The 115,343-nt window shown below is 46.3% G+C and carries 104 protein-coding genes, 4 tRNA genes, 1 other RNA gene and 1 pseudogene (1 of these 110 running past the window's edge); 79 read left to right on the plus strand and 31 right to left on the minus strand.

Annotation, left to right across the window (positions count from 1 at the left end):
- On the plus strand, window positions 1–705 hold a 705-nt coding region (locus tag BUB19_RS14660), incomplete at its 5' end, for a group II intron maturase-specific domain-containing protein (protein ID WP_245802863.1).
- A gap of 718 nt (window positions 706–1,423) precedes the next feature.
- On the opposite strand, the pseudogene BUB19_RS14670 reads toward BUB19_RS14660, so the two are convergent.
- Window positions 1,424–1,624, minus strand: a pseudogene (locus BUB19_RS14670) (tyrosine-type recombinase/integrase); the annotation flags it as partial.
- Window positions 1,625–2,061: 437 nt separating this feature from the next.
- On the opposite strand from BUB19_RS14670, the gene BUB19_RS14675 reads away from it, so the two are divergent.
- Complete coding sequence (locus tag BUB19_RS14675; RefSeq protein ID WP_073095331.1) at window positions 2,062–3,279, plus strand: agmatine deiminase family protein; 1,218 nt, start codon at window positions 2,062–2,064, stop codon at window positions 3,277–3,279.
- A 49-nt stretch (window positions 3,280–3,328) separates the two neighbouring features.
- Here BUB19_RS14675 and BUB19_RS14680 read toward each other — a convergent pair whose 3' ends face one another.
- Together BUB19_RS14680 and BUB19_RS14685 are read right to left on the minus strand one after the other, a co-directional pair.
- Window positions 3,329–3,823 (minus strand): copper resistance protein NlpE N-terminal domain-containing protein, encoded by a 495-nt coding sequence (locus BUB19_RS14680; RefSeq protein WP_073095332.1) that lies wholly within the window; start codon window positions 3,821–3,823, stop codon window positions 3,329–3,331.
- A gap of 107 nt (window positions 3,824–3,930) precedes the next feature.
- Window positions 3,931–4,881 carry an NAD-dependent epimerase/dehydratase family protein gene (locus tag BUB19_RS14685; protein WP_073095333.1) on the minus strand — a complete coding sequence of 317 codons (951 nt, stop codon included), beginning with the start codon at window positions 4,879–4,881 and terminating at the stop codon, window positions 3,931–3,933.
- A gap of 98 nt (window positions 4,882–4,979) precedes the next feature.
- Between BUB19_RS14685 and kbl the strand changes: the two genes are divergently transcribed.
- The gene (kbl, locus tag BUB19_RS14690; protein ID WP_394333883.1) at window positions 4,980–6,317 is read left to right on the plus strand and encodes a glycine C-acetyltransferase; all 1,338 of its coding nucleotides are present in this window, start codon (window positions 4,980–4,982) and stop codon (window positions 6,315–6,317) included.
- Between the two features lie 622 nt (window positions 6,318–6,939).
- Here the strand turns inward: kbl and cdaA are convergent.
- Together cdaA and folP are read right to left on the minus strand one after the other, a co-directional pair.
- Window positions 6,940–7,806 carry a diadenylate cyclase CdaA gene (gene cdaA, locus BUB19_RS14695; RefSeq protein WP_073095334.1) on the minus strand — a complete coding sequence of 289 codons (867 nt, stop codon included), beginning with the start codon at window positions 7,804–7,806 and terminating at the stop codon, window positions 6,940–6,942.
- On the minus strand, window positions 7,803–8,687 hold the full coding sequence (folP, locus tag BUB19_RS14700; protein WP_073095335.1) for a dihydropteroate synthase: 885 nt from the start codon (window positions 8,685–8,687) through the stop codon (window positions 7,803–7,805). The genes cdaA and folP overlap by 4 nt, the downstream gene beginning before the upstream one ends.
- A gap of 14 nt (window positions 8,688–8,701) precedes the next feature.
- Here folP and BUB19_RS14705 point away from each other — a divergent pair, with 14 nt between their 5' ends.
- Genes BUB19_RS14705 through BUB19_RS14715 form a run of 3 tightly spaced genes read left to right on the plus strand, consistent with a single transcriptional unit; the run spans window position 8,702 to window position 10,879 of the window.
- Window positions 8,702–9,250 (plus strand): DUF1599 domain-containing protein, encoded by a 549-nt coding sequence (locus BUB19_RS14705; RefSeq protein WP_073095336.1) that lies wholly within the window; start codon window positions 8,702–8,704, stop codon window positions 9,248–9,250.
- A complete protein-coding gene (locus BUB19_RS14710; RefSeq protein WP_073095337.1) occupies window positions 9,240–10,346 on the plus strand; it encodes a BT_3928 family protein in 1,107 nt (368 codons plus the stop codon). Before BUB19_RS14705 ends, BUB19_RS14710 begins: the two co-directional genes overlap by 11 nt.
- Window positions 10,343–10,879, plus strand: a complete 537-nt coding sequence (locus BUB19_RS14715; protein ID WP_073095338.1) for a shikimate kinase — start codon at window positions 10,343–10,345, stop codon at window positions 10,877–10,879. The genes BUB19_RS14710 and BUB19_RS14715 overlap by 4 nt, the downstream gene beginning before the upstream one ends.
- Here BUB19_RS14715 and BUB19_RS14720 read toward each other — a convergent pair.
- Together BUB19_RS14720 and BUB19_RS14730 are read right to left on the minus strand one after the other, a co-directional pair.
- Window positions 10,862–12,334: an OmpP1/FadL family transporter gene (locus BUB19_RS14720; protein ID WP_073095339.1), complete on the minus strand. Its 1,473-nt coding sequence runs from the start codon at window positions 12,332–12,334 to the stop codon at window positions 10,862–10,864. The genes BUB19_RS14715 and BUB19_RS14720 overlap by 18 nt on opposite strands.
- 479 nt (window positions 12,335–12,813) lie before the next feature.
- Window positions 12,814–14,181: a DUF5320 domain-containing protein gene (locus tag BUB19_RS14730; protein WP_073095341.1), complete on the minus strand. Its 1,368-nt coding sequence runs from the start codon at window positions 14,179–14,181 to the stop codon at window positions 12,814–12,816.
- A 130-nt stretch (window positions 14,182–14,311) separates the two neighbouring features.
- Here BUB19_RS14730 and proS point away from each other — a divergent pair, with 130 nt between their 5' ends.
- The 3 genes from proS (at window position 14,312) to floA (ending at window position 17,418) form a co-directional block, all read left to right on the plus strand.
- The gene (gene proS, locus BUB19_RS14735) at window positions 14,312–15,793 is read left to right on the plus strand and encodes a proline--tRNA ligase (protein WP_073095342.1); all 1,482 of its coding nucleotides are present in this window, start codon (window positions 14,312–14,314) and stop codon (window positions 15,791–15,793) included.
- A gap of 149 nt (window positions 15,794–15,942) precedes the next feature.
- A complete protein-coding gene (locus tag BUB19_RS14740; RefSeq protein WP_073095343.1) occupies window positions 15,943–16,404 on the plus strand; it encodes an NfeD family protein in 462 nt (153 codons plus the stop codon).
- Between the two features lie 3 nt (window positions 16,405–16,407).
- Window positions 16,408–17,418 carry a flotillin-like protein FloA gene (gene floA, locus BUB19_RS14745; RefSeq protein ID WP_073095344.1) on the plus strand — a complete coding sequence of 337 codons (1,011 nt, stop codon included), beginning with the start codon at window positions 16,408–16,410 and terminating at the stop codon, window positions 17,416–17,418.
- A gap of 20 nt (window positions 17,419–17,438) precedes the next feature.
- Here floA and BUB19_RS14750 read toward each other — a convergent pair whose 3' ends face one another.
- Together BUB19_RS14750 and hemA are read right to left on the minus strand one after the other, a co-directional pair.
- On the minus strand, window positions 17,439–19,022 hold the full coding sequence (locus BUB19_RS14750; protein ID WP_073095345.1) for a WG repeat-containing protein: 1,584 nt from the start codon (window positions 19,020–19,022) through the stop codon (window positions 17,439–17,441).
- 107 nt (window positions 19,023–19,129) lie between these two features.
- On the minus strand, window positions 19,130–20,404 hold the full coding sequence (hemA, locus tag BUB19_RS14755; RefSeq protein WP_073095346.1) for a glutamyl-tRNA reductase: 1,275 nt from the start codon (window positions 20,402–20,404) through the stop codon (window positions 19,130–19,132).
- Window positions 20,405–20,587: 183 nt separating this feature from the next.
- Here hemA and BUB19_RS14760 point away from each other — a divergent pair, with 183 nt between their 5' ends.
- The 3 genes from BUB19_RS14760 (at window position 20,588) to BUB19_RS14770 (ending at window position 22,651) form a co-directional block, all read left to right on the plus strand.
- Entirely contained in the window at window positions 20,588–21,307 is a 720-nt protein-coding gene (locus tag BUB19_RS14760) for a ComEA family DNA-binding protein (RefSeq protein ID WP_073095347.1), read from the plus strand.
- Between the two features lie 54 nt (window positions 21,308–21,361).
- Window positions 21,362–21,844: a type I restriction enzyme HsdR N-terminal domain-containing protein gene (locus BUB19_RS14765; protein ID WP_073095348.1), complete on the plus strand. Its 483-nt coding sequence runs from the start codon at window positions 21,362–21,364 to the stop codon at window positions 21,842–21,844.
- Window positions 21,845–21,937: 93 nt separating this feature from the next.
- Entirely contained in the window at window positions 21,938–22,651 is a 714-nt protein-coding gene (locus BUB19_RS14770; protein WP_073095349.1) for a Crp/Fnr family transcriptional regulator, read from the plus strand.
- A 9-nt stretch (window positions 22,652–22,660) separates the two neighbouring features.
- Here BUB19_RS14770 and BUB19_RS14775 read toward each other — a convergent pair whose 3' ends face one another.
- The 4 genes from BUB19_RS14775 to BUB19_RS14790 form a co-directional block, all read right to left on the minus strand.
- Entirely contained in the window at window positions 22,661–23,350 is a 690-nt protein-coding gene (locus BUB19_RS14775; RefSeq protein WP_073095486.1) for a 3-keto-disaccharide hydrolase, read from the minus strand.
- Window positions 23,351–23,435: 85 nt separating this feature from the next.
- Entirely contained in the window at window positions 23,436–24,152 is a 717-nt protein-coding gene (locus BUB19_RS14780; protein ID WP_073095350.1) for a gluconate 2-dehydrogenase subunit 3 family protein, read from the minus strand.
- Window positions 24,153–24,156: 4 nt separating this feature from the next.
- Window positions 24,157–25,896: a GMC oxidoreductase gene (locus tag BUB19_RS14785; RefSeq protein WP_073095351.1), complete on the minus strand. Its 1,740-nt coding sequence runs from the start codon at window positions 25,894–25,896 to the stop codon at window positions 24,157–24,159.
- Window positions 25,897–26,020: 124 nt separating this feature from the next.
- Window positions 26,021–26,698 carry an arylesterase gene (locus BUB19_RS14790; protein ID WP_073095352.1) on the minus strand — a complete coding sequence of 226 codons (678 nt, stop codon included), beginning with the start codon at window positions 26,696–26,698 and terminating at the stop codon, window positions 26,021–26,023.
- Window positions 26,699–26,794: 96 nt separating this feature from the next.
- On the opposite strand from BUB19_RS14790, the gene BUB19_RS14795 reads away from it, so the two are divergent.
- From BUB19_RS14795 to BUB19_RS14830, 8 genes are all read left to right on the plus strand, one after another.
- Entirely contained in the window at window positions 26,795–27,472 is a 678-nt protein-coding gene (locus tag BUB19_RS14795) for an ABC transporter ATP-binding protein (RefSeq protein WP_073095353.1), read from the plus strand.
- Window positions 27,465–29,984: an ABC transporter permease gene (locus BUB19_RS14800; protein ID WP_073095354.1), complete on the plus strand. Its 2,520-nt coding sequence runs from the start codon at window positions 27,465–27,467 to the stop codon at window positions 29,982–29,984. The genes BUB19_RS14795 and BUB19_RS14800 overlap by 8 nt, the downstream gene beginning before the upstream one ends.
- Window positions 29,985–30,091: 107 nt before the next feature.
- On the plus strand, window positions 30,092–30,541 hold the full coding sequence (locus BUB19_RS14805; protein ID WP_073095355.1) for a MarR family winged helix-turn-helix transcriptional regulator: 450 nt from the start codon (window positions 30,092–30,094) through the stop codon (window positions 30,539–30,541).
- A gap of 88 nt (window positions 30,542–30,629) precedes the next feature.
- The gene (locus BUB19_RS14810) at window positions 30,630–31,157 is read left to right on the plus strand and encodes a YceI family protein (RefSeq protein WP_178371502.1); all 528 of its coding nucleotides are present in this window, start codon (window positions 30,630–30,632) and stop codon (window positions 31,155–31,157) included.
- 60 nt (window positions 31,158–31,217) lie between these two features.
- Complete coding sequence (locus BUB19_RS14815) at window positions 31,218–32,177, plus strand: ring-cleaving dioxygenase (protein WP_073095357.1); 960 nt, start codon at window positions 31,218–31,220, stop codon at window positions 32,175–32,177.
- Window positions 32,165–32,782 (plus strand): alpha/beta hydrolase, encoded by a 618-nt coding sequence (locus tag BUB19_RS14820; protein ID WP_073095358.1) that lies wholly within the window; start codon window positions 32,165–32,167, stop codon window positions 32,780–32,782. The genes BUB19_RS14815 and BUB19_RS14820 overlap by 13 nt, the downstream gene beginning before the upstream one ends.
- Before the next feature lie 83 nt (window positions 32,783–32,865).
- Complete coding sequence (locus BUB19_RS14825; protein WP_245802864.1) at window positions 32,866–33,561, plus strand: SIMPL domain-containing protein; 696 nt, start codon at window positions 32,866–32,868, stop codon at window positions 33,559–33,561.
- Window positions 33,562–33,685: 124 nt separating this feature from the next.
- Entirely contained in the window at window positions 33,686–34,369 is a 684-nt protein-coding gene (locus tag BUB19_RS14830; RefSeq protein ID WP_073095360.1) for a DUF2461 domain-containing protein, read from the plus strand.
- 1 nt (window position 34,370) lies between these two features.
- On the opposite strand, the gene BUB19_RS14835 is transcribed toward BUB19_RS14830, so the two are convergent.
- The 3 genes from BUB19_RS14835 to ald all read right to left on the minus strand — a co-directional run bounded on the left by BUB19_RS14835 (window position 34,371) and on the right by ald (window position 37,810).
- Window positions 34,371–35,186: a Cof-type HAD-IIB family hydrolase gene (locus BUB19_RS14835; RefSeq protein ID WP_073095361.1), complete on the minus strand. Its 816-nt coding sequence runs from the start codon at window positions 35,184–35,186 to the stop codon at window positions 34,371–34,373.
- A 30-nt stretch (window positions 35,187–35,216) separates the two neighbouring features.
- Complete coding sequence (gene hemN, locus BUB19_RS14840; RefSeq protein ID WP_073095487.1) at window positions 35,217–36,566, minus strand: oxygen-independent coproporphyrinogen III oxidase; 1,350 nt, start codon at window positions 36,564–36,566, stop codon at window positions 35,217–35,219.
- 119 nt (window positions 36,567–36,685) lie between these two features.
- Window positions 36,686–37,810 carry an alanine dehydrogenase gene (ald, locus tag BUB19_RS14845; RefSeq protein WP_073095362.1) on the minus strand — a complete coding sequence of 375 codons (1,125 nt, stop codon included), beginning with the start codon at window positions 37,808–37,810 and terminating at the stop codon, window positions 36,686–36,688.
- 367 nt (window positions 37,811–38,177) lie between these two features.
- Between ald and BUB19_RS14850 the strand changes: the two genes are divergently transcribed.
- A complete protein-coding gene (locus BUB19_RS14850; RefSeq protein WP_073095488.1) occupies window positions 38,178–40,592 on the plus strand; it encodes a thiamine pyrophosphate-dependent enzyme in 2,415 nt (804 codons plus the stop codon).
- 9 nt (window positions 40,593–40,601) lie between these two features.
- Here BUB19_RS14850 and BUB19_RS14855 read toward each other — a convergent pair whose 3' ends face one another.
- Window positions 40,602–41,273 carry a hypothetical protein gene (locus BUB19_RS14855; protein WP_073095363.1) on the minus strand — a complete coding sequence of 224 codons (672 nt, stop codon included), beginning with the start codon at window positions 41,271–41,273 and terminating at the stop codon, window positions 40,602–40,604.
- 77 nt (window positions 41,274–41,350) lie between these two features.
- Here BUB19_RS14855 and BUB19_RS14860 point away from each other — a divergent pair, with 77 nt between their 5' ends.
- On the plus strand, window positions 41,351–42,346 hold the full coding sequence (locus BUB19_RS14860; RefSeq protein ID WP_073095364.1) for a LuxE/PaaK family acyltransferase: 996 nt from the start codon (window positions 41,351–41,353) through the stop codon (window positions 42,344–42,346).
- A gap of 181 nt (window positions 42,347–42,527) precedes the next feature.
- Here the strand turns inward: BUB19_RS14860 and BUB19_RS14865 are convergent, their stop codons facing one another.
- Window positions 42,528–43,685 carry a sigma-54-dependent transcriptional regulator gene (locus BUB19_RS14865; protein WP_073095365.1) on the minus strand — a complete coding sequence of 386 codons (1,158 nt, stop codon included), beginning with the start codon at window positions 43,683–43,685 and terminating at the stop codon, window positions 42,528–42,530.
- Between the two features lie 24 nt (window positions 43,686–43,709).
- Window positions 43,710–44,114: RNase P RNA component class A (gene rnpB / locus BUB19_RS14870), an RNA gene on the minus strand.
- A 701-nt stretch (window positions 44,115–44,815) separates the two neighbouring features.
- Between rnpB and BUB19_RS14875 the strand changes: the two genes are divergently transcribed.
- From BUB19_RS14875 to BUB19_RS14885, 3 genes are all read left to right on the plus strand, one after another.
- Window positions 44,816–45,385 carry a DUF3109 family protein gene (locus BUB19_RS14875; protein ID WP_073095366.1) on the plus strand — a complete coding sequence of 190 codons (570 nt, stop codon included), beginning with the start codon at window positions 44,816–44,818 and terminating at the stop codon, window positions 45,383–45,385.
- A gap of 398 nt (window positions 45,386–45,783) precedes the next feature.
- A complete protein-coding gene (locus BUB19_RS23990) occupies window positions 45,784–55,473 on the plus strand; it encodes a T9SS type B sorting domain-containing protein (RefSeq protein ID WP_073095367.1) in 9,690 nt (3,229 codons plus the stop codon).
- Between the two features lie 41 nt (window positions 55,474–55,514).
- Window positions 55,515–56,540, plus strand: a complete 1,026-nt coding sequence (locus tag BUB19_RS14885; RefSeq protein ID WP_073095368.1) for a PorP/SprF family type IX secretion system membrane protein — start codon at window positions 55,515–55,517, stop codon at window positions 56,538–56,540.
- Between the two features lie 4 nt (window positions 56,541–56,544).
- On the opposite strand, the gene murA is transcribed toward BUB19_RS14885, so the two are convergent.
- From murA to BUB19_RS14900, 3 genes are all read right to left on the minus strand, one after another.
- Window positions 56,545–57,852, minus strand: a complete 1,308-nt coding sequence (gene murA, locus BUB19_RS14890) for a UDP-N-acetylglucosamine 1-carboxyvinyltransferase (protein WP_073095369.1) — start codon at window positions 57,850–57,852, stop codon at window positions 56,545–56,547.
- Complete coding sequence (locus BUB19_RS14895; RefSeq protein ID WP_073095370.1) at window positions 57,852–58,529, minus strand: DUF4290 domain-containing protein; 678 nt, start codon at window positions 58,527–58,529, stop codon at window positions 57,852–57,854. Before BUB19_RS14895 ends, murA begins: the two co-directional genes overlap by 1 nt.
- Window positions 58,530–58,625: 96 nt before the next feature.
- Window positions 58,626–60,869 (minus strand): ATP-dependent helicase, encoded by a 2,244-nt coding sequence (locus BUB19_RS14900; RefSeq protein ID WP_073095489.1) that lies wholly within the window; start codon window positions 60,867–60,869, stop codon window positions 58,626–58,628.
- A 374-nt stretch (window positions 60,870–61,243) separates the two neighbouring features.
- On the opposite strand from BUB19_RS14900, the gene BUB19_RS14905 reads away from it, so the two are divergent.
- A complete protein-coding gene (locus BUB19_RS14905) occupies window positions 61,244–62,635 on the plus strand; it encodes a sigma-54-dependent transcriptional regulator (protein WP_073095371.1) in 1,392 nt (463 codons plus the stop codon).
- A 12-nt stretch (window positions 62,636–62,647) separates the two neighbouring features.
- On the opposite strand, the gene BUB19_RS14910 is transcribed toward BUB19_RS14905, so the two are convergent.
- Window positions 62,648–63,700 (minus strand): two-component system sensor histidine kinase NtrB, encoded by a 1,053-nt coding sequence (locus tag BUB19_RS14910; protein ID WP_073095372.1) that lies wholly within the window; start codon window positions 63,698–63,700, stop codon window positions 62,648–62,650.
- Between the two features lie 332 nt (window positions 63,701–64,032).
- On the opposite strand from BUB19_RS14910, the gene BUB19_RS24210 reads away from it, so the two are divergent.
- Window positions 64,033–64,179 carry a hypothetical protein gene (locus tag BUB19_RS24210; RefSeq protein WP_178371503.1) on the plus strand — a complete coding sequence of 49 codons (147 nt, stop codon included), beginning with the start codon at window positions 64,033–64,035 and terminating at the stop codon, window positions 64,177–64,179.
- Window positions 64,180–64,261: 82 nt separating this feature from the next.
- Here the strand turns inward: BUB19_RS24210 and BUB19_RS14915 are convergent, their stop codons facing one another.
- A complete protein-coding gene (locus BUB19_RS14915) occupies window positions 64,262–65,155 on the minus strand; it encodes a lysophospholipid acyltransferase family protein (protein WP_073095373.1) in 894 nt (297 codons plus the stop codon).
- Window positions 65,156–65,270: 115 nt separating this feature from the next.
- Between BUB19_RS14915 and BUB19_RS14920 the strand changes: the two genes are divergently transcribed.
- Genes BUB19_RS14920 through nadD form a run of 4 tightly spaced genes read left to right on the plus strand, consistent with a single transcriptional unit; the run spans window position 65,271 to window position 67,305 of the window.
- Entirely contained in the window at window positions 65,271–65,861 is a 591-nt protein-coding gene (locus BUB19_RS14920) for a sigma-70 family RNA polymerase sigma factor (RefSeq protein ID WP_073095374.1), read from the plus strand.
- Window positions 65,862–65,884: 23 nt separating this feature from the next.
- Window positions 65,885–66,154: an anti-sigma factor gene (locus tag BUB19_RS14925; protein WP_073095375.1), complete on the plus strand. Its 270-nt coding sequence runs from the start codon at window positions 65,885–65,887 to the stop codon at window positions 66,152–66,154.
- 6 nt (window positions 66,155–66,160) lie between these two features.
- Window positions 66,161–66,742 (plus strand): guanylate kinase, encoded by a 582-nt coding sequence (gene gmk / locus BUB19_RS14930; protein ID WP_073095376.1) that lies wholly within the window; start codon window positions 66,161–66,163, stop codon window positions 66,740–66,742.
- Complete coding sequence (gene nadD / locus BUB19_RS14935; RefSeq protein ID WP_073095377.1) at window positions 66,739–67,305, plus strand: nicotinate (nicotinamide) nucleotide adenylyltransferase; 567 nt, start codon at window positions 66,739–66,741, stop codon at window positions 67,303–67,305. The genes gmk and nadD overlap by 4 nt, the downstream gene beginning before the upstream one ends.
- On the opposite strand, the gene BUB19_RS14940 is transcribed toward nadD, so the two are convergent.
- The 7 genes from BUB19_RS14940 to pyrH all read right to left on the minus strand — a co-directional run bounded on the left by BUB19_RS14940 (window position 67,306) and on the right by pyrH (window position 80,497).
- The gene (locus BUB19_RS14940; protein ID WP_245802865.1) at window positions 67,306–68,646 is read right to left on the minus strand and encodes a vanadium-dependent haloperoxidase; all 1,341 of its coding nucleotides are present in this window, start codon (window positions 68,644–68,646) and stop codon (window positions 67,306–67,308) included. It abuts the gene before it with no gap.
- Window positions 68,647–68,715: 69 nt separating this feature from the next.
- Complete coding sequence (locus BUB19_RS14945) at window positions 68,716–70,095, minus strand: vanadium-dependent haloperoxidase (protein WP_178371504.1); 1,380 nt, start codon at window positions 70,093–70,095, stop codon at window positions 68,716–68,718.
- Window positions 70,096–70,110: 15 nt separating this feature from the next.
- A complete protein-coding gene (locus BUB19_RS14950; protein WP_073095379.1) occupies window positions 70,111–73,440 on the minus strand; it encodes a VCBS repeat-containing protein in 3,330 nt (1,109 codons plus the stop codon).
- 175 nt (window positions 73,441–73,615) lie between these two features.
- Window positions 73,616–75,475, minus strand: coding sequence for a RagB/SusD family nutrient uptake outer membrane protein (locus tag BUB19_RS14955; protein WP_073095491.1), 1,860 nt, complete (start codon window positions 75,473–75,475; stop codon window positions 73,616–73,618).
- Window positions 75,476–75,496: 21 nt separating this feature from the next.
- Window positions 75,497–78,673 carry a SusC/RagA family TonB-linked outer membrane protein gene (locus BUB19_RS14960; RefSeq protein ID WP_073095380.1) on the minus strand — a complete coding sequence of 1,059 codons (3,177 nt, stop codon included), beginning with the start codon at window positions 78,671–78,673 and terminating at the stop codon, window positions 75,497–75,499.
- Window positions 78,674–79,216: 543 nt separating this feature from the next.
- Window positions 79,217–79,777: a ribosome recycling factor gene (gene frr / locus BUB19_RS14965; RefSeq protein ID WP_073095381.1), complete on the minus strand. Its 561-nt coding sequence runs from the start codon at window positions 79,775–79,777 to the stop codon at window positions 79,217–79,219.
- 6 nt (window positions 79,778–79,783) lie between these two features.
- Window positions 79,784–80,497: a UMP kinase gene (gene pyrH / locus BUB19_RS14970; protein WP_073095382.1), complete on the minus strand. Its 714-nt coding sequence runs from the start codon at window positions 80,495–80,497 to the stop codon at window positions 79,784–79,786.
- Between the two features lie 433 nt (window positions 80,498–80,930).
- Here pyrH and BUB19_RS14975 point away from each other — a divergent pair, with 433 nt between their 5' ends.
- The 48 genes from BUB19_RS14975 to rplQ form a co-directional block, all read left to right on the plus strand.
- The gene (locus tag BUB19_RS14975; RefSeq protein WP_073095383.1) at window positions 80,931–83,552 is read left to right on the plus strand and encodes a M1 family metallopeptidase; all 2,622 of its coding nucleotides are present in this window, start codon (window positions 80,931–80,933) and stop codon (window positions 83,550–83,552) included.
- A gap of 148 nt (window positions 83,553–83,700) precedes the next feature.
- Window positions 83,701–83,783, plus strand: a tRNA-Tyr gene (locus BUB19_RS14980).
- 163 nt (window positions 83,784–83,946) lie between these two features.
- Window positions 83,947–84,019, plus strand: a tRNA-Gly gene (locus tag BUB19_RS14985).
- A gap of 36 nt (window positions 84,020–84,055) precedes the next feature.
- A tRNA-Thr gene (locus BUB19_RS14990) sits at window positions 84,056–84,127 on the plus strand.
- 59 nt (window positions 84,128–84,186) lie between these two features.
- Entirely contained in the window at window positions 84,187–85,374 is a 1,188-nt protein-coding gene (gene tuf, locus BUB19_RS14995; protein WP_073095384.1) for an elongation factor Tu, read from the plus strand.
- A 114-nt stretch (window positions 85,375–85,488) separates the two neighbouring features.
- A tRNA-Trp gene (locus tag BUB19_RS15000) sits at window positions 85,489–85,559 on the plus strand.
- A gap of 129 nt (window positions 85,560–85,688) precedes the next feature.
- Window positions 85,689–85,877 carry a preprotein translocase subunit SecE gene (secE, locus tag BUB19_RS15005; RefSeq protein WP_073095385.1) on the plus strand — a complete coding sequence of 63 codons (189 nt, stop codon included), beginning with the start codon at window positions 85,689–85,691 and terminating at the stop codon, window positions 85,875–85,877.
- A gap of 18 nt (window positions 85,878–85,895) precedes the next feature.
- Window positions 85,896–86,453, plus strand: a complete 558-nt coding sequence (gene nusG / locus BUB19_RS15010; protein ID WP_073095386.1) for a transcription termination/antitermination protein NusG — start codon at window positions 85,896–85,898, stop codon at window positions 86,451–86,453.
- Window positions 86,454–86,456: 3 nt separating this feature from the next.
- Window positions 86,457–86,900 (plus strand): 50S ribosomal protein L11, encoded by a 444-nt coding sequence (gene rplK / locus BUB19_RS15015; protein WP_073095387.1) that lies wholly within the window; start codon window positions 86,457–86,459, stop codon window positions 86,898–86,900.
- 10 nt (window positions 86,901–86,910) lie between these two features.
- Window positions 86,911–87,609: a 50S ribosomal protein L1 gene (gene rplA / locus BUB19_RS15020; RefSeq protein ID WP_073095388.1), complete on the plus strand. Its 699-nt coding sequence runs from the start codon at window positions 86,911–86,913 to the stop codon at window positions 87,607–87,609.
- A gap of 2 nt (window positions 87,610–87,611) precedes the next feature.
- Window positions 87,612–88,154 carry a 50S ribosomal protein L10 gene (gene rplJ / locus BUB19_RS15025; RefSeq protein WP_073095389.1) on the plus strand — a complete coding sequence of 181 codons (543 nt, stop codon included), beginning with the start codon at window positions 87,612–87,614 and terminating at the stop codon, window positions 88,152–88,154.
- Window positions 88,155–88,202: 48 nt separating this feature from the next.
- On the plus strand, window positions 88,203–88,583 hold the full coding sequence (rplL, locus tag BUB19_RS15030) for a 50S ribosomal protein L7/L12 (RefSeq protein WP_073095390.1): 381 nt from the start codon (window positions 88,203–88,205) through the stop codon (window positions 88,581–88,583).
- A 157-nt stretch (window positions 88,584–88,740) separates the two neighbouring features.
- Window positions 88,741–92,616 carry a DNA-directed RNA polymerase subunit beta gene (rpoB, locus tag BUB19_RS15035; protein ID WP_073095391.1) on the plus strand — a complete coding sequence of 1,292 codons (3,876 nt, stop codon included), beginning with the start codon at window positions 88,741–88,743 and terminating at the stop codon, window positions 92,614–92,616.
- A 47-nt stretch (window positions 92,617–92,663) separates the two neighbouring features.
- Window positions 92,664–96,974, plus strand: a complete 4,311-nt coding sequence (gene rpoC, locus BUB19_RS15040; protein ID WP_073095392.1) for a DNA-directed RNA polymerase subunit beta' — start codon at window positions 92,664–92,666, stop codon at window positions 96,972–96,974.
- A gap of 68 nt (window positions 96,975–97,042) precedes the next feature.
- Window positions 97,043–97,372 (plus strand): DUF3467 domain-containing protein, encoded by a 330-nt coding sequence (locus tag BUB19_RS15045; protein WP_073095393.1) that lies wholly within the window; start codon window positions 97,043–97,045, stop codon window positions 97,370–97,372.
- A gap of 162 nt (window positions 97,373–97,534) precedes the next feature.
- A complete protein-coding gene (rpsL, locus tag BUB19_RS15050; protein ID WP_009053171.1) occupies window positions 97,535–97,918 on the plus strand; it encodes a 30S ribosomal protein S12 in 384 nt (127 codons plus the stop codon).
- 20 nt (window positions 97,919–97,938) lie between these two features.
- Window positions 97,939–98,406: a 30S ribosomal protein S7 gene (gene rpsG, locus BUB19_RS15055; RefSeq protein ID WP_073095394.1), complete on the plus strand. Its 468-nt coding sequence runs from the start codon at window positions 97,939–97,941 to the stop codon at window positions 98,404–98,406.
- 6 nt (window positions 98,407–98,412) lie between these two features.
- Window positions 98,413–100,560, plus strand: coding sequence for an elongation factor G (fusA, locus tag BUB19_RS15060; protein WP_073095395.1), 2,148 nt, complete (start codon window positions 98,413–98,415; stop codon window positions 100,558–100,560).
- A gap of 11 nt (window positions 100,561–100,571) precedes the next feature.
- Entirely contained in the window at window positions 100,572–100,877 is a 306-nt protein-coding gene (gene rpsJ / locus BUB19_RS15065; RefSeq protein ID WP_073095396.1) for a 30S ribosomal protein S10, read from the plus strand.
- Between the two features lie 243 nt (window positions 100,878–101,120).
- Window positions 101,121–101,753, plus strand: a complete 633-nt coding sequence (gene rplC, locus BUB19_RS15070; protein ID WP_073095397.1) for a 50S ribosomal protein L3 — start codon at window positions 101,121–101,123, stop codon at window positions 101,751–101,753.
- Window positions 101,754–101,757: 4 nt separating this feature from the next.
- Window positions 101,758–102,387 carry a 50S ribosomal protein L4 gene (gene rplD, locus BUB19_RS15075; protein WP_073095492.1) on the plus strand — a complete coding sequence of 210 codons (630 nt, stop codon included), beginning with the start codon at window positions 101,758–101,760 and terminating at the stop codon, window positions 102,385–102,387.
- A gap of 4 nt (window positions 102,388–102,391) precedes the next feature.
- A complete protein-coding gene (gene rplW, locus BUB19_RS15080) occupies window positions 102,392–102,679 on the plus strand; it encodes a 50S ribosomal protein L23 (RefSeq protein ID WP_073095398.1) in 288 nt (95 codons plus the stop codon).
- A gap of 13 nt (window positions 102,680–102,692) precedes the next feature.
- Window positions 102,693–103,517: a 50S ribosomal protein L2 gene (gene rplB, locus BUB19_RS15085; RefSeq protein WP_073095399.1), complete on the plus strand. Its 825-nt coding sequence runs from the start codon at window positions 102,693–102,695 to the stop codon at window positions 103,515–103,517.
- 2 nt (window positions 103,518–103,519) lie between these two features.
- A complete protein-coding gene (gene rpsS / locus BUB19_RS15090) occupies window positions 103,520–103,798 on the plus strand; it encodes a 30S ribosomal protein S19 (protein WP_073095400.1) in 279 nt (92 codons plus the stop codon).
- Between the two features lie 2 nt (window positions 103,799–103,800).
- Window positions 103,801–104,190: a 50S ribosomal protein L22 gene (rplV, locus tag BUB19_RS15095; protein WP_073095401.1), complete on the plus strand. Its 390-nt coding sequence runs from the start codon at window positions 103,801–103,803 to the stop codon at window positions 104,188–104,190.
- Between the two features lie 3 nt (window positions 104,191–104,193).
- A complete protein-coding gene (gene rpsC, locus BUB19_RS15100; RefSeq protein WP_073095402.1) occupies window positions 104,194–104,931 on the plus strand; it encodes a 30S ribosomal protein S3 in 738 nt (245 codons plus the stop codon).
- 20 nt (window positions 104,932–104,951) lie between these two features.
- On the plus strand, window positions 104,952–105,374 hold the full coding sequence (gene rplP / locus BUB19_RS15105) for a 50S ribosomal protein L16 (RefSeq protein WP_073095403.1): 423 nt from the start codon (window positions 104,952–104,954) through the stop codon (window positions 105,372–105,374).
- Between the two features lie 4 nt (window positions 105,375–105,378).
- On the plus strand, window positions 105,379–105,573 hold the full coding sequence (gene rpmC / locus BUB19_RS15110) for a 50S ribosomal protein L29 (protein WP_073095493.1): 195 nt from the start codon (window positions 105,379–105,381) through the stop codon (window positions 105,571–105,573).
- An 8-nt stretch (window positions 105,574–105,581) separates the two neighbouring features.
- Complete coding sequence (gene rpsQ / locus BUB19_RS15115; RefSeq protein WP_073095404.1) at window positions 105,582–105,845, plus strand: 30S ribosomal protein S17; 264 nt, start codon at window positions 105,582–105,584, stop codon at window positions 105,843–105,845.
- A gap of 3 nt (window positions 105,846–105,848) precedes the next feature.
- Window positions 105,849–106,217, plus strand: a complete 369-nt coding sequence (gene rplN / locus BUB19_RS15120) for a 50S ribosomal protein L14 (protein ID WP_073095405.1) — start codon at window positions 105,849–105,851, stop codon at window positions 106,215–106,217.
- A gap of 2 nt (window positions 106,218–106,219) precedes the next feature.
- Window positions 106,220–106,564 carry a 50S ribosomal protein L24 gene (gene rplX, locus BUB19_RS15125; protein WP_073095406.1) on the plus strand — a complete coding sequence of 115 codons (345 nt, stop codon included), beginning with the start codon at window positions 106,220–106,222 and terminating at the stop codon, window positions 106,562–106,564.
- A complete protein-coding gene (rplE, locus tag BUB19_RS15130; RefSeq protein WP_073095407.1) occupies window positions 106,557–107,117 on the plus strand; it encodes a 50S ribosomal protein L5 in 561 nt (186 codons plus the stop codon). Before rplX ends, rplE begins: the two co-directional genes overlap by 8 nt.
- 2 nt (window positions 107,118–107,119) lie before the next feature.
- Complete coding sequence (gene rpsN, locus BUB19_RS15135; RefSeq protein WP_073095408.1) at window positions 107,120–107,389, plus strand: 30S ribosomal protein S14; 270 nt, start codon at window positions 107,120–107,122, stop codon at window positions 107,387–107,389.
- 83 nt (window positions 107,390–107,472) lie between these two features.
- Window positions 107,473–107,868 carry a 30S ribosomal protein S8 gene (gene rpsH, locus BUB19_RS15140; protein WP_073095409.1) on the plus strand — a complete coding sequence of 132 codons (396 nt, stop codon included), beginning with the start codon at window positions 107,473–107,475 and terminating at the stop codon, window positions 107,866–107,868.
- Window positions 107,869–107,877: 9 nt separating this feature from the next.
- Window positions 107,878–108,435 carry a 50S ribosomal protein L6 gene (gene rplF, locus BUB19_RS15145; RefSeq protein WP_073095410.1) on the plus strand — a complete coding sequence of 186 codons (558 nt, stop codon included), beginning with the start codon at window positions 107,878–107,880 and terminating at the stop codon, window positions 108,433–108,435.
- A 7-nt stretch (window positions 108,436–108,442) separates the two neighbouring features.
- Entirely contained in the window at window positions 108,443–108,793 is a 351-nt protein-coding gene (gene rplR, locus BUB19_RS15150; RefSeq protein ID WP_073095411.1) for a 50S ribosomal protein L18, read from the plus strand.
- Window positions 108,794–108,798: 5 nt separating this feature from the next.
- On the plus strand, window positions 108,799–109,317 hold the full coding sequence (gene rpsE, locus BUB19_RS15155; protein ID WP_073095412.1) for a 30S ribosomal protein S5: 519 nt from the start codon (window positions 108,799–108,801) through the stop codon (window positions 109,315–109,317).
- 4 nt (window positions 109,318–109,321) lie between these two features.
- Entirely contained in the window at window positions 109,322–109,501 is a 180-nt protein-coding gene (rpmD, locus tag BUB19_RS15160; RefSeq protein WP_073095494.1) for a 50S ribosomal protein L30, read from the plus strand.
- Between the two features lie 236 nt (window positions 109,502–109,737).
- Window positions 109,738–110,184 (plus strand): 50S ribosomal protein L15, encoded by a 447-nt coding sequence (gene rplO / locus BUB19_RS15165; protein ID WP_073095495.1) that lies wholly within the window; start codon window positions 109,738–109,740, stop codon window positions 110,182–110,184.
- Window positions 110,185–110,187: 3 nt separating this feature from the next.
- Complete coding sequence (gene secY / locus BUB19_RS15170) at window positions 110,188–111,504, plus strand: preprotein translocase subunit SecY (RefSeq protein ID WP_073095413.1); 1,317 nt, start codon at window positions 110,188–110,190, stop codon at window positions 111,502–111,504.
- Window positions 111,505–111,506: 2 nt separating this feature from the next.
- Entirely contained in the window at window positions 111,507–112,280 is a 774-nt protein-coding gene (map, locus tag BUB19_RS15175) for a type I methionyl aminopeptidase (protein ID WP_073095414.1), read from the plus strand.
- Between the two features lie 2 nt (window positions 112,281–112,282).
- Window positions 112,283–112,501 carry a translation initiation factor IF-1 gene (gene infA / locus BUB19_RS15180; protein ID WP_073095415.1) on the plus strand — a complete coding sequence of 73 codons (219 nt, stop codon included), beginning with the start codon at window positions 112,283–112,285 and terminating at the stop codon, window positions 112,499–112,501.
- Between the two features lie 161 nt (window positions 112,502–112,662).
- A complete protein-coding gene (rpmJ, locus tag BUB19_RS15185) occupies window positions 112,663–112,779 on the plus strand; it encodes a 50S ribosomal protein L36 (RefSeq protein WP_009034194.1) in 117 nt (38 codons plus the stop codon).
- Window positions 112,780–112,784: 5 nt separating this feature from the next.
- On the plus strand, window positions 112,785–113,162 hold the full coding sequence (gene rpsM, locus BUB19_RS15190; protein WP_073095416.1) for a 30S ribosomal protein S13: 378 nt from the start codon (window positions 112,785–112,787) through the stop codon (window positions 113,160–113,162).
- 15 nt (window positions 113,163–113,177) lie between these two features.
- Window positions 113,178–113,576, plus strand: coding sequence for a 30S ribosomal protein S11 (rpsK, locus tag BUB19_RS15195; RefSeq protein WP_014020645.1), 399 nt, complete (start codon window positions 113,178–113,180; stop codon window positions 113,574–113,576).
- Between the two features lie 17 nt (window positions 113,577–113,593).
- Window positions 113,594–114,199: a 30S ribosomal protein S4 gene (gene rpsD, locus BUB19_RS15200; RefSeq protein WP_073095417.1), complete on the plus strand. Its 606-nt coding sequence runs from the start codon at window positions 113,594–113,596 to the stop codon at window positions 114,197–114,199.
- Between the two features lie 32 nt (window positions 114,200–114,231).
- Window positions 114,232–115,221 (plus strand): DNA-directed RNA polymerase subunit alpha, encoded by a 990-nt coding sequence (locus BUB19_RS15205; RefSeq protein WP_073095418.1) that lies wholly within the window; start codon window positions 114,232–114,234, stop codon window positions 115,219–115,221.
- Between the two features lie 5 nt (window positions 115,222–115,226).
- Window positions 115,227–115,343: the 5' end (the start) of a 50S ribosomal protein L17 gene (gene rplQ / locus BUB19_RS15210; RefSeq protein WP_073095419.1), read on the plus strand. The gene runs 516 nt beyond the window's last position; 117 of the gene's 633 nt are visible here — the first part of the coding sequence; it begins with the start codon at window positions 115,227–115,229; its stop codon lies beyond the right edge, outside the window.

The raw sequence follows: 115,343 nt of genomic DNA on the forward strand, positions 1-115,343 counted from the left end.
ATCAGCCCCCTATTGAGCAATATCCTGCTGGATTTGCTGGACAAGGAACTGGACAGGCGAAACCTGAAATACGTCCGTTACGCTGATGATTTCAGTATCTACACCAAGTCAAAGAAGGAAGCCAGAAAAGTGGGCAACGAGATTTATCTCTTTTTAAGAGATAAGCTCAGATTGCCCATCAACAGGGAGAAAAGCGGTATCCGAAGACCTTCCAATTTTGAGTTGTTGGGACATGCATTTGTACCGACATATCAGAAGGGGGACAAAGGAAAATACCAGCTGGTGGTGAAGAAGAGCAGCTGGGAATCACTCAAGCGAAAGCTCAAACAGATTACCAAGAAAACCAGACCGTACAGTTTCGAGGAACGGCTTCACAAACTCAGAGAAGTCTGGATGGGATGGGTGAACAACTACCGGTTGGCAAGTATTCATGCCAAACTCAAACAGATTGACGAGTGGTTGAGAAACCGACTTCGCTATTGTATCTGGCATGACTGGAAGAAGCCTGAGCGGAAACGCAAAAACCTGATCAGATTGGGCGTGGACCAAGACCATGCGTATGCGTGGAGCCGTACCAGAAAAGGTGGATGGGCGGTAGCTCAGAGTCCGATTCTGAATACTACGATCACTTTGTCCCGCCTAAGGAGGAAAGGGTATGAATCCATGCTTTCCTATTACCTCAAATCTCAACCTACAATCCAGTGAACCGCCCGGTACGAGGCCCGTACGCCGGGTGGTGTGTGAGGCGCTCCCCGTCAGAGGAATCTGGCGGGGCCGTCTACACGATTGTGGTGTCGTTTTTTTATTTATTGCTTCAATTTCTATTCTTTCTGTTCGTCCTAAAATCCCAATCCTTATTAGAAGTCCGATTAGCATAAAAATTGGAAATAGTAATAGTGCTAAACATCCGTAGTTCGAACTCCAATAGGTGAATTTATGTCCTTTTAGGTTTGGTCGGTCAAAAACAATGGATTTGTAATGTTTACCAAACAAATAAATGTCCTTGCTTGACCAACCCGTTTCGAAAACAGAGCCCAAAAATTTATCAACTTTCTTTTTATTCTCTTCGTTGAATTCAACGTCTCCAAATTCGCCTGACCAACCTTCTGTCTTTTTATTCCAATATTGAATATCGGATACTTTTTTCCATTCGTCATCTGGCCATATAAAACTCACTATTGTTCCTGTCCGAATGTGTTTTATGTCCAATGTAGGTGAGTCCTGCTGTCCTTTAATTTCAAAGTCTTCAGCAGGTTGGAATTTTTGGTCAATATATTCTTTCCAATTTTCGATTGCGTTTCTCTTTTAATGCACCACAACTTGTATATATACCTGACTGATTCAGGGTTATGCAACCAAATTGAGGTGGATAACCCTGATAGAATCAATTTTCTGTCAGGGTTTAATATTACTGATAATTTCGTTAAAGATCGTCAAATGGCGACTTTATTTGTCGTAGGGACTGCGTACTGACATGGGTATATATCTCCGTTGTCTTACTACTTTTATGTCCCAGTAGCTCCTGAATATAGCGCAAATCGGTTCCATTTTCCAAGAGGTGCGTAGCATAGGAATGCCGAAGCCAATGCAGTGTCACTGGTTTTTTGATTCCACTTTTTACCAGCTCCTTTAAAGCAAAATCATAGGGAAATTCCAGGCAGATCACCGGCAATCCCTCAAAAACAGCGTTTTTTAACACTATGGTTTTCATCGCAATAAAAAATATCTTAACAAGATAGTGGAATATTTTTAAAGTAAAAATAAAAAATAACTGAATTGCCGGAGTCAATATGGACCAGCTCCTGCCACGCCTGCACCGGGCATGAGCTCCCAGCAAACCTGACCCAAGGCCTTGCCGGAAAGGGCTTCCATGGAGAATGGCACCGGTTGTTCCAGGCCTGACGAGACCCAATGAGTTGTCGCATGTCCTATGCGCGGAATGATTGATGCCGTTTTTTTTCAAAAATCAGATTTTAATCAGATTCTTCCCGTAAATTTCTAACGATTTAAAACAACGGTTGAGCTATTTGCCAATACACCGTTTCTTACCTCTTAATCGAAATGAAAACCAAGTTTGGATCTGAGGCATCTCCAGCCTGGCACATGTACCTGCTTGCAGCGCTGAGCACCCTCCTTTCCTATGCCTGCCAGCAACGGTCAGAAGTGAACCATACTGCCATGCCCCTGGCAGAATTTGATCCGCAGGAGAGTACCTATATCTGCTGGAGTCCGCAATTCCGGGAAATATCCCTCAGACTTATTGAGGAGATATCCAAAGAGGACCATGTCACCGTCTTTTATAACCAGCGCAATCACCGGGCAGAAGCGCTGCAGGATTTGTTTGAACAGCGACAAATCAGCACAGAAAACCTTAGCCTGACGCCCTTTGAGTTGGAAAATGACAATATCTGGATCAGGGACTATGGCCCCCTGCTCCTGCAGGACGAGCAGGGCCGGCAGGAATTGCTTGCTTTTCAATACCCCCATGAGGCCAACCAGGAATACAACCGATTCAGTGAGCAATATGCCAGGAATATGCAAATTCCCTTCCATAGGAGTGGCTTGTTCAGCGCCGGAGGAAGTCGGGAGATCAATGGTCGGGGCACCATCATCTTGATCGAAGGACACGAGAAATACATCAATCCGGGGCTCAGCCTGGAAGAAATCGAAGAGGAGTACAGGCAAAAGCTGAACCAAACCAACGTCATCTGGCTCAAAAAGGGCATACCGCAAGACGACCTGTTTGACAATGGTCCCCTGATCGACAACATTTACGGCAATGGAGTAAACTGGCATGTGGATGAATTCTGCCGGTTTGCCGATGCCCAAACCATCCTGCTGGCCCAGGTAGACCCCGCCGACCTCGCACTGGATCCGTTCTACGAAGTGGTGCACGAACGCCTGGAGGAAAGCTATCAGATCCTGAAAGATGCCCGGGACCAGGATGGCAAGCCTTTTAAGATCATCCGGGTGCCGCAGGCACCCATCATTTTCGAGCAGGGACAATACAGGGGCCAGCCCATTTTGTATACACCCGTCACCAGCTATTTGAATTTTGTCCTCACCAACAGCCTGGTGGTGGTTCCCGCCTATTACAGTCCGGGTGAGCCCGATTTTATCCGGGAAAAGGACGAACAAGCCAAAAGGGCTTTTCAGGAAGTGTTTAAAAGCAGAAAAGTGGTGACGATCAATGCCACCGCACTCAATTACAGCGGCGGGGGCCTCCACTGTATTACCATGCACCAGCCCAAAATCAGTAGGGGTACAAAGGCTGGTTAATATTACTCCTTACGGCTGGCAAAGCAGCAAAATCCAGAAACGATTCGCCCTATTCCCCCGGAGCTACGATTTTCAAGGTATAATTCAATGTAGAAGAAATCGGTTTTTCATCCCTATCCAGCAGGTGCAGCAGCCCGTCTTTGTCTTGCCGGAAGCTTTTGAATGCGGTATTGTTTTCATCGAGCAGGCGTATGGCCATGGCACCCGGCTCACCTTCTAGTCCATATACGACTTCATAAAGGCCCGAACTCACAAATTCCCGGTCCCCGTCTGCTGTACCCAAATAGGTTTCCCTAAGCTCATAGGAGCGCTCTCTTTTGTCAGGACTGTTTTCCAGTTTGAGTGCTGTGCGGATGCCTTCACAGTCCGCACAGGGCAGCGTTCCTTCATAATGCATCCAGGTCGCTGTGCTGCTTTCAAGGACAATTTCTTCCGCTCCTGTTTGAGTATCTTCCATGATCTCTCCCTCTACCCGCCGCTCTTCGGTGGGCGCATCGCAGGAAAATATCCAGAGCAATGTGATCAATGCCAGGCAGTTTTTCATATTTCAATCGGTTAATTTGCTAAAGCCGTATATTGTTCCGGTCTGCAGGAGAGCACAGCGTTTCTGCACATGCCCCCACTCCCTGCACGGCGGGCCTGATATATAGCTTACTTATGGGTCAATTTAGGCAATTTCTCCAGCATATCTTCAATCAGGGCGGCTAAGTTGTAATCCGGGGTCCAGCCCCAATCCGATCTGGCCACCTGGTCATCTATGCTTTGCGGCCATCCGGCAGCGATGTCCTGCCGGTAATCCGGTGCATAGCCGATGCTAAATTCGGGCAAATGCTGCCGGATGCCCTGATAGAGTTCATCTGGGGTAAAGCTCAGAGCAGCAAGGTTGTAGGCAGATCTCACACTCAGGTTTTCTTTGGGTGCCTGCATCAGGGCCAGGGTGGCCTTGATGGCATCCGGCATGTACATCATGGGGAGCCGGGTATCGGAGTTCAGATAGGAATTGTATTTTTCGCCTGCAAGGGCCTTGTGAAAAATTTCCACCGCGTAATCTGTAGTGCCGCCTCCGGGACTGGATTTGTAGCCGATCAATCCGGGGTACCTCAGGCTACGGACATCTACACCATAGTGCCGGTAGTAGTATTCACACCAGCGCTCTCCCGCCAGTTTGGAAATGCCATATACCGTGGTAGGCTCTTTTACCGCATACTGGGAAGTATGCTCCTTTGGGCTGTGGGGACCAAAGACTGCAATGGAAGAAGGCCAGAAAATCTTATCCAGCTTCAGTTCCTTTCCCATTTCCAACAGAAAAAGCAAACTGTCCATGTTCAGTTTCCAGGCAAAAAGGGGTTTTTGCTCTGCGGTGGCTGAAAGTGTGGCCGCCAGGTGGTAGACCTGGGTGATTTTTTCCTTCCGGAGACATTCCTTTACCTGATCTTTGTCCAGGACATCCAGCAGAGCGAAACGGCAATAGGGGAATTTGCCGGCTGCTTCAGGGTTGATGTCTGTGGCCAGGACGGCCTCCGGCCCGTAGCGTTCACAAAGCCGCTGCGTCAATTCTGTCCCCAACTGTCCGGCGGCTCCGGTCACCAATAGTTTGTCCATGCGGGTTTATTTTGGTTTTTAGTTATTTTGGAGGCAATTTCAGAATTTTGTCACTATCATGTGTCATATTTCTTTAAAAATTGTAATTTCAGCTGTCAATGCCATTTGCTCAAAGGAAAGATGGTGGTGATTTGCCGGAAGACAAATCCCGCTGGCTTTCGGCGGCCCGGACTGGTGGGCTTGTCCGACCTGATTGGCAAAGAAACCGTGACCCGGTATTAAACCTAAAAATCTACTCCATGTTCGGATCCATTCAAGCGCAGCTACAACAAGAATTAGAAAATCTCAGAAAAGCAGGATTATACAAAGAGGAGCGGGTGATCCATTCCCCTCAGGGTGCGGAGATTCTGTTGAAGGACGGAAAAAAAGTCCTGAATTTTTGTGCCAACAACTACCTGGGGCTGTCCAGCCATCCAAAAGTAATTGAAGCGGCCAGGGCGGCAATCGATAGCCATGGTTTTGGACTTTCTTCCGTGCGTTTCATCTGCGGTACCCAGGACATACATAAAACCCTGGAAGAAAAAATCTCCGCTTTCCTGGGGACCGAAGACACCATTCTGTATGCGGCTGCCTTTGACGCCAACGGGGGAGTATTCGAGCCCCTTCTCGGCCCGGAAGATGCCATTATCTCCGATGCGCTGAACCACGCTTCCATCATCGATGGGGTAAGGCTGTGCAAAGCCATGCGCTTTCGTTACCAGCACAACGATATGGCAGATCTGGAAGCAAGGCTCAGGGAAGCCGATGAGAAAGGCGCACGGCACAAGTTGATTGTCACCGATGGTGTTTTTTCCATGGATGGTACCATTGCCCAACTGGACAAGATCGTTGCGCTGGGAGAGAAATACCAGGCCATGGTGATGTCAGATGAATGCCATTCCACAGGCTTTATGGGAAAGACGGGCAGGGGTGTACACGAACTGAAGGGAGTGATGGGCAAGATGGACATCATTACCGGCACGCTCGGAAAAGCCCTTGGCGGAGCTTCGGGAGGCTTTACTTCGGGCAGGAAGGAAATTGTAGAACTCCTGCGCCAGAAATCGCGGCCCTACCTGTTTTCCAATACCCTGGCGCCTGCCATTACAGGGGCATCCATAGCCGTGTTTGATTTGCTGTCAGAGACTACGGAACTCCGGGACCGGCTGGAAGAAAACACGCGTTTTTTCAGGAAAGGAATCCGTGAAGCTGGCTTTGAGATCAAAGAGGGAACACATCCCATAGTTCCGATCATGCTGTATGAGGCTCCGCTGGCACAGCAGATGGCTGAGAAATTACTGGAAAAGGGCATTTATGTCATTGGTTTTTATTATCCGGTGGTTCCAAAAGGGGAGGCTCGGATCCGCGTGCAATTGTCAGCAGCCCACGAAAAACAGCACCTGGAAAAAGCGATCAAAGCCTTTACAGAAGTAGGAAAAGAATTGGGTGTAATTGGCTAATGGATGCTGCATAGTTTCACCACAGATGGCCACGGATTAACACAGATTTTTTTCTGGTGGTGTCTATACAATACCAGCAACCTTCGCTACTCTCTTAATTATTCATAGCTGGTCAACGGCGATTAGTAAATTATGGCTTAGCTCCCATTTAATCTGTGAGAATCTGAGTAATCTGTGGTGCCTGTTATTATTTCACCACAGATGGCCACGGATTAACACAGATTTTTTTTCCGGTGCTGTCAAGACAATACCAGCAACCTTCGCTACTCCCTTAATTATTCATAGCTGGTCAACGGCGGTTAGTAAATATAATTATTGCTTGGCTCCCATTTAATCTGTGAGAATCTGAGTAATCTGTGGTGCCTGTTATTATTTCACCACAGATGGCCACGGATTAACACAGATTTTTTTCCGGTGGTGTCTATTCAATACCAGCAACCTATGCTACTCTCTTAATTATTCATAGCTGGTCAACGGCGGTTAGTAAATATAATTATGGCTTAGCTCCCATTTAATCTGTGAGAATCTGAGTAATCTGTGGTCCCTGTTACTATTTCAGTACAGATTTTCTTGTGTAACTACTAACTTTCCCAAAGTTTGGTTTAGCTAAATAAAATGACGCTTACACCTCAGTAGGTTTTTTGAAATCTCTGGGTTTTTCTGTGCGGCTGACCGGTTCAAATTTTTCATCGATTTCTTCCCCGGTCAGGTAATTGTTCGTGATTTCCCTGACTTCCTGAAAAGAAAGATTGTGCAAAACCTTGCCGTTTTTTGCCAGAGATACCTGTCCGGTTTCTTCTGAAACGATCAGCACGAGTGAATCGGTGGCCTCTGACATGCCAATGGCCGCCCGGTGCCTGAGGCCAAACTGGGCCGGAACTTCCCGCTCCGTGACCGGCAGGATACATCTGGCAGCCTTTACCCGGCCGTTATAGATGATCACCCCACCGTCATGCAGGGGAGAATACTTGTTAAAAATGGAAACCAACAGGCGCTTGGACACCAATGCATCGATCAGATCCCCGCTTTCGGCATAAAACTTCAGCTCGGAGTTTCTGGAGAGCACGATCAGCGCCCCGGTACTGCTTCCGGAAAGTGTTTTGGAGGCTTCAATGATCGGGGTGACATTAAAGGCCAGGCTTTCTCTCTTCCTCCAGAAGAGCAGTTCCTGCCAGAGGTTTTCATTGGAAAATATGGAAGATTTCCCCACAATGAGGAGAAATTTTCTGATTTCCTGCTGGAAGAGGATTATCGCTGCCAGCACACCTACACCCATAAACTGCCCGAGGATGATGGTGAGCAATTCCATCTGGGCGGCGCTTACCACCAGGTAAATGAGGTAAATCGAAAGAAACCCTAAAAAAATCTTAATGGCTACACTTCCACGCATCAGCTTATACACCTGATAGATCAGGATACTTACCAGCGCAATATCGATCAGGTTGACAAGTGAAACGTCCAGAAAGCCTATTTTAAAGAGTAAATTCAAGGGTAGAGTTGTTTATATAATTTTATCGTTTCGTTTGCTTCTTTGACATCATGTACACGTAATATTCCGGCACCATTTATCAGAGCGGCCATATGCAGGGCGGTAGTCCCGTTGAGCGCCCCTTCCGGGCCAGTTTCAAGCACTTTGTAAATCATGGATTTACGGGATAAGCCCACCATTACTGGCAATTGTAAGGTTTTAAAATAGGTCAGATTGCGTAGCAGCCGATAGTTTTGTTCCAGGTTTTTGGAAAATCCCAAACCTATGTCCACTATTACATCTTTTATGCCAGCTTCATAACAATTTCGCAGTTTTTCTGAAAAAAAATACAACAGATCTTTTTCCAAATATTCATATGCTGTAAAAGACTGCATGTTTTGGGGTTGCCCCTTCATGTGCATGCAGATATACGGTAGCCCAAGCTTTCCTACGGTTTCTAGCATTTTTGCATCCAAACCACCCGCCGAGATATCATTTATCAGATCTGCGCCCACATCAGCAGCTTCTTTGGCTACCCGGTGCCTGAACGTATCTATAGAAATCAGTATCTCAGGAAACCGCCTCCGTATACCAGTGATAACGGAAATCACCCTTTTAAGTTCTGTTTCTTCAGGTACAAAATCTGCCCCGGGCCTGCTGCTGTAGCCGCCGATATCCAGAATATCTGCCCCATCTGCGATCATGGTTTCGGCTTTTGCCAGCACATCATTTTCATCAGCCGCGATTCTGCTTTCCCCATAGAAGGAATCCGGAGTACTGTTGATGATTCCCATGATCCAGGGCCGGTCCAAAGCAAATAGTTTTCCTTTGATCTGGAGTGTTATTTTTGGGGGAAATAAAGTATCTTCGGCATTGCATACCGAATGTAGATCGTCAAACATAAAATTCCATTGCTTTGGAAACACAAACCGCAAGCGAATATAATGAAGTTATTGGCCTTTGTAAAGAACTATTTAAGAAGAAGACCAGGGATTATGGGACTTCCTGGAGGATATTGCGGCTTCCATCCCTGACCGACCAGATTTTTATCAAGGCCAGCCGCATCCGGTCCATTCAGGAAAAGGGTGCACAAAAGGTCACAGACAGCATCCGGGATGAATTCATAGGGATAATCAATTATTGTATCATCGCATTGCTGCAGCTGGATCTGAAGGATGAACCAAAACAGGAATTTTCTTTTGAGGAGTTGGAGCCTTTGTATGACAAGTGGGTGAAGGCCACCAGAGAACTGCTGGAAAATAAAAACCATGACTATGGAGAAGCCTGGCGGAGCATGCGGGTGTCCTCCATGACAGATATTATCCTGATGAAGCTTTACAGGGTAAAGCAAATAGAGGACAATAGGGGCAAAACCCTGGTGTCTGAAGGAGTGGCAGCAAACTATCAGGACATGCTCAATTATGCTGTTTTTTGTATGATTAAATTGCGTGAAAATGATCATTAAAACCATGTTGTTTATTGCCCGCCTGCTGGTGGGAGGGCTGTTTGTCTTTTCAGGACTGATCAAGGTAAATGATCCGGTGGGTACATCGATCAAGATGCAGGAATATTTTGACGTCTTCGCTACAGATATATCAGCCATCTTTGCGCCATTAAAAGCCATTTCTCTTCCCATCGCCGTGGCCCTGGTGGTGCTGGAGGTGGCCTTGGGTATCATGATCCTTGTGGGCTGGAAAGTCAGGACCGGCGTCTACCTTTTGTTGCTGATGATCCTGTTTTTTACTTTTCTGACCTTTTATTCTGCCTATTACAACAAAGTGACAGATTGCGGCTGTTTTGGAGATGCGATCAAGCTCACGCCCTGGGAGTCATTCTACAAAGACCTGGTCTTGCTGGCGCTGATTGTTTTTATGCTGATTTTCCGAAATCAGCTTCCTGAGGGCAATACCAGTATCGGCAAATGGCTGACAATCGGATCCTTTGCGCTTTCGCTGCTGCTGGCGGTGCTGGCAATAAGAAACCTGCCTTTCATAGATTTCCGGGCCTTTAAAGAGGGCGTGAACATTTCCCGTGCCATGCAGCCCTCTGCCACGCTGGAGTACAGCTACCTGATGCGAAAGGATGGGGAAACAGTCGCATTTGATCAGTATCCGTCTGATGAAAGCTACGAATTTGTAGAGATGAACCTGAAAAATCCGGAAGCGCTGCCCAAAATTTCGGATTTTGCCATTTGGAACAATGCCGGAGACCATACCGCCGAAATGTTGACGGGTAAAAAGCTACTGATACTTTCCCACAATATTCAGAAGATGGACCTGGCGCTGGTACATATGGAGAAAATCAGCACCCTGATCAATACCTTTCAGGGCTCTGATGTGCAGGTAGCCCTGGTGGCAGCCTCCTCAGAGGAGGAGATGCAGGCCTTTCTCAAAGAAAATGGCATACAAATAGGTCATTATATGGCGGATGCTACGGTAGTAAAAACCATCGTCCGATCCAATCCGGGCCTGGTATTCCTCGAAGAGGGTACGATCCTGGCGAAATACCACTACCGAAACACACCCGATCCACAGACCGCTCAAAGCCTGTTTAATCCATGACAGACCCCCGTAAAATCGTATTGGTCGGCATGCCGGGAAGTGGCAAATCCACGCTGGGCAGAACCCTGGCCGAAAAATTAAATTGCCCGTTTTTTGACCTGGATGAGCTCATTGAAAAAAAAGAGGGGACACCGATTGCCGCGATCTTTCCGGAAAAAGGAGAGGGCTATTTCCGGAACCTGGAAAGTCTGGTACTGGAGGAGACGCTGGATCAGAAACAAGCCTTTGTCCTGGCTACCGGAGGTGGAGCTCCCTGCTACAACGACAACATGAGCCTGATCAATGCAAAGGCCATATCGGTGTATCTGGACGTGCCGCTAAACCATATTCTGGACAGACTCAACCAAACCCAGATCGAAGTGCGGCCATTATTCTCTGGTCTGGATACATCTGAGATCATTCTCAAGCTGAAAAATATGTACGTAGACCGGCATTCCTTTTACGAGAAAGCAAAAATAAAGCTCAGGGGAGAAGATATTTCCCCTGAGCTGTTGATTGCCGAATGGATGCCCTATTTAAAAGGAGAATCCTAAGGTCAGCCGTCCCGATACTATATTGTTTTCCGTGGTAGCCAGATCAGAACCCGGGTAGGAGTTGTAATAGCTGTTAAACCTACTGTTGACCAGTCCCAGATCTACACTAAAACCGGGAAGTTTTACCCCCAGGCCGCCGCTGAGCTGGGTGCTGCTTCGGTCCAATGTACCAGGATTGGCAAATGGATCGCCATAAAAGGCATAACCTGCCCTGATACGCAGCATTTTGATCCTGTATTCGCCACCCACGCTGTAGTTGACCGCCTGACCATACAGATCATTGATGGCCACGTTGTCCTCGCCCGTGTTGAAAACATTAGATCTCAGACTGGCTGTGCTGTAATCCAGGTAGTCGGCATCTGCAGAAATGAACCCGTTTTTGCCGAAAAAATAAGTCAGACCCCCGCCAATGCGCATTGGCGTCCTCAGGTTGTAGCTGCTCAGGAATATGTCTGTTTCTGCGTCTGACTCTGCTATGGTACCAAACTCAGGATCTTCGTATGGAGGAGTGAAGTCAGCAAATATATCTGCGTCATATTCCTCATTAAACCTGTTCCAGGTTGGGGATTTAAAGTTTAACCCAAGATTTAGCCGGTCTACCGGCTTGTAAATAATTCCCAAACCCAGATTTATGCCCGAACCTTCCAGAAAGAGATTTTCCTGCAGCGAGCTGAACAGGGTGCTTTGGTCATTGTCATCGAGAAATTCCTCGTTATAGGTTTTGGTCGAACGGAAGTTGATGGAGTTTATGCCCAGGGAGGCACCTATGAAGAGCTTGTTTTTATAATTGCCCCCATAAGAAAATCCAATCTGGCTCATGCTTCCTTCGTTTTCGATCATTTCGGATTTTTCCAGTGCCAGGGTGGCATTCGGTACATAATCATAGCCTCCGTTGTCTGATGGGTTGATCAGGAATGATTCGAAAAACAATCCGTCAGTGCCATTGGGTACTCCCTGTTCGTTGTAGAGATCAATATAATAGTCGAGAATAGACCCCTGGTCAAGCTGGTTGGAGAAATAGCCATAGTTGTTGTTGTAACTGGCCTGCCGGTTGATACTGATCCCGAAGGATCCTCCTCTCCAGTCACCCACTTCAAGCGGCCCCTTGGCTCTGCTGATCACTGCCCCAAGGTTGGGAATGGAAAAATTGGTGGCATTGTACCCCCTTGATTGGTTCAACAGAAAGGTTTCCGCATTCCAGTCACTATATGCAGCTGTCAGGCTGAATTCTGATTTTTGGAAAAATCCCAGGCCTGCAGGGTTGCCATGTACATTGCTGATGTCTCCACCCAGTGCATTCTGTGTGCCTCCCAGGGCCGTAATCCTGGCAGATCCCGTAGACCCAAACTGGCTGAACCTAAGTGCGTCTTCCACATAGCCACTTTGAGCCGAAGCATGCTGCACCTGAAAGATAGTCAGGACGGCTAAAGACAAAATTAATTTTAATCCTTTCATATGTTTTTCATAGTCTTTTAATGGTCACATGCCCCTCCCGATCCTAAATAGGGAGAATCGACGACGATCAAAAAAATCACTGTACCGCGTGTTTTGTGATGACTTTAATCCTGTCGATTTCATGCATGTATCGTTTTACTAGAGGGCCAAATCTTTTGGCACAAGAAGGAGTGATCTTGTATCCTGCCGGCAAAAGCCAGGTTGAGCGTATTCATCTACCCTGGTATTCAAGCTTTTTCCGAGTTTCATTTTCCCTTGCCGGTTCTGACCGGGATGAAAATCAGGAAACGTCCGGAGAACGCTGTCGAACCTCCCGAAAAGATGGTTTGATGGAATTTCAAAACGCATCGTTTTTTTCAACGAAAATCAGAGAGATAAGTTGACGTAAAAATTTTGCTCAAATACTGGATTTTCAAAATTAAACGATTTAACTAAGGAAGGAAAAAAGTAATGGTAGGAGGAGGTAAAAAAAGAGGGAATTAATTCCCTCTTCTACTTCCGCCTACGCTACCTCCACCTCTGGAAGCTCCACCGCTGTAGCTGCCTCTGCTGGGCGCGCTATAGGAAGATGAAGACCTCGAAGGAGCAGAGTAACTGCTTCTGCTTGGTGAGGTAGAGCGTTGATAACTTGGTGTTGTAGTCCTGGTACTCCTGCTCCTGTTATAGGAAGGGGAAGAACTTCTGCTGTTCGACCTCGGAGCAGCATAACTGGACCTGCTGTTACTGCTTCTGCTGGTTCCGTACCTGGAATTGTTACTTGCAGGAGCCTGAGTCCTGCCGTAGGAACTTGTTCTATTTGGCGCGTTATAGCTGCTTCGTGAAGAAGTATTGCCGGAACGGTTCATCGCAGGAGAGTTGATATTTCTTCTTGAAGGCGCAGCAGAGGCTGCATTGTAATAGTCATTCTGAGATCTGCTAAAGGAATTCCTGGTCGAAGCTGACCTGTTGTTGCTATTTCCCAAACGATTGCTGTTCATTGCGTCTCTCCTTGCAGCCGCTCTCGTTGCAGCCGGCTGGGCCACATTTCTGGACCTGCTGGTACTGCTTGCCAGTGATGAAGCTCTGCTCGGACGGGCACTCTGTACCAGTTGTCTTCTGTTTCCTTCGCTTCCACCAGGGAGAACAATTACCGGCGAATAGATATTTCTACCCCACATGCCACCACCGTAGAGTCCTCCGAAACCTGGTCTGAATCCCATTCCGGGACCCCAGAAGGGATCATAAAATCCAAAACCGGGTCTCATGAATCTGTTACCCCATCCAAATCCCATACCTATAGACATGCTGAAACCCGGTCGGAAACCGAATCCGGGACCCCAGAAAGGATCGTAAAAACCCATTCCGCCAAAACCAGGCCCCCAGAAAGGATCATAGAAACCTCTCATACCCATCATGGGGAACATGCCCATGCTCATCATGGGGTTCATGAAATAGTTATTGACTACGGGGTTGTTTCCGCCACTGCCGCGAAAATTATCGTAGGCATTGATGTTAGGCTCTCCCTGCACACCGGTATCACCTGTCTCTGCATCATCAAAATACACTGTTCCCTCATCATTTTCAGGAGATGTAGAGCGCTGATATTTGGCTATATATTCGGGATTGACGTTTTTCGAACTGAAATTATCAGATTCGGAATCCAGGGACTGGATCTGGTCAATCTCTTTAAAATTTTCAGGGTTATTGTTTTTCACCGCAAATTCAGTCGCTATCCTCGCATCTGAAGCCATGAAGTACAGGTTATCGATTTCTTCTCCGCTCCTGCTTGCATTGTAGCTGGTACTACAGGAAGCCAGGCCTAAAACCGCTATTGCACCTACTGTCCGTATGGGATTGAAATTAATCATAGGAATTTTTAGTTTATTACTCTACCACTATATACGTGAACATAGCAAGAGGGTTATCATTTTTTAATTTATCTTTGCTACAATCAAGAACCGAATATAAAGAGTTTTTTCAATACAACAAAAAATACCAATGAGCAAAGGATTACCCAAACGAAGTGAAGATTATTCCCTATGGTACAATGAATTGGTGAAAAGGGCAGATTTGGCGGAAAACAGCGCTGTCAGAGGCTGCATGGTTATCAAACCTTACGGATTCAGTATTTGGGAAAAAATGCAGGCAGAACTCGATCGGATGTTTAAAAAAACAGGACATTCCAATGCCTACTTCCCTTTATTTATACCTAAATCTTACCTGTCAAAAGAAGCCAGCCATGTAGAAGGATTTGCGAAGGAATGTGCCGTGGTGACCCACTATCGACTAAAGGCAGATGATTCCGGCAAGGGTGTAATTGTGGATCCTGAAGCCGCATTGGAGGAGGAGCTTATCGTCAGACCTACTTCTGAAACAGTGATCTGGAGTACCTATAAGAATTGGGTTCAGTCCTACCGTGACCTGCCGCTCCTGATCAACCAATGGGCGAATGTGGTGCGCTGGGAAATGCGCACCAGACTGTTTTTAAGGACTTCTGAGTTTTTATGGCAGGAAGGGCATACGGCTCACGAGACCAAAAAGGAGGCCCGGGAAGAAACCCTGCGTATGATGAATGTGTATGCGGAGTTTGCGGAGAATTTTATGGCCCTTCCCGTGATCCGGGGGATAAAGTCCGAGAGTGAAAAATTTGCCGGAGCAGTGGATACCTACTGTATTGAAGCCATGATGCAGGATGGTAAGGCCCTGCAGGCCGGAACTTCCCACTTTCTGGGGCAAAATTTTGCCAAAGCTTTTGATGTGAAGTTTGCCGGCAGGGATGGCGAACTCGAGCACGTCTGGGGTACCTCCTGGGGAGTAAGCACCCGTTTGATGGGCGCGCTTATCATGGCACATTCTGATGATAACGGCCTGGTGCTGCCACCAAAACTCGCGCCGCTGCAGGTCGTCATTATTCCGATATTCAGAAGCGATGAAGAACTGACGGCCATACGCAAAAAAGCCAACGAAATCATGGATGCACTGGATCCCCTTGGCATAAGTGTGAAGTTTGACGACCGGGATACTTTTAAGCCCGGTTGGAAATTTGCAGAATACGAATTGAAAGGTGTACCTGTAAGGCTCGCCATCGGTCCGCGGGACCTGCAGCATGAAACCGTCGAAATGGCCAGACGGGACGACCTGAGCAAAACGGTGGTCAATACCCGTGAAGAGAACCTTACAAACAGGATAAAAGAAACCCTGGAAGACATTCAAAGGAGCATCTATAACAAAGCGAAGGCATTTACAAAGGAAAAGACCACGAGTGTAGATAGCTGGGAGCAGTTTGTGTCTATTCTGGAAAATAAGGGGGGATTTGTTGCTGCCCACTGGGATGGAACGCCGGAAACTGAAAATCAGATCAAGGAAAAGACAAAGGCCACCATTCGCTGTATTCCGCTGGATCAAAAGCAGGAGGATGGCAAATGTGTTTTTTCGGGTAAGCCTTCAAAAGGAAGGGTATTGTTTGCTAAAGCTTATTGATCCGCACAGAAAGTGTGAAGGCAGACGCAGATAAAGGTCATTGTCTGTGGCTGCAGGATGTTTCGGCCATTTATCTTTCTATTGCAAGGATTTCTTGTAAATTTACGGAGAGGAGCTGAAGCCTCATGTAGCCGGTAAACTTCATTCTTATGACCTGGATAATATTGTCAAGCCTGATTTTATTCGGTGCCCTGCTGGTATTGATGGAGATAATTTTCGTTCCCGGCACCACAGTGGTTGGTGCCTTGGGAGCCATCTTTACCGGTCTCGGCATCTATTATGCCTTCCTGCATTTACCGGCTACTACGGCCTATATGGTGACCACACTCACCATACTGGTCAATATAGGCTTTCTGATATACGGTTTTAAATCCGGGGTTTGGGGTCGTTTTGCTCTGAAGCAAACCATCATTAACCGCACCTTTGACGATAGACTTACGGGTTTGGAGACAGGTCAGAAAGGGCGGGCCTTATCCGATTTCAGACCATTTGGAAAGGTGGAAATAGGCGACAAAATTTATGAAGCCAAATCCGAAACGGGATTTATTTCTTCCGGAACGGAAGTAACCATAATCAAGATAGCAGACAATAAAATCATCATTAAACCGTAAACCATGGAAATTTCTAATTCGGCTTTTATTTTAATTGCAGCATTTGCCGGGCTGATATTGCTCTTTATATTCCTGTATTTTGTTCCGGTTAATCTCTGGATTACCGCAATATTTTCAAATGTCAAAGTGGGCCTGCTGGAGCTGGTGGGCATGCGCATCAGAAAGGTACCGCCCGGAGTGATCGTCAACTCCCTGATCACCGCCACTAAAGCCGGTCTCAACCTGACTACCAACGACCTGGAAACCCACTACCTGGCGGGCGGAAACGTGCCCAACGTAATCCGGGCTTTGATCTCCGCAGACAAAGCCAATATTTCTCTTTCCTTTAAACAGGCCACCGCAATAGATCTTGCCGGGAGAGATGTATTTGAAGCGGTGCAAATCTCGGTCAATCCCAAAGTAATCAACACCCCGAGCGTAGCAGCCGTAGCAGCAGATGGCATACAACTCATTGCCAAGGCCAGGGTGACCGTGAGGGCAAATATCGCCCAACTGGTAGGTGGTGCCGGTGAAGAAACCATTTTGGCCAGAGTAGGAGAGGGTATTGTCACTTCCATAGGCTCGGCCAAAAATCACAAAAGTGTTTTGGAGAATCCGGACAAAATTTCCAAACTGGTCCTGGAAAGGGGACTGGATGCAGGCACCGCATTCGAAATCCTCTCTATTGATATCGCTGATATTGACGTGGGATCGAATATTGGTGCCAAATTGCAGATAGATCAGGCCACAGCCGATCTGAAAGTAGCAGAAGCACGGGCCGAAGAAAGAAGGGCGATGGCCGTGGCACTGGAACAGGAAATGAAAGCCAGAAACGTAGAAATGAAAGCCAAGGTCACGGAAGCGGAAGCCGAAGTGCCCAAAGCCATTTCTGAAGCCTTCAGATCGGGTAACCTGGGCATCATGGACTACTATAAAATGGAAAATGTAAAATCTGACACCAGCATGCGGGATTCGATAGCCAATTCAGATGAAAGCAAATCAAGTGACCGTCCCAAAGGGACTGATAAAAAATAAAGCATAAAAAAGGGGGCTGTTCAGGCCCCTTTATTCTTTTTCTTTCTTTTTGCATTTTCGGAAGCCATTTCTTCCGTAGTAGGTGTGGTATTTTTGTCGCTTCTCGCCAGGATACGATCATTTTCTTTATCAAAGAGGATCTTACTGTAATACAAAGGCAAAACAAAATCCCCGTTTTCATCGATAACCCCGTAGGCCTCGCCTTTCCTCACAAGAATCTGGTCCGGGGCTTCCCTCCTGATCTCATCGTAGAAGGTAGTGCTGATCAATTCCCCATTTGCTTTGGCCATTCCCAATAGCCCCTTGTCTTCCAGTAAGAAGTATCCATTGCCGGTTCTGCTGATGCGGTCGCAGGAGTTTTCCAATCGCATCGCCCCCTGACGGTCGATCAGATTATACCTGCCATTTTGCACTACTATGGCTACGCCCTCGGAAAACGGTCCCACTTTGTCAAAGGAAAAAGGGATGGCCATTTCATCCGCTGGATTGACATAACCCCAATATTGGCCTTTTCTTACTTCTGCCAATCCCTCCGAAAAGGGCTTTACCTGATCAAAAACCGGAGATATAATAGTATCTCCGCGGGTATTGATAAAACCAAATTTTTCTCCAATGAGGGCTCCAAAAAGCCCCTCATTGCCAGGCTGAATCTTCCGGGCGGCGGTTGTGGGACGAACATCCCATTTACCGTCGGGACTGAGCAATCCGGTTTTTTGGCCCCTGAAGTGAACATTGTAGTGACGGCCCACCCTCCTTACCGAGTCCATTCCTACAATATCCAGCAGGATGCCGTCATGCTTCATGATCCGGCGCAGTTTGCCGTGGATATATTCCACCAACACATCCTCTTCCAGACTGATCCGGTGGAAACTATTGTACCGGATATCTGCATCGGTAGACAGGGCGTTGATCAGCAGGTACTCTGCTTCATTGCGGGCAAAAAAATAATTTTCATCCAGATGCTGGATTTCGTCTATGATAGGTTTGAGTATATAGTCCCCCTCCCGGTTGATCAGACCGTATCCACTGGCTTCTTCAGCGATGATTACATCCCTGCAGGGATCTTTGAGTGAAATGTATTGGTGTTCAGGGTTTGCAGAGAGGGGCAATACATAGGATCCACCAGACTGCCGGGCGATCACCTGCCCGTTTTTTGCAAAGCGGGCCATGGCAAAGCTTCCTATGGATCGGGTGATCCTTTTTCCCCGGTCATAAACGAAGTATTCCTGGCCTTTTCGGGCAAGAAGGAGGTTGTAGTATGTTTCAATATCATCATACGCTGCAGGCATCACCTTTTCTCCATATTCATGGAATGCCCCAAATGAATTGCCATTCCGGATGATGACCCAGGGTTCCAGGTATTGGTACAGCGTGGAGCTGTCCACGGTGGCGAAGGATTCATAATCCGGACCTAAAAACAACAAATTGTCTTCCCAGACATTGATTCTCAGAGCATTGCCCAGCAGGTGAATGTCCCCGTTAGAAATCTTCTTTTCCAGGTTTAATTGCTCGTCAAAAACCTCCCAAACCTGGCTTTGAGCCTGTCTGACATTTCCGAACAATGACAATACCACTAAAAATGAATAAATGTAACCTTTCTGCATACGACTCTCTTTGAAGTGAAAATAAAAATAACCTGAGCTTTTATCAATAAAAAATATACCTGTGGTAAAACGAAAAAAAACACCAAAAAGCAGACTACTTAAGCAAACTATTCTTTCTTTGCGTCCTGCTTTTTTTCCAAATCAAATAAGTCATTGATAATGTCGATCATCTCCTCCGCCTGATCTCTCTTACAGGCAGCTCTCAGTTGCACTACAGGTACTTTGAGGATCTTTTGCATCATGCTCCTGGTCACCTTATCAATGATGGCATACTGCTGTGTGTCGGCATTTTTCATGTACCGTTCCAGTTCCTCCCTGCGGATTTGTTCCAGACTGTTTTTCAACTTGTTGATGGTAGGAGAGACCATCATCTCTTTTTTCCAATCGTAAAATTCGCTGATATTTTCTTCTATGATCGATTCCACCTGGGGGATAGCAGCAGTACGCTTGCTCAGCGTCTCACTGGCTTTGCTCCGGATATTATCCACATTATAGAGCAAAACCCCGGGAATATCTTCTACAGCCGTATCGATACTTCTGGGTACGGACAGGTCTACCAGTAGCTTATAGCTCTTGATGTCAAAAGTGCTGACCAGCCCTTTGGTGATGAATGGCTCTGACTTCATCACCGAGGAAATGATGACGTCGGCATCTTTCATCGCCTCGAAACTGTCTTCAAAGGCTATGGCTTCAAAGCCATATTCCACAGCAAGGGCCTGGGATTTGGCATATGTCCGGTTGGATATCCTGATCTGTGCATCTGTCAGATAAGCCAGGTTTTTTGCCACGTCCTCACCGATTTCCCCCAGGCCTACCAGCAATATCCTGGGCTGATGCGTATTGGAAGTGAGCTCTTCTATCAATTCTACTGCCGCATAGGAGACCGATGCAGCACCGTCTCTGAATTGGGTTTCCTGAACCACCTTTTTGTTGGTAAAAAAGATAGTGTGCATGAGCCGGTGCAGGAATGGACCTGCCATTTCCATGTCTGCCGATGCCTGATAGGCGCGTTTGACCTGGTTGGAGATCTGCATGTCGCCTACCACCTGTGCTTCCAGACCCATCGCGACCCTGAAAAGATGCCTGATAGCAGATTTATCGTCTTCGAAAATATCAAAGTAATCCAGATACGCATTGGTGTTTGACAGGCCTTTCTCTAACCCGACCAGCTTGATGATCTCTGTAGAAAGATCCAATTCATGACTGTAATATACCTCGGTACGGTTACAAGTGGACAGAATCAAGGTATCTGTCAAGCTAAAAAAGTCTTTCAATTTGGTCAAAAGAGACCTGATGGCCCCTTCATCGAGAGATACCAGCTCCCTGATCTCAACCGGCGCATTTTTGTAGGATAGACTTAAAGCTTTAAACTTTGACTGCATAATAAAACACTTCCAATTGCAAATTTATTATAGAAAAGGGACGAATGGAATTAATTCCCTAAAGGGAGTTTAATTTATAATCCTTCTAAATAAATTTTTAATCCTTTTATCCACTTGCAATAATGCGAAATTTTGGAATATAATTCCAATAATATTAATTTATGGTGTCAATAGCTGGAATCAATGGCAGATAAACTGTTTTATTTTTTAAAATCTTATCTGGGTTTTACCCGTCGGGAGGCCCGCGGCTTCGTGTTTGTCGTGCCTGTACTGATGCTGCTGTATGCCCTTCCTTTTATGATAGGTACATATTATCGGGCGAGAAGCGATGAGGCCTATATCAGTTACCTGGAAAAGTTTGCCAGCCTGCAGGAGGACGGCTCCTATACATCACAGCCTACCGCTTCAGTCCTTTCGGGCATGGCGCAGGAAAAACAGCAGGAAAAGGAACACAGGGAACATGCAGCGCCCCGTACCGCACTAAAGGCTCCGGAAAGGCCTGGGTTAAACAAAATCAGCTTCTCGGAGACTTCTGCCGTGGAGCTTCAGTTGGTAAATGGGGTGGGGCCGGTATTGTCTGAAAGAATAGTGGCCTTCCGGAACAAACTCGGTGGGTTCTACCGGGCAGAACAATTGCTGGAGGTATATGGGGTTGATGCTGAGCTGGCAGGAAAGATCTATGCCACATTTCCTTTTGGAGCTGCTATTACCCAAAAAATTGATATCAATGAATCAGAGGTAGAGGAGCTTGCCAGACATCCCTATGTTGGCTTTGGAGAGGCCAAGGTGATCGTGGCCTACCGAAATCAACATGGGCCCTACCAAAGCGCTGACGAGTTGCTTCGAATTAAAATTTTCAATAAAGAATGGGTAGACCGGATTTCGCCTTATCTGGAATTTTGAAAAAAGCAGCCAGGGAATTTTTTATTATCAGCTAATTTCTTCCAATTTTGTTTTATGGAAGATCGGCTGGCTAATCCCTGCAATATCAGGCTCAATCTACCTTCTTTTGATTTTCGGGTCGAAGTGGCAGGCAATGGCAAATCGTATATCTTTGACCCTCTGAGGAAAAAAGAAATACTTTTGACTCCCGAGGAGTGGGTCCGGCAACACCTGGTCCAATACCTGGTGGTCTATCTGAAATACCCCAAATCGCTGATCGCGCTGGAAAGGGGGCTGATCTACAATACCCTCCGGAAAAGATTTGATATATTGGTATTGAACCGGTCAGGAGAAGCATTTTTTCTGCTTGAGTGTAAGGCTCCGGAAGTAAACCTGACGCAAAAGACCGTAGAACAGGTGAGCGTTTACAACCAGCAAATTAAGGCCCCATATCTGGGCATCAGCAATGGAAAAAAACACATTTGTATGGAATTGGATGATCGGTCTGGAATTTACCGGCAAATTGCCCATTTTCCTCCTTTTCCGAAGAATAATTAAGCCGGGCTGGCAGAAATTTTATCAAGTCAGTGACTTTGGTCATGTTATTTGCTAAATTTAGGCTATTGTTTCGAACAGTTTCTAAGCCTTACTATGAGCAAACCAGTCAAAAGTACTCCTTGTGAATTGTGCCTGAGCAGAAAATTCTCCATGTTTTCTGAATTGGGGGAAGAGCACTTGTGCAATATTTCGGACAACAAGAACTTCATCTCCCACAAAAAAGGACAGATCCTCTATTATGAGAATACCAAGCCTTTGGGGGTTTTCTGTGTGAACAGCGGAGTAGTAAAAATCTTTAAAACGGCATCCAACGGTAAAGAGCAAATCATCAGGCTGGCCCAAAAGGGAGATTTTGTAGGCTATACGGCCATGATTGCCGAGGAAGCATATACGACTACGGCGACGATCGTAGAGGACGCAAGAATCTGTTTTGTCCCTAAAGAGGTATTTCTAAAAGTACTGTCTGAAGACAATAATTTTCACCGCAGACTGACCCGGTCTCTTTGCCATGACCTGGGCCTGATGGAAAACCAGCTTACGGATGCCACCCAAAAGTCTATCCGTGAGCGGCTCGCCTTATCCTTATTGAAGCTGGGCGACAGCTATGGAGTGGATGGAGGTGACAAGCAAAGGTTAGACATTACCCTCACCAGAGAGGAAATAGCAGGCATTGTAGGTACGGCCACCGAGACCGTGATCCGCTTATTGTCGGAGTTTAAAAAAGACAGACTGATTGATTTGCAGGGCAAAAAGATCATTTTACTGGACCGGAAAGGCCTGGCACGCTTGTCTGATTTTTACGGGTAAATCAACCGACTAGGGAGTCAGCCCTGCAATAGGCTCCAGCTCCAGCTTTTTAAATTCTACCTCGGCGCCTTCCGCCTGTATGGCTACCTGACCGCGGCTGGCTGTAGCATTAAAGCCCTCATTGACCAGATCACCATTTACCCAGACTTTGACGCGGTCACCGAAACATTCGATGACCATCTCATTCCATTCTCCGGCCGGGTTTTCAGATCCATCGGTGAGGTTGAGGATCCTTCTGTTTTTCCCTTCCGTGACGCCCCAGTCTTCTTTCTTACCCCTTCTTGCTACCATGTTTTCCACGGCAATGTCTTCTACGATGCACCAGAAATCTCCTGCATTTTCATGCATCATCTGCACTTCGATAGACTTCGGAAACATATCATACAAGGCTCTGGGAGTAGAAGCGTGAACCAGGATGCCACAGTTTCCCGTTTCACCGGGAAACCTGTACTCGGCGGTAATGCGGTAATTTTCATACACATCGTCTGTAATGAGGTGACCCAGAGGCCGGCCCAGACTTACCAACATACCATCCCTTACGATAAAGGAAGGTCCGATGTCCGGATTTTTGTCTTTTTCGGGTACATCAGCATGCCAACCCGAAAGGTCCTTGCCATTAAAAATGGGCAGCCTTTGCGCCCATGCCTCAGCAGCAGAAATGATGGTTTGCAATAGCAAAAGACAGGCTAGAAATCTCATGGTGTTTTTGGGTTTGGCGCGAGTCTGCGGCGGCAACTCCGGAGATGCCGCCGCAGGAAGAAGAAATGGTATTTCAAATCAGGATTTAACCAATGAGGTTGCCCTCATCGTCCCATTGGGCGATGGTGCCCCTGGTGCTGATGTCCAGGTATACGTCCTTGTATTTGGGATCATTCTGAAGGCCATGCTTGGCCAGCACTTCCTCGGGTACGCCGTCCCAGGCATTGGGTTTGTTGCCTACATATCCCAGGTCTTTAAAACCTTCCTCGCTGGTAAAAAACCCGGTAGCAGTAAGGTTGCGGAGCATGTTAAAAAAATGCACTCCACCCTCATTTTCAGGAGCGGCTTCGTCGGGATAGGCGATCAGGTCAATGATCTGAATTTGTTGCTCTCCGCTGATATCCAGAAATTTACCACCAAACATTTCGTCGGATTTGTGGTCCAGCCATAGCAGGCCGCCGCGCATCGGTGTCTGGTAGCCAGGGATATCTTTCATCATGAACTCAATAAAATCCGGAACTCCTGCATCAGTAGCGCTTCCCGAAGTCTCGTCTGCAGGGATGATAATATCTACCAATACATCCAGTTTCTTTCGTTCTTCTTCAGTGAAAAAGGTGGCAGATTTGAGTTTCTCGTTGTATATGATTTCCTCCGGTGTCCTGCCATAACTGCCAAATTCTCCAATTTGCGGGTTGTGGGGGATCTCCGTGGTTTCGGGAGCTTCAGGCCCGCATCCCGTAAACAGAAAGCCCGATGCGAGTGACCCGGTGAATAAAAGCTTTAAATTTTCTCGTCTGTTCATGGCCTTATATGTTTTTCTTTTTAAGTTGATCTATAATGTATTCGGATGTCCTCCAGGAGAGTGCCAGTATGGTCCAGGTGGGGTTCTTGTCGGCTTGGGAAACAAAGGGTCCTCCATCTACGACAAAGAGATTTTTACAGTCATGGGCCTGGGAATACTTGTTCAGTACCGAGGTAGCGGGGTCATCCCCCATCCTGGTGGTACCCACTTCGTGAATGATCCTCCCGGGTTTGTGTAGCCCATATTGCTGCTCGGGTCCGGGCTTGTTGCCCAATATGATCGCTCCCATGCTGCCCAGGATCTCTTCAAAGGTCTCATGCATGTGCTGGGCCTGTTTCAATTCCTGATCTGTCCATTTGTAGTGAAATTTTAAGACCGGAATGCCGTATTTATCCACCACCTGATTGTCAATCTCGCAATAGTTGCTGTACTGGGGTATACTTTCTCCCCGACCAGACATGCCTACTGTACTACCATAGAATGTGCGGATATCTTTTTTGAGGCCTTCTCCATAGCCACCATTCGGGCGTGGATTGCCAAACTCATCCTTGATGTATTGGCGCATCGTGTCCATACCACCACCAAAGCCATAGGAGGGCATGCCCATTCCTCCCCAATATTCAATATGGTAACCCCGGGCAAAATCCAGGTCTTTTTCATTCAGCCACCAGGGGGTATACACGTGCATGCCACCCACTCCGTCTTCATTGTATCGCTGCCGGTCCATCATGTCTGGTAAAATGCCCATACGGTCAGCACCGGTGGAGTCATGCAGGTACCGGCCCACATGCCCGGAACTATTCCCCAGTCCATTGGGATGGGTTTTTGATTTGGAGTTCAACATGATCCTGGCAGATTCACAGGCTGAGGCACCCAATACGACGACTTTCGCATTGAGTTTATACTCTTTCATGTCCAGTTTGCTGATGTAGGTCACTCCGGTAGCCTGCCCCTGATCATTAGTCGTTACTTTTCTTACCATGGCCATGGTAAAAAGGTCTACCTGCCCCTTTTTCATCGCCGGCTTTACCAGACAGGTGCCCGAAGAGAAATCGGCATAGACCTGACAGGCCCTGTTGCACTGGCTGCAAAAAAAACAGGTGCCCCGCTCATTATTGACGGGTCTGGTAAGTATAGACAGGCGGGAAGGAATTACCGGAATATTGATTTTATCCGCCCCTTTTTTAATGCGCAATTCATGTAACCTGGGCTTGGGAGGAGGTAGAAAATAGCCGTCCGGCTCATTATTGATGCCTTCCTTGGATCCAAATACGCCAATCAGTTTGTCTACTTTATCATAGTAGGGAGCCACATCTTCGTAGCCTATGGGCCAGTTATCACCCAGCCCATCGAGGTTTTTTCTTTTAAAATCAAGGGGTCCAAACCTTAGGGAGATCCTTCCCCAATGGTTGGTCCGTCCACCCAGCATGCGGGACCTGAACCAGTCAAATTCGCTGCCCTGACCCCGGGTATAAGGCTCCCCCTCGATGTCCCAACCGCCAATGGCTGCGTCGAAGTCTCCAAAGGGCCTTACCGTACCTGCACCTCTTCTCGGCGATTCCCAGGGTGGTCTCAATTGGGTGCGGTGTTCTTCTTTGGCAGGGTCAAAATCAGCACCTGCCTCCACTACCGCTACTTTTAATCCGGCTTCTGCCAGAATCCTGGATGCCATTCCTCCGCCGGCACCTGAGCCAACAATGATCACATCATAGGCATCTGCAGCGGTCTGTATATGGATACTCATGTTTTTTTGTTTGATTAAAATTTTTCAAAAAGTAAGACAATTTTCGTAAAATAAAAAGCGAATTTGTCCGGACCTGTACCCCGGGCATCGATCTGCTTTTCTTTTTTTAACGGGAGATACAATTCTAAATCAGCGGTTCAAGATATTCCCACACCGTTGCCGCTACTAGCTGGTGGCCTTCAGCGGTAGGATGGATCCCATCCGGAAGATTCAAGTCTGGGTCACCGGCTACTCCTTCCAGTAAAAATGGGATTAGGGTCACGCCTTCTTCTTCAGCAATTTTTGCGTACATGCCCTGGAATTGATCCGTGTAGGATTGTCCCATATTGGGAGGGATTTGCATTCCTGCCAGCAAAATTTTCGTTTCCGGATACTTGTTCTTAACTGAACGGATGATTTCTCTGAGATTTTTTTCGGTTTCCTCCAGAGGAATGCCCCTCAGGCCATCGTTCCCTCCCAGTTCGAGTACAAAAATTTCCGGTTTTTCTTCGAGGAACCAATCCAGCCGGCTCAGTCCGCTCGCCGTGGTTTCACCACTCAGTCCTCCGTTGATGACACGATAATCCAGATCCAGGCTGTCAAGCCGTGTCTGTATCAGTGCAGGAAAAGCCTCGTCTTCCTCAATTCCATATCCGGCCGTCAGGCTATTTCCGAAAAAAAGGACTGTTTTTCGTTCCCGCTGATCCTCCACCTCAGGGTTTGCTATTGCTGTGGTGGATTCCTGGTTTTTTTTCTGGCTGCAGGAAAATCCCAGCAAAAGTAACAATAGATAAAGCCGAAAAAGGGAAAAGACGTTTTTCATGGGTATTGAATTTAATTTAAATGGGCGGTGTTAAAATTACTAAACTTAATTCACTATTGTTTTTCTTAACAGGTTTTTTCTGTTTATTTGAAAGCTATGAATATTTTAAAAGTAGAAAACCTGACCAAAACCTACCGTAGTGGTAACCGCTCGCTCACGGTTTTGGACCAGGTCGATTTTGAGGTGGCGCTTGGAGATACCTTGTCCATAGTGGGACCCTCAGGGAGTGGTAAAACAACGCTGCTCGGGCTTTGTGCAGGGCTGGATGTAGCCAGTTCCGGGTCTGTAATCCTGGGAGACAAGGCTTTGGAAAAGATGGACGAAGACCAAAGGGCAGCCATTCGAAACCAAATGGTGGGTTTCATTTTTCAGAATTTTCAATTATTACAAACCCTCACGGCCCTGGAAAACGTGATGGTGCCCCTGGAGCTCAAAAAAAGGAAGGACGCAAGAGCCAAAGCAACAGCCCTGCTGGAGAAAGTAGGTTTGGGAGACCGCATGACCCACTATCCCAGCCAGCTTTCAGGAGGCGAGCAGCAGCGCGTATCTATCGCCAGGGCATTTGCCAACGAGCCGCAAATTCTTTTCGCTGATGAACCTACAGGTAACCTGGATACCGAAACCGGAGAAATGGTTGAAAACCTGATTTTTCAATTGAATAAAGAAGAAGGGACTACCCTGATTCTGGTCACCCATGACCTGGAGTTGGCCGCAAAAACACATCAGTCCATACACATCAAAGGAGGTAAATTACAGGAGGCGGTCAATGGTTGATTGGAATTGGTCGTTTTTAATGGCGAAAAGGGAGCTGCGAAAGACAGGCCTGAAACTTGTCCTCTTTGTGTCGGCCATAGTAATTGGAATCGCCGCCCTGGTGGCAGTCACTTCTTTTGGTGATAACCTGAGCAAGGATATTGATAACCAGGCCAAAGAACTTCTGGGCGCTGATCTTTCTCTGGAGAAACGCCAACCTGTTGATTTTCCGGAAATTGAAAGCCAGGCCACCGAAAAAGCCTATGAAGTAAACTTTGCTTCCATGGTATATTTCCCCAAGGTGGGCGAAAGCAGACTTACCCAGGTAAGAGCCCTGGAAGGGAATTTTCCTTTTTACGGGGAGTTGGAGACGCTTCCCGAATCAGGAGAAGCGGAGTTTAGGAAGGGGAGGAAAAGGGCCCTGGTAGAAAAAACCCTGATGGCCCAGTTTGGGGCCCAGGTGGGTGACAGCATCAAAGTGGGAAATGTGACCCTGGAAATTGTCGGCTCGCTTCAGAGAGTTCCGGGGCAGAATGGCATTACCGCTACCGTAGCGCCGGCAGTATATATTCCTATGGATCAACTGGAGGCTTCGGGTCTGGTCCAATACGGCAGCCGTATAGAGTACGTACATTATTTTAAATTCCCGGAAGAGCTGGAGATTGAGGCCCTGGTTTCCGAATATGAAGAGCAATGGGATGAGGATAAGGTAGACCATGAGACTGTACAATCTCAAAAGAATTCTACAGGCAGGTCCTTTCAAAACCTCACCAATTTCCTGAGCCTGGTGGCTTTCATTGCCGTTTTGCTCGGCTGTGTAGGCGTGGGCAGCGCCATCAATGTGTTTGTCAAGGAAAAATTACCTTCGGTGGCTGTATTGCGGTGTCTGGGCGTAAGGTCAAAAGAGATCGTGCTGGTGTACCTGGTCCAGATTACGATCATGGGGCTCCTGGGATCTCTGTTAGGAGCGGCACTTGGGGCGTTTTTGCAATTTCTGCTGCCATTTGTTTTCAGTGATTTTCTGCCCGTGGAAGTGAGTGTACAGATCTCCTGGAAAGCGGTGATCATGGGTACCCTGACCGGCGTGTTGATTTCCATTCTTTTTGCCCTGATGCCCCTGCTCAAAATCCGGAAGGTTTCGCCCATGATGACACTCCGCCCCGACGACCAGGCTACGGGTCTGGGAAAGGACCCGCTTCGCTGGATGGTACTTTTTACCATTCTCCTTTTCATTTTCGGATTCAGTTATTTTCTGCTGGAGGAATGGGACGAGGCATTGTGGTTTACGGGATATGTGCTGTTTGCCTTTGGCGCACTTTGGTTGCTCGCCCTGGGTACCATGAAGGCCATCCGTCGTTTTCTGCCCATATCTCTGAATTATCCTGCCCGACAGGCATTGGCCAACCTCTACCGGCCCAACAACCAGACAGTGTCTTTATTGGCCACAATCGGATTGGGAACAGCCATGATCGGTACGCTTTTCTTTATCCAGAATCAGTTGTTGGACGAAGTTCGTTTTGCCGATAAGGGAGACCAACCCAACATGTTGTTTTTTGATATTCAAACCCACCAGGTAGATAGCATGAAAGCAGTGTTGGGGGACAATGGCCTCCCGATTTTGCAACATGTTCCTATCGTGACCATGGGTGTCTCGGAGGTCAATGGTCAGACACGGGACGATAATGAGCAATTGCCCGATGAGGAGAGACGGTCAAATTCGATGTACAACAGGGAGTTTCGGGTAACCTACCGGGATACCCTGATCAGGACAGAAGAGTTGATTGCCGGCAAATTGATTCCATACAGTAGCGAGGCTGACAGCATTTTTATCTCTATGGAAGAAGGTTACGCCAACAGGAATAAAGTGGAGTTGGGAGATGAAGTGGTATTCAATGTACAGGGCAGACCTCTGACAACTTATGTGGGTAGCTTCAGAAAGGTAAATTTCAGACAGGTGTCGACCAATTTTCTGGTCGTATTTCCAGATAAGGTATTGGAAAATGCTCCGAAGTTCCATGTATTGATTACAAAAACAAAGAACGATCAACAGTCGGCTGATATCCAGAATCTGATGGTTCGACAGTTTCCCAACGTTTCCGTGGTCAATCTCAGCATGATCGTAGAAACCCTCGAAGACATCCTTAGTAAGATCAGCTTTGTTATCCAATTTATGGCACTGTTTAGCATTTTGACAGGTATACTGGTATTGATCAGTTCCCTGCTAATCAGTAAATTTCAGCGTATCCGGGAGAATATCTTATTGCGGACGATAGGTGCAGAACGGCCCGTACTGCTGAAGATCAATGCATTGGAATACTTTTTTCTAGGTAGTCTGGCAGCCGGGGGAGGGCTCGTGCTGTCGGTAGTCGCTGCTTTCCTGCTGAGCTATTATGTGTTTGAGATCAGCTTCCGAATGGAATGGCTGCCACTGATGCTGGTTTTTGGGGTGATCACACTCCTTACGGTATTTCTAGGCTGGATCAATAGCCTGAGCATCCTGAAAGCGAAAACCATGGACATCCTGAGGACCTGATCCGCCGCCTCGAAATCGCTTTTTTTGAGTTTTTTTTAAAAAACCTACAGCAAGTGAAACCTTTCCCTTGTAATAAATGTATATACATTAAATACATTCAGATATAAATGAAAATCGAAGACGAGATAAAGCAAAAACCTTTTAAAGACGCCTACTCCAAGGCCATGGTTAACTTGTTGTATACGAATAGTTATCTGGTCACGGGACAAAGTCGTCTTTTCAAGCCCTTCGGTTTGTCTCCGGAACAATACAATGTGTTGAGGATATTGAGGGGACAGCATCCCGACCCGATTACGGTCTCCTCCATTCAGGACAGGATGCTCAACAAGATGAGTAACGCGTCCAGACTGGTAGAGAAACTGAAACAGAAAGAGATGGTACAGAGAAAGGAATGTGCCGAAGACCGCAGGCAGGTTGACATCACCATTACGGCAAAGGGTCTGGATACCCTGAGTCAGTTGGAAAATGAAGTAAGAAAATTCAACAAAGACTATATCCATTTGTCTGAAGAAGAGGTAGATCAGCTAAATAATTTGCTGGATAAATTAAGGGGATAAAAAAATTTGCTTATAAAAATGTATATACATAATATGTTATAATCTATAAAATTATCATTTTCAATCCAAACCATTAAATTTTAAAATTATGAGTACTAACAAATGGATCATCGATCCCACACATTCGGAGGTTTCTTTTAAAGTAAAACACCTGGTAATATCAACGGTGACAGGTTATTTCAGAAATTTTGAAGGGGAGGCGCATACAGAAGGCGAAGATTTTTCCGGAGCAGATGTACGTTTTGCAGCGGATACCGATAGCATAGATACCAACCAGAAGGATCGCGATGCGCACCTGAAATCTGCCGATTTTTTTGATGCCGCCAATCATCCCCGGCTCGTATTTTCCAACGGGAAGCTGGTAGAAGAAGATGGAAGCCTGGTATTGAAAGGAGAGCTTACCATAAGGGAAACTACCAGACCGGTATCTTTTGAAGTAGAGCATGGCGGTGTAGCAGTAGATGGTTACGGTCAGACCAAGGCTGGGTTTGAGCTGGAGGGAAAGATTTCCAGGAAAGCTTTCGGACTGACCTGGTCTGCGGTGACGGAGGCAGGAAGTGTAGTTGTCGGCGACGAGGTGAAAATCCTGGCAAGTATACAACTGGTGAAACAATAATCATGTAACTTTAATCCGGGTTCTGGCATCTTTCAGGACCCGGATCAAAACCAATCGATCATGGAAAATTTAATTTCCGGTATACATCACATCACCGCCATTGCATCGGATCCGCAGCGCAATGTAGACTTCTACACCCAGGTGCTGGGTTTGCGCCTGATCAAAAAAACCATCAATTTTGATGCGCCGGGGGTGTATCATTTCTATTTCGGCACCGAATCCGGAGACCCGGGGACGATTCTAACCTTTTTTCCCTTTAAGGCTGCCGCAAAAGGAAGACGTGGGTTGGGTGAAATGACTTTTACCTCTTTCGCGGTTGGCCCGGATTCCCTGGACTTCTGGAAGGAAAGGTTGCGCGCTCTTGGTATTCCTCATTCTGATACCCTTGAGCGGTTTGGTGATCCGCTGATCCGGTTTACAGACCATGATGGGATGGGCATAGAGCTGGTATCCGTGCAGCATGACCAGCGGTCCGGTTGGTCCGGAGCCGGTGTGCCGGAGGCGCATGCCATCAAGGGCTTTTTTGGTGCCACCCTGAATATACGGGACTACAGGCCCACAGCAGAGGTCTTGACGGAAATGTTGAATTATACCCTGATGGAGAAAGAAGAGGGTAGGCGTTACCGTTATGGGATAGAAGGCCGGCCCGCAGAGACAGTAGACCTGATCGTAGCAGATCCGGATTCGCCTGCGGTCCAAAGTGCCGGCTCGGTTCATCACCTGGCCTTTCGCACCGCCGACGGGGCGCATCAACTCACCGTTCAAAGGAAATTGCAGGATTTCGGTCTGCCCGTAACAGAAGTGAAAGACAGAAACTACTTCAAGTCCATTTATTTCCGGGAGCCCGGAGGGGTATTGTTTGAAGTAGCCACCGATGAGCCGGGGTTTTTGATTGATGAATCCGAAGAAACTCTGGGAAGCGCTTTAAAGTTACCAGACTGGGCTGAGCCACAACGAACACGAATCGAACAGCAACTGGACCCTATCCGGGTCGATTACAATGCATCATGGAAGAATTAGTAAGCGCAGGACGAAGTTTAAGAGATGCCCGGAAAATTGCCATACTGATCCATGGCAGGGGTGCAAATGCGGCTGGAATGCTGGGTGTAGCTGATGCTTTGGCCATGGAAGATTTTGCCCTGTTAGCTCCTCAGGCTCCCGGCAATACCTGGTATCCCTTTGGTTTTATGGTACCTGAAAGTGAAAACGAGCCCTATCTGAGTCGATCCCTGAAACTGATCGAAAATTCCGTGCAGCAGGTCCTGGATCATCACAGATCCCTTCAGGAGCTGTATTTTGTTGGCTTCTCGCAGGGCGCTTGTCTGGCTCTGGAGTATGTAGCCCGACATCCTTCGGCATATGGAGGTGTTATTGCTTTTACCGGAGGACTGATTGGCCAGACACTCGCAGAAGATCGCTACCAGGGAGATTTACGAAATACTCCTGTATTTATCGGGGCCGGCCGCAATGATTTCCATGTGCCATTTTCCAGAATTGAGGCGACGGATCGAATCCTGGGTCAAATGGGTGCAAGGGTGAAGGTGGCAGGTTTTGATGACCGCCTCCACAGTATTAGGGAAGATGAAATCGATATGGCCAGGCAGTTTGTACTGGATTTTGGATAGCTGGGTTTTTTGGCGCGGGATTTGACTAAACTTTCGTCAGTGCGCTCCGTAAAGAGCTATATCCATTTACCATATTTCCGAACATGATGAAACAGGTTATTTTGTTTTTGTTACTTTTCAGTCCGGCGGGAGTTTTTGCGCAGGAGAAGGCCCAGATTTCCGTAGAGGGCAGAAGTGAGATCAAGGTCCTGCCAGACGAAGTTTTGATCACAGTCTCCATTGCCGAAAAAGCGATGGAAACCAGTAAGGCCACTTCAGCTCTCAATGAAAAGGCAGCGCTGGTAACCAAGGCACTCGAAGATAGCGGGGTCGCTGCCTATGAGCTCACAGCAGACAATTATTACGTGAACGTGAATAGGGTTTTTACCAAAGGCACGGCTAGAGACAGCGGCTATGTAGCCAGCCAGAATATCAAAATTCTCGTGAAAGATACGGGGGAGGAATTGGTAAAAATAGTTGAAGCATTGCATGCGGCTACTGATATGTCCTTCCGGATGGAATACAGGCTTTCTGAGGAAGTAAGGAAAAGCTACCAGGAAGAATTGCTGCAATTGGCTATAGCAGATGCCCAGAGAAAGGCCGCTGTCATCGCCAAATCGCTGGATATTGAACAAATCGCCGTATTTAAGGTTAATTATCATTCGGGCGCATCGTTTGAACCGGTGGTTTACAGGGCGGAAGCCATGAGGATAAAAGGTGCCGACCAGACTGCGCCACCTACATTGGAACCGGAAGAACAAACCCTCACCGACCAAATCAGCCTGGTATTTTCATTCTGAAAAGGACGAAGCCTGTGCCTTCACGGTACATTGCAGACATCCTGCATAAATTCAAAGAGGACTGGATAGGTATAGGGTATTTTCAAAAGCGCTAATGGGATCACTAAAAGACAATTTAAAACCTATGAAAAATGTCAGCGTTCTGGATTTTTTGACCCAATTGGCCGCAAACAACTCCAAAGAATGGATGGATGCCAACAGGACCTGGTATGAGGAGGTTAAACAAGCTCATTTAGACAATGTGGCCGAAATCCTCGCAGGATTGAGCAGGTATCAGCCGCAATTTTCGGACCTGCGGCCCAAAGATTGCGTATTTCGTCAAAACAGGGATATCAGGTTCAGTGCCAATAAGCTGCCTTACAAAACCAATATGGCGGCTTATTTTGCGATAGGGGGGAAAAAGTCCGTCGGGCCTGGATATTATCTTCACCTGCAACCCGGAGCAAGTTTTGTCGGCGGGGGCATTTACATGCCTGATGCCGAAACCCTGAAAAAAATAAGGCAGGAAATTGATTATTCTGGCAAAGAACTGGAAAGCATTCTGACAGCCCCGCAATTTCGTGATTTTTTTGGCGATATGGAGGGGGAAAAACTGAAAACATCTCCCAGAGATTACGACAAAGACCATCCATTTATCGGCTATCTGAAATACAAGAGTTTTATCGTGTCCAGGCCCATCTCTGATGGGGATATTCAATCCGGGAAAACAGTAGTGTTGGCTTTGGCTGCCTTTGAAAACATGAGGCCATTTTTTAATTTTCTCGAAAGGGCCGTTTCGGCGCCTGAAGACGAAGCATTCTTACTCTAAGTCAGAGCAGGTATTTTTCGATGGCCTGAGCGACTCCATCTGCTTTGCTATCGGCGGTGCAATCGGCAGCCACAGCCTTTACTTCCGGCCGGGCATTGCCTACAGCTATTCCCAGGCCCACACTTTCCAATAACGCAATATCATTGAAATTGTCCCCGAATGCCATAACCTCAGACATGTCGATGCCATACCGTTCGAGAATCAAACTCAGGCCGGTGGCTTTAGATATGGAAGCAGGGGCAATCTCTATGTAAGTATCTTTGGAGCGGTATAGATGGAGGCTGGCCAGAAAATTCTGCTCTAAATTGCGGTATAGCAGCTCAATTGATTCAGCATCACCCATGCACATGACTTTGTGTGCTCCACCGCCATTTTTTTTCCAGCTGTCGACTACCCGGTGATTATCCAAAAGAGATGCCCTGACCTTAGTGGCTGTCTCCTCTTTTTCGGTCCATTTGTCCATCCTCGGTGCGTACCAATTATTTTCCGAATACAGGCTGATATGTATGTCCATACCATCGGCCATCTGTACGATCCTCCGGCACAGGTCTGCCGTTATGCAGGTTGAGCTCAGGGTTGATGCCTGAGTTTGAGAGGGGTCGACAACGAATCCTCCGTTATAGGAAATGATGGGGTTGTTTTCGCGTTTCAGGTCTCGCTGCAGGTGTGTGATGGCTGCCGGCATTCGGGATGAAGCCAGAATAACCGGAAAGTCTTGGGGCAATGAGGCAAACACCTTTCGGGTGGTCGGTGAAATTTCCCTGTTTCCGTCCAGAAGTGTCCCGTCTATATCTGAACAAATAGCTCTGATCTGCATGTGCAAATTAATTTTTGCGAAGATAGGGAATCAGATGGCTTTGCTGAAAAGAGGTCTTGAATTTTTTATGTTTTTCATGTTGGGATCAAAAATTGCGCAGATGTTGCGTACAAATGGCTTCCCCTTTGGACTCACCGATAATCCCCGGTCGTCGAGGATAAGGAGTTCTTCAGACTCAAAAGACGACAATTGGTCGAGTGTTTCATCATCTAAAGGACCTAGGTCGTTCCAGGAGGCATGGTGGTTGCATATCAATTCCATGACCAGGTTTTTGGTTTCCAGGTCTCTTTCGCCTTGAAGGTGTCCTTTTATGATGGGAAAGGCGCCGTCTACAATTTGTTCTTTATACATTTCTACATCTTTTGCGTTCTGGCCATAGGCAAAATAAATGTCACTGATAGCACTGCATCCCAGTCCCAAAAGGATTTTTGACGGGGAGGTGGTATATCCCATAAAGTTACGGTGCAGCTTCTCCTGATGCTTGGCCAGGAGCAGCGGATCATCCGGCAAAGCAAAGTGATCCATTCCGATCTCCTCATAACCCATTTCTTCCAGCCAGTTTTTTCCCTGTTCATACAGGGTTCTCTTTTCATGTTCATCCGGCAGGTATTCCTCAAAGGATTTCTGAGCGGGAAAGGCAGCGGGGAGGTGTGCATAACTGTAAAAGGCAATGCGATCGGGTAGCAATTCCCCGACTTTTTCAAAAGTCGTTTTCATCGTATCCAGCGTCTGATGAGGTAGCCCATATATCAGGTCAAAATTAATGGAATTGAAACCTTGCTTACGACTCATTTCCGTGACTTCTTTGACTTTCTCAAAGGGTTGAATCCGGTGTATGGCAAGCTGCACCTGCCGGTCAAAATCCTGGATGCCATAACTGACCCTGGTGAAGCCGAAATCGGCCAGGGTTTTTAGGTGTGCCTCACTCGTGTTGTTTGGGTGACCTTCAAAGCTGAATTCAAAATTGTCGGTACGGATAGTTGTTTTCTGTATGTGCTTGAGCAGGATACTCAGAGATGCAGGCGAGAAAAAAGTAGGAGTGCCTCCACCCAGATGTATGCCAGCCAATCTCGGTTTTTCATCCAGCCTTTCCAGATACATGTTCCATTCCTTCATCACAGCAGATATGTAAGGGATTTCTACCCGGTGGTTTTTTGTGATGCGTTTGTTGCACCCGCAATAGGTACAAAGACTTTCACAGTAAGGCAGGTGTATATAGAGCGAAATGCCATCTTGCTTTCCAAGTTCCCGATAGGCGTATTCAAAATGCTGCTTCCAGCTTGCCGAATCTATGTTATTGTTCCAATGTGGTAGGGCAGGATAGGAGGTGTACCTGGGCACCGGTACATTGTATTTTTTGATGAGTTCACGATCAGGCATAGGTGTATGTTCATGGTTTGGAATGCCAAAGTTGCAGGCCGGAACATAAAAAAACCATGACAAGAAAAGGTGAAAAACCTGATATAGATCAGGAAAATGATGGCTATGCTTTAAAAACGTCAGGAAATGTGGTTCAGGTAGTAGCTTACAGGAACATAGGGTAAGTCAAAAGTATTCGCTACTGCCTCGTACACCACATCACCCCTGATGATGTTCAGGCCGGATTTTAACTCGGGAAATCTGATGCATGCTTCCTGCCAGCCAGTTCTGGCCAACTCCAGGGCATAGGGTAAGGTGGCATTGGTAAGCGCCAAAGTGGAGGTGTAGGGTACTGCTCCGGGCATATTGGCTACACAGTAATGCAGCACCCCCTCGATGGTGTAGGTTGGGTTTTCGTGAGTGGTGGGCTGGCAGGTTTCTATACAACCTCCCTGATCAACCGCTACATCTACCAATACAGTCCCGGGTACCATCTCGCGAAGCATGTCTTTGGTAATGAGGTGAGGTGCTTTGGCTCCCGGTATCAGTACGGCCCCGATGATCAAATCAACCGAAGGCAGAAAATTTCTGATATTATACTCATTGGACATCATGGTTTTGACATTTTTGGGCATGACATCCGACAGGTAGCGCATTCGGGGCAGGGACACATCCATGATGGTTACATCTGCGCCAAGTCCTGCCGCCATCCAGGCTGCCTGAGTGCCTACGATACCTCCTCCCAGAATCAAGACCTTGGCAGGAAGTGTTCCCGGTACCCCTCCCAGCAAAATCCCTCTTCCCCCCAGGGGCTTCTCCAGGTAATTGGCACCCTTCTGCACGGCCATTCGCCCGGCTACTTCAGACATCGGTACGAGCAGGGGCAGACTCCTATCCTGCTTTTCCACGGTCTCATAGGCCAGGCAAACTGCCTTGCTGTTGATCATCGCTTTGGTGAGCGGTTCGTGAGAGGCAAAATGAAAATAGGTGAAAATCAACTGATCTTCCCGGATCAGATCATATTCCGGGGCAATGGGTTCTTTGACCTTCATGATCATTTCTCCGGTTTCGTAGGTGGCCTCTATGGTTGGTAGTATTTCCGCACCAGCGTACTGATAGGCCGCATCCGAAAATCCGCTACCTTCACCGGCAGATCTTTGAATAAAAACTTCATGTCCGTTTTTGACAAATTCCTTCGCTCCTGCGGGCGTAAGGGCCACTCTGTTTTCATTATTTTTGATTTCTCTGGGTACGGCAATGCGCATGGTAGTATCGGTTAAAGTTCTTAGCAAATATAGCCAGCAAGATTAGGTCATCGCACTTTTGGCCTGGAAAAGTTTCCAAATTGCCGGGAAAAAGCAGGTCGAAAATAAAATTGGCCTGATTTTTTTAGCCTTCAAATCACAGCCGGAATCTTCGGATAGTAAAAGAATACATAAAAATAGATATTTATTCTGAATCATGATTTATTTAGAAATAAAATTTTAAAAAACCTATTTATGATATACAATTCAGAATAATATTATTTTTTATTGATTATTTGTACTTTTAGAAATTGGGATAACTCCAAAAATTGTGTATTTTTGGAAACATGGGTTAGCCCAGATAAAGAAAACAGTTACGATGAAAAATATGGAATCCTTATCCACATTAACTGAAGAAACTATTGTGAATTTAGACAAAAAGCGTGTATTGGCTGATTATAGAATGGTGATGATCAGCAGACATGCCTCATTGACGGTAAGGAAAGAAGTATTTATGGGCAAAGCCAAGTTTGGGATCTACGGCGATGGCAAAGAGCTGGCACAGGTAGCCATGGCCAGGTATTTTAGAGCTGGAGATTTTAGGTCGGGGTACTACCGGGACCAGACCCTGATGTTTGCGATAAATGAGCTGAGCTTGCAGGAGTATTTTGCGCAGCTTTATGCGCACACAGATATCCAGGCCGAACCTGCAAGTGGGGGGAGACTAATGAATGGGCATTTTGCCACCAGATCTTTGCAGGATGACGGCTCCTGGAAAAACCTGATGGAGATCCGGAATTCTACTGCAGATATTTCTCCAACCGCTGCGCAAATGCCAAAGCTTCTGGGTTTGGCTTATGCTTCCAAGTTATACCGGGAGAATTCCGGTTTACATGGCTTGAAGCAATTCTCCAACAAAGGCAACGAGGTGGCCTGGGGCACCATCGGAAACGCTTCTACCGCAGAGGGAATGTTTTTTGAAATATTCAATGCGGGCGGGGTATTGCAGGTACCGATGGTCATTTCAGTATGGGATGACGATTACGGCATTTCTGTCACCAATGATTTACAGGTTACCAAGGCCAGCATATCCGCTGCGCTGGAAGGATTCAGACGAAATCACAATGAGAAGGGCTACGAAATTTTTGTTGTGAAGGGATGGGATTATGAATCTCTGGTCAATACCTACCGGGAGGCAGACAAACTCGCCCGGTCGCAGCATGTTCCGGTGCTCGTGCACGTGACAGAAATGACCCAGCCGCAGGGACATTCTACATCCGGTTCTCATGAAAGGTATAAAAGCAAAGAGCGCCTGGAATGGGAGGCCGAACACGATTGCGTGGTAAAGTTCAGAGCATATATTCTGGAAAATGATATTGCCAGCCGGGAAGAGCTGGACGAAATAGATGAGGCTACCAGGAAGCTGGTCAAAGATAGCAAAGACCTCGCCTGGAGGGCTTTCACTGCCACAATAAAGAAGGAATTGGACGAAGCCATCTCTCTGCTACGCGATCTTGCGGAGAAAAGTCGCCGAAAAAGTGAGTTGAACCAACTCGCCCAGGATTTAAAACAAATGCTGAATCCGGTCCGAAAGGATGTTATCGGAACGGTCAGAAAGGCATTGTTTTTGGCCAGAAAGGAACCTGCAGAAATAAAAGCACAACTTCAGGATTGGTACCGGGTACAGCAATTGTTGAATCAGGAGCGGTATTCCAGTCATCAATACAGCGAGTCCGCAGAGCGATCGGCCAACGTAGACCCCCAGCCTGTTTGCTATGCAGATCAGGCCCCGATGGTAGATGGCCGGGAAGTACTAAAGGCCTGCTTTGATGCTATGCTGGAGCGAGATCCGAGGGTTTTTGCCATAGGCGAAGATGTGGGTAAAATCGGAGATGTGAACCAGGCATTTGCAGGCTTGCAGGCCAGGCATGGGGAACTGAGGGTTACAGATACCGGGATCAGAGAGGTAAGTATTATTGGCCAGGGCATCGGGGCAGCCCTGAGAGGTTTGCGTCCGATCACCGAGATCCAATACCTGGACTACCTGATTTATGCGCTCATGACCCTCTCTGATGATTTGGCCTGTTTGCACTACAGAACAAAAGGCGGCCAGAAAGCCCCTCTGATCATCAGGACCAGGGGACATCGTCTGGAGGGCGTATGGCATTCGGGGTCTCCCATTGGTATGATCCTCAGCAGTCTGAGAGGAATTTTACTTTGTGTTCCCAGAGACATGACCCAGGCAGCAGGGATGTACAACACCTTGCTGCAAGCCGATGAACCCGCTATTGTAATAGAGGTGCTCAACGGATACCGCCTGAAGGAAAAAATGCCTGCCAACATCGGCGAGTTTAAAGTTGCACTGGGCCAGCCTGAGCTGCTCCGGGTAGGGCAGGACATTACCCTGGTGACTTATGGAGCCATGTGTCGCATTGTGCTGAGTGCGGCTGAGGAATTGGCGGCTGCCGGCATCTCCGTCGAGGTGATAGATGTACAAACCCTGGTTCCGTTTGATACAAATCAGGTTATCCTGCAATCCATTAAAAAGACCAACCGCGTGATTTTTGCAGATGAGGATGTGCCAGGCGGAGCTTCCGCTTACATGATGCAACAGGTGATAGAGGAGCAGAACGCTTATTTTTACCTGGATGCGAAGCCAGTCACACTATCTGCAAAAGAACACCGGCCAGCGTACTCATCAGATGGGGATTATTTTTCCAAACCCAGCACTGACGACGTCATAGAAAAGGTTTATGCCATTATGCATGAGGCTGACCCCAAAAAATTCCCGCCGATTTATTGATTGGATGATTTATCTTGCTATTTGAGAAAGTGTAAAATCCGGAGAACTGACTACATTGCTCCGGTTTAGCGCCCTGTCCTGAACTTGCAGTTCCAGGCGGATGGTATCGGTACGAAAGATGCTGTTCCAACCCAGAGAAAGCATGGAATAGCGAATTTGTCCTTCTATTGCCCGGGTTCTTTCTTCTTCCAGCATCCGTGGAAACCTCCCATTAAAAGTGGTAAAATAGGGGGGATCCGACCAGTTAAACTCTGTATAACTGCCCCCTCTCTTGATAAAGAACTTCACGAAGATATTGTAGTAATCTTCATTTTCTGAAACCCACAAGGTATCCTGTATTTCTACATTGTTGATCAGGGGGAAGATGACCCAGTCCCGATTGTTGAAACTGGGTGCGTCCTCGGGTCTATTGCTGTAGGTAATGTAATTGCCCTGCTCGTCAGTAAGGTAATTGAGTTCGTTAAAGGGGGGGGACAAGTCCCGCGCGTTCAAACCCAGATCTCCTTCAGCATCTCTGAAGTTAATGGTCACTATCAGCGAATCTGCACCAGGTGCCTGCACAAACTCCATGTCATTAAACCTGATATCCGGAACCGTAGGAAAGTCGTCCGGAGGAGATATACAACCCACCCAAACGGACAAAATGAGCAGTATGATGACAGAATGATTTTTTAACTTCATGGGTAATCAGTAGTTTTACCTTGCGTATCCGACAAGTGTAAAAATGAGCAAATTTTAGGTTTTACCATAAAATAACGATGAATTATTTCAAAAGTTTTAGCGAAAAAATAAAATCAGGTAAAACTTCGGATTTTACAGCTTTGGCACTTGATCTGTTTCGTTTCCAATCCAGGTATAACGGCGTTTACAGGCAGTATTTGAGCGCCAGGAATGTTCAGCCGGACCGTATTGAAAACCTGGCTGATATTCCATTCCTGCCGATCTCCTTTTTCAAAACGCACAAAGTGGTATCCGGACCTGAAAATCAGTTTGGGGATTTTTATTCCAGCAGTGGCACCACAGGTCAGCAGCAAAGCAGACATTATATATGGTCCAAATCGTTTTACCTTTCCCATGCACGTAGGCTATTTGAGAGCACATATGGCTCTTTGAAAGATTTCCATGTACTGGCACTCCTGCCATCTTACCTGGAGAGAGAGGGGAGCTCGCTGGTGGATATGGCCGCCCATTTTATACAGTTGAGTGGCTCAGCCCATTCCGGATTTTACCTTAATGAGCATGAACTACTCATTGGGAAGATCAACATGTTGCGGGGCGGAAGGAAGAAGGTTTTGTTACTGGGAGTAACCTTTGCTCTACTTGATCTGGCTGAGAAAATATCGGGGCAAGCTGATTTCGGAGACCTGATCGTAATGGAAACCGGAGGAATGAAGGGGAGGCGCAAGGAAATGATCCGGGAGGAGGTCCATAATCTGCTGAAAAAAAGTTTTGGGGTAGGCAGCATCCACTCGGAGTACGGCATGACCGAGTTGACGTCTCAGGCTTACTCAAAAGGTGATGGTCGGTTTTGGGAAAATCGGGCATTGAAGGTTTTTATTCGGGATGCCTACGACCCTTTTCATATGGTGAATGGCAAATCTGGTGCGATCAACGTCATAGATCTGGCAAATGTACATTCCTGCGCATTTTTAGAAACGGAAGATCTGGGTATAAAAAATGACGATGAAAGTTTTTCAATCCTGGGAAGGATGGACAACAGCGAAATCCGCGGCTGTAATTTAATGATAAATTAATTTTGTATTTAAATACTAATTTTTCATATTTGAGCGTAATATACTTTGACTATGAAAACAGTAATGACAATTTTGGTGGTAGGTGCGATTTTGGTATTGTCTTCTTGTGCATCAAGTAAGCCCTGTCCGGCATATGCCAAGGCAGTGAAGATTGAGGCTCGGGGCTGATCCGTACGGAACCTCAATAATCTGCGTACTTTTTGATGTCTTCGGCGGAGATATTTTTCCCCCCAAGGATTACCAGTCTTTCAATTACATTTCTTAGCTCCCGAATATTTCCGGTCCATGGAAAATCCTGTAACTTACTGATGGCGGATTTGTCCATCTCTTTTTTGGCGGTACCATATTCGGCGGCGATATCGCCTAGGAATTTGTCCACAAGCAATGGAATGTCTTCCTTTCTTTCCCTGAGGGGTGGTACCTGGATCAATATGACGCTTATCCGGTGATAAAGATCTTCTCTGAAATTGCCCTCGGCAATTTCCTTTTTCAGATCTTTATTGGTCGCAGCGAGTACACGCACGTCAATTTTGATGTCTTTGTCACCGCCTACCCGGCTGACTTTATGCTCCTGAAGCGCACGCAATACCTTGGCCTGTGCAGAGAGGCTCATGTCTCCGATTTCATCCAAAAATATCGTGCCTCCATTGGCTTGCTCAAATTTGCCCTGTCGCTGTTTCATGGCAGAAGTAAATGCTCCTTTTTCATGGCCGAAAAGTTCACTTTCAATCAGTTCTGCCGGAATTGCAGCACAATTGACAGCGATAAAGGGAGCACCCGAGCGATTGCTTTTCTGGTGTACCCAGTGGGCTACGAGCTCCTTGCCGGTACCATTGGGGCCGGTGATAAGTACCCTCGCGTCGGTCGGCGCTACCTTTTCAATGGTGTCCTTCACCAGGCTTATGGCTTCAGAATTGCCCACCATGTCCAGCTTTTTGGATAATTTTTTCTTTAAAACCTTGGTTTCATTGACCAGTTTCTTTTTATCCAGGGCATTTCTTACCGTAAGGAGCAACCGGTTGAGGTCCGGCGGTTTCGGAATAAAATCAAAGGCACCTTTTTTTGTAGCTTCCACAGCAGTTTCTATGCTACCGTGCGCAGAAATCATGATAAACTGGGGTTGTTTGGCCAATTCTGCGGATTTGGTCAATACTTCAATGCCATCCATTTTTGGCATCTTGATGTCACAAAGGACGAGGTCAAAATCCTCGTTTTTTATCATTTCCAGACCTTTCTCTCCATCCTGAGCTTCAAATATTTCGTATTTTTCGTACTCCAGGATTTCTTTCAGGGTCTCCCTGATGACCTTCTCGTCATCGATTATCAGTATTTTTGGCATTGTTTTTCTGTATTTCAGTGGAATTAAATGTGCAGGCCTGTAAGCCGGGTTCTGTAGCTTCTTGCGAAGTGTTTGTCATTTATCTGGCCTTTTCTTCACAGAAAAGATCTAACGACCTACCCACTTCGGTTTCCCGGAAAACCGGGATTGGACGAGCAGCCCTTGGACCGAAGCCTATTTGGTCTTTCAACCCATAAGGTTTGCCTTGCCGTGCCAGTCACCTGACACGCGGTGGGCTCTTACCCCGCCTTTTCACCCTTATCCTGCGAGGGGCCGAAGCCGCTGTAAGGACGGTATTTTTTCTGTGGCACTGTCTGTAAACCTGGCGTTTCCGCCAGGCTCCCTTCCCGTTAGGAAGTATGGCGCTCTGCGTTGCCCGGACTTTCCTCTCTTCCCTGAAATGGGAATAGCGACAAACCAGCCTGCACCCTGCAAAAATAAATGAAATATGCCCACTTATCCCAAAATTTCACACTTTTATTGTTTACCTGCCAGAGTCACCTGCATCCTTTTTTTATTTCGATCACAATTCTGGCCCAGGGCTTACGGGATCACATCTGAACCAGGAAACTACTGCCACATTGGGGTTATATCTCATAGAAGTACGCAACTACCCTCATGATCTAACGCATAGCAGGAAAAAATGAATGGGCCAACAATTCACCGAACCCTTATAAATGGCCTTGCTTCCGCATGGTGCAGGCCATGGAATCTCACCTGCCTGATCACCATCCGATTGGGCAATGTATTCCTCATGCTTGATTTTCAAGGCTCGTTTTCGGCTAGACGCGAAAAACAATTCCACCGGATTACGGATTTCCCCGATAAATTGAAAAAATTTAAAAACAATTTGGTATCGCGCTGGTTTAGATTCTGTAAGGCTTTTACAAGCTTTTCTTCATAGTGCTGGGTTATGCCGTCCCTTTCGAGGGGCGGCATTTTTGATTGGTAGTCGACCGAACCAATCTACGGTACAGGTGCTGAACTTAAAATGAGGATAATCCAGGGTATGTCCTCAATGCCTGAATTGGACTAATATTAAAATGTAGGCATCGCAAATCCGGCAATACGATCCATGGCCGGACTAAACCTGTTTCCGAAAAAACGATATCTTTGCAAAAAAATAAGCAATGATAATAGTAGGCAAGGCAGTAATCAGTGACGATATAAAAGATCATTTTTTTGTCTGTGATCTCGAAAAGTGCAAAGGCGCATGTTGCGTCGAAGGGGATGCAGGTGCTCCTTTGACTGACGAAGAAACGGAAATACTTGAACGGGAATATGCGTCTATCGCTCCTTATATTTCGCAGGAAGGAAGGGAAGCCATAGCGGAGAAGGGGACATGGGGGATCGACCAGGAAAAAGAAAAAGGCACGACCACTATTGGGAAAAACGGTGCTTGTGCCTACTCGGTCAGAGATGAAAAGGGGGTATTGAAATGTGGGATAGAACAAGCCTGCAATAATGGGAAAACCAATTTTAAAAAACCAATCAGTTGCCACCTTTACCCCATTCGGATCACGAAGTATGATGACTATGATGCGTTGAACTATGACAGGTGGCATATTTGCGATCCGGCTTGCCAATTGGGAAAATCGCTTGGCGTTCCCTTGTACGAATTTCTGAAGGAAGCATTGGTTAGAAAATATGGAGCCGCCTGGTATGCAGATTTTTTGAAAGAAATTAAACATCCAGGTTAATTTCCAAAATTTTTTTAAATGCCTTTTGCAGAATGCTTTTTGAATTTCTTATATAGCTTTTTGTAGTTTTCTATTGGTAAAAATTCCTTTGTCTTTTAAATTATATAAAAAGGGTAAAAGCCTGAATTTCAGGCTTTATATTTTTTTCTCATCTCCTTTGTAAATACCAGATAATTATATTTATTACTTAAAGTAATTATATTTTGTGATATATAATTTAATATATGTAAAGCGTATATTATTATGTATCAAAAAGTAAAATACCTTTAAATTAGGCCATAATACAAAAAAAATCCATCGAAATGCAGGGACCTGGTAATGTATCGGAAATGCCTGCTGAGGATACCTGAGGATGACGACGCAGTCGGGATTCCGCAATTGACAGATACTGTACCCCTATGTTAAACCGCTATCCACAAAGCACGCTTTTCATTTTCATTGCCCTGCTATGGTTTTCAGGGTTGAATGAAGTATGGTCAGCTCCGATAATCCGGGATGTATTTGTGTTCTCTGAATGCGAAAAGATGGCATCTATTCGGGTAAGAAACGGCGTTGCACCCTATAATTATGTGTGGAGCTACGAAGGAAACATCATTCAAACCGATTCGGGACTGGGTGAGAGTGATATGAGTACCATTGAGCAGGCCCAGGGAGGAGACTATGTACTTACAGTAACAGACAGTGATGGGAATACCTATACCGAAACCATCAACTTTTCGGGGAGTACAAATTTTATATTGAATATTCTATACGAAGAAAACCAGGAATGTGAAGGAGAGACCTTTGGACAGGTCTATGGTACCATAGAAAATGGGATTGCCCCTTTCACCATCAATTTTTTTGATGAAAGCAATGCGCTTGTTTTGACCACGCTTTTAAATGGCAGAAACCTGGACCTGAACGGTGTGCCGGCTGGCAGCTATCTGGTAGAAGTGATCGACGCTACCGGATGCAAGGAGTTGACAAATGTTGAGATCGAAGAAGTGGAGCCATTGGTGCTGGCACCGGCAAGTGGTGCCGGGACATTTCCGGAAACCTGCGAAGACAATGGAGGTGCGACTTTCGATGCCGCCGACTTTTCCGGGGATGTATCTTTCAGGATCAGAAGAGCCAACGGTACCTATGTCACGGGCTGGCTGCCCGCACCGGGAGGACAGATCAGGTACGACCAACTGGAAGCGGGGGACTATGTACTTGAGGTCACAGACGATTACCGCCTGGAGGATTGTCCGGAAGAATTGGTGTTCAATATCGCAAATGAACAACTCCTGGACATCACACTTGCCTCCTCTCCGGTAAGCTGCTTTGGTGATGCAGACGGGGTCATTCATCTGGAGGCCGAACGATTGTTTATGGGTTTTGCTTTTCCACCCGATGAAATCACAGTGGATGTTATCGATCCTTCAAACAATGTTGTGGTCAACGGACAGGTAGTTGCTATCGGAGCCTTTTCGGGGGCCGCTGATTTTCCAGGCCTGTCGGCCGGAATGCATACAGTGGTGGTCCGGCATGGGGGTGTGGATTACCCTGCCTGTACTATCAGCTATCCGATAAACATCGACTCGCCCTCCACTGCGCTTACGGCGTCGGTAAGCAGTACACCAGAGGTTTGTTTCGGCGCAGCAGATGGTACTGCTACTGTGAGCCGATCAGGGGGTTGGGGTGGATACACTTACCAGTGGAGTAACGGGCAAACTTCGCGTACAGCTACCGGCCTTTCACCCGGAGACTACACTGTACGCGTTACGGATAGTGGCGGCTGTTTCATTGATTTAACGGTCAGGGTAGATGGACCCTCGGCAGCAATTTCTGCAGATATGAACCTCCTGTCCGGATTGACTTGCGTGGGAGCCAATGATGGTTCGGCAAGGATCTCTGATATTCAGGGGGGCTGGGGAAACTACTCGATCGAATGGAGCAACGGTGAAACCGGCCCGGAAGCCAACCAGCTCCCGGCAGGGACCAATACGGTAACCGTTCGCGACGAAGAGGGATGTGAACGTACTTTTTCTATAGAGGTACCCGTTCCAGATGCTCCGGACGTTACCTATACACCAACTGCCCCGGGGTGTTTCGGAGCTGCCGATGGCAGTATCAGGGTGCAGATTCACGATACATCCACTACCTATACCGTTTCCGTAAATGGTGTACTGCAATCGGGTTCAGACCTGCTTTTTGAAAACTTAACGGCAGGACAGCATGAGGTGCAAATCGCCTATTCGGCAGTCTGCAACATCACTACATTCGTAGACATAGATAGTCCCGATGAATTGAGGATCGGCGAAAACAGCCTGACCATCGCGCCGGTTAGTTGTACCGGTGCAGAAAATGGTTCCATATCTGGTCTTACTGCGAGTGGAGGTACCGGAAGCCTGAGTTTTCAATGGGAAAAGGAAATCAGCGGTACCTTTCAGGAATTGCCAGGGGAGTCGGGCCTGTCCCTGAACAACATTTCCGGGGGAACGTACCGGTTGAACGTCAGGGATGTGAATGGCTGCAGCATTTTCCGTGACTATGTAATCGATGAGCCGGATCCCCTGCAGGTCGGGGATCCGGTGATCACGGATGTGACTTGCTTCGGTAACGCGGACGGAGCGGTAAGCTTTTCTATTTCGGGAGGTACAGCACCCTACACCTATGCGTTAAACGGTGGTGCATCGCAGTCTACATCTGACAGCCCGGTTGTACTTACCGGTTTGGCTGCTGCCAACGATAATTTTATAGTCATTACTGATGCCAATGGCTGTACCGTACCAAACATTAACTTTGACGTCCTCGCTCCCCCGGCTATAGCGATTGGTAATATTGATATCCAGCCGGAAACCTGTTTTGGACAGGGAAATGGAGGTATTCTATTGGATGTGGAGGGAGGTTCCGGTAATTTCTCCTTCGAGTGGACAGCACTCTCGGACCCTTCGACCGTAATATCTAACGGCAAGGACCTGGTCAACCGGGCCCCGGGTCAGTATGTCTTGAAAGTGACAGACCTGAATCACAACAGTTGTGTGCTTCAGGAGGATTTTGTTATCCCCGCAACACCCGAACTGGAATTAAGCCTTGATGGAGCACCAGTGGACGTGCTTTGTTACGGTGAAAGTACAGGTGCCATAGCGATCGCTGTGGAGGGTGGAACAGGAGGTTATACCTTCGCCTGGGAGGGGCCGAATGGATTTACTTCTGATGAGCAAAATCCATCTGCACTTCCGGCCGGACTGTATCAGGTGAGGGTTACGGACGAAAACGGTTGTTGGGAAGAGTTGAGCGATATTCTGATAAAGGAGCCTTCCTCTGCCGTATCGGTTAATCTGCTCAACAGAGTGAGTCCAAAGTGCCATGATTCGGAAGACGGAAGGATAGAGATACAGGCGGGCGGAGGCATGCCTTCCTACCAGATAAACTGGGAAAAGGAAGTTTCTCCGGGCGTTTTTGTAGCTATTCCCGGATCATCGCTTACGCTTACCGGGATCGGGTCCGGAACCTACAGGGCGCAGGTCCGCGATGCCAACTCCTGTATAGCCAGTCTGGAAGTGGATTTGGATGGCCCGGATCCTTTGCAGGTAAGCCTTACAGACAAACGAGACGTGTCCTGTTTTGGAAGGAATGACGGCCAGATCAGCCTGGAGGTTACGGGAGGTTCCGGGGTATATTTCTTTGATTGGGACCATGGTTTTATCAACCAAAACCCCACCAATCTCGGAGAAGGAACATATGGCGTTACAGTCAGGGATGCCAATGGATGTAGCTTCCGCCTGGACAATATTGAGATTGACCAGCCTGAGGCCCTTCAAATTGATGTTGATGAAGTAATCGCGCCAAGCTGTGGTCTGGACGACGGCAGTGTGTCGGTCAGTTTTACCGGCGGAGACCCTCTCGCGGCAAGCAACATCTGGGTGGAATTGGCTACAGAAACGGTTGTAGCGATAGATCAGGAAGAGGTGACCGGTCTTAGACCTGGTTTTTACAGGATAGAATACAGTACTGGTGCAAATTGTGTGGTGACTACCACGGTCCATGTTCCGGGTCCCGGCAGTCCCCTGCAACTGGTAACGAATTCGCAGGATGCGGTATGTCCGGGTGAAAATGGGATCATATTTCTTTCCGCATCAGGCGGAGTGCCTGGTTATACCTATTATGTAATGAGTGGAGGAATTTGGGTGGCGGCTACTGGCACCATCTTAGCCGGATTACCTGCCGGAGATTATGATGTCCGCGTGGATGATGCCTCAGGTTGCCAGGATTTTGATGTGATCAGTATTGCTGAACCCAATCCTCCTGTGATCGATGCTGAGGTGACTGCTGCGGTCTCCTGTTTCGGAGCAGATGATGGTGCTATAGCCTATAGCGTATCCGGGGGAACCGGTAGCTACACCCTACAGTGGTACAGAAAAACTGCCCTGGGGGGCAAAAGTCCCATTGCTGAGAGCGATCTGTCTTCTCTAATCGCCGGAACCTATTTTATGGAGATCGTATATGCAGGTGGTTGTACGCTGACTTCACCGGAATATGAGGTGATTTCACCGGAACCGCTGATATTCAATACCGATGTGGATCAACCCTTGTGCTTCACCGAGAAAGGTGTGTTTTCCATTACTTTTAGCGGGGGAAATCCCGGCAAGACGCTTACCCTGACTGGGGACAATGGTTACCTCAGTAGCCATGCAGACGAGGTGTCGGGAACCTACATTTTTGAAAATCTGGAGCCGGGGAATTACACCTGGCAAGTGCAGGATGTGTCCTGTCCGGTGGCGGCAGGTGATTTCAGCATAAATGATCCGGTGCAGCCGTCTTTTTCCATCAGCCATCAGGATGTGTCCTGCTTTGGTGCCGCCGATGGCATTCTGCAAATAACTGATCCTGTGGTGCAGGCCGGTCGAAGCTTTTCGGTATGGATCAATGGTGTGAGCCAGGGTAGTCAGTTGTCCTTTTTTAACCTCAGTCCCGGATTTTATCAGGTATCGGTACAGGACAACCGTGGGTGCCAGTCCGGGCCCCAACTGGTCGAAATTACATCGCCAGAGGGTCCCTTAAGTATAGCTCAGTTGGACGTATCTCCGGCTGTTTGCCATGGGGACAATTCTGGTTCGGTAAGTTTTCAAATCGCTGGGGGAAGGCCGAATTACAGGGCTCTGCTCAGCCCGGATACCGGCAGTAGTACTGCGCTGACATCATTGGATTCGGGGCAAGTTTATGCCTTTACAAACTTAGTGGCAGGGAACTATAAACTGGAAATATGGGACGAAAATGACAATTGCCTGGTTACTGAAACCATCAGTATCAGTGAACCAGAGCCGCTGACAGCAGATCTGGAAGCAGGTCAGATTCTTTGTGCCGGGGGCACTACCTTCCTTGATCTATCTGTGGCCGGGGGCACGCTGCCCCATACTTTTACCTGGGAAAGATTTGATCTTACTACGGCTACATGGGAAATCCTCCCTGAAAATACCAATAATATCAGCGGATTGTCTGCCGGAGAATACCGCTATTCCGTCACTGATGCATCGTCCTGCGTTGTGCTTTCGGAGGAAGTTACCTTAGCAGATGCCCATGTAATTGATCTCGATTTTACAGCGAAAGAAATTCTCTGCTATGGCGGGTCCGCTCTGGTCAGTCTTTCGGCGAGTTCACCGGGACGGGACAGCTTTACATTTTTTGTAAATGGCAGCCAGATATTTGGTGACAACTTTTTGGCGCAGTCCGGAACCTATGCGGTCTATGCCCGGGACAATATCAATGGATGTGTTTCAGAAGAAGCTTTCATCACCCTCGACCAACCATCTGCTCCGCTGGCAGTAAAGGATTTCTCCTGGCAGGATTTGAGCTGTTATGGCGCATCTGATGGAAGCATTTCCCTGGTGCTGGAGGGCGGTACTGCCCCCTATACCATATCTCTAAATGGAAACACCTATATGGCTGCAGAGGACGAAGAACTCCTTATTGACGGGTTGGAAGCAGATATTTCCTATGATATTGACGTGCTGGATGCAAACGGATGTGCCCTGGATATTCCTTCCAAAACGCTGCAACAACCCCTGCCTTTGCAAGCGGCCATCACTGCGGATGAGATAAGGTGTTTTGGAGAAACGACCACCATAGATCTCCAGATTACCGGAGGCTTGAAGCCATACCACATTTCCTGGTCTTTTTCACCGGACGGAAGCGATTTTGTACCGCTGACGGCATTTGAAGACGAGACTTTGCTGCTGGACGTGGCACCGGGTTTTTACCGCTATGCCATAGGCGATGGGGCCTGTGGAGACCAAACCGATACCGTACTCATTGAAGCGCCTGTGCCGGTAGTGCTGGAGGCCATCAGTCAGGATGTTTCCTGCTTCGGAGGGAGTGATGGTCGCGTGGAATTCAGGCCTTCCGGAGGTACAGGAGCCGGATACCGGATATTTTTCAATGGTCTGGAAGTAAACGAACCATCAATCGGTGGACTAACCGCCGGTACTTACACTGCATTTGCGATGAATGGCAGTTGCCGTTCTGAAGATATCTCTGTTACAGTGAACCAACCAGATGCTCCCCTGCTCGGAATGGTAGATTATCCGGAAGAACTGGCCTGTCACGGAGACCTTGCCTCCGTCGGTCTGAGCCTGAGTGGAGGCACGGCTCCCTACAGGGTTAATTTTAATGGAGAGGAGCGTACCCTGGCTGCGGCAGGAGAACTTTCTTTTGATGGTGTGGGAGCAGGTAGCTACACCATTGAGCTGGTCGATGATGCAGGGTGTAGCTGGCAGGAGCACATTATTATTACTGAACCGGAACCGTTGAGCTTATTTACCGAAAATGCCCTAGATGTGAGCTGTTTCAGTGCTGACGATGGTTCTCTCAGCGTGCAGGCTTCCGGAGGATCCGGAAGTTTTACCTACACCTGGCTGGACGCAGCGGGACTAGAACTGGGTACCGGACGGCACATTTCAGGGCTTGCTGCGGGAGAATATCGCGTGGAGGTCAGGGATGAGAACGGTTGTCTTTTAGCAGAAGATTATGTCCTCACCGAACCGGAGCCGGTCGATTTCACCTATCAGGTACAACACGTGACCTGTGTAGGAGCACAAAATGGACAACTCACGGCTACAGGTTCAGGCGGACGTGGCGAATATCGTTTGGTAATCAATGGGATTCAATACCCTGGTATGCAGGTAAACGGATTGATCGCCGGCATCTACCAGGTAATGGTGATGGATGCAAATGGTTGTACATCTGAGACTCAGGAGGTCATTGTAGAAAACCCATTGCCTTTGGCCTTGGATGCTGAAATTCAACAGGTAAGCTGCTATGCGGCCAATGACGGGTCAGTCAAATTACTGGTAGATGGTGGTACCGCTCCTTATCGTTACCGCTGGTCTGATGGCAATACCCTTTCAGAAAGAACCGGGATGGCACCTGGAAATTATGAAGTAATCATCACCGACAACAATGGATGTACACTACGGGAGCAGGTATTGATTCTGCAGCCAGAAGCCTTGCTGGTACAGGCAGCTATACAGGACGTAACCTGTTTTGGTGGCAGTGATGGAGAGATTCGTCTGGACATCAGCGGAGGGAGCGGAGGCTACACCGTCCGATGGGAATCCATTTCAGGCGGGTTGACGCTGGCCGGGGGATTAAGTCTGGAAGGCCTGCAGGCCGGCAGGTATAGAGCGGTGATTCAGGATGAAAATGCCTGCACGATATTGAGGGAGTACGAAATCTCTGAACCTGCATCCGCACTTTCTGTAGTGCCCCTTGTCACTGATGTACGCTGTGCCGGAGAGGAGGGTGGAGCAATCAATCTTGTGGTTGCAGGTGGTACTGCCCCTTATCGGTTCAATTGGTCTTCCGGGGAGACTACCAGCGCTGTTTCCAATAAGACGGGAGGGGTATATCAGGTGCAGGTCATGGATGCCAACGGATGCGTATGGACCGATAGTATCAGGATTGACGAACCAGAACCGGTGGGAGTTAGTGCCGAAATTTCAGATGTCTCCTGCAAAATGGGCTCAGATGGAGCCATCGCGCTGACCATCACCGGAGGTACCGGAGTACCCCGCATACAGTGGAGCAATGGCATGACAGGGACATCCATTGCCGGGTTGCGAGCGGGAACATATACTGCATTTGTGCTGGACGAGCAATCCTGTTTTGGCAGCTACACCTACCAGGTGGGTGAACCTGAGGAGGTGCTGACGGTAACCGGAGTAGGATCGTTTGAACTTTGTTTTGCGGAAGATGTGCCGAGCCTGAATTTGGAGGTCAGTGGCGGTACTGCACCTTATAGCTACGCCTGGTCACACGGAGCTACGGACAAAGATCTTGTTGACATAGCACCGGGAAACTATGAAGTGACCGTCACCGATGCGAAGGGCTGCACCCTGGTGCAATCTTTTGAAGTGCCGGTGCCCGGATCGCCGATGGATCTGTCTGTTAGCGGCACCTTGGGTGTGTGCAGTGTCAATGAGCGCGGATCGGCTGAAGTGACCGTGCAGGGTGGAATAGCTCCGTATTCCTTTCTTTGGTCCAATGGAGCCACCACCTCTTCCATCGACAATCTGAATCCAGGTAGTTATAGTGTGGAGGTCACAGATGCCAGGGGTTGTGTGGTGAGGGAAGAGGTCGCCATCATCAGATCCCGGGATCTGCGTATCAGTCTGGAAGATATTCAGGCTGTCTCCTGCTTTGGTGCCGGCGATGGAAGCATCAGCATTAGCGTAATGCCGGATGAAAGTCCCTTCAGCATTTCCTGGAGCAATGGCATTGAAAACCAGCAGACCATAACAGGTCTTGGCCCCGGAGTCTACACGGCAACGGTCACCGATGAGGCAGGCTGCACGACATCGGTTGCCTATCAGATCCGTGAACCTGAAATTTTGAATGTATATGAGACCATAACGGACGTAAATTGCTTCGGCAATGATAACGGCATTGTTTTCCTGGAGGTCAGGGGTGGGACAGCTCCCTATACCTACGCCTGGTCCAACGGAGCTACCAGCAAGGATATCCGAAACCTGGCACCAGGAACCTATTCGGTGAGGATCACCGATAGGATGGGATGTGCTACCGGGGGTACTTACACTGTCGCAGAGCCGGATCCACTGCAGGTAGTCGTCTCTCAGACAGGCATGCTGGCCTGTCATGGCGATGCGAATGGATTTATCAACCTGGAAATTTCAGGTGGCGTTCAGCCCTACAGCATTACCTGGTCGGATGCGCCAGACCTGGGTACCCAAAACAGGAATGGTCTGGAGGCCGGAAGCTATACGGTGATGGTCACGGATGACAACAATTGTACCCAGATAAACACAATAGTTATTGAAGAGCCGGCACCGCTTCAGGTAGAACTGTTTACCCGTTTTGACGTGGATTGTGAAAACAAAGTATTGACAGGCGAGGCCTGGATCGAAATCCGGGGTGGCACCGGGGAAGATTATGAGATTGACTGGAATACCGGTGATCAAAATGTGCTGGAAACACAGTTTTTTGAGGATGGCCTGGTAGAGGTTAGGGTGACTGACGAAAGTGGTTGCAGTATAGAGGTGGGAGAAGTGGTAAGCATGCCGCTGGCATTTACAGAGGCCGAGTTTTTATATACGGTACTTTCCACCGGAGTGGAAGGAGAGATATTGGTCAATGATCCGGTACAATTCAGGGATCAAACCCTGGGCAATGTATTTACCTGGGAGTGGGATTTTGGCGATGGCAATAAAAGTAATGAGCAGCATCCTATCCACAGTTATTCCAGGCCGGGTATTTATACGATCAGTCTGACCACCTTCGATGTGCTGGGCTGCGTATCCGAAACCAGCAGAACGGTGGAGGTAGTGGCCTCCTATCGGATACTGATCCCAAATGCGTTTTCACCCAATGAGGATGGGTTAAACGATCGCTTCAAGCCTAAACTAAGGGGTATTACCGATTTTGAAATGCACATTTTCAATAAGTGGGGGGAATTGGTGTACTCTTCTTTCAGCCAGGAAGATTCCGGCTGGGACGGGAAGTTACGCGGACGTTTAAGTCCCAATGGCAATTACGTATATAAAATCAACTATGTGTCTGTAGATGGGGAGGCAGGTACCAGGACGGGTGTGTTTACCCTGATTTATTGAGCAGGATTGATTTTTTTGAAGTCATTTAAATTATTGGATAAATGAAGAAGTTTTGTGTATCTCTTGTTTTTCTACTGGCATGGGGGCTGTCCCTGGGGCAGGATATACAGTATTCCCAGTTCTATGCTGCTCCATTGTATTTGAATCCGGCTTTCACCGGGTCAACGGAACTTACACGTATCGGGGCCAATTACCGAAACCAGTGGCCGGGACTGGACCACTCTTTCGTTTCTTATTCCGCTTACATTGACCATTACATGTTTGACATCAACTCGGGTATTGGCCTGATCATCAATTCGACCCGGGAGAGTCAGTCCAGATTGAGTACCAATGAGGTGGGACTGGCCTATTCGTACAAGCTGCACCTGGGTGTTGATACCTACCTGAGGTTTGGCGGGCAGGCCAGTTTTATTGCCAGAGATGCCTATTTCGGAGACCTCATCTTTGGTTCTCAACTGGATATTGAGCGGGGCTATATAGACGATTTCAGCGGGGAGTTATTCTTACATGATTACAAACACAGTTTTTTGGACTACAACTTCGGGATGCTTTTTCATACCCAAATGTTTTGGTTGGGCATTTCGGGACACCACTTGTCGGAGCCCAATACTTCTTTCCTGGATGGTAACATCAGCAAGCTTCCCATGAAACTTTCCGCTCATGGCGGGATAAAATTTAACCTGGGGGAGGGGATGATCAATAATTACTACAGCAACACCAGGCAGGAAAGATCTGCCTTTTTCGCTTTCAATTTCAAAAGACAAGATCCTTTTAATCAACTGGACCTGGGTGCACAGATTTTTATAGAACCGTTGATTCTCGGTGTATGGTACAGGGGGTTTCCGGTTAAATACCAGTTGCCAAACAATGAATCGATTGTCGGATTGCTCGGGGTGGTGCTGAACAACGGCATTGATATTGGCTACAGCTATGATTTCACCTCCTCTAAGCTTACTCTGGGGAGCTCTGCAGGTGCGCACGAAGTATCGATAAGGTATTCGTTTTTGTACGGCGACCCCAAACAGAGAAACAAGCGAAGTACAATTATCCCCTGCTTTCGGTTCTGAGACTTTAATCGAAACGGACGATGTCTGCTCCCAGGTTATTGAGTCTTTGGTCGATGTACTGGTAGCCCCTGTCGATTTGTTCGACATTGTCTATGATAGAAGTACCATCAGAGGACAGTGCAGCGATGAGCAAAGCCACTCCAGCCCTGATATCGGGAGAAGTCATTCTGATACCTTTCAGGGCATATTTGCGGTTCAGTCCGATGACAGTGGCCCTGTGTGGGTCGCATAAAATGATCTGCGCTCCCATATCGATCAGTTTATCTACAAAGAATAGCCTGCTCTCAAACATCTTCTGGTGTATCAATACGGTACCTTTGGCCTGAGTGGCCACCACCAATACAATACTGAGCAGGTCCGGAGTAAATCCCGGCCAAATGGCATCCGAGACAGTGAGTATGGAGCCATCAATAAAAGTCTCAATTTCATAGTGTTTGCTGGCGGGTATGAAAATGTCATCTCCTTTGACTTCAAGTTTAATGCCCAGACGTCTGAAGGTGTCTGGTATCAACCCCAACTTGTCCACACGGGCATTTTTTATGGTGATTTCAGACTGAGTCATGGCAGCCAGCCCAATAAAAGATCCGATTTCTATCATGTCCGGAAGCAGCGTATGGCTGGTGCCTTTCAGGCGCTGCACACCTTCTATGTGGAGCAGATTCGAGCCTATGCCCGAGATCTTGCCGCCCATATTATTGATCATCAGGCAAAGTTGCTGTATATATGGTTCGCAGGCAGCGTTGTAAATCGTCGTTTTGCCTTTAGCCATTGCAGCAGCCATGATGATATTGGCCGTACCGGTGACGGAAGCCTCGTCAAGGAGCATGTATGTTCCGGTCAGTTGACTCCCGTCAATTTTGTAAATCTCCTTTTTTGGATCGTAGTGAAATTTTGCTCCCAGTTTCTGAAAACCGGTAAAATGAGTATCCATCCTGCGCCTGCCGATCTTATCTCCTCCCGGTTTAGAAATTCTACCTTTCCCAAACCTACTCAGCAAGGGGCCAAGGAGCATGACTGAGCCCCGAAGACCAGAGGCTTTTTCCAGATATTCGCTGGTGTCCAGATAAGATAATTTGATGTTTTTGGCCGTGAAGGAATAGCTCTCTGGTCCTTTTTTTTCTACCGCCACCCCCATATCAGCCAGCAGCTCGATAAGCTTGTTGACATCCCGGATATTGGGGATTTTGTGGATCAAAACTTCCTCGGAGGTTAGCAGCACCGCACAAAGAATCTGAAGGGCTTCATTTTTTGCGCCCTGAGGAGTGATCTCACCTTTCAGTTGGGTGCCTCCCTTAACCCGAAATGAAGCCATTAATTACGTCTTTTTTTGCTGTTTTGATTGTTGTTTCGTCGTTTTCCGCCACTGAAATTGCGTTTTCCGCCGCTGTTGCCGGAATTGGATGTGGTAGCACCTACATTGCTCTTAAAATCCCGGCGCATGCTGGTTTCAAAAAGTCCGTTTTCCTTTACTTTATCCAGGTCTATATGCAGCTTGCCTTTGGAGAGGGTTTTGATGTCATCCAAAATGATGGCATCGTCAAAATTTTCTCTGTTCCAGGTAGAATGGAAGCTTCGCATCAACTGCCCGATGTAGATCAGGGCTGTTTCCTGCTCCTCGTCATCTTCAATTTCTATCGCTTTTTCGATAAGTTTCTCAATATTTCTTCCGTAGTGTTTGAATTTGACTTCGCCATCCGGATACCCCACTCTTTTGGGTTTTCTTCCCAATAGCTCTTTTGGGGGCATGGGAAAAGGTCCGTCAACCACCAGCTCAAAATCGGACATGATGTACATGTCGTCCCATAGCTTTTGGTCGCTTTCGCTCTTCAATTGCGGATTGAGCTGTTTCATCAACTCCACCAAAGCAAAGGCATATTCCGTCCTTTTTTCCTGATCAGGTACAGTTTTGATGTAATCCACCAGTTTCTGGATGTTTTTTCCGTATTCTTTCAAAATAACTCTGTTTTTAGGCTTTTCACTGTCTGTCATGATACCTGCATTTAAGTTTCCTGAACTTTTGTCAATATACTAAAAAATATGTACTTGCCAGACTCAAATGATTTTTGGTATCCGCAACCAAAATAATTATTCTATTATATGAAGCTTTGCAAAGCTAAGTAATAATGTTTTATCACCAAAATGGTCGAAGTGAATATGTGCTTTTCTGTTCACACCCTCGGTTTCGATAGATATCACTTTACCAAAACCGAACTTGGGGTGTTCCACCTTGTTGCCGGCCGCCAGATTATTGGTGTTGGAGGGCTTGAAATCGGGACTGGGGCTGTGTACCCTTGCCGTGGCGTTTCTGACAGGAGGTTTTTTTAATCCTACAAATCCACTTTTGCCTTCGCTTTCCCGAAAGCTACCAGACATTGAGGTACTGAGCTTTTTATTTACCTTGATAAATGTCGGATCAATTTCTTCCAGAAATCTGCTGGGTTCGCAATTCAGTAGTCTCCCGTACCGGTATCTGGTCAGGGCATAGCTTAGATAGAGCTTGTCCATCGCACGGGTAGACGCTACGTAGAATAGCCTTCTTTCCTCCTCCAGATCTTCCCTGCTTTGCATCATCATTTGAGAGGGGAAAAGATCTTCCTCCATCCCTACGACAAAAACATATTTAAACTCCAGGCCCTTGGAAGAGTGGATGGTCATCAGTGTGACCGTATCCTGGCTGTCTTTGTTTTGGTCCTCATCTGTGAGTAGTGCAATTTCCTGTAAAAATGCGCCCAATGATTTGTCTTCGTTTTCGGGGTTGTCTACATATTCCTTGATGGCATTGAGCAACTCCTGTACGTTTTCGTAGCGATTTAGTCCTTCAATGGTTTTGTCTTCATACAGTTCTCTCAGCAATCCGGATTGTTTGGCCACACTCGTGGCAGCTTCAAAGGCGTCTTTTCGCTCTACCTCTATTTTAAAACTCCGGATGGTGGTGCAAAAGTCTTCTACGGCATTGGCGGCCCTTCCGGGCAGGAAACTTTTACTGTTGGTGATGACTTCCCACAAGGGAATGTCATGTTCATACGCAGCGACCATCATTTTTTCTACACTGGTGTTGCCAATTCCTCTTTTCGGATAATTGATTATGCGCTTGAAAGCCTCTTCATCTTCATGGTTGACCACAAACCGAAAATAGGCCATGAGGTCTTTGATTTCCTTTCTTTGGTAAAAGGATAATCCGCCCACAATCCGGTAGGCTATACCCAACTTGCGCAGGGCCTCCTCCATTGCCCTGGATTGGGAATTGGTCCGGTAGAGTATGGCAAAATCGCTGTTGTTTAGCTTCTTATTGTTTTTTTCTTCAAAAATGGTAGTAGCTACCATCCTGCCTTCCTCATTATCGGACGCAGCCTTCATCAGCTCGATAAGGTCTCCGTTATCATTTTGTGTCCAGACGTTTTTTTTGAGTTGAGACTTGTTTCGGGCAATGATAGAGTTGGCGGTCTCCACAATGTTTTTTGTAGACCTGTAGTTTTGCTCCAATTTGACTACGAACAGATCCGGGTAATCTTTTTCAAAATTCAATATGTTCTGAATATCCGCACCACGAAAAGCATAGATACTCTGGGCATCATCTCCTACTACACAAATATTCTGGTGTACTGCCGCCAGTTTTTTGGTGATCAGGTATTGGGAAAGGTTGGTATCCTGAAACTCATCCACCATGACGTAACGGAAACGTTGCTGGTACTTGTTCAAAATATCCGGGTGGTCTCTGAAAAGCACATTTGTATTGAAAAGCAAGTCGTCAAAATCCATCGCCGAGGAGCGAAACAGTCTTTTTTGATAATTTTTGTAAATCTCGCCTACCCTGGGTTTCATGGCTGCCTCATCATCAGCGAGAATAAAGGGGTCATTGATATAGGTCTCCCAGGAGATCAGGCGGTTTTTGGCTCCGGATATCCGTGACAATACGGTATTGGCCTTGTACACCTTATCGTCCAGGCGCATTTCTTTGACGATAGAACGGATCAGTGATTTGCTGTCATCGCTGTCATAAATGGTGAAATTTCCCGGATAGCCTAGCTTTGGAGCTTCCACCCGGAGGATTTTGGCAAACACCGAATGAAAAGTGCCCATCCAGGTGTTTCTGGCCTCCAGCCCAATGAGCCGCTCGATGCGCTGCTTCATTTCATTGGCGGCTTTATTGGTAAAGGTAAGCGAAAGAATTTGAAAAGGATCTACTTTATGGGCATGAATCAGGTGGGCAATTCGAATGGTCAGCACCCTGGTTTTACCTGAACCAGCACCAGCAATAATCATTACCGGTCCTTCAGTCCTTTCTACAGCTTCTTTTTGTGGGGGATTTAGGCTTGATAGGTAATCCATAATCATCGTTCAAGTTTCTGCATTCCCGGAGAGGGCGCATCAGGGATTGCAAAGGTACCATTTCTTTTTGATGTACACCTGCATCATCTTTTAATTGTCCGTAGTTCACTCACTCACCCAACTATCTTTTGATTTTTGAAAGTAAAAAATAGCCCTAATTCCACTTAAACTTCACTTTGACCATTTAATAGAAAAAATATTGTGAAAAGTATAAGTTAATAATTAATTTTGTCAATAACGTAGTTAGAATGTGTCCAGGATTTCCTGACAGTAATTTCATTTTCCGGCCGTACAAGAGTTCATTCCAATTTTTACTTCAGGGCTTCAATCTGTTCTTTTTAACTAGGTTTACCTAACCTAACACCCCTATTGAAATGCAAAAAATCTTAATAATAGACGATGAAATTTCTGTTTGTAAGCTGCTCTCCGGTTACCTGCAAAAGAAAGGTTTTGAAACCGCTAGTACGATCAGTGGCAAACAAGGCTTAAAGAAGCTCCAGCAGGAACATTTTGATGTAGTGCTTTGCGATTACCGCCTCGGTGATTTTGACGGAAGTAGCATCTATCCTGAAATCAGAAAGGTGGCCCCGGAGGCGGTGGTGATTTTTATTACCGGCTATGTAAATCTTCAGGTGGCTATTGATCTCGTGAAAAAAGGAGTATATCAATATCTAGAAAAACCCCTCAGACCCGATGATCTGTTGGACACCATCAGGATCGCCCTTAGCTCTAAGGCAAAGAGCAGGCATTATCCCGAACCCCGCCAACATACCGTTGTTGCGGAAGAGCAACCGGTACTCGGGCAGGATACTTCTTCCCGGGAATTGATGAAGTCACTTTCCCTGGTAGGTCCCACAGATTATTCTGTTGTGATCGAAGGCGAAACCGGTACTGGTAAAGAATCCATTGCCAGACTGCTCCACCAATTCAGTAAGCGGAAAAACGGACCATTTATTCCCATTGATTGTGGTAGTCTTTCCAAGGAAATTGGTGCCAGTGAGCTTTTTGGGCACGAAAGGGGTGCTTACACGGGAGCATTTGCAGACAAGACCGGAGCTTTCGAACTGGCGGAAGGAGGCACTATTTTTCTGGATGAAATCGCCAACCTCTCACTGGATATCCAGGTAATGCTGCTTCGCGCAATCCAGGAGAGGAAAGTAAGAAAACTGGGTAGTGTAAGGTTGAAGGAAGTGGATGTACGTATAGTAGTGGCTACCAACGAAAATCTTATTGATAAGGTAAAGGAGGGGCTGTTCAGAGAAGATCTTTATTACAGGATCAATGAGTTTACTATTAAAGTGCCCCCCTTGAGAGAAAGGCCACAGGACCTTTGTCTGCTGGTGAAACATTACCTGGAAAAAACCGGCCGTGAACTGGATAAATCCATTTGTGGCTTAGATGAAGAGGTGGACTTTTTATTGAAGAACTATCACTGGCCCGGCAATATCAGAGAACTGAAAAATATGGTAAGAAGGGCCTGTCTGCTTACTGAAGATGGCGAAAGAATTTCCTCCGCGGCACTTCCGGCGAGTATTCGGGAGCATGAGAATAGCCTGCTGAGCGATACTGTACTTCCCGCTGCTTTTGAGGAGGCTGGTGAGGAGCCGATTCTGGACTTAAAGTCACAGGCCCATTTGGCTGAAGCAAAACATATCCGGAAAGTGCTCCATGAGGTAGGATTTAACAAGACCAAAGCTGCAGAATTATTGAATATTGACCGAAAGACGCTGTACCAGAAACTGAAACGATTCGAATTAAAGGTTTAGAATAATTCTCCCTTAAATGGCAGAGCCCAGGTGCTTGCGGTCAAAGTACAGGGTAAAGGTGCTGCCCGTTTCCTTTTCACTTTCCAGGTAGAAACCTATCTGGTGTCCAAGAAGGATTTCCCTTGCCGTAAACAAGCCCATGCCATTCCCTTTGGGTTTCGTGGTGTAAAATGGCTTGAACAGATTGGTCCGCTCCTGCTCGCTCATACCTATCCCATTATCGGCGATACGTACGATCGACTTCTGATTGGCCAGTTTTGTACTGATACTGATGACTCCATCGCTATTTTGTATGGATTCGATGGCGTTGTTGATGATATTATTCAGCGCCATAAGCAGCTTGTCGCGGTCTATTGGGTAGAAGAAGTCACTCGCTGTAAGGTTTACATTGAGCTGTATTCCCATTAATTTGAATTTACTGCGATTGGTATCAATGGCATCTTTGATAAGCTCGTTGATATTCAAAGATTTGAAGTTCAGGTCAAAACTCTTATCAAATTCAAGTAAGGACTTGATGGTTTTGCCAAGGCGCCGGTTACTTTCTTCGATAAAATCAACGCTATCCGACAAGTATTGAGGTATTTTATCCATACTCTCTTTGAGCTCCTCCACCGCCATGCCCATGCCATAGGAAAGGTTTTTTATTTCATGTACGATCAGGTGATTCAGCGATTTGGCAGCCGTGAGTTCGTTTTTCCGGATAGCGGCGGTATTCTCCTTCCTGATTTCTTCGATAGTATGCGCACTTAATAAATAGATATCCTGCTCTTCATTAACTTTATCCCCATTTAGCAATACCGGAAAAGCGCGACCTTCCTTGTTTTTCAGTAAGTATTCCCAATTGATAACATTGTCTTTTATGCAGATTTCTTTGGTAAAGCGATTACCTTCTGCCTGATTGTAGAAAAGATCGGGTACCCCCATGTCGACAAGTTCGGAAGCTGTATACCCCAATTGCTGGATGGCTGCTTGATTTGCGTCTAATATCCGGTGATCGCAATCAAGCAACAATAAAATTTGATGGGATTTGTGAAATGCATCCCGGTATAAGTCAGGACTCAGCATATTAATTTATAATTGATTACAATGCCTGTAAATCATAAATCGTGCAATTTTACCCACTAATGGGAAAAAAATACCCCATAAAGGATATTTTTAAACTGATTTGCTTTTGGAATTCTTTTTTATTCAAAAATTAAAGTATCGAAAATTAATAACATTTAAAATATTAGACTTTAAAATTTCTTCAATTTAAAAATTTGTTTTTATAAATAAATTAATTAAAAATACCATCATTCATTCGGGTTAAAACACATATTCTGGCCTGATATTTCTGCAGTTTTTATTGAAACAGGAACTTCCCTGTCAATATTCAAACCATTAACAAGACCAGTCAGATGAAAAAAAATAAAGCCAAAAAGAAATTTGAATTTTCTCATGCCGATAATCTTTTCGCCGGAATTCCGGTAAAGAGCCATAGACTTAAAAAGGGGTTTAACTTACAAGAGCCTGCCAAAAGTCCCGAAAAAAAATCTATGGATTAGCGTACCATCGAAGTTTCGGTGCAAAGTACCAACCTGATCAGTTACACCGCGGCTGGCGGCCTACGAAAACACATCGGCCAGATTAAGCGGAATGTTCACTTTTCGATCTTCCCGCATGGCCCCGATTATTCGGGGTCAAGGAATTTTTCCACCGGTTATGGGTCCACAGGTACAATGCGGGCTGCTCCTTGATATTCTTTTCCACCAGTTCGATGAATCTCTCAGTGATGCTGTGAGGAGGTTGGTTGTCGTAAGGCGGACTGCTTAATATGTGGTATTCGAAAAGATAATGCCCCCTTTTTAGTTTGCTGGTTTGCGCATAAATAACAGTCAGGCCAAATTTTTTAGCCAGTTTTTCTCCTCCCTCAAAAAAAACCGTGGGCCGGTTCATAAAGGAAGTCTGGTACCTGATATCCATTTGATTGGGTCTTTGGTCTGCGGCCAGCACGATCAACCTGGGTACAAGCCGGTTTTTGAGGAAGGTTCGTTGGAATGATTTCTTTTCGGTGATTTTTGCACCCAACCTGCTCCTGATCCCATACATGAGTTTCTCAAAAAAAGCATTGCTTATACTGGTGTATATGGTCTCACATTTATCCTGCACCTTGGAAGAAATTGCTACCAGATGCCCCTCCCAATTAAAAAAGTGCCCGCACATACCGATTACGATCTCGCCATTATTAACCAGGTCGAAAATGAGTTCGGAATTTTTTGTAACAAATCTTCTGTCCAACTCTTCTTCGCTCATACTGAGTAACTTGATGGTTTCTGCAAGTGAATCGGTAAAATTTCTGTAAAATTGTTTTTCTATCTGTTTTCTTTCCTTTGGGGATTTTTCCGGGAAGGAGTGGAGCAGATTATCCTGAACGACTTTTTTTCGGTATCCGATCAGGTAAAAGGCCAGCAGGTAGAGGAGGTCCGAAAACAGGTACAATACCCACAGGGGAAGTTTGGAAATCAACCGGATAAGAAGCATTTTTTTGCCAGCCGCATTTTTAGATGATAAAAACGAAATTCAAAATAATGAAATTATGGCGACTTTCTTGCCTAAAATTAGCTATAAATAAAGCCAATTTGTAATTTTAAGGCCTATGTCCGAAGTACAGCGAAAAAAATATTCAGATAAAGAGAAAAATAGCATTTTTGATCATGAGTTCATGCCTCACATTGACTCCATGTACAATTTTGCGTTCAGATTGACCTTTGACGAAGACGATGCCAAAGACCTTGTTCAGGATACTTACCTGAAAGCCTACCGTTTTATCAACTCCTTTGAGAAAGGAACCAATGCAAAAGCCTGGCTCTTCAGGATTTTAAAAAACAGCTTCATCAACGAATACCGCAAAAAGAGCAAGCAGCCGTCCAAGGTGGATTATCAGGAAGTGGAAACTTATTACAACTCTGATAATGTTGACTATAATATGACCTCAGATTTGAGGGTAGATGCCGTCAAAGATATGTTGGGTGACGAAATATCGAATGCGCTCAATAGTTTGGCGGTAGATTTCAGGACGGTGATTATTTTGTGTGATCTCGAAGGTTTTACCTATGAAGAAATGGCCAAAATTCTTGATATTCCGATCGGAACGGTTCGGTCCAGACTTCATCGTGCCAGGAACCTTTTGAAGGACAAACTTCGTTCTTACGCGGAAAACATGGGTTATGATACTGAGGAAGAATAATATTTGAATAGAAATTACTTGAAATGGACAACGAAAACACATCCAACAAGAGAAAATTGAACTGCAACGATGAAAGTAAATGCTTCGAGCTGTTGGAAAGCATTCTGGACGGAGAGGAAACTCCGGGCTCAAAGGAGCTATTGAATGAGAAACTGGCCAAATGCCAGCCTTGTTTTGAGCATTATCATTTGGAGAAAGTGATCCGGGAAGTCTTAAAAAGTAAATGTACCAAACATTTGGTACCCGCAGAATTAAAAGACAGCATCAGGCAAAAAATACAGGAAATCAAATAAATTTTTATGTTTCAGGGCAAAGCCATCATTTTTTCAGCTCCATCCGGTTCAGGCAAAACCACTATCGTCAAGCACCTGCTGCAGCATATGCCCCAACTGGGTTTCTCCATTTCCGCATGTACGCGGGATAAGCGCAGACGGGAAGAAGAGAATGGAAAAGACTACTATTTTCTGACCCCGGAGGAATTTAAAGACAAAATCAACCAAAATGCTTTTATTGAATGGGAAGAGGTATACGAGGGAAATTTTTATGGTACACTCAAGGAAGAGATACAGCGAATCTGGAACCAGGGCAAACATGTGATCTTTGATGTGGATGTGAAAGGAGGATTGAACCTCAAAAAGTATTTTGGAGATAAGGGGCTGGCTATTTTCGTTAAAGTTCCCTCCATCGAAGACCTTGCTCAAAGATTGCACGACAGAGGTACGGATTCCGAAGAAAGTCTGTCCAGGAGAATTTATAAAGCAAAATTTGAAATGGGGTTTGAGGATAAATTTGACGTTACCCTCATAAATGAGCACCTGGAGACCTCACTGAAGGAAGCAGAATCCCTTGTCAGCAGATTTATTGAAGAAAATAAGCTTTGAAAGTAGGTTTGTTTTTCGGTTCCTTTAACCCCATTCATATCGGTCATTTGATCATAGCAGATACCGTACAGGATCAGACCGAGTTGGAAGAGGTTTGGTTCGTAGTGTCGCCCCAAAACCCACATAAATCCAATAGCACTCTCCTGCATGAATTTGACCGTTTGAAGATGGTAGAACTGGCCACAGCAGACCATTTTAAATTCAGGGTCACTGACGTGGAGTTTAACATGCCGCGGCCCAGCTATACCATAGACACGTTGACCTATCTCACTGAAAAGCATCCGGGAAAGGAATTCTACCTTATACTTGGTGGGGATAACCTTACTCATTTTCACAAGTGGAAAAACAGTCAGGAAATTCTCAATCAGTACGGTATCTATGTCTATCCCAGGCCCGGAAAGAGTAAAAAAATAGATCACGAGCATATTCATTATGTGGAAGCCCCCTTACTGGACATTTCAGCCACTTTTATCAGAAAAACCATTCGTAGAGGCGGATCAGTCAGGTACTTACTCCATCCCCATGTGTTGGATTATATACGCGACAAGAAATTTTTCCTATGATCAGTCTTTCAGCGCTGTATTGGGACCAGTGCTTTTCCGGGTATTGATTTTCTCGTTGATTTTTCCCGCCACCAATTTACCTTGTTCCACGCCTAGTTCTATGGCTGGAAGATAATGGATGCCTCCATAAAATCTGCTGATAGCAGCCTCCGCAGCTGCTTCCCGGAATGATTTGAATTCCCGGGTTCCCAAACCGTATTTGACTTCCGTGGAATCCAAAAAATGGAAGGGCTCTCCGAGCAGATCGGTCAGGGCAATGGAGGCGGCTGTTGATATGACGCTATGGCCACTCGTATATTCAGGGAAGGGAGGAGTTTGTAAAAGTGGCAGCCAATCCTGATCCATATAGCGGTTGATGTATGTTTCGGGTCTTATCAATACACTTCTGTACTTTTCGTCCCAACAGGAAATGAATGCGTCAAAAAGATATATGGAGGTAATGGCCATGGTTTCGGCTGTTTCCTTCCAATTGAGGTTTTTGGCTTTGGAAGCAATTCCCGCTATTCCCATCCAGTGTCCTCCCGGAGTGATTTTTTTTTCCGCATACATCACGTGCCCCTTCACATTCATTTTGTATGGGTTGCAATCCCAGAAGAATGCGATCTCCTCCTGCTCTTCGGTCATTTGATTGCCTGCATCCATCACTTCCTTGGCGTCTCGGAAAAATCTGCTATCCGGAAGGGTATCAAATGGTGGAGGCGGAGGTGGGATAAACTGGTCTGCCGAGTCAAGGACGAAAGTCCTGATCGTGTTCCAATGGGGCTCAATTCCTTCAATGTAAGCAGGGGGGGTAGGCTTCCATGAACCCAGATCGGCCCTGACGGTGTATTTTTCGAACGACCGGCTCTGGTGATAATTGTCTCCTGATACGTATTCCAGAATTTCTCCTGCCACTTTTTCTCCCAATCGCAGCGATGCATCGAACATCGGCCCGGGCATACCAGCATCTTTAATCTTAGCGTAGGCTGAAATCTTGTTATTTTCCAGATCCTGCTCAGAAAATATGAGTTTTCTGGCCACCTCATAATAGGCGGCCAGTGCCGCGAGGTGGAAATTGATTTCCTCCTCTTCGTCCACAGAAACATTCAGTGGCGCAGACCCGTTTAGCTGTCCCATTAACGACTGGTAGTCTTCGGGAGCAGCCAATACAGCTACCTCGTAAGCTGCTATGGCAGGATACGCATAAATCCTGCTGGCTACCGGAGGGGAAAATATGTCGTGCACAATGATATCTGTCAGGTCCTCGTTGGCTTCAACAAGAAAATAATCCTCAGCCATCAATGCCTTATAGTTTTCATTGGTCTGGCAGGAGGACATTGCGGCCAGAAATATTGCAGGCAAAAAAAAGTCTTTTAAGTGGAAATGTTTTACCAATGGAGTCATTGTCAGCGATTCTGATTCAGGTTGGATCTAATTTGTTCGGTTTTCAGTCAGCACTTTTTCTTTGTATTTAAGGTGCTTTTCATATTGTTCCAGTATCCATCCTGCCACTTTTTTGCCCTGGTCCTGCCCTCTGGTGATGGCATCCATAAAGTGTATTCCACCATAGAGTCTGCTGATACTGGCTTCTTCAGAGGCCTGCATAAAGGAAGTAAAGTCGCGGGTGCCAAGGCCGTATTTTTCCTCCACCGTGTCGGTATAGGCGAAGTTATCTCCAAAGAAGTGGCTAAGGATCACGGCTGATGCCGTAGAAATGGTGGAGTGCCCACTCAGGTACTCCGGAAAGGGAGGTGTTTGCAGCATGGGTTTGTAATTGGGGTCCAGGTATTTCCTGATGGCCGTTTCCGGTCTGATACGGTCGCTTCTGTATTTTTCATCCCAGCAGCTGATAAACCCATCCATCAAACCAATGGCCACCAGGGTACTGATCTTCATGGATTCTTCAAAATTCAGGTTTGCTTTACGGCAGGCAATGTCGGTAATGCCCATCCAATGTCCTCCTGGAGAGATTTGTTTGATACCCACCATAAGGTGGCCGGTTTCTTCAAGAGCAAAAGGATTGCAATCCCAAAAGGCCGCAATTTCGCGTTGATCTTTATTCATCTCGAGCGCGTATACCTCATCCATCAGGGCAAAGAAGGCCGACCCAGGATCAGTCGAAAAAGCTTCTGGCGGGAGGGGCTTAAACTGGTCTGCGGTCTGTAATACAAAGGGTCTGACGGTATTGAAATAAGGTTCGACCGGAGGAAAATATCCAGGAGGAGTAGGGTACCATTTTCCCACGTCTCCGGTAGCCTGATAGCGTGGGTAGTTGCTGATTTCCCGGTACCGATCGGCTTTTGCATAGGTCAGGATTTGCCTGGCGATGTCTTCTCCGAATGCTGCAGCGGTATTGACCTCGTCTGTGGTATATCCCCAGACAATCGCGGAGTCCATCAGAGAAGCGGCAAAGGCTTCCATCTCTGAACCGGACGGCTGCATACTGGAAGCAGTATGTACCATGGCAAAGGCGGCACTCAATGCCGGAGAAGGACTTTTAGCCGCCGGAACCTGAAGTGGTTTGAGGCCATTAAGAAAACCGGCAAAGGAGGGGTAGTCTTTGTTTGTTGCAGCGATGACTTCATAGCCAGACAAGCTGGCATAGGCATAAAACCGGGCCGCCAGGGGCGGATTGGTAATGTCATGGACCATCAAATCCGTCATCTTCTCAGTAATCTGGCCAATGATACCAGGTTCAATTGCTTTTTTCTCCTTCGGACCGTTGCAGGCGACAAAAAGGCTCAGTAACCATACCCACTGGAGGGCAGGGACTGTTGTGAAATGTTGCGATACTATTCTTCTGAAATTCATTCCAATGCGATTCATTTATTGTATACCAAAGGCCCGTACCGGACCCTGATTGATACCAAACAACACTTTGTCGTTCAGGCTGAGTATGCTTCTCACATCACCTTTTATTGACAACCCGGAATACCTCTGGGTGAGATAAGAGAAATTACCTGTTCCGTCGCCCGTCAGCACCGTACCGAAATTGGCATCGTACTTACCGAAACGTAATCTGGCCCGCTCAATGTTCCCTCCAAGGATCAAATCCAGGGCCCCATCTCCATTGAGGTCCAGGCTTTCAATGGCAAAGACAGGAGATGCCTGAGCTTGCAGGGGCAGGGCTATTTTCTGAAATGGCTGATCTTTCCGGCTGATAAACAGGCTTGTCTCCAGGGTGTTGGCCATAAGGTATCCCGCTCCCTCGAGCTCGGCGCTCGAAAAAATGTTTTCCAAACGGGCATCTGCATATCCCGCATAATCTCCGAAACGCGTCCGCATCATGGATATCTGATCCAGTAACTCATCCCTGGTCAGGTAAGGGTAGGGTACCCCTTCGATATAAAAACTCAAGATAGGATCCACGGCTCCGTTGTCGTCAAAATCTTTGAAGTACATCTCTGCCGGCTCATTCTGGCTAGCCTGGACCTGGCTGTTTAAACCATGGTTTCCTACTACCAAATCAGGCAATTTGTCACCATTGACATCTGCAACATGCAGGCTGTTCCACCATCCGTTTACCGGATCTTCGAAATATGCCGAGCTTTTGTCGAGTAGTTGTTGTCCATCCAGCTCAAAAACCATAATTGGCATCCATTCACCGACTACGACAAGTTCAGCCTGCCCCGTGCCGTTAAGATCAGCCCATGTTGCATCAGTTATCAGGCCCAGAGAGGAAAATGCTTTATTCCAAAGGTTTGTCTTGTCTTCCATTTTCCCGCTGCCGTCATTGACGAGCAAAAAGCTTCCTGGTATCTCTGGATACCGTCCTGGTATGACCCTCCCCCCAACAAATAGATCTGGCAATCCATCGTTGTTAACGTCCTGTGCTGCGATAGCTCCCGTGCTGATCAGCATTTCCGGAAGAGCATCTACCCTACGTAAAAACTCACCCTTTCCATCGTTGAAATAAAGTCTGTCCTGCAGGAGGGGATCTTCCGGAAGTAGTGCGCCGTATCCGCCACTGGCAACATACAAATCCGGATGACCATCGCCATTGAAGTCAGCGATGACTGCATCGGTATCCTGAAAGTCGCGGTCTGCTTCCAGGGCTGCCGTGGGTTTTCTGATGTACTGCCCGTCTGTCTGTTGCAGGTATATGCTGCCCGATTGATCCGCGTCTCCTCCAATAAACACATCCGGGAGCCCATCGCCGTTTATATCTCCCTTTACCATCACAGGGCCAGAAAATGAAATGGGATTGACCATCAAAGGTTGTCTTTTAAAATCATTGATCGTATTTGCCGGAGATTGGTGAGGGATGGGAGAAGACTGCTCTGCCAGTAAAGGGACGATCCGCTTATCGATATCAGGTTTGCCACCGGCATCTTTCTCGAAAAGGTCCAGGACCTGGTTGGCTTCGATGTGTCGCAATGTTTCAGAAGCTCCTCCCGGCCAAATTACCTGCAGCGAGTCAACTTTTTCGCTGTCTCCGAGTCCGAAATGCAGTACGGGAGAAACACTGGATTGGTAGCCCCTGGCCGGCATTTGCTGCAACGTTTGTGATTTTCCATTTTTATAGAGGCTTATTTTTGCTCCTATGCCATGGGTATTGCCAGCATTGCCGTTTAGTTTAATTTTCAGGAAATGGTGTCCAGATAGGGAATCGGCATTGTTTTGATAGATAAAGGCCGGCTGGTTAATATTGCTCACAACCAGGTCCAGATCTCCGTCATTGTCCAGGTCTGCGTATACTGCACCATTGCTGTTGGCTTGTTGGTCCATGCCCCAGTCATCCATTTTCTTTTCAAAAATTAATCCGTCGGTATTTCGGAATACATAATTTACCAGGTTTGAGGATGGCATTTGATAGACCAGGTCCAGGATATTCTCCCGCCTTATCCCATTCTCGTTGTTTTTGAGGTAGTCGGCCATATATTTTAAAAAATCCTGATTGGTATAATCGCGGAAATAGCCATTGGTGACGTAGAGGTCCTTTAATCCGTCATTATCAAAATCCGCAAACAAGGCTGCCCAACTCCAATCTGTATTCGAGATGCCCGCCAGTTGCCCAAGCTCGCTGAAGGTGCCGTTTCCCTGATTGATATGGAGCATGTTTCGCATGTACTGGTGGTGGAAACCCACGTTAAGATTAAATTCAAATTTCTCATAATTATCCGGTGCCATCAGCAGCTTCTGCCTCCTGTTGCCCTCCGGGAGCATGTCCAGGGTGAAAATATCCTGGAAGCCATCATTGTTAATGTCTGCGATATCGTTTCCCATAGAGAAATGAGAGGTGTGTCCCATCGCGTCTGAGATCTGGTCCGTAAACGTGCCGTCACCGTTGTTGATATACAGGTAATCCGGGACGGTGTAGTCGTTACAAATGTATATGTCCATCCATCCGTCTCCGTTGATGTCTGCAATGCCGGCTCCCAGTCCATAGGAAAGAGCAACCCGAAGTATACCGGAGCTGGCTGTGATATCCGTGAATTTGTTGCCGTCATTTCTGAAAAGTTGCGGGCCGGCCGGATCTGTCGTTTTCATGATAGCGGCAGTATTGGACTCATCCAAAACCGGCAGGGACTTGGGGTTGTGGTTGAGCAGAAAAAGATCCAGATCGCCGTCGTTATCAAAGTCAAAAAAACTGGCCTGTGTACTGGTCGCATCGCTGTCAATACCATATTTGGCAGCCATTTCAGAAAACACAGGAATACCCTGCTCATTATTCCCCTGGTTGATATAAAGTTCATTTTTTCTTTTCTCGGGAGGCAGGCTACCGGAATAGCACACGTAAAGGTCCAGCAGACCATCCCCATTGACGTCAGCCATGCTCACCCCTGTTTTCCAGGGGCTCGATCTGGTGGCCACACCGGAAATTTCGCTGATGTCATCAAATGTCATGTTTCCCTTGTTGAGATATAGCTTGTTGGGAACCATATTTCCCGAAAAATAAAGGTCATCCAGGCCATCGCCATTCAGGTCTCCTGCTGCCACCCCTCCGCCGTTATAAAAATATTCATACATCAGTATGTTGGTGTTCAATCCTTCAGTGAGCGTGTTCTCGAAGTTGATGCCGGTTTGTGAGGCTGACAGTAAGGTAAATTGCTTCATTTCAGCTTCCTGCTGCGTTTCCTTGTCACAGGACTGGCAAATCGGAACAAGAAGTACCAAAACTATTAACTGTATTTTAAAGGGCGGATAATTGAACATACGAGTGATTGATGATTGGCACAAATATAAGAAGAAATGATCAGCATAGCAGTAGGCGGGAATCAGGCTATCGGAGAATATGCGCAGATCCTGTCTTAAGCACGCGCAGCAAGGGAAATAAAAAAAGGGCAGCCTTTATGACTGCCCCTTTTGTTAAAATTGAAAATAAGGTATATCAATTCGAGTATCCCGGATTCTGGATGAGGTTTTCATTTCGCTGCATCTCGTCAAAACTGATCGGCATCCAGTACATTTTATCCAGCCAGAGCCTGTTTTCTTTACCGGGATCGATCTCTATCACCTCATAGGAGTAATCGTAGAGCTCCGGATCGTAGCGGTAAATTTCAACTTCAGCTCCCGGTTTTAAGGTACCGACAATACTGATGCCATTGGGCTGCCTGCCCAGGGTTTCCGGAGCGATCATCCATCTTCTGGCATCATAGTATCGTTGCTCCTCGTGTACCATCTCTTTGCGTTTTTCATTGATGAAAATGTTCCACAATTCCTCGCCAGAGGCGGTCACGGCTGGCAAGCCTGCCCTGAAGCGGATTTTATTCAGCCAGTTTCTGGCTTCCTCATCATCTCCAAGAGCAATATTGGCTTCTACATAATTAAACACGACTTCAGTAAACCGGATATGCGGCCAGGGAATTTCCTGCCAGGTATTCTGGTCTACGAAATTAGGGTCAGGTTCGATAAACTTCCTGATATAGTATCCCGTATAGCTGCCATTCCAGTCTTCTATAGGGCTGTTTCTGGTGTCCAATCCAAAATGCGTTACCTTCTGTCCTTGAGCATTCACCACTTCATAAGTACCGGTTTGAATTTGTCCTCTGGGATCCCTGGCCTGGTTGGCACTTGATCGTGGTTTCCACTGTGCACCTTCAAAAAGGAAAGTGGCGTAGAATCTGGGCTCTCTTTCTTCGTAAGGAGCACTGGCATGATCTTCATTGTCCCAGTCAAACTCCGATCCGTCCATCATGTGATAGTCATCGATCAATAACTGCACAGGAGTATTCCCAGCCCAGTTGTTGTATCCGTTTGGACCATTATGCAGCCCGTGACGTCCACCGGTTTCCGGCTTTTGAGATAGAAAATACCGGCCAAAAATCATCTCGTTTTCACCGCCATTTCTGGAGAGTGAGTTGTTGATGTAGGTTTGGATGGCTTCTTCTCTCGGCAATGGCTCGGTCAGGTCGAGCATGTTGCCACTGGTTTTGTCCAATACTGCTTTTGCTGCAGCTTCTGCGCGCTGGTAACGGTCTGCCTGACTTCCCGAAGTATACCCCAGCAATTCCTTGTTTTGAAAACCCGAGATTACATCAGAATTGGCAGATGCCGTAGCCATATCGTGAAGGTCTGAGGCCGCATAGATCAGGACCCTGGATTTTAGTGCCAGAGCAGCGATCTCATCTGCTCGTCCCTGGGTCAGGTCACGTCCTTCCAGCAACTGAGCCGAACGATCCAGATCTTCAATAATGAAGTCTACAACTTCCGCAAAGGTGTTTCTGGGAAGGGCATAAGTATCTTCTCCCAGTTCGAATACCCTGTCTGCCAGAGGAATACCGCCAAAGTTTCTCAGCAACTGGTGGTGGAAATAAGCCCTCATGAACAAGGCCTCACCCAACAACCTGTCAACTATTCCACCATCGTTAGGGAATTGAGGATCGCTAAGGTTTGAGATGGCAATATTTGTAGCCCTCAGGCTGTTGTACATATTTGGCCAGTTTCTCGTTCCGTCCAGCCAGCCTGGGTTTTGCGGATTGGATCGCGCTTCCGTTACTGTGTTGATGTTACGGCCGGGGTGGGTAAAGATGGCTTCATCTGTCAATGATGCCAGCGCTTGTTCGCTGAATCCACCTTGTCCCAATCCTGAATACAGATCGGTGACGAAAGCTTCTGCAAGACCCGCATCAGCCCATACGGCAGATTCGGATACTTCTCCTAATGGTTGGGTGTTCAGGAACTCTTCGTTACAAGACAAGTTGAGAAACGAGATCGCCAGGCCCAAACCTAAATATTTTATATTTTTCATCATATTCAATGTTTTTATGATTTAGAAAGTTACGGACAAACCTGCGTTGATAACTCTGGCTTGTGGATAGTATTGTCCGGTAGCGTTGTCTGATTCCGGATCATATACTTTCAACTTGTCCCAGGTGAGAAGGTTAAGTCCGTTAGCATAGAACCTCAGGTTGCTGATGCCAAATCTTTCTCCAAATTGCTGGGGAACAGTATAGCCGACTTCCAGGTTTTTCAAACGGATGTAATCAGAACTCCTGTACCAGAAATCGTTTCCTCCAGAGTAATATTGGTCGCTTCTGTTGGCAATTCTTGGATATTCCGTACTTTCATTATCAATGGTCCATCGGTTTTCGTAGAATTCCAGCAGGTAGTTACCAATGTTTCCGGATTCACCGAGGCTGACCAGGGCAATGGCTCCCGCGGCACCCTGGAACAATACAGAGAGATCCCAGTTTCTGAATGTAGCATTCATGTTTACACCTCCCTGAAATCTGGGGATGTTGTTTCTGTCCAGTCTTACCCTATCCAGCGGCGTGATGGCACCGTCACCGTCATAGTCCTTGAATCTCATATCGCCGGGACGGAGTTCATTGGTGATGTCCGTGTAGTCGAGCTCTTCTGCATCAATGGCGGCCTGATTTGGGAAAACACCATCGTACAGGTAAACAGGGTTCGGAGTGTTCATGGGCTTTCCTGTAGACAATTGCCAGTCAGGTGCTCCCGGAGGCTCATCCCAGAACAGGATCTTGTTTTTGGCGTAGCCACCATTGGCACTGATGCTGTAGGAAAGGTCACCTTTCTGGCCTCTGTATCCTACGTTGAAATCAAAACCCTTGTTTTCTACCTCGCCGATGTTTTCAGCAGGCAAAAGGTTTGCAAGTCCGCTGGACTGAGGTACAGATGCATTTTTTCTCCAAAGGATGTTCGTTCTCAGGTTATAGAAGTAATCAAGTTCGAAGAATATTTGTCCCTGCAGCAGTTGCCCTTCTATACCGATGTTAGAGTTGTTTGCGACCTCCCAGGTAATGGCATTGTTGGGTACCCTGGTTTCAAACAATGTTTTGGCTTCTGTACCTTCCAGGATATGGCTTCTGAAACCATAGGTAGAAAGGAACTGGTATTCCTGAAGTGAACCATCGTAAAAGATCTGGTCATTACCCATCTGGCCCCAGGACCCTCTGACTTTGAAAAAGTCTAATGCAGGAATGTTGTTTTTCCAGAATTCTTCTTCAGATACTACCCATCCGGCCATTACGCCTGGGAAGAAACCAAATCGGGTAGGCTCAGGAAAAATATAGGAACCGTCGTATCTCCAAAGGAATTCGAAAAGGTACTTTTCCTGATAGTTATAAGCGACCCTACCGAAGTAGTTCAGACGGGCTCTTTCGAAGGCCCCACCACCATTGTCTTTTTCGGCATCACCCCCGGCAAACATTTGGTCGATGGCAGGAGAAATAAAGAACCTCCTGTATGCAAAGAAATCATCGCCTTCAACGGTTTCCTGGTTAACACCGGCAAGAGCAGTAAATTGGTGCTCACCGAATTGCTTTTCATAGGTAAAGACACCACCCAGGAGGATATTCAGTTGGTTGATATTGGTTTGTCTGAGTCTTGGTTCGGCCGGACCCCTTAAACTGGGAACCAAAACCGGCGTTACGCCATCTGCTTCAAAACCACTACCCCGCTGATACAGTGTCCAGGGTGTTTCCCACCTCTTTTGAAATCTGCTCAGGTTATCAATAGCTGCAGTTGCCTGGAATTTCAAACCTTCTACACCCGGTATTTTCACATTCAAAGCACCGTTGGTTTGGAAATAGTTTCTGGTGTCTCTGTCATATCCGGTGGCATTGGTGGTAATGACCACGGGGTTTTCACCGTTTTCGATGTCCGGTCCTGGTCTGCCGTCAGGCCAGAAGGCTGGCTCATGAGGCTTACCCCTCATTTGCATCCTGAATATGGCACCAGCTCCCCGGGTAGGGAAGAAGCGGTATTCCTGTCGGGCAAGCACACCCAATTGCAGATCTACATAGTCATTGATTTTGGCATCCAGGTTTATCCGCATGTCATACTGCTTGTATCCGGTAGCGGAGTTCTTGTAATAAGCGTCCTGATTCTGATACCCCAGGGAGGCCATGTAGCGGAGGTTTTCTGATCCGCCATTAAGCTGCAGGTTATGCCTTACCTGTGGAGACCAGGTTTTAAGTGTTTCACCATACCAATCGGTATTTGGATAATTCCAGGGATCCGTTCCGGCTCTGTGGAGGGCCAGCGCTTCAGGGCTGAAGGGTGCAGTCCTCACCTGTCCATCAGGTCGGGTATAGGTGCCGGTAGCACGGTAGGCATCAGTAGCTGCTCTCCACTCGCTGACAGGAAGTTCGTATACACTCAGGTCATTCAGCATTTCTCCGTACTGGGCAGCGTCCGCCAGTTCGGGGATTACCGTAGGTTGGGCAAAACCCTGGTTGAACTGGTAGGTCAATTCGGGCTTTCCTTCTTTACCTCTTTTGGTGGTGACCAGGATTACCCCGTTGGCAGCTCTGGCACCATAAATAGCCGCAGATGCATCTTTCAATACCGATATGGTTTCGATATCGTTGGGGTTGAGGCGGTCTATACCACCCGCTCTGGCGGGAATACCATCAATTACAATGAGTGCATCATTGTTACCCAAGGTATTGGAGCCACGGATTCGGATTCCAGCACCATCATAACCAGGCTCACCGCTTCTGTTTACGGCAATTACACCAGCCATTCTTCCCGCAATGGAATTGGTCAGGTTCATGGCAGGTGATTTGACCAGTTCTCCACCTTCTACGGTGGCCACAGAACCCGTGATGGTTTCCTTTTTCTGCTCACCATAGCCCACTACTACTACCTCGCTCAGGGCCTGCATGTCCGGAGCCAGGGTAATGTCAATACTGCTCTGGTTGCCGACAGCCACCTCCTGGCTGACAAACCCCACAAAAGAGAAGACCAGTGTTTCGTCTCCTGACTGCAGGGTGATCCGGTAGTTGCCATCAATATCAGTAACTGCACCTCGGGTGGTACCTTTTACCAATACAGAAACCCCTGGCAGGGGTAGATCGTCCTCAGCGGAGATGACCGTGCCGGTCACATCCCGGGACTGCGCATGTAAGGTCAGGCTGCTTGCCAGTAACAAGGCCATTCCCAACAAAAACAATTTTGTTTTGGGTAAATAGTTTTGCATTCTTTTATGAATTAGGTTAATAATTATTGATGTTATTGTTAAAATAACACTTTAAATTTCAAGGTATTTTTTATCATTTGCAATAGGGTGTTAAAAACTGTTAAATGCTACCGGAAGCGCTTTTATAAAAAAAGGTTGTTTTGTAGAAGAAATTACAATTTTAATACTAGATCAATGAATAATTGTTAAAAAACAGAGGGTTATTTAACAGATAGTTAAGTCAAAAATTCTTCACTTTTTGCTAAAAAAATTCTTTTTTCACGGAATATCACCGGAATCCGTGCGGATAAACTTCAAATTCCGGGGAATACGGAATTTGTTCGGATAACAGGGACGAAAAGGGGAATCCAAACTAACTGCGTAGTAATGAAGTGTGTTTGTGACACTAATAAATGTGCTGACCTATCAGAAAGAGCCGCAGGCGTGGCTTTTTTAATTAAAAAGATTTGCCTACCTTTACCAGGTAAGGTTTAATACAGAAAAGAATGGTCAGCTATTAGCTGTCTGTTCTTTATTTTTTTACAGGATTTTGTAAGCTAGATCCTAAACCTTCATAATTTCTGCCTCCTTCTTGTCGAAAAGCTCATCGATTTTGCCGGAATAGGTGTCGGTGTATTTTTGCACGGTGTCTTCCGCTCTTTTGACCTCGTCTTCGGACACCCCTTCTTTTTGTAGTTTTTTGAGCGCGTCGTTGGTATCTTTCCTTACCGTTCGAATGCTTATTTTTCCATTTTCACATTCGTTTTTCACTTGTTTTACCAGGTTTTTCCGGCGCTCTTCCGTGAGGGGGGGGATGGTTAGCATGACCATTTCTCCGTTATTCTGAGGGTTCAATCCAAGATCTGAGTTGATTATGGCCTTTTCAATTTCTGAAATAAGGGTTTTCTCCCAGGGTTTGATGGCCAGTGTCCTGGCATCGGGAGTAGTGATGGAGGCCACCTGTTGTATAGGGGTAGGATTTCCGTAGTAGGTGACCATAATACCATCTAAAAAATTCGGCATGGCCTTTCCTGCCCGGATCTTGACCAATTCTGCTGTAGTGTGCCGGACAGCCTTTTCCATTAATGACTTTGCTTCCTCTAAGTACAATTGGATCTCTTCCATGTGGTTTTATTGTTTTGATGTAATCAATGTTCCAACTTCGTTGCCTTTGACCAGGTCTAAAAGGTTATCAGTTTTGTTCATATCAAACACGATAATCGGCAGGTTGTTTTCCTGACACAAGGTAAAAGCCGTCATGTCCATGACATTCAGGTTTTTTTCGTACACTTCCTGAAAGGTAATGTTGGTATATCTGGTGGCACTTTTGTCTTTCTCAGGATCTGCAGTGTATACCCCGTCAACTCTGGTACCTTTGAGGACCACCTCGGCTTCGATTTCTATGGCACGAAGGCTGGCAGTAGAGTCCGTCGTGAAATAGGGATTGCCAATACCAGCTCCAAAAATGACGATGCGGCCTTTTTCCAGGTGCCGGATTGCCCGCCTGCGGATGAAAGGTTCACAGACACTTTCTACCTTAATGCCTGACATCAGTCTTGTAAACATGCCGTTTTGCTCCAGTGAACTCTGCAACGCCATGGCATTGATCAGGGTGGCCAGCATACCCATATAGTCTCCCTGCACCCTGTCTATACCCACTTTTCCCGCCTGTACTCCTCTGAAAATATTTCCTCCCCCAATGACTATGGCAATTTCAACTCCCAAATCATGCACATTTTTGATCTCATTGGCATACTCCTGCAGCTTTTTCGAATCAATACCGTAACTGTTCTCACCCATTAAGGCTTCTCCGCTTAGTTTAAGGAGAATTCGTTTGTATTTCATTTGGAGTTCTTTTCAGTTGATGAATAAAAAGACATTTGTATATCTACCGGAGCCATTTAAAACATAAAAGCCCGACAAATATAAATCCTTGTTTTAAGAATACTAAATCTTGTGCTTAAAATTGAAGCATTACCTGATTTTTTTATTCCATTCCCTTGCTACACAGGCAGGATCCCAACTGCCGGGATTGGGAAATCGGGCTGCCGTTTTTTTTTATTCGTCAGATGGCCGGAAGTCCCCGGATTTGAGGGCGGACGATCCGGTCCATACCGAAGATTAGGGATTGATCGTTTAGTTTTATACTGAGCTTTTACCTAATTTTGGTGGCTTGCATCAGGCCGGGATTCATCAGGGAAAGGTTCCGATGCCTGCTCCAGGATAGTTGTTTTGTTATTAATCTTCCATTTTCCCTACACGCTAATTGAACATCTTCATGTACCACCGGAAATTTCGTTATATCATATGTTTCTTTTTCCTGGTCGTTTTTGCGCTATCCTGTAAGCCAGTTGCTGATCTGTCAACAGATACCAGAGCGCGTCAGCCAATCAGTCAGGGCAATCTATCCTATACTGATACCGATGCCGGCGGAAGAGATACACTGGTCCGGAAATTGGAAAATGAAATCAGAAATTATAAGGCAAGCCAGACCCGACACTTTGACCTGATCCATACGGAACTTAGCCTTTCCTTTGACTATGCGCTTCAGTCTGTAAGGGGTGAGGCAACTCTGACCCTTACACCGTATAGGTATTTACAGAATAATCTGGTTCTGGACGCCAAGGAATTTGAGATTGATGCTTTGGCATGGATCAATCAGGGAGAGAAGCAGGAGCTCAGCTATACTTATGACCAGCAGCAAATTAAGATTGATTTCCCCAAAAAGGTTGAGCCGAACGACACCCTGTTGATTTTTATCGCATACCAGGCTTTTCCTGAAAGGGGTTTGCCCCCGGGTCAAACAGGGATTCCGGATACGAAAGGCCTGTATTTTATCAATCCGGATTCCCTCATTTCTGGTAAGCCTGTGCAAATATGGACCCAGGGTGAAACCAGCTACACATCAAAATGGTACCCCACCATAGACCAGCCAAACGAACGGCAAACCCATGATTTTTACCTGCGGGTGCCCGAAAAATATATCAGCATCAGCAATGGCAGTTTGGTAAACAGCCAGGTCAATAGGGATGGCACCAGAACAGATCATTGGCGGATGGATCTTCCCCATGCGCCATATCTATCTGCAATTGTGGTCGGTGATTTTGCTGTGATTGAGGATCAAAGTGATGCGGAGGTACCTCTTCGTTATCTTGCCGAACGCAAGTACGAAGCGGGGATCAGAAAGGTGTTTGCGAATACCCCGGAAATGATGCGTTTTTTTTCCGAACTGTTACAAGTGCCCTTTCCCTGGCAAAAATATGATCAGGTAATAGTCCGGGATTTTGTGGCCGGGGCGATGGAAAATACTACCCTTTCTGTATTTATGGAAGCGCTTAACCTGAATGCACGCGAAGCTTTGGATAGTGAATGGGATTATATCATTGCACACGAATTGTTTCACCAGTGGTTTGGAAACTATGTCACTACTGAATCATGGGCCAACCTGACCCTGAACGAGGCATTTGCAGATTATGGAGAATATTTGTGGTTTGAATACAAGGAAGGCAGGGATCAGGCAGACATGCATCATTTCAACGCGATGGAGGAATATCTCGATGAAGCGGAAGAAAAACAGGTGGACCTGATCAGATACTATCATTCGGATAGCGAAGACATGTTTGACAGCCATACCTACGCCAAAGGCGGCAGGGTGCTACACATGTTGAGGCAATACCTTGGAGAAGAAGTATTTTTTCAAGGTCTGCACGTTTACCTTGTGGAAAACGCCTTTCAGCCCGTAGAGATTCACCATCTCCGGCTGGCGATGGAGAAAGTTTCCGGCAGGGATCTCAACTGGTTTTTTAACCAATGGTTTCTTTCTTCCGGTCATCCCGAATTGACCCTCACCTGGGACCGTTCCGACCCAGAGAATGTAATTTTATCCATTGAGCAGCAACAGGACCTGAGCCACACACCGCTGTATAAGCTTCCATTTTCAGTCCGGATATATCGGGGAGGAGAGGTAGAGGAAAAAGAATTTGTTTTGGATCAGGCATCCCAGCAATTCAGCCTCGAAAACGGCCCGGAAACAGATGCGATCCTATTTGACGAGTTTCACACAATTCTGGCTGCAAAATCTCATCACAGGGGAAGTTTGGATCTGGAAAGGCAATTTAGACATGCCGCGTCCGGCCTGGCCAGGCTGGAGGCACTGGATAGCCTTACCCGCAATGTCAGGGCGGGGAGCGATACAGGTAAATGGATAGCGGCCGGATTGCAGGATTCCTTCGCTGTAGTCCGGGAGCTTGCTCTTCAGCGTCTCTCGGAAATAAGTCCGGAGCAAATGGAGCAATACCCGATCGAAAATCAGGTGCTGCGTATGGCTGAAGAAGACGCCAGCAATACGGTGAAAGCCGCAGCCCTTGAAGTGTTGGGGGTAATTGATCCTCAAAAATACGAAGGCATGATCTACCGCATGATCAACGATTCTTCCTATCAGGTGTCCGGTACGGCCCTGATGGTATTCATGGATATGGAAGGAAATCTCCCCCGCAAGCAGGAGCTGTTTGAAAGATTTGAGGGGGAGGAAAATATCCGAATTCTGGCACCCCTTGCCAACTACATCACCGACACCGGTCAGGCCCGCCATGCGGACTGGATGCATACCAAGTTGGCCGTATTGGAGGGTGAATCTCTGTACTATTTCATAGGATACTACGGAGATTTCTTTGCCAGCGTGGAAGGAGTTTCACTTGGAGGGGCCATAAGCCGTCTCGGTGAAATTGGCGGTACGCATTCCCTGCCTTATGTCAGACTGGCTGCCTTCCAGTCTCTGTTCGGTTTTATTGACGAAGAGGGGGTGTTGGATCTGGCCAGGTCGTTGCTCGAATCGGAAGCAGATGAAACGGTACGCAGGTACAAGTCCTACTACCTGGAACCCTACCTGGACCAGGAGTAAAATACTGACCATGAATGGTATAATTTTGAATGGTGAAAAAACAGGAGAATTTTTTTTATAATATTTTGAATGTTTGGCAAAAGGGTATAATTTTGCCATCCGTTATGACAGCAAAGAATTTAATACGTCATACATTGTTGTAATTTTTGGGGGAATACCAAAGCGGCCAACTGGGACGGACTGTAAATCCGTTGACTTATGTCTTCACAGGTTCGAATCCTGTTTCCCCCACTGCACCGATTGGAAAGGAAAACATTTTCCATTTCCGGTCAACAATCTGAATAATCCGATAGCATTGGTGTTGTTTTCTTAGAATAACCGGCTATTTTTGGATTCTCAATGTAGTACTAGTGTAAACTGGCTGATTCGGTTTGCATTGGATAAATAAAATTAAGCGGGAGTAGCTCAGTTGGTAGAGCGGCAGCCTTCCAAGCTGCAGGTCGCGGGTTCGAGCCTCGTCTCCCGCTCTATGCTTTTATAGGGCATAAAACTGGATGTAAAAAGCCGACGTAGCTCAGGGGTAGAGTGCTTCCTTGGTAAGGAAGAGGTCACGGGTTCAAATCCCGTCGTTGGCTCTGAACATTTCAAACATTTAATGAAATTTAATCTTTAACTAAACAGAGGATTTTCACGCATGGCAAAAGCAACCTTTGACCGTTCCAAACCACACGTAAACATAGGTACGATTGGTCACGTCGATCATGGTAAGACTACTTTGACTGCTGCCATTACCACTGTACTGGCCAGAAAGGGTCTTTCTGAATTAAGAGACTTTGCTTCCATTGACAACGCACCGGAAGAAAAGGAAAGAGGTATCACGATCAATACCTCACACGTAGAGTATCAAACGGAGTCCAGGCATTATGCCCACGTTGACTGTCCAGGTCACGCTGACTACGTAAAAAACATGGTTACTGGTGCTGCCCAGATGGACGGTGCAATTCTTGTAGTTGCAGCCACTGATGGTCCAATGCCACAAACCAGGGAGCACATCCTTCTTGCCCGTCAGGTAGGAGTACCTGCTCTGGTTGTTTTTATGAACAAGGTAGATTTGGTGGATGACCCCGAACTTCTTGAGTTGGTAGAGATGGAAGTAAGAGAATTGCTTTCTTTCTATGAATTTGACGGTGATAATATTCCGATCATTGCAGGTTCTGCACTGGGTGCACTTAACGGTGAAGCCAAGTGGGAAGACACAGTGATGGAATTGATGAAGGCCGTTGACGAACACATTCCTCTTCCTGAGAGAGCAATTGACAAAGAATTCCTTATGCCGGTTGAAGACGTTTTCTCTATCACTGGTAGGGGTACTGTTGCTACTGGCAGGATCGAAAGAGGAGTTGTCAATTCTGGTGAAGCAGTAGATATCATCGGTATGGGTGCCGAAGGATTGAAGTCTACTGTAACAGGGGTAGAGATGTTTCGTAAGATCCTCGACAGGGGTGAAGCTGGTGACAACGTTGGTTTGTTGCTGAGAGGCATCGAAAAGAGCCAGATCAAGAGAGGTATGATTATCTGTAAGCCTGGTTCTGTTACACCACATGCTCATTTCAAGGCTGAGGTGTATGTGCTTTCTAAAGAAGAAGGTGGCCGACATACTCCATTCTTCAACAAATACCGTCCTCAGTTCTACCTGAGAACTACAGACGTAACAGGAGAGATCAAACTTCCTGAAAATGTAGAGATGGTAATGCCAGGTGACAACATCACCATTGAGGTGAGCCTGATCAACCCGGTAGCCCTGGAAAAAGGACTTCGATTTGCCATCAGAGAAGGTGGTAGAACAGTAGGTGCCGGACAGGTAACCGAAATCCTGGATTAATTTTGATTTAAGTATCCTGTTTATAAATGCGATCCTGAAATATTTCGGGATCGCATTTGTTTCTTTGCCCTCAATTCACTAGTTTTGCGTTCCCTAATCGGGGGGCGGAAAAATACGGGCGTAGTTCAATGGCAGAATAGCGGTCTCCAAAACCGTTGATGGGAGTTCGAATCTCTCCGCCCGTGCAATACACAGCAGATAAAATCATGGAGAAAAGTCGGTTTACCTGCTTTCTCAGTCATGTTTTGAAAGAAAGCCGCCGGCTCATCCCTGAAAGGTGAAAAGCGGTTTCTGTTAAACCAAGTTTTACAAGGATGAACGTTAAAAATTTTGTAATTGAATCCATTGACGAGATGAAAAATAAGGTCACCTGGCCTAAATATTCATCTCTGCAAAACAGTGCTGTATTGGTGCTGGTGGCTTCATTGATTTTCGCTTTGGTGATCGGATTGATCGATCTGACCTTCGAAAATATCATGACATGGTTTTATGATTTATTCTAAAGAATATTAATAAACGGAATGGCAGATCACAAATGGTACGTGCTCAGGGTAGTGGCAGGTCAGGAAAAAAAAGCGAAGACTTATTTAGACAATGAAATTGCCCGTCAGAATCTTCTGGAATATATTCCTGAGGTTTTGATACCTTCTGAGAAAGTATACGAGATGCGTAATGGCAAAAAGCGGGTAAGGGAAAGAAACTTTTTTCCAGGCTACGTTTTGGTCAATGCGGACCTCAGCCATGGTGAAGCCAATCACGTGATTACGAGCATACCGGGAGTTATCGGTTTTTTAGGGTCAAACCAAGGGGGGGCTTCCAAAACCCCTGAGCCATTACGTCAGTCAGAAATCAACAGGATTTTAGGTCGTGTTGAAGAGATTGATGAGTTTGCAGAAAAACTAGAGACCCCATTTATAGTTGGAGAGAGCGTAAAAGTAATGGACGGTCCCTTCAGTGGGTTCTCGGGTGTGATAGAGGAAGTATTTGATGACAAGAAAAAACTTAATGTTATGGTTAAGATATTCGGTCGGAATACTCCAGTAGAGTTAAACTTTATACAAGTAGAAAAACTAGATTAGGAAATGGCTAAAGAAATCTCTGGTTATCTGAAACTACAGGTGAAGGGTGGCCAGGCTAACCCATCTCCTCCGGTTGGTCCGGCCCTTGGTTCAAAAGGGTTGAACATCATGGAGTTCTGTAAGCAATTTAACGCCAGGACTCAGGATAAAATGGGCCAGGTGCTTCCTGTACTTGTTACGATTTATTCGGACAAGTCCTTCGATTTTGTTGTCAAAACGCCACCGGCAGCGGTGATGCTTTTGGAAGCAGCAAAATTGAAAAGCGGTTCTGCCGAACCGAACAGGAAAAAAGTTGGCGCTGTGTCCTGGGATCAGGTGAAAGAAATTGCAGAGGTAAAAATGCCCGATTTGAATGCTTTTGAAGTAGCCTCAGCCATGAGAATGGTGGCCGGTACTGCAAGAAGCATGGGTATCACAGTTTCAGGAAAAGCTCCCTGGGAGGAATAACAAGCAAAAAATGGCTAAGTTAACAAAAAAGAAAAAAGAAGCACTTTCTAAATACGATCCTGGCCAACATTATTCCCTGGCTGAAGCTTCTTCTATTGTTAAGGAAATCACAAACACCAAATTTGATTCATCAATTGACCTGGATATTCGTCTGGGTGTAGATCCGCGAAAAGCCGACCAAATGGTAAGGGGAGTCGTGGCTTTGCCTCACGGTACAGGTAAGGAATTGAAGGTTTTGGTGCTTTGCAGCCCTGACAAGGAAGAGGAAGCCAAAGAAGCCGGAGCCGATTACGTTGGACTGGATGAGTACATCGCAAAAATTGAGGGAGGATGGACAGACATTGATGTCATCATCACCACCCCGAATGTGATGGCGAAAGTAGGTAGATTGGGGCGGGTTCTAGGACCCAGAGGCTTGATGCCCAATCCCAAGTCAGGTACTGTTACCCTGGATGTAGGCAAAGCAGTGAAAGAAGTGAAAGCTGGTAAAATCGATTTCAAGGTAGATAAGTTTGGTATCATTCACGCAAGTGTAGGAAAAGCTTCCTTTAGCGCTGAAAAGATTCAGGAAAACGCAAGGGAACTGATCCTGACCATATCTAAACTGAAGCCGTCTGCTGCGAAAGGTACTTATTTCCAAAGTATACATTTATCCAGTACCATGTCTCCGGGCATTGTAATCGATAAAAGTAGTATTCAAGGTATATAATTATGACGAGAGAAGATAAGAAAAACATAATTGAAGAACTTACCGAAAAACTGAAGACTACTCCGCATTTCTATATTGCTGATGCATCGGGATTCAGTGTAGCACAGGTTAACGGCTTCAGGAAATTGTGTTTCGACAAGGGACTTGAATACAAGGTATACAAAAATACCCTGATCAAAAAGGCGCTTGATAATCTGGAAGCCGATTACGAGGAATTTGCAGGTAGCACCTTAAAAGGCTTTTCCGGCATCCTTTTTTCCCAGGAAGTCGCTAACTTGCCCGCTAAGGTGATCCTGGACTACAGGAAAAAACTCGGCAGCAAAGAGAAACGACCGCTTTTCAAAGGCGCTTCAGTGGATGGCGATCAGTTTGTCGGGGAAGATAACCTGAAAGTTCTTTCCGAGCTTAAGTCTAAGGAAGAACTGGTAGGCGAAATCGTTACCCTATTGCAGTCTCCTGCTAAAAACGTGGTATCCGCTCTTCAGAGTGGAAAATCAATTCTTGCCGGACTGGTAAAAACCCTGTCCGAAAAGGAAGAAGCTTAATAAAATCATTCAAATTAGTAAATAACAATCAATTTAAATAGTAATACAATGGCAGATCTTAAAGCATTCGCTGAGCAGTTAGTTAACTTGACTGTAAAAGAGGTAAATGAGTTGGCCGCAATTTTAAAAGATGAATATGGTATCGAACCTGCCGCTGCTGCCGCTACTGTAGTAGCTGGAGGTGGAGCCGCTGGCGAAGGTGCTGCTGAAGAAGAAAAATCTTCTTTTGATGTTGTCTTGAAAGCTGCAGGTGGACAAAAATTGGCAGTTGTTAAACTGGTTAAAGAATTGACCGGTTTGGGACTTAAAGAAGCCAAAGAAGTGGTGGACAGCGCTCCTAAAGCCGTGAAGGAAGGAGTAAGCAAAGAAGAAGCAGACGCGCTTAAAAAACAACTTGAAGAAGCTGGAGCTGAAGTTGAGCTTAAATAACATTGAATAGCCAACTCCTATTGGATTTGGTTTCCCAGCAATAGACCTGACTTATCAGTCAGGTCTTTTCCTGTTTATGGACATGAAAATAATTGCACTTTTTTAAGTGTAAATTGTCCTAAAATAATAATAACTTTCACTAAAACTATATACTGCCTTGGCTATCCAGAATCAAACCGAAAGGAAAAGTTTCTCATCCATTAAGGTAGTCAAAGACTATCCGGATTTCTTAGATATTCAACTGCAATCTTTTAAAGATTTCTTCCAGTTGGATACCCCTGCAGAAAAAAGAAGGCAGGATGGTCTTTTCAAGGTTTTCTCTGAGAATTTTCCCATCAGTGACTCCAGGGAAAATTTTACCCTTGAATTTATCGACTATACCGTAGATCCCCCCAAGTACAATGTTTCAGAAAGTATAGACCGAGGTCTTACCTATTCTGTTCCGCTTAAAGCCAAATTGAGGTTACTCTGTTCCGATGAGGACAATGAGGACTTTGAAACCATTGAGCAGGAAGTTTTCCTGGGAAACCTTCCCTACATGACCGAGAAAGGATCATTTGTGATCAATGGTGCGGAAAGGGTCATTGTTTCCCAATTGCACCGCTCGCCAGGTGTGTTCTTTGCTCAAAGTAAGCATACCAACGGCACCAAACTATATTCTGCGAGGATCATTCCTTTCAAGGGCTCCTGGATAGAATTTGCTACAGACATCAATAATGTCATGTATGCCTATATAGACAGGAAAAAGAAATTTCCGGTTACTACCCTGTTAAGGGCAATAGGATATGGTTCTGACAAGCAGATCCTGGATCTTTTTGGGTTGTCTGAGGAAGTAGAGTCCAATAAGTCAAATCTGAAGAAAATTATTGGCCGTAAACTGGCAGCCAGGGTATTGAGAACCTGGGTGGAAGATTTTGTGGACGAAGATACCGGAGAGGTGGTGTCCATAGATAGGAATGAGGTTTTGTTGGAAAGGGACAGTATTCTTACAGACGAGGATATTGACCTCATCCTGGAATCAGGCGCCAAAAGCGTTATCCTTCACAGAGAAGATGTCAATATTGCAGACTATTCCATCATTTACAATACGCTTCAAAAAGACAACTCGAATTCAGAGAAAGAAGCGGTTGAAGTGATATACAGGCAGCTGAGAAATACAGAAGCTCCTGATGAAGCCACTGCCCGCGAAGTGATTCATGGCTTGTTCTTTTCTGACAAGCGCTATGACCTGGGAGAGGTAGGCCGATACAGGATCAACAAGAAGCTGGGGCTGAATATCGATTCCGACAAAATAGTACTCACTACTGAGGATATCATTTCCATCGTAAAGTACCTTATCGGCCTGATCAATTCCAAAGCCGTGGTGGACGATATTGACCACCTCAGCAATCGGCGGGTAAGAACCGTTGGAGAGCAGCTCTACAGCCAGTTTGGCGTCGGTCTGGCAAGAATGGCCAGGACGATCCGCGAACGTATGAACGTCAGGGACAATGAAGACTTTAAGCCGGTAGACCTGATCAACGCCCGTACCTTGTCTTCCGTGATCAACTCTTTCTTTGGTACCAACCAACTGAGCCAGTTTATGGATCAAACCAATCCCCTGGCTGAGTTGACCCACAAGAGAAGGCTGTCTGCACTCGGTCCGGGAGGATTGTCCAGGGAAAGGGCAGGTTTCGAAGTGCGGGATGTACACTATACCCATTATGGACGTTTGTGCACCATCGAAACACCCGAGGGACCGAATATTGGTCTGATTTCATCTCTTTGTGTTCATGCAAAAGTCAATAGTATGGGCTTCCTGGAGACCCCATACAGAAAAGTTAATGAGGGCAAGGTAAGCATGAATGTAGAAGACATCGTCTTCCTGACTGCTGAAGAAGAAGACGACAACAACATTGCCCAGGCCAATGCCCCACTGGATGAGAAAGGCAATTTCGTCAACGACAAGGTAAAGGCCAGATTTGAAGGTGATTTTCCGGTGCTGGAACCGAAGGAAATATCCTATATGGACGTTGCCCCTAATCAGATTGTCTCTGTAGCTGCCTCTCTGATACCCTTCCTGGAACATGACGATGCAAACCGGGCGCTGATGGGATCAAACATGCAACGCCAGGCTGTCCCGCTACTGAAAGCCGAAGCGCCTATCGTGGGAACCGGTCTGGAAGGAAAGGCAGCTATTGATTCCAGATCCCTGATATTGGCAGAGGCCGATGGGGTGGTAGACTATGTAGATGCTGAGCGTATTGTCATCAAATACGAACTGTCCAGCGATGAGTTGCTGGTCAACTTCAGCGACGAATACAAGTCTTACGATCTGATCAAATTCAGAAGAACCAATCAGGACACCACCATAAACCTGACACCGATTGTCCTCAAAGGTCAAAAAGTAAGCAAAGGGCAGGTTTTGGTAGAAGGATATTCTACAAACAAAGGTGAACTGGCACTGGGCAAAAATCTTCTGGTAGCCTATATGCCCTGGCAGGGATATAACTTTGAGGATGCCATCGTCATTTCTGAGCGCGTGGTGCGGGAAGATATCTTTACTTCCATCCATATTGAGGAATTTCAGCTAGAGGTAAGAGATACCAAGCGTGGTGAAGAAGAGCTGACCTCAGAAATTCCCAACGTGTCTGAAGATGCTGTCAAAAATCTGGATGAAAACGGAATTATCCGCGTGGGTTCTGAGATCCGGGAAGGTGACATTATCATAGGTAAAATAACGCCTAAGGGGGAAACCGACCCGACTCCGGAAGAAAAATTGCTGCGTGCCATATTTGGAGACAAGGCCGGTGACGTAAAAGATGCCTCGCTGAAAGCCTCTCCATCGCTGAACGGCGTGGTCATAGAAACCAAGCTGTTTTCCCGACCTAAAAAGGATAAGGATCTTCGGGTGAAGGCCAAGGCAGAAGTAGAGCAACTGAAACAGAAATACAGCAAGGACCTGCTGGCTGTCAGGGCCAAAATGATCCGGAAGCTGGTTCAGATCCTTGAAGGAAAAGTTTCCAACGGCGTAAGACACAAGTTTGGAGATGAGATTATCAGCAAGGGAATGAAGTTCAATGCCCAGAACATTGAAAACAACCTGTTTCCTGCAAAGAATCCTTACAGAGATGAAAGCAATTACAATGTTGCTGAGGAAGTTAACCTGATTTCCGATATCATTCTTGACGACTGGACGGATGACGAGCACATCAACATGCTGGTGCAGAAATTGGTAAAGAACTATACCAATACCAGGAATGAAATTTCAGGGATATTCAAGCGGGATAAGTTTACCCTTGAGGTAGGAGATGAATTGCCCGCCGGCATTGTACAACTGGCCAAAGTGTATGTCGCCAAAAAGCGTAAATTGAAGGTAGGTGATAAAATGGCCGGTAGGCACGGTAACAAAGGGATTGTGGCCAAGATCGTCCGGGATGAGGACATGCCTTTCCTGGAAGACGGATCGCCTATGGATATCGTACTCAATCCGCTGGGTGTACCATCCAGGATGAATATTGGTCAGATATTCGAAACCGTACTCGCCTGGGCGGGAAGAGAGCTCGGTAAAACCTATGCGACCCCGATCTTTGATGGAGCGAGTACAGATGAAGTGGCAGCAGAATTGACCAAAGCGGGCTTACCTCCTTTCGGCAGGACCTATCTGTATGATGGGTTGACCGGGAAGAAATTTGATCAGCCGGTGACGGTTGGCATTTCCTACATGCTGAAATTGGGTCACCTGGTAGATGATAAGATGCATGCCAGATCCATCGGACCTTATTCCCTGATCACCCAACAGCCTCTGGGTGGTAAAGCACAGTTTGGAGGTCAGCGTTTCGGTGAAATGGAGGTCTGGGCACTTGAGGCATTCGGTGCTTCCCACGTGCTCCGGGAAATCCTGACCGTAAAATCTGATGATGTTATCGGCAGGGCCAAAGCCTACGAATCCATTGTCAAGGGTGAGAATCTCCCCAAAGCCAACATTCCCGAATCGTTTAACGTTTTGGTGCACGAGCTCAGGGGACTTGCCCTGGAAATTACGCTTGACTAACTTAGAAACCATTAGGTCCTCCGGGGCCTTCAAATACAAAAACAACTATGGCGTTCAGAAAAAATAAAAAACTAAACAACGACTTTTCCAGAGTCACCATTAGTTTGGCTTCTCCGGAGTCCATATTGGACAGTTCGCATGGGGAAGTTACACAACCTGAAACGATCAATTACAGGACCTACAAGCCGGAAATGGGAGGTTTGTTCTGTGAGCGGATTTTCGGGCCGGTAAAGGACTGGGAATGTCATTGTGGTAAATACAAACGCATCAGGTATAAAGGGATCATTTGCGACCGCTGTGGGGTGGAAGTTACAGAGAAGAAGGTGAGAAGGGAAAGAATGGGCCACATCGAATTGGTGGTGCCTGTAGCCCATATCTGGTATTTCAAGTCCCTACCCAACAAGATTGGTTATCTTTTGGGTCTGCCTACCAAAAAGCTGGATCAGATTGTTTACTACGAAAGGTACGTGGTCATCCAGGCTGGTATCAAAGCAGACGACGGACTGCAATACCTGGATTTTCTTACAGAAGACGAGTATCTGGATATCATGGACAAGCTTCCGAAGGAGAACCAGATGCTTGATGATGATGATCCCAATAAATTTATTGCCAAGATGGGTGCTGAGGCGCTGGAAATGTTGCTTGCCAGACTGGATCTGGATGACCTTTCCTACAGCCTGAGGCATCAGGCAGCTACCGATACCTCCCAACAGCGTAAAGGCGAGGCCTTGAAGCGTCTGAAGGTGGTAGAAGCATTCAGGGATGCCAGAACCAGGATAGAAAACCGGCCCGAATGGATGGTTGTACGGATGGTTCCTGTTATTCCGCCGGAGTTGCGTCCATTGGTACCTCTCGATGGAGGACGGTTTGCTACCTCAGATCTTAATGACCTGTACAGGAGGGTAATCATCCGGAACAACAGATTGAAACGACTTATAGATATCAAAGCTCCGGAAGTAATCCTCAGGAATGAAAAGAGGATGCTTCAGGAGGCTGTGGATTCTTTATTTGACAACTCCCGTAAAGTGAATGCTGTCCGTTCAGACGGAAACCGCGCCCTGAAATCTCTTTCAGATATGCTGAAAGGCAAACAGGGGCGTTTCAGACAAAACCTACTGGGAAAAAGGGTAGACTATTCTGGTCGTTCGGTGATCGTTGTTGGTCCGGAATTGAAGCTCCACGAATGTGGCTTGCCCAAAAATATGGCAGCCGAACTTTTCAAGCCGTTTATCATCAGAAAACTGATAGAAAGAGGGATTGTCAAGACGGTGAAGTCCGCCAAAAAGATAGTTGACAGAAAGGACCCGGTGGTTTGGGACATTTTGGAAAATGTGCTGAAAGGACATCCGGTATTGCTCAACAGGGCTCCAACCCTGCACCGGCTCGGTATACAGGCGTTTCAGCCAAAACTGATCGAGGGTAAGGCCATTCAGCTCCATCCATTGGTATGTACCGCATTTAACGCTGACTTTGACGGTGACCAAATGGCGGTACACGTTCCACTGGGTCATGAGGCCATATTGGAAGCTTCCACCCTGATGCTTTCTTCTCACAATATCCTCAACCCTGCCAATGGCGCTCCCATTACGGTACCTTCGCAGGACATGGTTCTGGGCTTGTATTATGTGACCAAAGGAATGCGGTCTACCAAGCAAAATCCGGTAGAAGGCGAGGGAATGACATTCTATGGGCAGGAGGAAGTTCTGATAGCCCTGAACGAGGGCGCCATTTCCAAACATGCCCATATCAAATGTAAGGTAAAGGTAAGAAAGGATGATGGATCACTGGCAGATGAAATCGTAGATACGGTAGCCGGACGCCTGATTTTCAATCAGTTTGTGCCGCTGCAGGTTGGTTTTGTCAACGAGTTGCTGACCAAGAAAAAGCTTCAGGAAATAATCGCTGAAGTCGTAAAAATATGTGGGATAGCCCGTTCTGCTCAGTTTCTGGATGATATCAAGCATCTTGGATTCCAGATGGCCTATCAGGGTGGATTATCGATGGGACTGGACGATGTGATCATCCCGGAAGATAAGGATCCATTGATAGACAAGGCGAAGGCAGAGGTAGACCAGGTCTGGAACAATTACCTGATGGGATTGATCACTGACAACGAGCGGTACAATCAGGTGATTGACATCTGGACGCGAACCAACTCTAACCTGACCAACATTTTGATGCGTCAGATGGAAGAGGACAATCAGGGATTCAATGCCATCTACATGATGATGCATTCCGGTGCCAGGGGTTCACGAGAACAAATCAGGCAACTGGGAGGCATGAGGGGCCTAATGGCCAAACCTCAGAAAAACCTGCAGGGATCAGTCGGTGAGATCATTGAAAACCCGATTCTATCTAATTTTAAAGAGGGTCTGGATGTACTGGAGTATTTTATCTCTACACACGGTGCGAGAAAAGGTCTGGCAGATACGGCCCTGAAAACAGCAGATGCCGGCTACCTGACAAGAAGACTGGTGGATGTGGCCCAGGATATGATCATTTCTGAAGAGGATTGCGGTACCCTGAGAGGACTTGTGGTACAGGCATTGAAAGACAATGATGATATCGTAGAGCCTCTATCTGAAAGGGTAGTTGGTAGGATCGCCGTCCATGACGTGATCGATCCCATAACTGACGAGCTGATCATTTCCTCAGGTGAGGAGATCACAGATGTGATTGCTAAAGCCATAGACGAATCAGCAGTGGAAGAAGTGGAAATCAGGTCTGTACTCACCTGCGAAACCCGCAGAGGAGTATGTTCCAAGTGTTATGGCAGAAACCTGGCCACCGGCAGCCAGGTGCAGGTAGGTGAGTCAGTAGGTGTGATAGCAGCCCAATCTATCGGGGAACCCGGAACTCAGCTTACGCTTCGGACTTTCCACGTGGGTGGTACTGCCTCCAACATTTCTGTAGAGGCGAGCATCAATTCCAAGTTTGACGGTATCGTTGAGTTTGAGGAAGAATTGCGTTGGATCAAAACCACCAATAAAGACGGAGAAGAAGTGGCCATTGTAATGGGCCGTTCCGGGGAGATCAAGGTTAATGACGTCAAATCCGGCAAAACCCTGGTTTCCAATCACGTCCCATATGGTGCCGTATTGAACGTCACCGATGGACAGAAAATTGCCAAAGGCGAGTCTTTGTGTACATGGGATCCCTACAACGCCGTGATCCTATCTGAGTTTGACGGTAAGGTTGATTTCGAAGCCATCATTGAAGGAGTGACCTATAAGGAGGTTGCGGATGATCAGACAGGCTACCGCGAAAAGGTGATCATCGATACCAAAGATAAAACCAAAAACCCTGCTGTAGTCGTAGCTCATGGGGACGAATCAAAATCTTACAATATACCCGTAGGTGCCCACCTTTCCGTAGAAAAGGGAGAAGAAGTCAAATCCGGACAGATTTTGGTGAAAATACCCCGATCCGTCGGTAAGACACGTGACATTACCGGCGGCTTGCCCCGGGTTACCGAGCTTTTCGAAGCCAGAAACCCATCCAACCCTGCTGTGGTATCCGAAATCGACGGTGTGGTGATATACGGTGGTATCAAACGAGGAAACCGGGAGATATTTATCGAATCCAAGGACGGTGTGAGAAAGCGCTATATGGTATCTCTGTCCAAGCACATTCTGGTTCAGGAAAACGACTTTATCCGTGCGGGTGAACCCCTTTCGGATGGTGCCATCACACCGAACGACATCCTGTCCATCAAAGGACCTACTGCCGTACAGGAATACCTGGTAAACGAGATTCAGGAAGTCTATCGTTTGCAGGGGGTGAAAATCAATGACAAGCACATTGAGGTCATCGTAAGTCAGATGATGCAAAAGGTGGAGATCCTTGACGCTGGTGACACCGGCTTTCTGCAAAACCAAATCGTGGACAAATGGGCTTTCCGGGAAGAAAACGATATGATTCTCGATAAAAAAGTCGTAATGGATGCCGGTGATTCGGCTACCCTGAAGCCGGGAATGATCATCACTGCCAGAAGGTTACGCGATGAAAACTCCAGCCTGAAGCGAAAGGATCTGAAACTGGTACAGGTAAGAGATGCCCAGACGGCAGTTTCTCAGCCCACACTTCAGGGAATTACGGCTTCCTCTCTGGGAACAGAAAGCTTTATTTCTGCTGCTTCTTTCCAGGAGACCACGAAGGTATTGAGCGAGGCTGCAATCAGAGGTAAGCGGGATGAGCTGCTCGGCCTGAAGGAAAACGTGATTGTTGGTCACCTGATTCCTGCTGGTACAGGACAGCGTAAATTTTCAAAACTGATCGTGGGCTCTCAGGAGGAGTATGAAATGCTGACCGCTGAAAAAGAAAGCAGCAGCAAGAAAGTCAGGGAGACCATTAAATAATTAGGATTGCTCTTTTTGGAAAAGGGCCTGCCGACCGTTGCAGGCCCTTTTTGCTTAACGACCACATTATGGAAGACGACAACAAGAAAGAAAAAGATCAGAAGCAACAGATAAACGTTGAGCTTTCGGATGAAATCGCTGAGGGCATTTACTCCAATCTGGCCATGATCGCGCACTCCAATTCAGAATTTGTCATCGATTTTATCCGGCTGATGCCGGGAATACCAAAAGCAAAGGTGAAGTCCCGGATCATCATGACACCGGATCATGCCAAGCGTTTGCTGCTGGCATTGAAAGACAATATAGAGAAGTACGAAAAGGCTTTTGGGAAGATAGAAGGCGGGGTGGAAGTGCCTCAGTTCCCCCTGAATTTTGGTGGTACTCCCGGTGAAGCCTGACGGGAGTCGGTCTGCTGTTGCGCTTTTGCCTACAGGAGGATTAAGGCTTCAGCGTAGGGTAAATAAAATATAACTTCTTAATTTTGTTTGTTTTATTGATTTGTTTACCTTTGCAATCCGAATTTTATAAGTTTAAAAGCAGAATATTTAATTTATCTATTAATGCCTACTATACAACAGTTAGTTAGAAAAGGTAGAACCACTCTAGAGAGCAAGTCCAAGTCAAGGGCATTGGATGCCTGCCCGCAAAGGAGGGGTGTGTGTACCAGGGTGTACACCACTACACCAAAGAAGCCTAACTCTGCCATGAGAAAGGTGGCCAGGGTTAGATTGACCAATGGAAAAGAAGTAAATGCTTACATTCCTGGTGAAGGGCACAACCTTCAGGAACACTCGATTGTGTTGATTCGAGGAGGAAGGGTAAAAGATTTGCCTGGAGTAAGGTACCACATCATCCGGGGTGCGCTGGATACAGCCGGCGTAAAGGACCGCAAGCAGGGGCGCTCAAAATATGGAGCCAAGCGTCCTAAGGCTGCTAAAAAATAATATTAACCATTTAGAATAAGATGAGAAAAGCAAAACCAAAAAAGAGGTATATTCTTCCTGATCCCAAATTCAATGACACTTTGGTCACCAGGTTTGTCAATTGTCTGATGGTAGACGGTAAGAAAAGTATTGCTTACAGGATCTTTTACGATGCCGTAGAAAAGGTAGAAGAGAAAGTAGGTGAGAATGGTCTTGAGGTTTGGAAAAAGGCGCTGAACAACATCACTCCCGCTGTAGAGGTAAAGAGTCGCAGGGTTGGTGGAGCAACTTTCCAGGTACCTTTGGAAGTAAGACCGGAGCGTAAAATATCCCTGGGGATCAAGTGGATGATAACCTACGCCAGAAAGAGAGGAGAAAAGACCATGATGGACAGGCTGGCCGGTGAGATCATCTCCGCATCTAAAGGAGAAGGAGCTGCTGTGAAGAAGAAAGACGACACGCATAGGATGGCGGAGGCCAATAAAGCATTCTCGCATTTTAGATTTTAAATAATAATGGCTAAGAAAGACTTAAAATATCTCAGAAATATTGGTATCATGGCGCACATAGACGCCGGGAAAACTACTACTTCCGAACGTATCCTGTACTATACGGGACTTTCTCATAAAATCGGGGAAGTTCACGATGGTGCGGCTACCATGGATTGGATGGAGCAGGAACAGGAAAGGGGTATCACCATTACCTCTGCTGCCACTACCACCAAGTGGAAGTACCCGACGGTTCAGGGAGTTCCGAATGATGATACCAAAGATTATCAGATCAACCTGATTGATACACCGGGCCACGTGGATTTTACCGTGGAAGTGGAAAGATCTCTCCGGGTACTGGATGGCGCAGTAGCCTTATTTTGTGCCGTATCCGGCGTGGAACCTCAATCTGAGACTGTTTGGAGACAAGCGGACAAGTACCATGTTCCCAGAATCTGTTTTGTGAATAAAATGGATCGGGCAGGGGCTGATTTTTTCAACGCCGTAGCCGAAATTAAAGATAAACTGGGAGCCAATCCCGTTCCACTGCAAATCCCTATCGGAGCAGAGGACACCTTTAAAGGTGTGGTAGATCTGATCACCAATCAGGCGGTGGTCTGGAATGAAGAAGATCAGGGAATGACTTATAAGGTAATTGAAATTCCCGATGACCTGAAAGATACGGTAGCTGAGTACAGACAGAGCCTGGTAGAGCAGGTGGCTTCGTACGATGAAGCGCTGATGGAAAAGTTCTTTGAGGATGAAAATTCCATCACCAAAGATGAGATGATGACTGCCATCCGAAAAGCGGTGATCAACATGGATTTTTCTCCTGTACTTTGTGGTTCTGCTTTTAAAAACAAAGGAGTGCAAGCCCTGTTGGATGCCGTTATCGCGTATCTGCCATGTCCGCTGGATCTGCCTCCTGTAAAGGGTACCAATCCCGATACGGAAGAAGCGGTGCTCAGGCATCCGGACAGTGATGATCACTTTGCTGCTTTGGCATTTAAGATTGCCACTGACCCCTTTGTAGGCCGACTGGCATTTATGAGGGTATATTCCGGAAAACTGGAAGCTGGCTCGTATGTTTTCAATACGAGGACCAACAAGAAAGAAAGGATTTCCCGACTGCTGCAAATGCACTCCAATAAGCAAAACCCTATTGACAGGGTAGAGGCAGGAGACATATGTGCGGGAGTGGGATTTAAAGATATCAAAACAGGAGACACCCTATGTGATGAAAAACACAAGGTAGTGCTGGAGGAAATGACCTTCCCTGAGCCGGTTATCGGATATGCCATAGAGGCCAAAACCCAGGCGGATGTGGATAAATTAGGTATGGCGATTTCCAAACTGGTAGAGGAAGATCCCACCCTTCATGTGAATACCGACCATGAAACAGGTCAGGTAATCCTTCGGGGAATGGGTGAGCTTCACCTGGAGATCATCATTGATCGCCTGAGAAGAGAATTCAAGGTGGAAATCAACCAGGGTGCTCCTCAGGTAGCCTACAAAGAAGCTTTGTTTGGCAGTATCGAACACAAGGAAGTATATAAGAAGCAGACTGGTGGTAAAGGTAAGTTTGCAGATATTGTTTTTGAAATCGGTCCGCGCGAACCTGATCCGGAGACCAATGAGATCAAACCTGGATTGGAATTTGTGAACGGAATTGTAGGTGGTGTGATTCCTAAGGAATTTATCCCTGCGATCCAGAAAGGGTTTGCGGATGCCATGAAAAACGGACCTTTGGCGGGTTACCCCATCGAAGCGATGAAAGTGCGATTGTTTCATGGATCTTTCCACGATGTGGATTCCGACTCGCTCTCCTTTGAGATGGCCGCAAGGATTGGTTTCAAGGAAGCAGCAAAAAAATGTAAGCCGCAATTGCTGGAACCAATCATGGCGGTAGAAGTAGTCTCTCCGGACGAATACACCGGTCCTGTGACAGGCGATCTCAATAGAAGAAGGGGCCTGATGAAGGGAATGGATACCAAGGGAGCGGCCACCGTGATTAAGGCTTCGGTACCGTTGTCCGAACTTTTCGGTTATGTGACCGATCTGCGGACAATCTCATCGGGACGGGCTTCTGCTTCGTTGACCTTTTCACATTATGACCCGGTTCCTAATAATATTGCTGAAGGTATCATTGCCAAAGTAAAAGGAGAGAAGGCTTAAATCTATTGAAAATGAATCAGAAAATCAGAATAAAATTAAAGTCATACGATTACAGCCTGGTGGATAAGTCGTCAGAAAAAATCGTCAAAGCAGTAAAATCTACAGGTGCCATAGTAGTAGGTCCCATTCCTTTGCCTACAAAGAAGGAAAAATTTACGGTTTTGAAATCTCCTCATGTCAACAAGAAGGCAAGAGAGCAGTTTCAGCTTTGCACCTACAAGAGATTGGTGGATATCTACTCCGGTAGTTCCAAGACTGTGGATGCCTTGATGAAAATAGAGCTCCCCAGTGGAGTGGATGTAGAGATCAAAGTCTGATCTGTCCATTAATAGCATTCTAAAGCCCATGCCGGTATCGGTGTGGGCTTTTTTCGGTTTGCCGGTAGGGTCTTGTTGCTGATTGTAAAATATTCTCCTGCCAAATTCCTTTTTGCTAGCTAATTGTTTGAAAATATTCAAGTTGCGATTTGCAAGCTGGAATTAAATTACTAACTTTGCAATCCTTTAAAAGGGCACAGGTGTGTAAACTCCTGTGAATCATCGTATATTATATATCCATAGATGTCTGGAATAATAGGTAAGAAAATCGGAATGACTAGTATTTTTAGTGCCGATGGACGTAATGTCGCATGCACGTTAATAGAAGCTGGTCCTTGCGTAGTGACGCAAGTAAAAAATGTAGAAACAGACGGGTACAACGCTGTACAGTTGGCTTACGGTGAGCGTAAAGAAAAGAATACGCCCAAACCGTTGATCGGTCACTTTAAAAAGGCCGGCACTACGCCAAAGCAGAAGGTTGTTGAATTCAGGGATTTCCGCGTGGAATTCGAAGGTCAGGTGGACATGGGTAAAACTGTGATATCTGATCAGATTTTTGTAGAAGGTGACTTTGTTGATGCCATCGGTACCTCCAAGGGTAAAGGTTTCCAGGGGGTAGTCAAAAGACATGGCTTTGGCGGTGTAGGCGGTGCCACCCACGGGCAGCACAACAGGCAGCGTCACCCAGGTTCCATTGGCGCTTGTTCCTGGCCTTCCAGGGTTTTTAAGGGCATGAGAATGGCTGGTAGAACCGGAGGTAACAGGGTGAAAGTGCTCAACCTTCGGGTGCTGAAAATTTATCCTGAAAAGAACCTGCTTTTGGTAAGTGGTTCCATTCCGGGAGCCAAAAATTCTTTTGTGATTCTAGAGAAGTAAGATGATGGAATTAGCAATATTAAAACAGACCGGTGAAGATACCGGAAGAAAAGTTACGCTTTCCGAGGAAATTTTCTCGGTTGAGCCTAACGACCATGCCATTTACCTTGATGTGAAACAATACCTGGCAAACAAAAGGCAGGGTACACATAAATCAAAGGAGAGAGCTGAAATATCCGGCTCTACCAAGAAGATCAAAAAACAGAAAGGTACCGGTGGCGCAAGAGCAGGTTCTATCAAGTCTCCTGTGTTCAGAGGTGGTGGAAGGGTGTTTGGTCCCAAGCCAAGAGACTACTCCTTTAAGTTAAATAAGAAATTGAAGCAACTGGCCAGGAAGTCTGCCCTGTCTTATAAGGCGAAAGACAATAGCCTGGTAATATTGGAAGATCTGGTTTTCGATGCACCCCGGACAAAAGATTACATCAAGTTGCTTTCCAACTTGTCGCTCTCCGATAAAAAGACGCTGCTGGTAGTAGGTGAAAACAACCAGAACGTTTACCTGTCTTCCAGGAACCTGCAGAAAGCAAAGGTCAGAAACGTAAATGATCTGAATACCTATGAGCTTTTGGATGCGGATAGCCTGGTGTTTTGTGAAGGTGCATTGAGTAAATTAGAAACCCTTTTATCGAAATAAGATCATGGAGATATTAAAAAGACCTTTGATTACGGAAAAGATCTCAGCCATGAACGAACGTGGGGTCTATGGTTTTGTGGTGGAAAAGACCGCAAAAAAGCCACAGATCAAGCAGGCCGTAGAAAAAATGTACGGCGTAAAAGTCGTGGATGTACGTACCATGCGATACGCCGCCAAGAAAAAGACCAGGTACACCAAAGCTAAGATCGTTTCCGGCTACACGAATACCTTCAAAAAAGCGATAGTACAGGTAGCAGAAGGGGAAATTATTGATTTTTACGGTGAAATTTAATTGAATCAAACCAATGGCAGTTAAGAAATTAAAACCTGTAACCCCCGGTACCCGATTTAGGGTGGCTCCATCTTTTGATGAGATTACCACTTCCCAACCGGAGAAGAGCCTGCTGGCTCCTTTATCCAAGTCCGGAGGCAGGAACCATACTGGAAAAATGACCTCCAGGTATATCGGAGGTGGACATAAGAGAAGACTCAGGATCGTAGACTTTAAGAGATTGAAGGAAGGCGTCCCTGCGGTTGTGAAAAGCATAGAGTACGATCCCAACCGGACCGCCAGAATTGCCTTGTTGTTTTACAAGGACGGCACAAAGACCTACATGTTAGCTCCCGAGGGGCTGCAGGTTGGACAGACAGTGCTTTGTGGCGAAAATGCCGCTCCTGAAGTCGGCAATACCTTATTTTTAAAGGACATCCCTTTAGGTACGATCATTCATAATATTGAATTGAAGCCCGGTAAGGGTGGTGCCATGGCCCGTAGCGCAGGCGGATACGCCCAATTGCTGGCCAGAGAGGGTAAATATGTGACCATCAAATTGCCTTCCGGGGAGATGAGGATGGTATTGGGTACTTGTAAAGCAACCATCGGTACCGTATCGAATGGAGAACACATGAACGTGGTATTGGGTAAGGCCGGCCGCAAGCGTTGGCTGGGCAGAAGACCCAGAACCAGAGGTGTAGCCATGAACCCTGTAGATCACCCCATGGGTGGTGGCGAAGGTCGTTCTTCGGGTGGGCATCCCAGGTCCAGGACAGGCTTGCTGGCCAAGGGTAAAAAGACCCGTTCGCCTAAGAAGTATTCCAATAAATTTATCATCAGCAGAAGATCTAAATAAACATGGCACGTTCATTAAAAAAAGGCCCTTATATAGAACATCATTTGGCAAAGAAAGTGGATGTGATGAACGATTCCGGAAAGAAATCCGTAATCAAGACCTGGTCCAGGAGATCGATGATCTCTCCGGACTTTGTGGGACACACCTTTGCAGTGCATAATGGAAACAAATTTATCCCTGTATTTGTGACGGACAATATGGTCGGTCACAAGCTGGGTGAATTTGCACCTACCAGAAATTTCCGTGGACACATTGCCAAAAAAGATAAAGGAAAGAGATAATCATGGAAGCAATCGCAAAATTAAAAAATGTTCCTACCTCTCCCAGAAAAATGCGTCTGGTTGCGGATCTGGTAAGGGGTAAAAAAGTAGGCCAGGCACTGAGTATCCTGAAATATACGCCTAACCATGGCGCCATTAGATTGGAAAAGTTGTTGTTATCAGCTATCGCCAACTGGCAGGCAAAAAACCCTGATGAGAAACTGGAAGAAGCTGAATTGTACGTAAAAACCATCGCCGTCGATGGTGGCAGGATGTTGAAAAGGCTTCGACCTGCACCCCAGGGTAGGGCCCATAGGATCCGTAAAAGATCAAATCATGTAACGCTTATCGTAGACTCTCTTGCTGAGGACGTTACCGCTGATATTGTTGAATCAAACGAAAATGAAGACTAAAATATGGGACAAAAAGTAAACCCAATTGGTTTAAGGCTTGGTATCATTAAGGGTTGGGACTCTAACTGGTATGGTGGACGGGATTTCGCTGATAAGCTTTATGAAGACCAGAATATCAGAAAGTATGTTTTTGCCAGGATCCCTAAAGGGGGCATTTCCAAGGTAATTATTGAAAGGACGCTGAAGAGAATAACCCTTACCATCCAGACGGCCCGCCCCGGAGTGGTTATTGGTAAAGGTGGTTCTGAAGTAGATAAACTCAGAGAAGAGTTAAAGAAGCTCACCAATAAGGATGTACAGATCAATATTTTTGAGATCAAACGTCCGGAGCTGGATGCAAAGCTGGTAGGAGAATCCATAGCACAGCAGTTGGAAGCGAGGATTTCCTTCCGAAGGGCCATGAAGCAATCCATAGCCGCTACCATGAGGGTAGGTGCAGAAGGGATCAAGGTCAAGCTTTCAGGAAGACTTGGTGGCGCAGAAATGGCAAGGTCTGAGATGTATAAAGAAGGAAGGATACCTTTGCATACCATCCGTGCCGATGTAGACTATGCCTTGTCAGAGGCACAAACGGTGTATGGTAAAATTGGTATCAAGGTTTGGATCTTCAAGGGTGAAGTTTATGGGAAGAGAGATCTTTCTCCTAATCTAAGCAGCGGCAGCGATGCCAAAGGCAATGCGCCAGCTGGAAACAGGAGAAGGAGAGAAGGTGGACCCAAGAGAAGAAAAAGAAACAACTAAACATCTTTAACTGAGCAATCATGTTACAGCCAAGAAGAACGAAATTTAGAAAGATGCACAAGGGGAGGATCAAGGGAATAGCCCAGAGGGGCCATACCCTGGCCTTTGGCAATTTTGGAATCAAATCCCTTGAGCCTGGATGGATCACCTCCCGACAAATAGAAGCTGCCCGTATTGCCATGACGAGAGCCATGAAACGGGAAGGGCAGGTTTGGATCCGTATTTTTCCAGATAAGCCGATCACCAAGAAGCCCGCAGAGGTAAGGATGGGTAAAGGTAAAGGAGCTCCCGAATACTGGGTAGCTGTAATCAAGCCGGGAACAATCCTTTTCGAGGCTACAGGTGTACCTGTAGAAGTAGCTCAGGAAGCGTTGAGATTAGCCCAACAGAAACTTCCTGTAAGTACCAAGTTTGTTGTACGTAGAGATTACGTTGGATCATAAAGCAATGAAAAATTCAGAAATCAACGCTCTTTCGGAGAGCGAAATCACAGCACGCATCGCTGCGGAAAAGGAGAACCTGACAAAACTGCGTTTTGCGCATGCAATCTCTCCTATAGAAAATCCTAATAGAATCAAAGAATCAAGGCGTTTGGTCGCAAGGTTGAAGACTTTTTTACGAGCCAAACAACTAGCTAAATAACAAAGAAAATGGCTACTACAGAAAGAAACCTTCGTAAAGAAAGAATAGGTAAGGTAGTTAGCAACAAGATGGATAAGTCCATTACCGTAGCTGTGGAGAGAAGAGTAAAACATCCCATGTACGGTAAATTTGTTGGTAAGACTACCAAATTTACGGCTCATGACGAAAACAATGATTGTAACCCGGGCGACCTGGTTAAGATCAGTGAGACGCGTCCGCTGAGTAAGAATAAACGTTGGAGATTGGTCGAAATAATAGAAAGGGCGTTATAAATCATGATACAGCAAGAATCCAGATTAAGCGTAGCGGACAACTCAGGTGCCAAAGAGGTGCTTGTCATCCGCGTTTTAGGGGGTACCAAAAGAAGGTATGCCTCTATTGGAGACAAGGTTGTCGTGAGTGTTAAATCGGCCATTTCGTCCAGTAACATGAAAAAAGGCACTGTTTCCAAGGCAGTAATAGTAAGAACCAGAAAAGAGGTCCGTAGAAAAGACGGTTCATACATCCGGTTTGAAGATAATGCGGCCGTACTTTTGAACAACAACGATGAACCCAGAGGTACCCGTATTTTTGGCCCTGTGGCCCGGGAACTGAGGGAGAAGCAGTTTATGAAAATTGTATCACTGGCCCCTGAAGTATTGTAAACATGGAAAGAAAATTTAACAAGCAACCTAAATTGCATATCAAATCCGGCGATACCGTATTGGTAATTTCCGGTGATGATAAAGGCAAAAAAGGGAAAATCCTTTCTGTTGATCAGGCCAAAAGAAGGGCGATCGTGGAAGGGCTGAATATGGTAACCAAGCATGTGAAACCTACTGCAAACTCACCTCAGGGAGGAATTGAGAAAAAGGAGGCGCCCATACACATCAGTAATCTGAAATTGGTAGATCCCAAAACCGGTGAAGCTACCAGGATCGGCAGAAAGAAAAACGAAGACGGAAAGTTAGTAAGGTATTCTAAGAAAACCGGGGAGGTGATCAATGGCTAAACCTAGATTAAAAGAAAAATTCGATAAAGAAATCACTTCTGAATTGAAAGAAAAGTTTCAATTCTCCAGTGTCATGCAGGTGCCCAAACTTACCAAGATTGTGTTGAACAAGGGTATTGGCGCGGCCGTAGCGGATAAGAAGCTGGTAGACCAGGGAGTGGAAGAGCTGTCCATGATTACCGGACAGCGTGCCGTGGCTACCAAGGCCAAGAATTCCATATCTAACTTTAAGTTAAGAGATGGCATGCCGATTGGTGCTAAAGTTACGCTGAGAGGTGACCGCATGTATGAATTTCTGGACAGGCTGGTCAGTATTGCACTGCCTAGGGTAAGGGATTTCAAGGGGATTTCTGACAAGGGTTTTGACGGTCGGGGTAACTATACTTTGGGCGTCACCGAGCAGATAATATTTCCGGAGATCAGTATTGACAAGGTGAACAGGATATCCGGTATGGACATTACCCTGGTGACCAGTACCAATAGTGATGAGGAAGCATATGCTTTGCTGAAATCACTGGGACTGCCTTTCGTGAATAAAAATAAAGAAGAATAGTAATGGCAAGAGAATCGATAATAGCCCGAGAGAAAAAGAGAGAGCGCATGGTAGCTAAATATGCCAAGAAACGCGCTGAACTAAAAGCTGCCGGTGATTATGAAGCACTGGACAAGCTTCCCAAAAATGCTTCTCCGGTGAGGCTTCATAACCGATGTAAGCTTACCGGCAGACCAAAAGGATACATGAGAAAATTCGGTATCAACCGGGTGACTTTCAGAGAGATGGCTTCAGCAGGTAAAATTCCGGGTGTGACCAAGTCTAGCTGGTAAAAATTATATAATAGTTTTTATTCTAATTTTCATTGTGTAACTTTGCAGGCCCATTAGGGTTTTGCAGTTAGACTAATACAAATATGACTGATCCAATAGCTGATTATCTAACCAGGCTGAGGAATGCCATAAAGGCCTCTCACCGGATAGTAGAAATACCTGCTTCCAATATGAAAAAAGAACTTACAAAAGTTCTTTTTGATAAAGGTTACATACAAAATTACAAATTTGTTGAAGATGGCCCACAGGGCACCATCAAGATTGCGTTGAAATACAATCCACATACAAAGGAAAATGCAATCGTCAACCTTTCCCGTATTAGTAAGCCAGGTTTGAGAAAATATGCAGGCAAAGACTCCCTTCCGAGAGTAATCAACGGTCTGGGGATTGCCATAATTTCCACCTCTAAGGGGGTGATGACTGACAAAGAAGCCCGTGTCGAAGGCGTGGGTGGAGAAGTGCTTTGTTACGTTTATTAATAAATTGATATGTCTAGAATAGGTAAAAAACCGATAAATATACCCGCGGGTGTGACTGTAGACGTTTCTGATCACAATCAGGTAACTGTTAAAGGTCCCAAAGGTACACTGGTACAGGAGGTAGATCCTGATATATCAGTAAAAGTTGAAGACAATCAGGTGGTGTTAGTAAGACCTACTGATTCTAAACGTCATAAATCTCTTCATGGACTTTTTCGTTCTCTGGTCAACAATATGGTTACCGGCGTACATGAAGGATACAAAAAAGAGCTTGAGCTTGTAGGTGTAGGTTATAAGGCCACCAACCAGGGCCAGGTTCTGGAGCTTTCTCTGGGGTACTCTCACAATATCTTTTTTATGGTACCAGAGGAAATAGGGGTCAAAACCGAAACTCCCAAAGGTAAAAATCCAATGATTTCCTTGGAAGGTATCAATAAGGAATTGATCGGTCAGGTTGCTGCAAAGATCAAATCCTTGCGTAAAGTTGAGCCTTTCAAAGGTAAGGGTGTACGATTTGCGGGAGAGCATATTAGACGTAAAGCTGGTAAAACTGCTGCTAAAAAATAATTAGAAGATGGCGTTTAAGAAAAAAACAAGAAGACTGAGAATAAAGAAGGGCATCAGGAGAAGAATTTCCGGTACCGATGCCAGGCCAAGACTTTCTGTATTCAAGAGCAATACAGGAATATACGCACAGTTGGTCGACGATCTGAAAGGTCAGACACTGGCGGCCGCTTCTTCAAAGGAATTGGGTTCCACAAAAAATATCAATATATCTGTCTCTAAGGAAGTTGGTAAGAAACTCGCAGAGAAAGCCGTAGCCAACGGATTGAATGAAGTTGTGTTTGATAGAAGCGGCTATCTTTATCATGGAAATGTAAAAGCTTTGGCGGATGGAGCCAGAGAAGGAGGCCTTAAATTTTAAGCATTATGAGCCAAACAAGCAAAAAACCCATTCGGGCTACAGATACAGAATTAAGTGAAAAAGTAGTTGCCATTAACAGGGTAGCGAAAGTAGTGAAAGGTGGACGAAGGTTCTCTTTCTCAGCGATAGTGGTAGTAGGAGACGGAAAAGGAGTAGTTGGTTTTGGCCTGGGCAAGGCCAATGAGGTCACCGATGCGATCACAAAAGGTGTGGAAGATGCCAAGAAAAACCTTATTCAGGTACCCCTGCTTAAAGGTACTATTCCTCACGAACAGCTTGGTAAGTATGGTGGAGGTCTTGTCTTGATCAAGCCTGCCGCACCTGGTACAGGTGTGTTGGCCGGAGGTGCAATGCGTGCCGTTTTGGAAAGCGCCGGATATACCGATATCCTCGCAAAATCGAAAGGTTCGTCTAACCCTCACAATGTGGTAAAAGCGACCATAGATGCGCTGGTTAACCTCAGGGACGCCATTGCTGTATCACAGCAAAGAAGGGTGAAATTATCTAAAGTTTTTAATGGTTAATAAGATGGCTAAGGTTAAAGTTACTCAAATCAGAAGCATAATTAAGCGTCCTAAAAACCAAAAAGCTACCATTGCTGCCTTGGGATTAGGTAAGATCAATAAGTCTGTAGAGGTAGAAAATACCCCTCAGATGCAGGGAATGATCAGAAAAATCAGCCATTTAGTAACGGTTCAGGACGCTTAAGGTAATGGGAAGCGAGGCGCACTTTATGTTCGCTGTAAAATATTCGTACGATGGAATGCCGCATGTCTCCTAGCTCAGTCAGGGAGCGATAAGCATGCCGGATTTTATCAGACAGTTAAGAAACAACTATAAACCGATGAAATCGACACGATCAAAAATATCATTAAACGCACAGTGCAATGAATATTTTAACCGTCAAAGATTCCATGTGGCCGTTTAAAGACAATTATATACAAATGAAATTACATACACTAAAGCCAGCCGAAGGTTCTATCAGGAACAGAAAAAGGATCGGTAGGGGCCAGGGCTCCGGCAGGGGAGGCACATCCACAAGGGGGCACAAAGGTGCCAAGTCCAGATCCGGTTACAAAACCAAATTAGGTTTTGAGGGTGGTCAGATGCCTTTGCAACGCAGGGTGCCCAAATTTGGTTTTACCAATCACAATAAGGTGACGTATCAGGCAATCAACCTGGATACAATTCAGGAATTGGCCGACAACCTGAAGATAGACACCGTAGATTTTGCTGTTTTAAAGCAAAATGGCCTTGTTTCCAAAAAAGATCTTGTAAAAGTGCTTGGAAGGGGCGAACTTACATCTAAAGTAAATGTAAGTGCCCACAGCTTCTCCGCTACTGCCATTGCAGCGATTGAAAAGGTTGGAGGATCTGCAAATAAGATTTGATACATGAAAAAGTTTATCACAACAGTAAGGAACATCTTTTCGATAGAGGATTTGAGAATCCGGATAATGAATACGATAGGTTTGCTTATCGTATTCAGAATTGGATCTTTTGTGGTCCTTCCCGGTGTTGATCCGAGTCGTCTTGGTGAAGCCGCCTCCGGTATTTTCGGATTGATAGATACCTTTCTTGGCGGTTCTTTCAGTAGGGCTTCCATATTTGGGCTTGGAATCATGCCCTATATTTCTGCTTCAATTGTACTGCAATTGTTGACTGTTGGGGTACCTTATTTCCAGAAATTACAAAAAGAAGGCGAGTCCGGGCGTAAGAGAATCAATCAGATCACCCGTGTTTTGACCATATTGATCACCTTCGCACAAGGGATTGGCTACATCACCGCCACCATCCCTGATGAAGCCATTCTGATCGATAAAACCCTATTTATGGTGTCAGCCCTGGTATTGCTGACATCAGGAACCATGTTCTGTATGTGGATTGGAGAGAAAATTACCGAAAAGGGAATCGGTAATGGTATCTCCATGCTCATCATGATCGGTATCATTTCAGCCTTGCCAGGTGCGATTATTTCGGAAAGTCTGTCTAAAGGTGGCGGAGGTATTCTGCTGCTGATCCTGGAAGCAGTGATTTTATTCTTCGTGGTTGTGGGCGTCGTTGCGTTGACCGAAGCGGTGAGAAGGATCCCGGTACAGTATGCCAAGCAGGTAGTGGGCGGTAAAGTGTATGGCGGACAACGCCAGTACATACCCATTAAGGTGAATGCATCTGGTGTTATGCCCATTATATTTGCACAGTCACTGATGTTTCTTCCTGCCCTGATCGCACAGATCTGGGCCGATTCAAGTGATATAGCCGCGTACATTGGCACCACTTTCAGTGACTTTACCTCCTGGCAGTACAATTTGGTTTTCGCATTGATGATCATATTGTTTACCTTTTTCTACACCGCTATCACGGTTAACCCGGAGCAAATAGCGGAAGACATGAAAAGAAACGGTGGTTTTGTTCCTGGCATCAAACCTGGTGCACCCACTGCTGAATTTATTGACAATATCATTTCAAGGATCACGTTGCCAGGCTCAATTTTGCTTGCGCTTGTTGCGATCATGCCGGCCTTTGCAATAATTGCCGGAGTAAGCAGCGAATTTGCGCAATTTTACGGCGGTACATCCCTGTTGATTATGGTGGGGGTTATCCTTGACACATTGAGGCAGATAGAGAGCTACTTGTTGATGAGGCATTACGAGGGCATGATGAAAAGTGGGAATATGAAAAATGATCCTTCTAGTTACGCTGTAGCTTAAATATGATACAGTTTAAGACTGAAGAGGAAATTGAAATCATAAAAGAAAGTGCGCTGATCCTTGGAAAGGCGCATGGCGAGGTAGCCAAACATGTAAAGGAAGGAGTAAAGACTGCTTCTTTAGATAAAATTGCTGAAGAATATATCCGTGATCACCAGGGAATCCCCTCATTCAAGGGATACAATGGTTTTCCGGCATCACTGTGTATTTCCGTAAACGAAGTGGTCGTTCATGGATTTCCCAGTCAGTATGAATTGAAAGATGGCGATATAATCTCAATAGATTGTGGAGTCTTTCACCGAGGTTTTCATAGCGATTCCGCTTATACTTACCCTGTTGGTGAAGTTTCTCCCAAAGTTATTGCATTACTTAAGGCTACCAGGGAATCCCTGTATGTAGGGATCGAAAAGGCCGTTTTCGGTAATCGTGTAGGCGATATCGGTAATGGTATTCAGAAATTTGTTGAGGCAAAGGGTTACACGGTAGTCAGAGAGCTTGTTGGTCACGGTGTTGGTAAGCAACTCCACGAGCCACCTGAAGTACCCAATTGGGGTAAACGAGGTAGTGGAGCAAAACTGAAAGAAGGGATGGTCCTGGCTATTGAGCCTATGGTTAACCTGGGCACGCGAAACGTGGTTCAGGAAAGAGATGGCTGGACTATCAGAACTGCAGACCGCAAGCCATCAGCTCATTATGAACATACGGTGGCCATATTTGAGGACCGAACGGAGGTTTTGACAACGCATCAGTACATAGAAGAGAATTTTAAATTTTAATTATGGCGAAACAGGCATCAATAGAGCAGGACGGTACCATAGTAGAAGCATTGTCCAATGCAATGTTTAAGGTAGAGCTCGAAAATGGTCATCAACTTATCGCTCATATTTCCGGGAAAATGCGGATGAACTATATAAAGATTCTGCCCGGAGACAAGGTGAAGCTGGAAATGTCCCCTTATGACCTGTCCAAAGGACGGATCGTTTACCGGTACAAGTAAAAAAGGTGAGACCATTTGATTTAAAGACTGAGCCAAGGGTTGGGTTTAAAAATATTTTCAGTCGGGGAGGAAAACAAGGGGATGAATCATCGCCGATCGCCTGTCACTGACGAGTATCTCCGGCAAAATGGGTAACGGAATTAAGAAAACGTATAAAAAACATGAAAGTTAAAGCATCTATTAAAAAAAGAAGTGTTGACTGTAAGGTGATCCGCAGAAAGGGAAAGCTTTACGTGATCAACAAGAAGAATCCTAAGTTTAAACAAAGACAAGGTTAAGTACTATGGCTAGAATTGCAGGTGTCGATATACCGGACAACAAACGTGGTGAAATAGGCCTTACTTATATTTTTGGTATTGGCAGAAGCACTGCCAGGGCCATTTTGAATAAGGCTGGTATTTCTCTGGACAAAAAGGCCGGAGAATGGGATGATGATGAATCTACAGCTATCAGAAATATCATCGCTGAAGAGCACAAGACAGAGGGCGTGCTCAAATCTGAGGTACAGTTGAGTATTAAAAGACTCATGGATATTGGTTGTTACAGGGGTTTAAGGCACAGAAAAGGATTGCCTGTCCGCGGTCAGAAAACCAAGAATAACGCCAGAACCAGAAAAGGTAAGAGGAAGACTGTTGCCAATAAGAAGAAAGCGACTAAATAAATCCTGACATAGATTATGGCTCAGAAAAGAAACGAAAAGACAAAAGCTAAAAAGCGGGTTGTTAAGGTTGAAGCAGTGGGACAAGCCCACATCAAAGCTTCTTTCAACAATATCATTATCTCAATTACCAACAATTCCGGTCAGGTGATTTCCTGGGCGTCTGCTGGTAAAATGGGATTCAGGGGTTCTAAAAAGAATACGCCTTATGCTGCTCAGATGGCTGCTCAAAACTGCGGACAAGTAGCCTATGACCTGGGTTTGAGAAAGATCGAGGTATTTGTGAAAGGTCCGGGAGCAGGCAGAGAATCTGCTATCAGAACCCTCCAGAATGTGGGTTTGGATGTAACGACCATTACCGATGTTACACCATTACCGCACAATGGTTGTCGTCCTCCCAAACGCAGAAGAGTTTAATTTAAAGAAAAATAAGCATGGCTAGATATAGAGGTCCAAAAGCAAAAATTGCCAGAAAATTTGGCGAGCCCATAGAAGGGCAAAGCAAAGTGCTTCAGAAGAAAAATTATCCTCCTGGAATGCACGGTAGGGGCAGAAGGAAAAAGCAGTCTGAATTTGCCATCCAGTTGATGGAAAAGCAAAAAGCCAAGTATATCTATGGCGTTTTGGAAAGGCAATTTGCCAAGATGTTTAACATTGCTTCCAGGAAGAAAGGTGTTACCGGTGAAAATCTGTTGCAACTTTTGGAAGGCAGATTGGACAATACTGTTTTCCGTTTGGGTATCGCTCCTACCAGAAGAGGAGCGAGACAATTGGTTTCACACAAACATATTCTTGTAAATGGGAATGTGGTCAACATCCCGTCTTTTCTGTTGAAGCCCGGTGATGTGGTAGCTGTAAGAGAGAAATCAAAATCACTGGAAGCGATTACCGAAAGTCTTAGAGGAAGAGGAACAACCAGGTACAGTTGGTTGGAGTGGGACAATGGTTCCCTGAGCGGAAAGTTTGTTAGTGTTCCCCTAAGGGAAGATATCCCGGAGAACATAAAAGAGCAACTGATCGTCGAACTGTACTCTAAGTAATCATATTCATTCCTAAAAAAAGAATTAAAGATATGTCCATATTAGCATTTCAAATGCCAGAGAAGGTGGTAATGGAAAAGGCAGACGATTTTCATGGTCTGTTTACCTTCAAACCACTTGAAAAAGGATACGGGGTAACCATTGGAAACGCCCTCAGAAGGATTCTTTTGTCTTCACTGGAGGGATATGCCATTACCACGGTAAAATTGCCTGGTGTGGTGCATGAATTTTCCAGTATAGAAGGAGTGGTCGAAGACGTTACTGACATCATCCTGAACCTCAAGCAGGTCAGATTCAAGAAAATCCATGATGCCATCGACAACAAAATTTCCGTAGAGGTAAAGAACAAGGATGTTTTTACCGCTGGTGATATTGCCAAATTTACCACCTCATTTGAAATTTTGAATCCTGAATTGGTCATATGTCATCTGGACGATTCCAAATCGTTGGAGGTGGAGCTTAGTGTTGATAAGGGCAGAGGGTACCTTCCTGCGGAAGAGTCCAAGCCAAAAGAGCAACTCTACGGTACGATTTCTGTTGATGCGATTTTTACACCCATCAAAAACGTTAAATACAGAATTGAAAATACCCGTGTAGAACAAAAGACCGATTATGAGCAACTCATCATGGAGGTCAGCACGGATGGGTCTATTCATCCTGAAAAAGCCTTGCAGGAATCTGCCAAGATTCTGATCCAGCATTTCATGCTGTTTTCGGACCAGACCATGGTGATCGATGCACCTGGCAGCGGGGCAATCGAACCCATAGACGAGGAGTATCTTCACATGAGAAAATTGTTGAAGACTTCCCTCAGTGACCTGGATCTTTCTGTAAGGGCCTACAATTGCCTCAAAGCGGCAGATGTAAAAACCCTGGGTGATCTGGCCAAACTGGAGATTTCCGACATGATGAAATTCAGAAACTTTGGAAAGAAGTCCCTGGCAGAATTGGAGCAATTGATCCAGGAAAAAGGCCTCACTTTTGGTATGGATCTTTCTAAGTATAAACTTGATGAAGAATAATTAAAATGAGACACGGTAAAAAATTTAACCATTTAGGTAGAACCGCCTCGCACAGAAAGGCCATGCTTTCAAATATGGCCATGTCTCTCCTGGAACACAAGCGGATCACTACTACCCTCGCC

It is taken from the genome of Cyclobacterium lianum (genome assembly GCF_900143075.1).
GTDB lineage: Bacteria > Bacteroidota > Bacteroidia > Cytophagales > Cyclobacteriaceae > Cyclobacterium > Cyclobacterium lianum.

Excerpts from the sequence above, each read along its gene's own strand:
- rplX (WP_073095406.1), top strand. The coding sequence starts at position 106,220 with ATGGAAAGAAAATTTAACAAGCAACCTAAATTGCATATCAAATCCGGC.
- map (WP_073095414.1), top strand. The coding sequence starts at position 111,507 with ATGATACAGTTTAAGACTGAAGAGGAAATTGAAATCATAAAAGAAAGT.
- rplW (WP_073095398.1), top strand. The coding sequence starts at position 102,392 with ATGGAGATATTAAAAAGACCTTTGATTACGGAAAAGATCTCAGCCATG.
- BUB19_RS14895 (WP_073095370.1), bottom strand. The coding sequence starts at position 58,529 with ATGACAGACAGTGAAAAGCCTAAAAACAGAGTTATTTTGAAAGAATAC.
- rpmC (WP_073095493.1), top strand. The coding sequence starts at position 105,379 with ATGAAAAATTCAGAAATCAACGCTCTTTCGGAGAGCGAAATCACAGCA.
- BUB19_RS14835 (WP_073095361.1), bottom strand. The coding sequence starts at position 35,186 with ATGCAGATCAGAGCTATTTGTTCAGATATAGACGGGACACTTCTGGAC.
- BUB19_RS14775 (WP_073095486.1), bottom strand. The coding sequence starts at position 23,350 with ATGAGATTTCTAGCCTGTCTTTTGCTATTGCAAACCATCATTTCTGCT.
- rpsK (WP_014020645.1), top strand. The coding sequence starts at position 113,178 with ATGGCTCAGAAAAGAAACGAAAAGACAAAAGCTAAAAAGCGGGTTGTT.
- rplD (WP_073095492.1), top strand. The coding sequence starts at position 101,758 with ATGGAATTAGCAATATTAAAACAGACCGGTGAAGATACCGGAAGAAAA.
- BUB19_RS14795 (WP_073095353.1), top strand. The coding sequence starts at position 26,795 with ATGAATATTTTAAAAGTAGAAAACCTGACCAAAACCTACCGTAGTGGT.
- BUB19_RS14830 (WP_073095360.1), top strand. The coding sequence starts at position 33,686 with ATGAAAAATGTCAGCGTTCTGGATTTTTTGACCCAATTGGCCGCAAAC.
- BUB19_RS14720 (WP_073095339.1), bottom strand. The coding sequence starts at position 12,334 with ATGAAAGGATTAAAATTAATTTTGTCTTTAGCCGTCCTGACTATCTTT.
- proS (WP_073095342.1), top strand. The coding sequence starts at position 14,312 with ATGAGCAAAGGATTACCCAAACGAAGTGAAGATTATTCCCTATGGTAC.
- rpsG (WP_073095394.1), top strand. The coding sequence starts at position 97,939 with ATGAGAAAAGCAAAACCAAAAAAGAGGTATATTCTTCCTGATCCCAAA.
- BUB19_RS14790 (WP_073095352.1), bottom strand. The coding sequence starts at position 26,698 with ATGAAAAACGTCTTTTCCCTTTTTCGGCTTTATCTATTGTTACTTTTG.
- BUB19_RS24210 (WP_178371503.1), top strand. The coding sequence starts at position 64,033 with ATGAAAAAAAATAAAGCCAAAAAGAAATTTGAATTTTCTCATGCCGAT.
- rplA (WP_073095388.1), top strand. The coding sequence starts at position 86,911 with ATGGCTAAGTTAACAAAAAAGAAAAAAGAAGCACTTTCTAAATACGAT.
- BUB19_RS14800 (WP_073095354.1), top strand. The coding sequence starts at position 27,465 with ATGGTTGATTGGAATTGGTCGTTTTTAATGGCGAAAAGGGAGCTGCGA.
- BUB19_RS14860 (WP_073095364.1), top strand. The coding sequence starts at position 41,351 with ATGAATTATTTCAAAAGTTTTAGCGAAAAAATAAAATCAGGTAAAACT.
- BUB19_RS14855 (WP_073095363.1), bottom strand. The coding sequence starts at position 41,273 with ATGAAGTTAAAAAATCATTCTGTCATCATACTGCTCATTTTGTCCGTT.
- floA (WP_073095344.1), top strand. The coding sequence starts at position 16,408 with ATGGAAATTTCTAATTCGGCTTTTATTTTAATTGCAGCATTTGCCGGG.
- gmk (WP_073095376.1), top strand. The coding sequence starts at position 66,161 with ATGTTTCAGGGCAAAGCCATCATTTTTTCAGCTCCATCCGGTTCAGGC.
- BUB19_RS14825 (WP_245802864.1), top strand. The coding sequence starts at position 32,866 with ATGATGAAACAGGTTATTTTGTTTTTGTTACTTTTCAGTCCGGCGGGA.
- BUB19_RS14950 (WP_073095379.1), bottom strand. The coding sequence starts at position 73,440 with ATGTTCAATTATCCGCCCTTTAAAATACAGTTAATAGTTTTGGTACTT.
- secY (WP_073095413.1), top strand. The coding sequence starts at position 110,188 with ATGAAAAAGTTTATCACAACAGTAAGGAACATCTTTTCGATAGAGGAT.
- BUB19_RS14815 (WP_073095357.1), top strand. The coding sequence starts at position 31,218 with ATGGAAAATTTAATTTCCGGTATACATCACATCACCGCCATTGCATCG.
- BUB19_RS14750 (WP_073095345.1), bottom strand. The coding sequence starts at position 19,022 with ATGCAGAAAGGTTACATTTATTCATTTTTAGTGGTATTGTCATTGTTC.
- BUB19_RS14960 (WP_073095380.1), bottom strand. The coding sequence starts at position 78,673 with ATGCAAAACTATTTACCCAAAACAAAATTGTTTTTGTTGGGAATGGCC.
- BUB19_RS14765 (WP_073095348.1), top strand. The coding sequence starts at position 21,362 with ATGGAAGATCGGCTGGCTAATCCCTGCAATATCAGGCTCAATCTACCT.
- BUB19_RS14740 (WP_073095343.1), top strand. The coding sequence starts at position 15,943 with ATGACCTGGATAATATTGTCAAGCCTGATTTTATTCGGTGCCCTGCTG.
- pyrH (WP_073095382.1), bottom strand. The coding sequence starts at position 80,497 with ATGAAATACAAACGAATTCTCCTTAAACTAAGCGGAGAAGCCTTAATG.
- BUB19_RS14910 (WP_073095372.1), bottom strand. The coding sequence starts at position 63,700 with ATGCTGAGTCCTGACTTATACCGGGATGCATTTCACAAATCCCATCAA.
- folP (WP_073095335.1), bottom strand. The coding sequence starts at position 8,687 with ATGTTTGACGATCTACATTCGGTATGCAATGCCGAAGATACTTTATTT.
- BUB19_RS14900 (WP_073095489.1), bottom strand. The coding sequence starts at position 60,869 with ATGGATTACCTATCAAGCCTAAATCCCCCACAAAAAGAAGCTGTAGAA.
- murA (WP_073095369.1), bottom strand. The coding sequence starts at position 57,852 with ATGGCTTCATTTCGGGTTAAGGGAGGCACCCAACTGAAAGGTGAGATC.
- rpsN (WP_073095408.1), top strand. The coding sequence starts at position 107,120 with ATGGCAAGAGAATCGATAATAGCCCGAGAGAAAAAGAGAGAGCGCATG.
- BUB19_RS14715 (WP_073095338.1), top strand. The coding sequence starts at position 10,343 with ATGACAGACCCCCGTAAAATCGTATTGGTCGGCATGCCGGGAAGTGGC.
- BUB19_RS14850 (WP_073095488.1), top strand. The coding sequence starts at position 38,178 with ATGGAATCCTTATCCACATTAACTGAAGAAACTATTGTGAATTTAGAC.
- rpmD (WP_073095494.1), top strand. The coding sequence starts at position 109,322 with ATGGCTAAGGTTAAAGTTACTCAAATCAGAAGCATAATTAAGCGTCCT.
- rpsD (WP_073095417.1), top strand. The coding sequence starts at position 113,594 with ATGGCTAGATATAGAGGTCCAAAAGCAAAAATTGCCAGAAAATTTGGC.
- nusG (WP_073095386.1), top strand. The coding sequence starts at position 85,896 with ATGGCAGATCACAAATGGTACGTGCTCAGGGTAGTGGCAGGTCAGGAA.
- kbl (WP_394333883.1), top strand. The coding sequence starts at position 4,980 with ATGCCATTTGCTCAAAGGAAAGATGGTGGTGATTTGCCGGAAGACAAA.
- infA (WP_073095415.1), top strand. The coding sequence starts at position 112,283 with ATGGCGAAACAGGCATCAATAGAGCAGGACGGTACCATAGTAGAAGCA.
- BUB19_RS14685 (WP_073095333.1), bottom strand. The coding sequence starts at position 4,881 with ATGGACAAACTATTGGTGACCGGAGCCGCCGGACAGTTGGGGACAGAA.
- BUB19_RS14760 (WP_073095347.1), top strand. The coding sequence starts at position 20,588 with ATGGCAGATAAACTGTTTTATTTTTTAAAATCTTATCTGGGTTTTACC.
- BUB19_RS14805 (WP_073095355.1), top strand. The coding sequence starts at position 30,092 with ATGAAAATCGAAGACGAGATAAAGCAAAAACCTTTTAAAGACGCCTAC.
- frr (WP_073095381.1), bottom strand. The coding sequence starts at position 79,777 with ATGGAAGAGATCCAATTGTACTTAGAGGAAGCAAAGTCATTAATGGAA.
- rplC (WP_073095397.1), top strand. The coding sequence starts at position 101,121 with ATGTCTGGAATAATAGGTAAGAAAATCGGAATGACTAGTATTTTTAGT.
- BUB19_RS14885 (WP_073095368.1), top strand. The coding sequence starts at position 55,515 with ATGAAGAAGTTTTGTGTATCTCTTGTTTTTCTACTGGCATGGGGGCTG.
- rplN (WP_073095405.1), top strand. The coding sequence starts at position 105,849 with ATGATACAGCAAGAATCCAGATTAAGCGTAGCGGACAACTCAGGTGCC.
- BUB19_RS14680 (WP_073095332.1), bottom strand. The coding sequence starts at position 3,823 with ATGAAAAACTGCCTGGCATTGATCACATTGCTCTGGATATTTTCCTGC.
- BUB19_RS14770 (WP_073095349.1), top strand. The coding sequence starts at position 21,938 with ATGAGCAAACCAGTCAAAAGTACTCCTTGTGAATTGTGCCTGAGCAGA.
- rplL (WP_073095390.1), top strand. The coding sequence starts at position 88,203 with ATGGCAGATCTTAAAGCATTCGCTGAGCAGTTAGTTAACTTGACTGTA.
- BUB19_RS14945 (WP_178371504.1), bottom strand. The coding sequence starts at position 70,095 with ATGAATTTCAGAAGAATAGTATCGCAACATTTCACAACAGTCCCTGCC.
- BUB19_RS14730 (WP_073095341.1), bottom strand. The coding sequence starts at position 14,181 with ATGATTAATTTCAATCCCATACGGACAGTAGGTGCAATAGCGGTTTTA.
- rpsL (WP_009053171.1), top strand. The coding sequence starts at position 97,535 with ATGCCTACTATACAACAGTTAGTTAGAAAAGGTAGAACCACTCTAGAG.
- BUB19_RS14675 (WP_073095331.1), top strand. The coding sequence starts at position 2,062 with ATGAAAACCAAGTTTGGATCTGAGGCATCTCCAGCCTGGCACATGTAC.
- hemA (WP_073095346.1), bottom strand. The coding sequence starts at position 20,404 with ATGCAGTCAAAGTTTAAAGCTTTAAGTCTATCCTACAAAAATGCGCCG.
- rpsM (WP_073095416.1), top strand. The coding sequence starts at position 112,785 with ATGGCTAGAATTGCAGGTGTCGATATACCGGACAACAAACGTGGTGAA.
- tuf (WP_073095384.1), top strand. The coding sequence starts at position 84,187 with ATGGCAAAAGCAACCTTTGACCGTTCCAAACCACACGTAAACATAGGT.
- rplP (WP_073095403.1), top strand. The coding sequence starts at position 104,952 with ATGTTACAGCCAAGAAGAACGAAATTTAGAAAGATGCACAAGGGGAGG.
- BUB19_RS14955 (WP_073095491.1), bottom strand. The coding sequence starts at position 75,475 with ATGAAAAATATAAAATATTTAGGTTTGGGCCTGGCGATCTCGTTTCTC.
- BUB19_RS14865 (WP_073095365.1), bottom strand. The coding sequence starts at position 43,685 with ATGCCAAAAATACTGATAATCGATGACGAGAAGGTCATCAGGGAGACC.
- rplE (WP_073095407.1), top strand. The coding sequence starts at position 106,557 with ATGGCTAAACCTAGATTAAAAGAAAAATTCGATAAAGAAATCACTTCT.
- BUB19_RS14820 (WP_073095358.1), top strand. The coding sequence starts at position 32,165 with ATGGAAGAATTAGTAAGCGCAGGACGAAGTTTAAGAGATGCCCGGAAA.
- rplJ (WP_073095389.1), top strand. The coding sequence starts at position 87,612 with ATGACGAGAGAAGATAAGAAAAACATAATTGAAGAACTTACCGAAAAA.
- ald (WP_073095362.1), bottom strand. The coding sequence starts at position 37,810 with ATGCGCATTGCCGTACCCAGAGAAATCAAAAATAATGAAAACAGAGTG.
- BUB19_RS15205 (WP_073095418.1), top strand. The coding sequence starts at position 114,232 with ATGTCCATATTAGCATTTCAAATGCCAGAGAAGGTGGTAATGGAAAAG.
- rplB (WP_073095399.1), top strand. The coding sequence starts at position 102,693 with ATGGCAGTTAAGAAATTAAAACCTGTAACCCCCGGTACCCGATTTAGG.
- BUB19_RS23990 (WP_073095367.1), top strand. The coding sequence starts at position 45,784 with ATGTTAAACCGCTATCCACAAAGCACGCTTTTCATTTTCATTGCCCTG.
- rplO (WP_073095495.1), top strand. The coding sequence starts at position 109,738 with ATGAAATTACATACACTAAAGCCAGCCGAAGGTTCTATCAGGAACAGA.
- BUB19_RS14780 (WP_073095350.1), bottom strand. The coding sequence starts at position 24,152 with ATGAACAGACGAGAAAATTTAAAGCTTTTATTCACCGGGTCACTCGCA.
- rplR (WP_073095411.1), top strand. The coding sequence starts at position 108,443 with ATGGCGTTTAAGAAAAAAACAAGAAGACTGAGAATAAAGAAGGGCATC.
- rpsJ (WP_073095396.1), top strand. The coding sequence starts at position 100,572 with ATGAATCAGAAAATCAGAATAAAATTAAAGTCATACGATTACAGCCTG.
- BUB19_RS15045 (WP_073095393.1), top strand. The coding sequence starts at position 97,043 with ATGGAAGACGACAACAAGAAAGAAAAAGATCAGAAGCAACAGATAAAC.
- rplF (WP_073095410.1), top strand. The coding sequence starts at position 107,878 with ATGTCTAGAATAGGTAAAAAACCGATAAATATACCCGCGGGTGTGACT.
- BUB19_RS14905 (WP_073095371.1), top strand. The coding sequence starts at position 61,244 with ATGCAAAAAATCTTAATAATAGACGATGAAATTTCTGTTTGTAAGCTG.
- rpsE (WP_073095412.1), top strand. The coding sequence starts at position 108,799 with ATGAGCCAAACAAGCAAAAAACCCATTCGGGCTACAGATACAGAATTA.
- BUB19_RS14875 (WP_073095366.1), top strand. The coding sequence starts at position 44,816 with ATGATAATAGTAGGCAAGGCAGTAATCAGTGACGATATAAAAGATCAT.
- rpsH (WP_073095409.1), top strand. The coding sequence starts at position 107,473 with ATGACTGATCCAATAGCTGATTATCTAACCAGGCTGAGGAATGCCATA.
- rpsQ (WP_073095404.1), top strand. The coding sequence starts at position 105,582 with ATGGCTACTACAGAAAGAAACCTTCGTAAAGAAAGAATAGGTAAGGTA.
- fusA (WP_073095395.1), top strand. The coding sequence starts at position 98,413 with ATGGCTAAGAAAGACTTAAAATATCTCAGAAATATTGGTATCATGGCG.
- BUB19_RS14920 (WP_073095374.1), top strand. The coding sequence starts at position 65,271 with ATGTCCGAAGTACAGCGAAAAAAATATTCAGATAAAGAGAAAAATAGC.
- rpsC (WP_073095402.1), top strand. The coding sequence starts at position 104,194 with ATGGGACAAAAAGTAAACCCAATTGGTTTAAGGCTTGGTATCATTAAG.
- rpmJ (WP_009034194.1), top strand. The coding sequence starts at position 112,663 with ATGAAAGTTAAAGCATCTATTAAAAAAAGAAGTGTTGACTGTAAGGTG.
- BUB19_RS14710 (WP_073095337.1), top strand. The coding sequence starts at position 9,240 with ATGATCATTAAAACCATGTTGTTTATTGCCCGCCTGCTGGTGGGAGGG.
- BUB19_RS14975 (WP_073095383.1), top strand. The coding sequence starts at position 80,931 with ATGTACCACCGGAAATTTCGTTATATCATATGTTTCTTTTTCCTGGTC.
- rplK (WP_073095387.1), top strand. The coding sequence starts at position 86,457 with ATGGCTAAAGAAATCTCTGGTTATCTGAAACTACAGGTGAAGGGTGGC.
- BUB19_RS14785 (WP_073095351.1), bottom strand. The coding sequence starts at position 25,896 with ATGAGTATCCATATACAGACCGCTGCAGATGCCTATGATGTGATCATT.
- rpsS (WP_073095400.1), top strand. The coding sequence starts at position 103,520 with ATGGCACGTTCATTAAAAAAAGGCCCTTATATAGAACATCATTTGGCA.
- secE (WP_073095385.1), top strand. The coding sequence starts at position 85,689 with ATGAACGTTAAAAATTTTGTAATTGAATCCATTGACGAGATGAAAAAT.
- BUB19_RS14915 (WP_073095373.1), bottom strand. The coding sequence starts at position 65,155 with ATGCTTCTTATCCGGTTGATTTCCAAACTTCCCCTGTGGGTATTGTAC.
- hemN (WP_073095487.1), bottom strand. The coding sequence starts at position 36,566 with ATGCCTGATCGTGAACTCATCAAAAAATACAATGTACCGGTGCCCAGG.
- rpoC (WP_073095392.1), top strand. The coding sequence starts at position 92,664 with ATGGCGTTCAGAAAAAATAAAAAACTAAACAACGACTTTTCCAGAGTC.
- rplV (WP_073095401.1), top strand. The coding sequence starts at position 103,801 with ATGGAAGCAATCGCAAAATTAAAAAATGTTCCTACCTCTCCCAGAAAA.
- BUB19_RS14925 (WP_073095375.1), top strand. The coding sequence starts at position 65,885 with ATGGACAACGAAAACACATCCAACAAGAGAAAATTGAACTGCAACGAT.
- BUB19_RS14810 (WP_178371502.1), top strand. The coding sequence starts at position 30,630 with ATGAGTACTAACAAATGGATCATCGATCCCACACATTCGGAGGTTTCT.